Here is a 104,939-nt window from a genome sequence, read left to right as displayed (position 1 = left end):
TTTAAAAAAGATGACCCCTGTGCAGTACAGGAATCATCTTTTGTCGGTTGCCTAACTCTCTTTTTTCAAGTGTCCTTGACTTAGGGACCAGTTTACTGCGGGGGTCTCTTTTTTGTTTGATGGAACTCTGTTACCTCTGACTACTCTAGCTGTGACCGCTCCATAATGACATCGGACGGTAGCCGGCCGACCACTTTTTTGAAAATCCGATTGAAATACGAAGGGTCGCTGTATCCGAGATGATCGGAAATATCCTGCACCGTCAGCCGGGAATGGCGGAGCATGTAGTGGGCAGTCTTCATTCGTTTGCGGTGCACATAGTCACTGATGGTGAGGCCGGTCACTTTACGGAACAGCGTTGCGGCGTAGTTCGGGCTGACGCCGATGCAAGCGCCGAGCTCGTTCTTGGTGATTTTGCTGCGGTAATGATTCTCGACGTATTGCTTCATTCGCTCGATATGCTGAATGGAGGAGGGAGCCTTCTCACCCTCGTCGTACTCGCGGCTAATCGTGACGATCAGCTCCGTCAGCAGCGCGGCGCACATGACAGAGAAATATCGGTCGCGTGCGGTCCATTGCTCTACAATGCCGAGTAGCTTCTCCATCAGCAGCTCCGGCATATGCGTGACCCAGCGCAGCGGCGCGCGTCTTGAGAGAATGGGCAGCAGCTGTGTCGTGGCGGTGTCGGCGGGACTGAAGCGGACGGTAACACTCTCGCGGATGCTCCCTGAACCGCGCAGCTCTGCGGCGGGAACGCCTGCCGGGATGAGTAATATCTCATTCTTGCGGCAGCTCACATCAAGGCCAGCATAGGTGAAGCTAGTCTGACCAAAACGAATCCAGATGAGTGTAAAGCTATCGATGCCTAGCATCCGGCGCTCCTCTTGCAGCACCCCGCGCTCCTGCCTAATATCGAAGATATGGAACATAAGGACAACACTCGCTTTTTGTCGATTAGTGTACTATTTTACAGCTACTGTACTATAGTGCATCGCACTTGTGCAATCGTTCTTTTAAAATGAAAGAAACGGATTGAACTTGGACAGGAGTGAGCGACATGAAAAAAACAGCGATTGTGTGTACAATGGGACCCGCTTGTATGGCCGCTGAGAAACTGGAAGGCATGCTGAAAGCAGGCATGAACATCGCTCGTCTTAACTTGGCGCACGGAGAATTAGATGATCACCGCGAGCGTATTCTGATTGTGCGTGAAGCTGCGCGCCAGCTGAATGTACCCGTATCGATCTTGCTCGATATCAAAGGACCGGAAATTCGTACAGGGCTCCTGCAGGAGCCATCCTATATGCTGCAAAGCGGAGAGTTTTTGACATTGACAACGGAACAAATCGTCGGCAATGCGACACGTATCTCGGTATCGTATGATCTCGCGAAGGACGTCTCGGTAGGCTCGCGTATTATGATCGACGATGGCCTTATTGAATTGAAGGTCGTTCGCATCGAAGGAACGGAAGTGGTGTGCGTCATTCAGAACGGCGGCATCATTAAGTCGCGTAAGGGCGTTAACCTGCCGGGCATTCGTACTAGCTTGCCAGGCGTGACGGAGAAGGATAAGCTGCATATTGCTTTCGGCATTGAGACTGGCGTGGATATTATTGCGATGTCGTTCGTCCGCCGCGCGGAGGACGTATTGGAAGTAAAGCGCATGCTGGCAGAGCAAGGCGCTAGCCATATTAAAGTGCACTCGAAGATCGAGAATCAAGAGGGACTCGACGAGCTGCATGCGATTATCGAGGTTTCCGACGGCATTATGGTCGCACGTGGTGATCTTGGTGTTGAAATCCCGATCGAAGACGTACCGTTCGCACAGAAGCGCATGATTGCGGCTTGTAACCGTGCTGGTAAATTCGTTATTACAGCAACGCAAATGCTTGAGTCCATGCAGATCAACCCGCGCCCGACGCGTGCTGAAGCTTGCGATGTAGCGAATGCGGTATGGGACGGTTCAGATGCAGTAATGCTCTCTGGAGAGACTGCTTCGGGGGCGTATCCGGTTGAAGCGGTGCAGACGATGGCTGCAATTGCGATCAAAGCCGAGGAAGCGCTAAAGGAAGTTGTAAAGAAAGATTTGATTGAAGCTTAGCCAATCGTTTAAAGTGAGTAGAGGACAAAATTATGCGAGGGTGCTCGTCCACGGTGGATGGGCAGCTCTCACGGTTTTGAGATTTACTAACGTTAGGCGGGAATGAATAGCGATGCACGTATTAACGGTTGATCATATTTCGAAGAACTATGGCGAGAAAATATTGTTTCAAGACGTGTCGTTCGGCGTTGAGATGGGCGACAAAATCGGTATTATCGGAGTCAACGGCACCGGTAAGTCGACGTTTCTTAATGTCGTTGCAGGTTTAGAGCCCCCTGATTCGGGCTCTATTCTTGTTGCTGGAGGCGTGACGGTGCGCATGCTGTCACAGGACCCGCAGTTTGATCCGGAGCAGACGGTGCTTGCGCATGTGCTTGGCGGCGACTCGCCGCAGATGGTTGCGATCCGCGCTTATGAAGCGGCGCTTCAGGCGCTTGAACTGAAGCCTGGCGATGAGGAATTGCAGGAGAAGCTCGTTCGTGCGAATCAGCGAATGGCTGAGCTGGATGCATGGGGCATTGAGAGTGAGGCTAAGATCGCACTGTCAAAGCTCGGTATTACAAGCTTCGATGCGAAGCTCGGCGTACTGTCAGGGGGCCAGCGTAAGCGTGTGGCGATGGCGGCGGCTCTCATTCAGCCAGCAGATGTGCTGCTGCTTGATGAGCCGACAAACCATATCGACAACGAGTCGGTCGCATGGCTTGAAGGGATGCTGCAGAAGCGCAAAGGCGCGCTTCTGATGATTACGCATGATCGGTATTTCCTTGATCGTGTCAGCAACCGGACATTGGAGCTGGATCGCGGACGGGCGCATTTCTACTCGGCGAATTACAGCCAGTTTCTGGAGCTGAAGCTGGACCGCGAGGAGCGGGAAGCGGCATCGGAATCGAAACGGCAAAACCTGCTGCGTAATGAGCTCGCTTGGATGCGCCGCGGGGCGAAGGCGCGCACGACGAAGCAGCAAGCGCGGATTCAGCGTTTTGAGGCTTTAGGTGCGGCAGCGCCGGAGAAAGCACTCGGCAAGCTTGAGGTGTCCGTAGCTTCGACACGCCTTGGGAAGAAGATCGTTGAAATCGAAGGCATGACCAAGTCGTTCGAAGGTCGAACGGTCATTCGAGATTTCAGCTATATCGCGGTGCCGGAGGACCGCGTCGGTATCGTCGGACGCAATGGCCTCGGCAAGTCGACGCTGCTTAAGCTCATCTCCGGCAAGTTTGAGCCGGATGCAGGCGAGGTTCGTCTTGGGCCGACGGTGAAGCTCGGCGTGTTCTCGCAGGAGCGCGAGGAGATGGATGAGTCGATGCGCGTCATTGATTTTATCAAGGAGAGCGCAGAGCGGGTGATGACTGGCGACGGTACGTCTGTGACGGCAGCACAAATGCTGGAGCGGTTCTTGTTCCCGCCGGCGCAGCAGTGGACGCCGATTGCGAAGTTGTCCGGCGGCGAGAAGCGCAGGCTACAGCTGCTGCGCGTGCTGATGGAAGCGCCGAACGTCCTGCTCCTCGATGAGCCGACGAACGATCTCGACATTACGACGCTGACGGTGCTTGAAGATTATCTAGACGACTTCCCTGGCGTCGTGTTCACAGTATCCCATGACCGGTATTTCCTGGATCGGACGGTCGATCGGATTTTAGCTTTTGAAGGCGACGGCGTAATCGAGCAGCATGTCGGCAATTTCTCGGATTATCAGACCTATGCGGAAGCGCATGGGGTGCGCTCGCAGGCTGGGGCGGCGGCAGGTTCCGCTGCTGGCGGCAAGAGTGGCAAGGCCGCTGAGTCTGCAGGCGGTGCTGGAGTGGATGATTCCGCGTCTGCGCCGGTGAAGGAGCCGGTAGGCCCAACAAAGATGAGTTACAAAGAGCAAAAGGAATTCGAAACGATAGATGCCGACATTGAGAAGGCAGAAGCTGCGCTTGCAGCTGTGCAGTCGAAGATGGAAGTGTCGAGCAGCGATTCCGCTACGCTGCAGGAGCTGTTGAACGAACAGCAGGAGCTGGAAGCGAAGCTGGAGCATCTGATGGAGCGTTGGACGTTCTTGAATGAGCTCGACGAGCAGATTGCAGCGAATAAGAAGAAATAGTTATGTAGTGTTTATTTTGCAAGAGTCGATGCCACTTTTATGTGGGACGGCTCTTTTTTTGTGCTTTAACGGTAAGAACCGGCATGAAATTTATCGACAAATCTATTGTTTATACATCAAACTAGTGATAAATGGTAAATAAGGTATCTTACGGGATTCTGAATGCAAATTGAAGAATTGAAGAAAGGTCCATTTTTTAACGAATAATATAGAGGATACGCTCAAAATTGTACCATGCCGTTCATCGTAAATCAGCTGATCAAAAATGAAAGAGCCGCCCACCGGGCGGCTCTTTGCCGTTATAGTCGCTATATTTACCGTCCGTTAAACGCCTTCAGCATCCAAATATGCTTCTCGAGCGCGCTGTGGATGGCGAGCAGCATGTCGCCGGACGTTTCGTCGCCGCTCGATGCCGCTTCCTCCATACCTTCTTTCAACTCGGCTACGATTGCGGCAAAGTCAGCGATGACGGAGTCGACCATCTCGACTGCGGACTCTTTGCCGGACGCTTCCTTCACGGTCGAGAGCTCGATATATTCAGACATCGTAGCTACCGGCTGACCGCCGATTGCAAGCAGACGCTCTGCGATTTCGTCGACATGCAGCGTTGCTTCCTCATACAGCTCCTGAAACTTCACATGCAGGGTGAAGAACTGGTTGCCTTTTACATACCAGTGGAAATTGTGCAGTTTAACATAGAGAACGCTCCAAGTCGCAATTTGTTTGTTTAGAATCGTTTGCAGTTTTGTCGTCATGATGAATAGCTCCTTCGTAATTAAGATTTTATATCGCTTCGTTTAAACTTCAACTTGTTCCTTAAGTTGACCTGCTTTATGCGCTTCGAGCTCATGCTCACAGTCGAGCGCTGCCATACAGCCGCTGCCGGCCGCTGTAATCGCTTGGCGGTAACGATGATCCTGTACGTCGCCGCAAGCATACACGCCAGGAATGTTCGTGAGCGAAGTGCCCGGCTGGACCTCGATATAGCCGAGTTCATCAGTCGTCACTTGACCGCCGAGAAAGCCAGTGTTCGGCGTGTGCCCGATAGCGACGAATACGCCGTCCGCTTCGAGCAGCGATTCTTCGCCCGTCGCGTTGTCACGGACACGAAGTCCGCGTAAGCCTTGCTCGCCTGCTTCGACTTCAAGCGGCGTAACGCCGAGGCTCCATTTGATCGAGTCATTAGCGCGAGCCCGATCCTGCATAATCTTCGATGCACGCAGCTCTTCGCGGCGATGCACGAGCCTAACCTCAGATGCGAATCGCGTCAGGAAGACAGCCTCTTCCATCGCTGAGTCACCGCCGCCGACAACGATAATCTTCTTCCCGCGGAAGAAAAATCCGTCACATGTCGCACATGTGCTCACCCCGCGCCCGATGTTGTCACGTTCACCAGGGATACCCATATATTTTGCCGAGGCGCCAGTGGAAATAATCATCGAATGTGTAAACATTTCACTGCCGTTCTCAATCGTCAGCTTGAACGGACGTTTCGAAAGATCGGCGGTTTGCACCCAGCCGGTCCTAAAACGAGCGCCGAACCGTTCCGCTTGCTGGCGCATGTTCGCCATCAGGTCGGTGCCGAGCACACCGTCCGGGAATCCGGGGAAGTTCTCCACCTCCGTCGTTGTCGTCAATTGGCCGCCTGGCTGCGGACCTTCCAGTACGAGCGGGCTGTACCCGGCGCGAGCGAGATAGATGGCTGCCGTAAGTCCGGCTGGCCCTGTACCTACAATTACGATATCTTCCATGGGTGAACAACTCCCTTCGATGTAAGCCAATGCCTTTTTATTAATAATAACTACTAAATTAAAATTATTATAAATAAGGTCGGAAGTCAACCCTTTTTTCAGAATTTAACATGTGCCTAAGCGCTAGCTGCACTTGAGCCGCTAATACTGGATAGCTGAATAATTCGGGTCAAGTTGGAAAAACAAGTAAGAAGTCGCTTTAAGCGTCGTTAGGTTCAGAGGAAGCGAGGATAACATACATGATGAACAAAGCAAGGGCGGCGTTATTGGTTACGGCGGCGCTTCTGCTGCTGATAAGTGGTACAGGCTGCCGAAGAGGCTCTTCTGTCGTACAAACGCAGACCGCGGTAGCGATGGATGCTATGCCATCCGATATGCATCACCAGCACGACAGCGAGATGGGCATGGATATGGTGGAACCAGCCGATAAAGGGCCGAACCGCACTGATTTTGCCAAATGGACATGGCCAAGCGGGATGCCGCAAGCCGGCAAACCGGCGCTGCTGCGTATCGCTGTTACGGACACTAGCGGAGAACCGGATCAGAAGCTTCAAATCAACCATGAGAAGAAGCTTCATCTCATTATCGTAAGTAAGAGGCTGTCGTCGTTTATGCATCTTCACCCTGTTGAAACGAAGGCGGCAGGCGTATTCGAAGTGGTAGTTAATTTCCAAACATCCGGCGCATACAAGCTGGTAGCTGATTTCAAGCCTGCAGACGGCAGCCAGCAATCGCAGAGCAGTTGGGTGGTGGTTGCGCGAGGCAAGGGGAGCGAGCCGAAGTCGGAACCGGTATTAACAGCCGACAAGGAGCTGACTCGTGCAGCAGGCGGGATGGAAGTAAGCCTGTCCTTTAATCAAGAGCCGCGAGCGGGAGTAACGGGGATGTTAACCTTCTCATTCCGCGATCAGATGAGCGGCAAGCCGGTCACCGATTTGCAGCCCTATCTAGGGGCAGTCGGTCATGTGGTCATTATGGATGCAGACGCGGAGCACTATGTGCATGTGCATGCGATGGATGAACGGGGAAAGGGCCCGAACGCGGATTTCCATGCGACGTTCCCAGAGCCGGGGTTGTACAAGATTTGGGGGCAGTTCAAACGGCATGGCCAACTTCTGATCGTACCATTTGCAATTGAAGTAAAATAAGCTTGTTTGTTCGTCAAGCGGGCAAACGAAACTTAACAAATTATTAAATTGTTGGATATTCCGGCTGAAGCTGCTTCAGCCGGTTTTTTTTATTTGCCTAAACTGATAAAATATTCGTAAATCTTTGAATTATTTAACCATTGTCATATGAACAACTGTAGTCAAGCGAGGAGAACAATCCATGATTCAGCGAGACAGAGACGAGACGGACCTGTTGTCACAGGACCGTCTTATGAACCACAGCAAGAAGCTGTATACAGAAGAGTTGTTTAGTAAGCTTCATCAGCTGCAGCAATTGTGCGCAGTTGCTGATTTAAACATGTCATTGGACAATGCCGCTGAAGTCTACCGCATTGTACATTCGATAAAAGGGAGCGCGCCGACAATCGGGTTCAAGCGGATCGGAGATATCGCGCAGCAAATGCTCTCGAGTTGGCATTGGGCGAGGAGAGTCTCGCTGACGGCGGTTCTGGCGGAATATGACGATGCCTACATTGTGCAGCTGTATCGGGGGAGTACGCTTGCGTCGATGCCGCTGCTTTGCGCGTTGGAAGCGGAGATCGATGCATCCGCGATCGTCATTGCTTCACTTCAGCAGGAGGCGTCACCTGTGCCGATCGAAGGGCAAGGCGCGCATACAGAACCGCCTGGGGCGAGCAGGATTCTAATCATTGATGACGATGCTGGACTTCGTAATTATTTGGCAGGCCGGCTTGAACTCGAAGATTACCTGGTCGATGCGGCAACGAACGTGCAAGAAGCGATGACACTGCTGCGAGGCGGCAGCTATCATCTGATTACGCTCGATCTGATGATGTACCCGCAAAGCGGTTACGAAATTCTGCATTTGCTCAAGAACGACCGGGCGACTCGGTTGGTGCCGATGATTGTGTTGTCCGGCATCAACGATACAGAAGATAAGGTTCGCTGTCTCGATATGGGCGCTGATGATTATGTCAGCAAGCCGTTCGATTATGAAGAGCTCAGTGCACGTATTCGGAGAATATTGGAGCGCAATCGGGAGTATGAGATGGTTGCGTTCCGTGATCCTCTCACAGGCTTGTACAACCGCCGTTTCTTCGACTGCCAGGTTGAAGTGGAGCTGAACCGGATGACCCGGAAGCCGGCGAACATCTCGATTGCGCTGCTTGATGTGGATCATTTTAAGAACGTGAACGATACCTACGGGCATCAGATCGGCGATCTTGTGCTGCAGCATTTTGGCCAGCTTCTTCAGAAAAGCCTGCGCAGCTCCGATATTGTGGCGCGGTGGGGCGGCGAGGAGTTCGTCGTAATTATGCCGAATACGACTGACTCGGATGCCTACAAGGCGATCGGCGCTATCCTGAACAAGGTGCAGAGTACGCCCATTGTGACAACCGGAGAACGGAGCTTCTCCATTACGTTCTCGGCCGGTATTTCACAGTGGCGGTCTGGGCTAACCGTGGAGCAGTGGATTCAGCGGGCGGACTATGCGCTATATAAAGCGAAGCATCTGGGTCGTAACCGCATGTACAAAATTTCAAGCAAGCTTCGTACCGATCAGACGGCAGCTAGCTCCGAATCAGTAAAGAAGGTTATCGTCGCTGAAGATGACCGCGTGCTTCGGATGATTATGGTCGACAATTTGAACAGCGCTGGCTACCAAACACTGGAAGCACATAATGGCGAGATGGCTTACCACATGCTGATGAGCGAGAGCGCGGATCTGTGCATATTGGATTGCATTATGCCGGTGATGAGCGGCCTTCAGGTGCTAAAGCGGATGAAGGATGAAGGCTCGCGGCCTGCAAGCACCAAGATTATGTTCGCAACTGGTCACGATCTATCTGATACGGCAAAAGAAAGCTTGGCGCTTGGCGCGGACCACTTCATAACGAAGCCGTTCTCCATGCAGGACTTCGAGCGGAAGGTGCGCAGCTTAATGGAATAGAGAATCGCCCGCAGTCCACCTTGGATTGCGGGCGATTCTTATTTATGAGCGTGGAGTGCGTTAGCCTTGTTGCTCCGTCTCTTCCAAGCGCTGAAGCGCTTCGAGGTTGTTCTCGATGACTTCCGGGTATGGCTGGAAGCTGTCATCGTCATTGCGCGGTGTGCCAATAGGACCTACGAAAAGCTCAAGTCCTACGCTCTCACCGGATTGAACGGGGAAGTACAACAGCGATTCCGGAATGCGGCGTCCGTTGAGGCGAAGAATGGTATCTACGCTGCCGGTAATGACGACGCCATTCACGGAGACGATACGTCCGTTATTGTTGATGCGAACGACGCCAGTCGAGCTAAGCGCTTGTGCGATGTTCATGCCCGGGAAGTGTCTTACGCGGTATGAGTTCGTAATCCACGGGAAGAAACGTCCGCCGTTGATGAAGACCGTTACGAAGCCAGGGAACGGTCCAGGTGGGAAAGGTCCAGGGCCTGGCGGGAATGGGATTGGAATTGGAATTGGAATGGGTATCGGGAACGGTCCAGGCGGGAACGGGCCGGGACCTGGGAAAGGTGGAGGCGGGAATCCGCCAGGACCGCCGGGACCTGGGAAAGGTGGTGGCGGGAATCCGCCGGGACCGCCGGGACCACCAGGGAATCCGCCGGGACCACCAGGGAATCCACCGGGACCACCCGGCATACCAGGGAATCCTGGACCACCAGGTCCACCAGGGAATCCACCGGGTCCACCCGGCATACCAGGGAATCCTGGACCGCCAGGGCCTCCTGGACCACCAGGTCCACCAGGGAATCCGCCTGGACCACCCGGCATACCAGGGAATCCTGGACCACCCGGCATACCAGGGCCTCCTGGACCACCCGGTCCACCAGGGAATCCGCCTGGTCCACCAGGCATACCAGGGAATCCTGGACCACCCGGCATACCAGGGAATCCTGGACCGCCAGGGCCTCCTGGACCACCCGGTCCACCAGGGAATCCGCCAGGTCCGCCTGGCATACCGCCGGGACCGCCCGGCATGCCCATGCCGCCGCCTGGCAAGCCTGGGAACATACGCGGACCACCGCATCCGCAATCTCGATATGGATTGACGTAACCTTCTGGAGCACCAGGGATATACGTATAACTCGTCATGATTCGATCTCCTTTTCCACAAGCAAGGATAGGTGAATATCTCGGTGTAGTGTATGCGGCAATAGCCTATCCGGTGTCTTATTCGAAACCTCTATACTATCTTCCAGCTGCGCTGTATACATATTAAATGGGAGAAAGGTGGTTGAATAAAATGGGGCACTATGTGGAAGTGGAGAAGGGCGTAAAGCTGTATGTCGAGGATATCGGAGCAGGAAAACCGGTCATATTTGTCCACGGTTGGCCCGTCAACCACAAGATGTTCGAGTATCAGTACAATGTGCTGCCGAAGTACGGTTACCGCTGCATCGGCATTGATCTGCGCGGCTATGGCAGGTCGGATGCACCTTGGAGCGGCTATGACTACAATCAGATGGCTGACGACATCGCCCTCGTGGCAGATTCGCTCGGCTTGCTGCGCGCGACCCTCGTTGGTTTCTCGATGGGCGGCGCGCTGGCGATCCGATACGCCGCCCGGCACTGCGGGAGAAGGCTATGCGGACTCGTGCTCGCAGCGGCGGCGGCACCGGTGTTTACACAGCGGCTGGACTTCCCGTACGGGACGCCTGTGGAGCAATTGAATACGACCATCGCCGGACTGTACATCGATCGGCCTAAGACAGTAGCGGATTTCGGCGTGACCTTCTTCGCGAAGCCGATCAGCGATCCATTCCGCACCTGGTTTAACGGGCTTAGCTTCGATGCTTCTTCCTATGGAACGATAAAAGGGCTCGAATCGCTGCGTGATGAGGATTTGCGCGATGATCTTCCCAAAGTGCTGCTCCCCACAACGATTCTTCACGGCAAGCTGGATGCTATCGCTCCTTACGCACTGGCAGAGCAAATGAACAAAGGCATTCAAGGCTCCAAGCTCGTTCCATTCGAGGAGAGCGGGCACGGCCTCTTCTACGACGAGCGCGAGAAGTTCAATCAAGAGCTGCTGAACGCTTTAGACAGCAAATAAAAAAAGACCTCAGCGATCATTAACTAGGATCGCGAGGTCTATTCTTTATCACCGCTTGCGTGCATCGCTAAGCTGGAACTGTCCTACAAGTTGTTGGAGGAACGCCGTAATGGCTTCAACATGATTGGAGGTGTGGCGAACGTTTACGAAGTCGCCGAGCAGATCCTGCACATTGCTTTCCACCTCGGTTGAAATGATGCGGTTCTGCTTGCTCACCTCCGCGATCTTCTCCATAATGACGACCACCTCGTCGATGATTTGCAATTTTAAAGTGTCATTATCTTGGCTGCTGCTTAAGAGCTCGGAGGCAGCTGCGACGAGGAGGGTTCCTTCCGTTACGACTTTTGTGCCTTCAGCCATCGTCTCTGTAGCTTGTTTAGCGTTGACATAGATGTGGTGGACAATATCGTGCACCTGTTCCGTTGACTGCTTAGTATGGTCGGCCAATTTGCGGATTTCAGCCGCGACAACGGCAAAGCCTTTACCTTGCTCACCGACCCGCGCAGCTTCAATGGAGGCGTTAAGCGCCAGCAGCTGCGTACGTGATGATATTTCCTCAATGACATGCAGCACATTGCGAATTTCATTTGTAGTTACCATGAATGCTTCGACAGATTGGTTCGTTTCCGCAACGTGCGCTGCAATCTGCCCCATTTTGTCGCCGATCCGAACAAGCTCGTCTTGTGCGACATTGATATTGGCAGATGCCTTGTGCTCTAACATGCGAAGTGTCTCACGCATCTCGCCTGCGACATCCTTGGCGATGTCTATATCCTTCAACTGGCTTCGAATGCTGAGGATCATATCGCTGACTCGGCTGCTGACCCGCTCGGTCGTGCCAGCTGTCGCTCCGGTTGTCTCGAGCAGCGTGCGTTGGTTGGTCAACACGTCGCTGGAAGCAAGCTTCACCTGAAGCATGATGCCTTCGATCGAGTCGATCATATTGTTAATCCATTTAGCAAGCTCGCGCGTTTCGTTGTTTGGAAAAGTGCTCGTATCTAGGCGCTGGGTGAGGTCGCCCTTGCCTTCGGCATTAATGCGAATAAATTGATTCAATCTGTGCATTTGACGAACCGTCACTTTGTTCCCTTTATGATCAAGTGCACGCATCATGGCAAGGCCAAATAAGAAGCTGAAGCCGCCAATGATAAATGAACCGACAACAGGGGCAACGATGGTGAAGAGATAGTAAGCGAGTATAGCGCTAAGGATGCCGAGGCAGGCGAGCCATCCCGTCACCAGCTTGAACTGCGTATACCGGATGCTGCGGATGCGGTAGACTTCCTCCAAGTCCCCTTCGCACATCATCCCCCACAGATCGGGACTGTGCGGAAGCTGGAAGGTGACGCCTTTACCAATGACGGGAATATGCCGGTAATCCGAATAGCCGGGAAATTGGACGAACAGATTGGAGCCGTTTCGAATGGTGTTCGCAACGCCGGGATGAAGCTGCCTTGTAGCGGGATCGGTGAAGATAAGCTCAAGCTCTGTATGCTCCTTAACGGATACGGTACCAAAGTCCGTGGATACGCCGTCCTTCAAATTGTCGCCATGCGTAAAGGTCCGGTCTTCGAAACGGCTGCGTGACAAGGCGGTGCCCGGCGCGATGTGCGTGGCAAGCGCGGGGCGAGCCATAAACAGATAGTTGTCACCGGAATCGGGATAGACATGGCCGGATTCCCGCTGAATGAGATCGCCGATAACATCGTTCGGTACCCGGCCGCACAAAGCGCCCTGCCATTTGCCGTCATGCATAATCGGGGAAATAAACAGAAGCGTCATTTTATCATGAAAAGAAGATGAGCTCGGTCCGATTGTAAGCGTCCAAGTATCGGCATAAGGCCCAAACAAACATTTACGGCCGCCAGACGGTTGGTCTTGCGAATACGTTAATCCAGGTGCCAGCACACTTCCAGCCCCATAAAGCTCTCCGACATGCCGCGGCTCCGTTGAGTAAATAACGCGGTTCTTATCATCAAGCAGGAAGAGTTCGGAGAAATCCGAGGCTCTCGCCCGGGTTCCGGCAAACAAACCCTCCCAAGAGGCAGTTGCGCTCGAGGCTATAACAGCATCAATGGGCTGCTTGAGGGACATTTGATGAAGTAAACGGTCAAGATGATCCCAGTATTCTGCTGCCCATGCCTGAAGGATGTCCATCCTTGTTTCTGCGATGCCTTCGAAAATGTCCGCAACATCCTCTTTCATCGCAGCATTGAGCTTGTACGACCACCATAACGGCAGTCCTTTGCGAAACCCCAACCAATCGAACATCAAGTACCCCTTCTCTCTCTTCTTGGATATCATGGAAGGGATTATAACATGAGGTCTAGGAAAAAAGTTGGATTTTGTTAAAAAAAAGTGTTTTTCTTGATGGCATGTTAGGTATTTGGACATAAACACTTATATATACAAAAAAAGACCTCCGCGCACTAAGCGCAGAGGTCTTCAGCAGAAGCGAACGAATTACTTCGAAGCTTCGTAGCGTTTGCCAACTTCTGACCAGTTTACAACGTTCCAGAACGCTGCAATGTAGTCAGGGCGTTTGTTTTGGTATTTCAGGTAGTAAGCGTGCTCCCATACGTCCAGACCAAGAAGCGGCGTTTCGCCTTCCATGATCGGGCTGTCTTGGTTCGGAAGGCTGTACACTTTCAGCTTGCCGTCTTTGCTCAGTGCAAGGAACGCCCAGCCGCTGCCGAAACGAGTTGTTGCTGCTTTCGCGAAGTCAGCTTTGAACTGATCAAGGCCGCCCAGCTCGCTAGCAATTGCATCAGCCAAAGCGCCAGTAGGCTCGCCGCCAGCGTTTGGTCCGATTGTTTCCCAGAACAAGGAGTGGTTTGCATGGCCGCCGCCGTTGTTGCGGACAGCTGTGCGGATTGCTTCGGGAACGCTGTTCAGATCAGCGATCAAATCTTCGATTGATTTGTCTTGCAGCTCAGGAGCGGACTCCAGTGCAGCGTTCAGGTTCGTTACATAAGCGTTATGATGACGGTCGTGGTGAATCATCATCGTTGTCTCATCGATATGCGGCTCAAGCGCATTGTTTGCATAAGCCAATGCAGGCAATTGGTGTGCCATTGATTAAAAAACCTCCTATATTATGTATCGTTTTTTCTTTTCCATTATGCTCCTTCCGGGCACATAAATCAACATAAATGTTTGTAAAGTAGCTTCGATGCCAGCAGCCGGAAGAACATCTTCTAGCATGATCCAAACCTTCATTTCCCATACAAAATAACCCAGAATCGAACCAAAATGGGCACCTGCGGAATATACATAAAGTAACATCATGGGAAGCAAGGTGAGCGCGTATGACGACGAAGGAAAGAGCGTTACGTGTTATTGTTACAGGTGCGGAAGGGGAACTCGGCTATACGCTGGTCTACGGTACGAACGAGCCTGGAATCGCAGTTCTCGGCTTCAGCCGAAGCGGGATGGATGTCAACGATCTGGAGCATTGTCGCCACGTTGTGAAACGTTATCAGCCGGACGTGGTTATTCACTGTGAGCAGGCATTGCCAATTCACAATGTAGCGCTTGCGGCCAATGAGTTCGGCACCAAACTTGTCTATGTTATTCAAGGCGAAGCAAGCGATGCGGAGAAGGAGATCGGACCTCTTGCGCACCGTGCTTATGTTGTACAGCTCGATTCGCAGCTGACGCAGAGCGAAGGATTGAATAAAGAGCTAGCAGCCTTCTTGGTTCACCTCGTGCAGACGGACAACTATGGACTCTATCATCTATCAGCTGGCGGCGAGCTCATATGGCACGCATTCAAACAGCAGAAAGCCTGGCGTCCCAGCGTACGGTAGCAATACCTATATCAAAATATTTTCATGAACATATACTAGTTTAGAAGGTTGGTGGACTGGCGCGGATATGAAAGTGTGAAGCGCGAAAATAGAGATCAGGAGGAGGCGTGGCGAGTTGAAAGTGACGAGTATTGTTCTGCCGGGCGTTAAGCTGATTGAACCAGAGGTTTACGGCGATAACCGTGGTTTCTTCTCGGAGAGCTTTAACGAGCAGAAGCTGCAGGAGCTTGGGATCGTCCATCTCTTCGTGCAGGATAACCATTCGTTATCTGTAGAGGCGGGCGTGCTGCGTGGCCTGCATTATCAGCTTGCGCCGATGGCGCAGACGAAGCTCGTTCGGTGTACGAGCGGCGCAATCTATGATGTGGTCGTCGATATTCGGCAAGGCTCTCCAACTTATGGGGAGTGGCGGGGATTCATTTTATCAGCATCCAACTTCCGTCAGTTGCTCGTTCCACAAGGGTTCGCGCATGGCTTCTGCACGCTCGTACCGAACTGTGAAGTGCAGTACAAGGTCGACCAGTTTTATTCGGCAGAGCATGACCGCGGCATTGCTTGGGATGATCCGGCGCTTGCGATCGATTGGCCAACAGCTAAACCTATTCTGTCCAGTAAAGATGCGGGACATCCAGTCTTGCTGCGCGCAGAGACGAACTTTATATTCGAGGGTGAGCAACGATGAACATCATCGTAACAGGCGGATCGGGCTTCATCGGCAGCAACTTTATTCACTATATGGCGCAGAATCACCCCGAATATGCAATCATCAACGTCGATGCGCTCACCTATGCTGGCAATCCACACAATCTGCGCAAGGTGGAGAATCACCCAAGCTATCGGTTCGTTCAAGCAGATATCGCTGACCGTACAGCGCTTGAGCCGTTGTTCGCAGCGGAAAGCGTAGATGCGGTCATTAACTTCGCGGCGGAATCGCATGTAGATCGCAGCATCGTGCAGCCGGATATTTTCGTGCGGACGAATGTGCTCGGGACTCAAACACTTCTTGATCTATCGAAACAATATGGCGTAGCGAAGTTCGTGCAGGTGTCCACGGATGAGGTGTACGGCACGCTCGGCGCTACCGGATTATTCACCGAATTAACGCCGCTTGCGCCGAATAGCCCTTACTCCGCAAGCAAAGCAGGGGCGGATATGCTCGTCCGCGCCTATTACGAAACCTATGGCATGAACGCGAATATTACCCGCTGCTCCAACAACTACGGGCCTTATCAGTTTCCGGAGAAGCTCATTCCGCTCATGATTCAGAATACCCTTGAAGATAAGCCGCTGCCCGTCTATGGGGACGGTCTCAATGTGCGCGATTGGCTCTATGTCGAAGACCACTGCCGCGCTATTGATCTTGTGCTGCACCGCGGCGCTCCGGGTGCAATCTACAATGTTGGGGGCACGAATGAGCGGACAAATATAGAAGTGGTTCGCCGAATTGTTACCGAGCTTGGCAGGTCGGAATCGCTCATTACGTACGTGCAGGACCGTCTGGGCCACGACCGCAGATATGCCATCGATGCATCGAAGATCCGGGAAGAGCTTGGCTGGACGCCGATGTACGATTACGAGTCAGGGATCAAATTGACAATCGAATGGTATTTGAACCATACAGAGTGGCTGGATAATGTGCGTACAGGCGCATACCGAGGGGGACGTTCTTGATGAAGCTATTCGTAACCGGTGCTGGCGGTCAGCTTGGAATGGAGCTCATACGGCTCGAACTCCCGCCCCACATCCAGATCTTCGGAGCGGGACGTGATCAACTGGATATTACGAACGCCGAGCAGTGCCGGCAGGTGTTAGCTGCCTATGCGCCGGATGCAGTCATTCACTGCGCTGCGTATACGGCCGTCGATAAGGCGGAATCCGAGTCGGATGCAGCCTTCCTTGTGAACCAGGAGGGAACGCGCAACATCGCACTTGCAGCTGTTGCTTGCGGTGCCAAGCTTTGCTACATTAGCACGGATTATGTTTTTGACGGAAAAGCGAGTGAGCCATACGAAGAGCATGATCCCGTTCATCCTCAGACTGTCTATGGAAAGTCCAAGCTGGCAGGTGAGCAGGCGGTACAGGAGATTCTGGACCGCTTCTTCATTGTGCGCACATCTTGGGTTTTCGGAAGATACGGCAATAATTTCGTTCGTACGATAGTAAAGCTTGCCGGCGAACGCAGCGAGCTTCAAGTGGTTAGCGATCAGATCGGCTCGCCGACGTATACGCTTGATCTAGCACGTTTTCTAGTTGAGCTTGTACAATCGGAGCATTACGGCATCTATCATGCTTCCAATCAAGGCATATGCTCGTGGTATGATTTTGCCCAGGAGATTCTCAATGAGAGCGGCATGCATGCGGTGAAGCTTGTCCCATGCGCGACCTCAGCGTTTCCTCGCCCGGCAGCCCGTCCGGCGTATTCTGTAATGTCCCATGCGATGATTAAGCGGAATGGACTAACCGATCTAAGACCATGGCAGGAGGCACTACACAACTATTTAAACGACAAAGCATGATCCTCAATGCATGAAAACGCTTTAATTTAAGCGCTTTCAACAGAAAACGGTAGATTTAATATATTTTTTAAGGAATTTTAAAGATTTCAGCAGGAATTTGAACAAATTTGTCGTATTATTAATTTTACCTAAAATATTAGCACTGCCGTTCTCATATTGCGTTTGAAGAGGAGCTTAAAGAAATGGACGTTCGATCCTTCCAATTAGCTGATTATCGGCCTGTTACGGAACTGCTGGAAACTGTTTTGACGGAGCAATGCTACGAGCAAACGATGGAAGCTTTTGCCCGCCAGTTGTCTTGGGACAGCGAGCTTGTGCTTGTCGCTGCTGACGGTGATGAAATCGTCGGCATTATTATCGGGACGATTGATAATGGCCGTGGCTATTACTATCGACTAGCAGTACATCCGAACTATCAACGTCAAGGAATCGGCAAGAAGCTGATCGGTTCGCTTCGCGGAAAGTTTGAACAACGCAATGTTTCGAAAATTTTAGTAACAGCGGATGAGCATAACGAGCCAATACTCTCACTCTATGAATCGCTTGGATACGCGGCTACTGATTTCTTCCGTTCTTTCCAGAAATTAAGCATTGTGACCGGCTAATATTTAATAGTCATATGTGAAATGGACAAGCATATCTGATGCGTCATTGATTTTGGCGAACAGATATGCTTTTCTTATAGTAAGAAAGTACCTCTCTAGGAGTAATACGCTTATGACAACATACCGTCCTTGTGTAATCAAGAGCTTCAAAAATAATGGACATCTTCACCGCATGTGGCTGGAGAATTGGCAGGTGCCGAGTGAGCTGCTCGCGCCGGAGCATGCTGCCGAAGGCATGCATGTCTTCATTAATCGCCAGACCCCGATTCAGGAAGCAGACGGAAAGCAATGGATCAGTCGGGTCCCGGCGGTTTCTTTTTTTATCCCGGGCGAGTGGTTTAATGTGGTCGGTCTGCTTGAGGAGCATGGCGTCCGTTACTACTGCAACGTCGCTTCACCTCTGTTCTTCCGGAACGATGTGCTCACCTATATTGATTATGACCTTGACGTCGTTGTGCCGCGCGGCGGTAAGCCTCAAATCGTCGATCAAGAGGAATACGAGCTGCATAAGGTAGCCTATCATTATTCGGAGGAAGTTAACCGAAAAGTAATGGAAGGGCTTCAGGCGCTGCTTAGCCGGATTGAGAGTGGACATGCTCCGTTCAACGACGAGCTAATTTTGGCCTATTTTGAAGCGTGGAACAAACAAATAGGCGAGGTGTAGCAATTAGATGGTTGAAGGTCCGCGATTGGATACGAATTCGCCTCAGGCTGTAGAGGATGCACCGATTGGGCCGCGTAAACGGAACGGTTCACCTGCCAAGCGGCAGAGGCCGGCAATAGAACCAGGCAAGAAGGACAAGCTAGGTCGTGCTGCCAAAAAGGAGCGGAACAGTCCTCCATGGGTTGCTGAGCTGCGGAGTTGGGTGCTAACGCTTGCAATTGCGGTTCTTATTGTGTTTGGCATGCATGTTTTTGTATTTAACCTTTCTACTGTGAAAGGACAGTCGATGGAACCGACCTTATACGAGTCGGAATGGCTGTTCATCAATAAATTCGCGTTTCTGACCGGTTCGCCTTCGATTGGCGATGTTGTCATTTTGAAGGATCCGGCAGAAGGAGAAGGGCGCAAAGAGTTTCTGGTGAAACGGATCGTCGGCTTGCCTGGAGATACGATAGAAATTCGTGAAGGCCAGCTGTACCGAAACGGCCAGCTTGTCGTCGAGTCATACACCGATACGGAAATTGAAGATCTCGATTACGGTCCGGATAAAATCAATGCAGACCATTATTTCGTGATGGGCGATAACAGGCATGCAAAGGCGAGTAGAGACAGTCGCTCGTTCCATGCAGTGCCGCGCTCTTCGATTATCGGACGGGCAGATTTGATAATTTGGCCGATCGCGAGGTTAAACCATTTGTAACAGGAGGCTTCTTGCTTGGATAGCAGCTTGGATTGGAATCAGTTAAAAGAGGATATGAAGGCTGCTGCTGCGGAGCTTGGCATAGATAAGATCGGCGTCGCTTCTGCTGCGCCATTCACTCAGCTGCGAGAGCGGCTCGAGCGGCATCGGGAGCTTGGCTATGAGTCTGGCTTCGAGGAGTCGGACCTCGCGAAACGGACGGAGCCGGAGCTGCTGTTTGACGATCCGGAATCAATTATTGCGATTGCGATAGCTTATCCGTCGAAGCTGCAGGACCCGCCGAAGTCGGAGCCTGGTGCGAGACGGGGCATTATTTCGCGCTCCGCCTGGGGCGAGGATTATCATTCGGTGCTGCGGGAGCGGCTTCGCCGTTTGGAAGCGTGGTTGCTCGAACGCGTACCGGAAGGGCGCTTCCTGAGCATGGTTGATACGGGGGCACTATCGGACCGTGCCGTAGCAGAGCGTGCAGGCATTGGCTGGATCGGCAGCAACTGCTCGATTATAACGCCGGAATGGGGCTCTTATGTCTACCTTGGTGAAATGATTACGAACCTCCCGATACCACCGGATGCACCAGTCACTGAGAGCTGCGGAAGCTGTACGGCGTGCATCGACGCGTGTCCAACGGATGCGCTCGTTGCTCCGGGGCAGCTCAATTCGCAGCGGTGCATCTCCTTCGTCACGCAAACGAAAGGGATCGTATCCGATGAACTGATGCGCAAGATCGGCAACCGGCTGTACGGCTGCGATACTTGCCAGGTCGTCTGTCCGGAGAACAAGGGCAAGAATGCGACGCATCAGCCTGAGCTTGTGCCGGACAACGAGAAGGTGAAGCCGCTGCTTGTACCGCTCCTCGCGATGGGAAACCGCGAGTTCAAGGAGCGCTACGGCGCGAGCTCCTCGGCGTGGCGCGGCCGCAAGCCGATTCAGCGCAACGCCGTTATCGCGCTGGGTAATTTCAAGGACGCGAGCGCTATTCCTGCGCTTGCGGATGTGCTGCAGGGCGATCCGCGCTTCGAGCTGCGGGCGACAGCGGCTTGGTCGCTTGGCCGCATTGGCGGCGAAGGGGCGAATGAGCTGCTCCGCTCCGCGCGGCAGCGTGAGAGTGATGAAGCGGTCATAGAAGCGATTGATAACGCGCTGGCAGACGATACGACATCGATATAACCATCTTTGGGGAGAAGGTCTACAACATGAAATATGTCGATATGGAAGCAGTAGAGTCCGGCGATATTCTTGGCAAGACGATCTATGCGGTCAACGGCCAGGTACTGCTGTCGGCGAGTGTTCAATTGACCGTTTATATGATTAGTACACTCAAACGTATCGGCGTGACGAATATCTATATTAAAGATGCCAGCATGCAGGATATCGAAGAGCAGGAAGAGATTTTGTCGGATGAGACTAAACGGGCGATCATCAAGCAGATGTCGGAGACGATGGAAGCGCTCCGCTCCGGCAAAGACTTCAACTCCCGCGCAGTCAGCTTAACCGTCGACGATTTGCTGCATGAAGTTATCCGCAACCGGGATGTGCTTGTTCATCTGAACGATATTCGCACACGTGATAATGAGGCGTATATTCATGCAATGAATGTGTGCATGATGTCGACTCTGATCGGCGTTGGCATGAATTTGAACCAAATTCAGCTGAAGGAACTGGCGATTGGTGCGCTGCTGCATGACGTCGGCAAGCCGGATCCTGAGCCAGCCGATGGAGAAGACGAAGTGGGGGCGAAGGGTCATACCTGGAAGGGCTTCGAGCTCTTGAAGGCGAAGCGCGAGTTCAGCCTGCTTATTGCTCATGTGGCATTCCAGCATCATGAGCACGTGGATGGTAGCGGTGTGCCACGGGGACTCGTCGGGGAGCAAATTCATCTCTATTCCCGCATCGTAGCGGTTACGAATATGTACGACAATTTGTTGCAAACGGGTAGCACGGAAGGTGGTCCGCTGCTGCCTCATGATGCGTGTGAGCGAATGATGGCGATGTCCGGGACGATACTTGATCACGAGCTATTGACGCATTTCCTGCGCATCGTGTCGGTTTATCCGAACGGAGTCTCGGTGAAGCTGTCGACGAAGGAGACCGGTATCGTTGTTGGTCAGCATCGCGGCTTGCCGGGCAGACCGATCGTCCGCGTCCTCGAGCGCGAGAGCTCACGGGAGAATGACAATGTCGCAAGCCGCGAGATTGATCTGGCTAAGCATACAACGGTGTTTATTGAGCAGGTGCTCGGCTAGAGTTAACGAGCCTGCGCTGCTGCGCTAAGGGGTGAACGCTATCGCATTCGGAATAAAGCGTGAAGAGCTGAACATGTGGAAGAAGCGGGTTGCGAGCGGAGAGATCGCGTTCATCACGCATTATTGGCATGAGCCGAGGTGGGATGGCATCACAACCGTCACGAAGGTCGGCTGCAGCGACATAGCGAAGCTCGAGGCCTGGTGCCGCAGCCAAGGGCTCGATCCGGCGTACATCCACCGGAGGCAGCCGTTCCCGCACTATGATCTTATCGGCCGCAAGCAGCTCGAAATTCTGCGCCGCGAAGGGTATGAGGATCAGATTGCGCGGTTCAAGCTGGAAGAATAGATGAATATGGCTCGCGTCGCAGCACAGTGGAGATTGATCCGCTGTGCTGCTTTTTTGTTGTGGGGCGGGAACGGGAGGATGAAGTGAATAAAAGAGCAAAAGAGCAAAAGAGCAAAAGAGTGTCCTCCAGGGATCTACATTGGGGGAAATGGGGCGAAGTCGGAGCAAGATTATCCCCTAGGGATCTATATCGGGGGATAGTAGCGGGAATGAGTTAATGAATGTCTCCTGGTGCCATCGGGGTACTGCTGACCGGCATGGGCGCTGACGGAGCGAGAGGGCTTCTCGCCATGCGTCGCAGGGGCTCGCGAACGCTCGGGCAGGATGAGAGGTCATCCGTCGTCTATGGAATGCCGAAGGCGGCGTTCGAAGCTGGCGCAGTCGAAAGGCAGGTGCATCTTGCCAGCACGGCAGAGGCGCTGCTCTCGCTGTTATAGCGCTCTAGTAACGCTCTAGTAAGAAGACCCTGCCGGTGGCAGGGTCCTCTTCTTTTGTCATCGTATATCTCGTATTCGTCCAAGCTGCAAAGCTCGTTTGCGAACATGTGGTCCTCATGATATGATAGGTTGCAAAATGAACATTTTCAGATAAGGCTAGGTGAGAGAACGATGTGGACGGCTATAATTTCGATCATTACGCTTATAGTTGGCGCTGTTGGCGGTTTCTTCGTCGGCGTATACTACTTGCGCAAGCAGCTGGAGAAGATGCAGAACGATCCAGAAGCGCTGAAGAAGATGGCGAAGCAAATGGGCTACAATTTGAATAATAATCAGATGCAGAAAGCACAGCAGATGATGAAGAATCAACAACAACAACATCCCGGTAAGAAGCGGAGATAAGGTTACCGCCTTACGGGCTCATGGAAAGGAGACGGTGGTTACTATGGCGGGCAAGAAGGATTACGTCAATTCCCTCGTTTCGGATAATCGGGAAAAGATCGAGCACCACATTCGGGAGATTCTGAGCCTGATCGGTGAAGATGTCGACCGCGAAGGGCTGCTGGAAACACCGGCGCGCGTGACGCGGATGTATGAGGAAATCTTCGCGGGCTACGAAGTCGACCCGCGCGATGTGCTCGGCGTTACGTTCGATGAGCAGCATGAGGAGCTTGTTATCGTGCGTGACATTATCTACTACAGCCAGTGCGAGCATCATATGGCGCCATTCTTCGGCAAAGCGCATATCGGCTACATCCCGAGCGGCAAGATCGCAGGACTGAGTAAGCTGGCGCGCCTCGTTGAGGCGATTACTCGCCGCCTGCAGGTGCAAGAGCGCATCACTTCGCAGATCGCGAACATCATGGATGAGGTGCTGAAGCCGCACGGTGTTATGGTTGTCGTCGAAGGCGAGCATCTGTGCATGTGCGCACGCGGCGTGAAGAAGACGGGCAGCAAGACGGTGACGTCGGCTGTTCGCGGCGAATTCCGCACGAGCGCGGCGCTCCGTTCGGAGTTTCTGTCGCTGCTGAAGCAATAGCTGTACAAGAGAAGAGGCTCTCCATGCGGAGAGCCTCTTCTCTTTGAGAAACCGACGTTTCAATGAAACGTCGGTCTTTTTGCTATAGTGGAACATCCACAAATGTAGATCCCTGAGGGATACACTTTCGCGTATTTGGTTGCTGTTCCGCAAATGTAGATATGTGGGGAACGTAGTACCCCTCTCTGACACGACCTCCCTGATTTCCCCATAAAGTAGTGACCATGAGGACTCTTTTTGGTCAATGTAGTCCACTCCATCAGCTTCTTTCGTTCAATCCACCGGTATTCCGTCAATGTAGTCCACCAGACTAGCTTCTTTCGCTCAATCCACCGGTTTCCCGTCAATGTAGTCCACCAGACCAACTTCTTTCGCTCAATCCACCGGTTTTCAGTCAATGTAGTCCACCAGACTAGCTTCTTTCGTTCAATCCACCGGTATTCCGTCAATGTAGTCCACCAGACCAGCTTCTTTCGTTCAATCCACCGGTATTCCGTCAATGTAGTCCACCAGACCAGCTTCTTTCGTTCAATCCACCGGTATTCCGTCAATGTAGTCCACCAGACCAGCTTCTTTCGTTCAATCCACCGGTATTCCGTCAATGTAGTCCACCAGACCAGCTTCTTTCGTTCAATCCACCGGTATTCCGTCAATGTAGTCCACCAGACCAGCTTCTTTCGCTCAATCCACCGGTTTTCCGTCAATGTAGTCCACCAGACCAGCTTCTTTCGCTCAATCCACCGGTTTTCAGTCAATGTAGTCCACCAGACTAGCTTCTTTCGTTCAATCCACCGGTATTCCGTCAATGTAGTCCACCAGACCAGCTTCTTTCGCTCAATCCACCGGTATTCCGTCAATGTAGTCCACCAGACCAACTTCTTTCGCTCAATCCACCGGTTTCCCGTCAATGTAGTCCACCAGACCAGCTTCTTTCGTTCAATCCACCGGTTTCCCGTCAATGTAGTCCACCAGACCAGCTTCTTTCGTTCAATCCACCGGTATTCCGTCAATGTAGTCCACCAGACCAGCTTCTTTCGCTCAATCAGAAAAACCTTATCCAATTAAAGGATAAGGCCCAGGCCCTCCAAGCGGAGAGCCTCTTTCTGTCCATATTGATAGCTGCGCAAGTTCGAGTTAGACCATCCAAGCTTTCTCGGGCAGCCTAGGCAGCCTCCGTCGACTTACGAGCAGCATCGACCTGGCTTAAGAACAGCGCTGCGCGCTGGATATACTCCTTTGGTTTCGTACGGAACAGCAGCTCGTGAATCGCGCCTTCGACGTACCATTCGCGAGAGAGAGAATTATACTGGCTTGCAGCGATCTTCTCAGCAGTCTCGATCGGCGCAATAGAGTCTGCGGTGCCGTGCATAATGAAGATTGGCATCGTGTAATTGGTGCTGAGCACCTGCTTCACCGGCAGTTGGCTGAAGCTTGATCCGGTGAAGAATGGAAGCATCCATTCGATGAGCGGAACGGATGGATTGCGCGGCAAATCCGTGTACTGCTTCAGATTGTTGTAGAGCGAATCTGAGCTTGGCAGGAACAAGCTGTCGAGAATCATCGCATCGATGCCGTCGGTTTTGTCGGTCTGCAGCGCTGCCTGAAGCGCCGTTCCTGCGCCCATTGAGAAGCCCCAGACAACAACCTCGTCAGCACCTTGCGAGCGTACATACTGGACAGCGGCGAGCAGCTGTTTCGATTCTTCCCGCCCGCCTGTGGCAGCCGTCCGTTTGCCGGACGAAGCGTAGCCATAATCAAACATAAACACATTATAGTGGAGGCCATGCAGCAGCGAAGCGAGCTCATACATCGGTACCCACGTTTCCTCGCGGTTCGCGCCGTAGCCGTGGCTGAAGACGACCGTCCGGTCGGAGGCTGCGCCAGAAGGAATATACCAGCCATGCACAGTAGTGCGCCCGCTCTTGCTTGGGAAGGAGACATCGCTGTAAGCGAGCCCTTTCTCCGTCTGCGGGTTGGAGTAGAGCGCGGGCACGTAAGGATGGGCAATGACCCACGCGGCATACCCGTGAAAAGCAACAACGGCAAGCAGCAGCATCGCGGCAAGCGCCGATACGACAGCAAGCGCAGTGTGCTTGAGTCGTGCCCCGACAAAATCAGCCGATTGCGGAGCGGGAAGAAGCGGAGGGAGTAAGCCGGGCGCGAAGCCCCCGGCAGCAGGTAGCGACGGTGTCAATGATGTGCTCATGATAGAAGCCCCCTCTTTGTATGAAATGGCGAACGAGCCGCCCATAAAATGTAAGCGCTTTATTAGTTCTCTATACCTATCCTATGGCGCAGCGTAGCGGCCTGTCAATGCATGTCGACGACTTGTTAAACTTCTGTAATCTGTCTGTAAAATAAGTCTAATAATACCCATATGCTTTACCCGCAGCACTCAGTTACGCTATACTAGCTGTAACCAAGTTTCACTGAGTGAAACTTTTGAAAGAGGGATCGAGCCTATGGCGGAGGATGGAAAATCGACTGTACGTGCCGTCGAACGAGCGCTTGATATACTGCTTTGCTTCACCGCCAAGAAAGAATGGGCGATGACGGAGATTGCGGATAATGTCGGACTGCATAAGAGCACTGTTCACCGGATGCTGAGCACGCTAGAGGAACGCGGCTTCGTCGTGCGTGACCCGGCATCGGAACGGTACCGGCTGGGTCTGCGAATTTGGGAACTGTCGGCGAATATGTCGGGTGCTGATGATCCGGCTGTCATTGGCCTGCCGGAAATGGAGCGTCTGCGCGACATGCTCGGCGAGACGATTAGTCTCTATCTGCGTGATGGCAATGAGCGGATTCGTATTCAAGCGGTGCAGAGCGTGCAGGCAATCCGCCGCGTCGCCCCGATCGGTGTGAGGCTGCCACTCTATGTCGGAGCCTCCAGCAAGGTGCTTATCGCCTTCGAGGAGCCGACAAAGCGTGAGGAGCTGCTTCTGGATCCATCCTGGCCGTCGAACTTCGACCGGCAGCTGTACCGTGAGCAGCTGGAGGATTGGTGTCGTCTCGGCTACGCGACGAGCGTCGAGGAGCGCGAGCAGGGAGCTGCGGCGGTCGCAGCGCCAGTCTTCTCGCGTACAGGCAAGCTCGTTGCCGCGTTGTCCGTCTCGGGACCGGCGAACCGATTCACGCAGGAGATTATGCGCTCGCAAGCGCCGGCTGTCATGGAGGCATCGCGCCGCCTGGGCGTCATGCTGAAATAAAAACAAACAATATAAAAGAGTCGAGCTTCCAGCCTCAGGCATCTGCATGCAGCATTCGTCGCTGCATATTGCCCAAGCGGTAGCACGGCTCTTTTTCGTGTTTATTATTTTATAATTATTACAAATAAGTGTTGTCAATATTTCTCACTTGTAATAAGATCCTCTTACACCTAGTTTATAATTATTATAAATAAGATCATCACGATGAGGACGAACATGAACAGACTAACGACGAATCAAGGAGTTCCGATCGGCAACAATCAGAGCTCCCGCACAGCAGGGCAGCATGGACCTACCCTTCTGGAGGACTATCAGCTGCTGGAGAAGCTCGCGCACTTCGACCGGGAACGCGTGCCGGAGCGTGTCGTACACGCCCGTGGCGCCGGGGCGCACGGTGTGTTCAAAGTAGCAAACAGCATGAAGCGGTATACGAAGGCTGCTTTTCTCCAGCATGCGGGTCAAGAGACACCGGTGTTCGTTCGTTTCTCCACCGTTACTTATGTTGAACCTTCTTATACGATCCTAGATGGAGCCGCTTCTGTTCGCCAGGTCATCGACAAGCCGAATAACTTCGGTCAAGCGGGTCTCGTCTGGAACCGGTACTCGGAGCAGGAGCAGGCTGCGGTCATTAAGAATCTGACGAATGATCTTAGGGCCGTCTCGGAGCGCACGCAGCTGCTTGCGATCTGCAACTTCTACCGTGCAGACGCAGCGCTGGGTCACCTTCTTGCGGATAGCTTAAACGTTGATATTTCTGCATACGTCTCACCGAGCAAACAGCCATAATTGAATTTCTAAGCATAAAGCCGCCAGCAGGTTCAACCTGTTGGCGGCTTTATTTTGCGTTCACCTGCATGGACTACGGAGTGATGATTACATCAGAGTAACCAGCGAAGATACAGAACGTACCTGGCGAAGTATCCATCCACACACCGATGTAGCCGCCGGGAGGGACGCTAACGATATCAATATAGTCGCCGATTAGTGGAACAGGGGTTGGACTGCTGGCGTTGGGGTTGAACGAGGCGTTCGTAATTCGTGTGTTTGTGAAGGTAGCGCCTCCATTAATCGACCTTGCTACATACACATCGAGGAGAGTTTGCGTAATTTGGTTGCTGTAATAGATGATATTGACGACTCCCGTTAGCGGATCGACATCAATGGCTGGGAAGAAGTTTTGTGTTCCGGCAGGAGCGCCTGTAATACTGACAGGCGTCGACCAGCTATTCGTGTCAGGCGCGCGCTTCGACATGAAGATATCTGCATAGCCAAGCCGGTTATCCTGCCACACCGCGTACGCTTGGTTCGTGAATGGACCTACCGATCGGTCGGTGGAAATATTGGCGAAGGTGAGTACGCGGAAGTCCCACCCTGGTACGGGAAGCGGTGTAGGAACGGGAACGACGTTGGAGACGACGACACCGTTGACGAAGGTGGTGCCACCGTCCATCGATTGCCGAACGATGAAGTTGAAGCTTGGATCGACTGTGACATAGGCGACATCAACAACACCTACAAGATCTACCGTAATATCGGGCCGTTCGACTTGATCAACTTCGCTCGACAGCAACACAGCCTGATCCCAAGTGGCGCCATTGTCTCTGGAGCGGTTAAGCATCGCTGTGGAGTTGCCTCCATTAACCACGTTGAACTGGTGGTTATAGGTGACGTACATATTGCCGAGATAAGGGCTTGATTGCGATGTGTCGACAGTGCAGTTCGTTTCATCATTGTTGATGTAGACGCCATAGCCGGGGGCAACGATCTGAGGCGCACTGAAGGTTGCGCCATTGTCGAACGATTTGTAGACGACCGTTGTACCGCCCTCTGCGCCCGGGAACACGTGAGCCGATACGATAAAAATGCTCGGGAATCCATACGCAACGACTGGAGCCTCTGCACCGGTATAGCCGGGCGGGAGAGGAAGCAGGCTGTTTGCCCAGCTGAACCCTCCGTCTATCGAGCGGTACAGACCAATCAACGGGGGACCTGATGTGGTATCGACTGCAACCGAAAGCATTATGCCGGGGATAAGCAGATTGACAGCTACGCTTGGTTCGAATTTAGGCGGTCCTACAGGTGTTACCTGAAAGTTGAAATTAGTCAACTTAGAAAACCTCCTGATCCATTTGTCTATATCGTATTCTACGAAGCTACCCATGGAATAGCGTGTACTCCTATCCTCGTTGATAGAAAATAGGCTGAGTAAGAAGAAGATTCATCCCGAACTTCGAGGTTTATTTGGAATAAAATGTAATTAATATATATATAGGAGGTGAAAGACATGCCTTTTACAACTGGATTGGTGACGAACACGCGCTCGTTTGGTACTGCTGCATCGACCGTCGCCGTCAATACGCGTAACATTACCTCAACTCCGATTCTAGTACTGTTGGAAGTCTATGTTGTTCCGCCAGATACGAATACGTTGACGCTTGTTTATGTGACTGGCTTTAATCTGGCAGGCCACTCAAGCGATACTCGTGAGTTTAGTATTGCAGGAGACCTTGCTTGGGAAGTGCAGCTGGATCAATCAGGGATTCTTTCAGAGGTTGCTTTCTCTGTATTCGGATTGGACGAGTTCGGAAACCTTGTTCCCGGACAGAATATTAAAGTAGCTGATTGGATGGAGATTACTGCCTTCTCGACACCAATTGTTTAGTTGATGGAGCCCTCGAGAAACGAAGGAGCTTAACGGAATGCCGTTAGCTCCTTTTTTTCATGAAAAGGCATGCGCCTCAAGGGATAGCCGCACAAGCAAACTCCTGTCATGCCAATACAATAGTACTAGGATGGAGCAGCGGAAGGAGTGACAGTATGGTCGATTTAGGAGTTGTTATGCCTGTATATAAACAGAAGCCGGCCTTCCTTACGGCAGCGTTGGAATCCGTTCTGGGGCAGACGTTCCAGAAATTCAAGCTAATTATTGTCATCGACGGCGCGCCGGAGATGGAGCCGTTAATTAGGGAGCTCATTCAAAGCGACAGCCGCGTCCAAATCGTTTCGCATACCTTCAATCAAGGCGTCGCAACGGCGCTGAATACGGGCTTTGCGCAGCTGTACAGCATGCCAGGCATTGAATATCTAACATGGGTTTCCAGCGACAACATGTACTATCCGAGGTTTCTGGAGACACTGCGGAATGCGCTGGTCAAAGGGCCATCCGAGCTTGGACTTGTATATAGCTCCTTCCAATCGGTTGATAACGAAGGGAGGCCGCTAAATAGCGAACAGCAGCTAGCGACTCAGCGGCAGTATCAATCGCAGCCGAAAGTGAAGCTGCTCGACACGTCCATTGTCGGTGTATCCTTCATGTACAAGGCAGCTTGCGCCAAGCAAATTGACGGCTACGGGCTTGCGCCTGTAGAGGATTACGACTATTGGCTTCGCCTTACGGAGCACTGTGAGATGAAGTATATCCCGGTAGAGCTTATGGACTACCGTGTCAATTCAACGTTCAGCGTGTCAGCTGCGCTGCAAGACACCGCTGCGCACCGCAAGTGGCGGTATGCGTATCATCTGGCCAGACATCAGGCCCGGATGCGCAGAGGTATTCCTCCATCCATTACCGTGCTATTGCCGCTGAAGGAATCTGGCGCGAAGGCGATCGAGCGTCTCGAGAACCTGTATGAGCAGACCTTCAGTAACTATACATGCTACATTATTGATCTGTCGCCGGATATGCGCGTGACTGCGGATTTGTCCAGCATTTCGCATCCGTCGACGGACTTCAAATGGTTCCCGCATGCCGCTGTCGAAACATCGTTATTCCATGCCGTTCAAATGGTGCAGACCCCGTACTGCTTCGTGCCCGGCGATCTATTGTTCCTGGACGTCATGGATCTTACAGTTCTGTTTAATGAGCTGGAGAAGGCTCCGCCGCTTATCATGTCCAACTACTATACGGCAGATCACAGCCAGCTTGGATACCGCTTCGTCAGCACGTTTAGCCCGAAGGAAGGCTTGCACGACGAACTGTTCCGCACGCAGAGTCTCGTGAACTATTTGAAGGAGCATTTTGCAGGGGTGATGGGTTCGGGATGAAGCTACTATTCACCTTCTACAATCCAAGCGGCGGCATGGAGACACTGAACCGGATCCGGTGCAAAGCGCTGATGAAAATCGGGGTAGAGTGCCATCTGCTCTATAACTACGACGGCGAAGGGCGCAAGAACATTAAAGATATTCCGAACTTTGTCATCAGCGACGAAGCGGAGATTGGGCGGCATGTCATGCGGCATAACTACGATGCCATCATCGTATGTACGGATGTCCTCATGCTGCTCACCATCCGCAAGGCTGGCTACAAAGGGCATATGATATTCGAGATTCAAGGTCTCGGCACGATGCAGACAGCGAACGCGGTGCTGAAGGATATTTCGCCTCGTGTGCTGCAGAACGCAGACGCCTTGCTCTATCCGAAGACGAACCATCTACAGGAGCTGCTGACGAAGCACATGAACGACATTCCGCATTACTCCTTCGATGATCCGCTGGATACGGAGAATTTCGGTTACAGCTCCTATCCAATAAAGCCATTTCCGGTTATCGGCTGGGTCGGCCGTATTGAAGCGAATAAGAACTGGCGGGAGTTTCTGCTCATCGGCTCGAGGCTGCTGAACAAATTTCCGGAGAGCTACTTGTGGATTTTCGGAGATGCGACACTGAATGATCCCGCTGAGAAGGAGCACTTCGACAGATGGGTGAGCGGGCTGCAGCTGCAAAATAAACTCATCACCTACTCCAACATCCCCCACGAGCAGATTGCAGACTATTTCTCTGTAATCGGCGATTCGGGAGGGCTGCTGTGCTCCACCTCTATTCTGGAAGGGTTCGGCTATGCAGTCGCGGAAGCGATGCTCTGCCGCTGCCCGGTGCTCACCACAGATTCTGACGGCATCCGCAGATTTATGATCCATAACGTGACCGGCAAGCTGTATGCCCGCGGCAATCTGGATCAGGCCGTCAAGGAAGCGGAGTCGCTCATGCACGATGCTCCACTGCGCAAATCCATTCGCAAGAATGCTGAGCGGCATATGAAGCTGAACTTCTCCGCTGATAAGTACACTACGAATTTTATGAAGATGCTGGTAAGCTTGGCGAAGCTGCGTCCGAAGCCGGAACAGCATATTTGAATATATAACGTGCAAACGGTAGGGCACGATCCTCTGACGGTAAAGGCTAACGGTTCACGGATGTGTAAACGGCTGTCGCCGTCCTCTGACGGCAGCAGCTAACGTTTCACAAAAAAAAGCGGGCCTCCAAGGTGGAGACCCGCTTTATAACGTTGCTGCTTGCAATGATGATTATTATTTGCTCGCGTTCGCTGCGATCATTTGGCGAAGAACCGTTTGGAGGATACCGCTGTTACGGTAGTAGTCCACGTCCACCATGGAGTCAAGACGTACAGCCGCCGAGAACTCGAACGATGTGCCGTCTTCGCGAGTTGCGATGACTTTCACGACTTGGCCTGGTTGTACACCGTTGCTGAGACCTACGATGTCGAATGTTTCACGGCCTGTGATGTTAAGGGATTTCCAACTTTGGCCCTCTGTGAATTGCAGAGGCAGTACGCCCATACCGACAAGGTTGGAACGGTGAATACGCTCGAAGCTCTCAGCAATAACAGCTTTCACGCCGAGGAGGAACGTTCCTTTAGCTGCCCAGTCACGGGAGCTGCCTGTTCCGTACTCTTTACCTGCGATTACGACAAGGTTCTTGCCGTTCTCTTGGTACTTCATCGAAGCGTCGTAGATGGACTCAACTTCGCCAGTAGGCAGGTAAGTCGTTACGCCGCCTTCCGTGCCAGGAGCCACTTGGTTCCGGATACGGATGTTCGCGAACGTACCGCGCATCATGACTTCGTGGTTACCACGGCGGGAACCGTAGGAGTTGAAGTCTACTTTGTCAACGCCATGCTTGATCAAGTATTCGCCAGCTGGGCTGTCTGTCTTGATGTTACCGGCAGGCGAGATATGGTCAGTCGTAACGGAATCGCCGAGAAGCGCCAGTACGCTGGAGCCTTTGATATCAGCGATATCGCCAATGTCAGCGCCAAGACCTTCGAAGAACGGCGGGTTCTGAATGTAAGTGGATTTGTCATCCCACTCGTAGCTCTCGCCAGTTGGCACGTCGATTGCGTTCCAACGCTCGTTCTGCGTGAACACGTTCGCGTATTTGTCGCGGAACATGTCAGGACCCATTGCTGCTGCGATTGTGTCAGCGATTTCTTTGGACGTAGGCCAGATGTCTTTCAGGTATACAGGCTCGTTCTTGCTGTCGTAGCCGATTGGTTCAGTGGACAGGTCAATGTTCACTGTTCCTGCCAGTGCGTATGCAACGACAAGCGGTGGCGATGCCAGGTAGTTTGCTTTTACTTGAGCGTGAACGCGGCCTTCGAAGTTACGGTTACCGGACAGCACTGCTGCAACCGTCATATCGTTGTCTGCGATCGCTTGGCTTACTTCGTCTGGAAGCGGACCGGAGTTACCGATACATGTTGCGCAGCCGTAGCCTGCAACGTGGAAGCCAAGTGCTTCAAGCGATTCAAGCAGGTTTGCACGCTTCAAGTACTCTGTAACGACCAGGGAACCTGGTGTCAGGGAGCTCTTCACGTAAGCGGGCTTCTTCAGGCCGCGCTCTACTGCTTTCTTCGCAACAAGCGCTGCGCCGAGCATTACGCTTGGGTTCGAAGTATTCGTACACGAAGTGATTGCCGCGATAACAACCGCGCCAGTACCCATCTTCGTTACTTCGCCGTTCGCGTGTTTAACTTCAACCTGCTCAGCGATTTTCTCGTCGGACAAGCCGTAGCCGCCTTTGTCGATCGGAGTGCGTGTGATGCTGTTGAAAGCTTCTTTCATGTTCGTCAGCTCAACGCGGTCTTGCGGACGCTTCGGACCAGCAAGGGAAGGAACGATTGTCGACAGATCCAGCTCGACGATGTCAGAGAATACAGGCTCCGGCGTATCGTCTGTGCGGAACATGTCTTGTGCTTTATAGTACGCTTCAACAAGCGCGATTTGGTCTTCGTCGCGGCCTGTTTGGTGAAGGAAGTTGATCGTTTCGCTGTCAACTGGGAAGAAGCCGACAGTTGCGCCGTACTCAGGAGCCATGTTGGCAACTGTTGCACGGTCAGCAAGGCTGATGTTGGAAAGGCCAGGGCCGAAGAACTCGACGAACTTGCCGACAACGCCTTTCTTACGAAGCAATTGTGTAACTGTCAGTGCAAGGTCAGTTGCAGTTGAGCCTTCTGCAAGGCTGCCAGTCAGACGGAAGCCGATAACTTCAGGCATTACGAAGTAAAGCGGTTGGCCAAGCATACCTGCTTCTGCCTCGATACCTCCAACGCCCCAGCCGACTACGCCAAGACCGTTGATCATTGTTGTATGGGAGTCCGTACCTACGAGGGAATCCGGATATACAACAGTTTCGCCGTCAATAGTCTTCGTAGCTGCTACGGAAGCAAGGTACTCCAGGTTAACTTGGTGAACGATACCTGTACCCGGTGGAACCGCGCGGAAGTTATCGAACGCTGTTTGTGCCCAGCGAAGGAAACGGTAACGCTCTTCGTTACGTTTGAATTCGATGTCCATGTTGTACTCAAGCGCTTCTGGTGTACCGAAAGCATCAACCATAACGGAGTGGTCGATTACAAGGTCAACCGGTACGAGCGGGTTGATTTGTTTCGGGTCGCCGCCGGATTTCTTCACCGTGTCGCGCATTGCAGCAAGGTCAACTACAACCGGTACGCCTGTAAAGTCTTGAAGAACGATACGTGCCGGAATGAAAGGAATTTCTTTGTCCTCGCGGCCGTCAGCCCAAGTTGCCAGCTTCTTCACATGTTCTTTCGTAATTGCGCGGCCGTCGAATTGACGAACTGCAGCTTCGAGCAGCACCCTAATGGAATAAGGGAGCTTCGAGATCTTACCTAGGCCTTGCTCTTCCAATCCGCCCAGACGGTAGTAAGCAAATTGCTTACTGCCAACTGTAAGCGATTCGCGGACGGAGTATTCGTTTTGTTTAGTCATTGTGTGCGCGCCTCCTTGGCAATCTGTAGTGTGCTTCATGCTGTAGGTTTCACAGAGTGAAACACAATTTCAAAAAACATTCAATACCCTAAGTATAGCTTTTTTTTGCTCATTTAGAAAGTGCAAATATCACCTATGGACAAGAAAAATAATGCCCAAATTACATGTAAGCCTGCTTTCTAAGCACTTAAAACGAAGCTAAAGCTGTCGTATCCGCATGAAACGAACGGTTTGCTCATATAATGAACCAATTTTCCACTTATTTGGGCATTCCCACATTTCTATGACACACCCTGCACGCCTCATACGATGAAGCGGCGGATGCCGCCCATTTACGATAGAAGAGTTCTACCTGTGCACAGGCACAGAACCATGGCAGGAGGGATTGCAAGTGCCGCGATCGCGAGTACGTGTCGGAACAAGCAAGGCAGGCATGCGAAAAATAACGGAGCATACGCCATCTGGCCGAGCGGCTGCCAGCGCTGTAGCCCCCAGAAGCAGCAGTTCTGTTACTGGCAGCGGCAAGCAGCGAAACGCTCCGCAGGAGTCTTTGCCTCTGCAAGGCTGGAAGGCCATCGTCCACAAGTATGTGAAGCTGTACAATCAGGCCGAAATCGACCGCTTTGCGCCGCCTTTCGAAGAGATTATTAGTGATACGGACCATCTCGTTCGCTTCACCGGGCGACTTGCTCGGCTGCGCGAGCATGAACTGCTGCGCGGTATCCTTCCTTCACGCAGTGAAACGAATGCGGAGCTCGTCCGCGTCAGCGAATCATCGGGCTCGCTCGGCGAAGTCGCCGTCTTGATTGAGCTGCGCGTCAAACGGACAATTGATCAGAACGGACGCACCTATATCGAGGAGCGTTGCGACCGCGAACGGCTATGGCTGACAGCAGATGACGGCACGTATACGATTTCGCGCATCGAACCGATTGTGCTCGAGCGTCGTCCGAGGTACAGCGCATCCGATCTGCATGAAGAGCCGGAGCCTATTCTTCCTGCAGCGAAGCCGCAATCCATACCTTATATAAATTATGATGTTTTGCCGAATTTCAAACATACCCGCGCTGGTATAAGGTACCGCAGAGATTTGGTTGCTGCCTATGCCGACCGCTGGTGGAACGAGCCGAATCCGGCGTATGAGAATTTCGAGGTAAACTGCACCAACTACGTCTCCCAATGCGTCTTTGCAGGGGGAGCACCGATGGACTATACTGGTAGGAGGGATACCGGCTGGTGGTACCGCGGCTATAGCGGTGGTCGGGAAAATTGGAGTTATAGCTGGGCAGTGGCCAATGCGCTCAAGAATTACTTATCGGCTTCGCACAAATCGGGGCTGCGGGCAACTCTCGTTGATTCCGCTGATCAGCTCGCGCTTGGCGATGTCATTATTTATGATTGGAGCGGCGATAACCGCTATCAGCACAGCACAGTCGTGACCGCATTCGATGCGGCGGGCATGCCGCTTGTGAATGCCAATACGGTTCCGAGCCGTCACCGCTACTGGGATTATCAGGATTCCTATGCATGGACGGAGAATACCAAGTACCGGTTTTTTCACATTGCGGATGAGTTTTAAAGTGCGCTTCAAGCCCAGATACGTATGACGACCCACCTAGAGTGGGAAACTAACATAACCGGAGGATTAACCATGGGGGAGATAGTGCGCGTAGGACTTGTTTACGGCGGGCGCTCAGGCGAGCATGAGGTTTCGCTGCAAACCGCACTGGCAGTTATGAAAGCCTTTGATTACAGCAAATACGAAATTAAACCTTTCTATATTTCCAAGACAGGCGAATGGCGCGCGGGAGATATGCTGCTCGCGGCGCCGACAGGGCTCGATCAGCTCCGCCTTGCTGGCGGCTCTGCTATCATTGGTACGGAAGCGCTCATGCCGGTATTTGGCAGCATTCAAGCGGTGGACGATTTGGCTGCAGCGCCGGCAACGATTTCTTCGGTGCCTGCTGAAGTGACGATCTCTGCAGTATCTAATGGCGTTCCGGCACCAGAAGTCGAAGCGCCGATTGATGTCGTATTCCCGCTGCTTCACGGCACATTCGGTGAAGACGGCACGATCCAAGGGTTGTTCGAGATGGCGAACATTCCGTATGTTGGCGCAGGTGTGCTTGCGTCGGCAGTCGGGATGGACAAAATCACGATGAAGAAAGTATTCGCGCAAGAAGGGTTGCCGCAATGCATCTATCGGCATTTCAACCGGACGCAGTGGCAGAAGGATTCGTCTTACTTCATCATGGAAATTGAAGTAGCTCTTGGCTACCCTTGCTTCGTCAAGCCGGCTAACCTTGGGTCGAGCGTCGGTATTTCCAAGGCACGCAACCGCGATGAGCTTATCCAAGCTGTCGAGTACGCGCTGCGCTTTGACCGCAAGGTCATCGTCGAAGAGTTCGTGGATGCCCGCGAAATCGAAGTGAGCGTGCTTGGCAATGACGAGCCGCGAGCTTCCGTTGTCGGCGAGATCACGTCCTCGAGTGAGTTCTATGATTATAAGGCAAAGTACATCGACGGCAAGTCGATGATGCATATTCCAGCGAACATTACGCAGGAGCAATCCGATTCCGTTCGCGAGATGGCGCTTCGTGCGTTCCTGGCTATTGACGGCTCGGGCCTGTCGCGAATCGACTTCTTCCTGCGCAAGGAAGATGGTCAAATCTTCATCAACGAAGTGAATACGATGCCGGGCTTCACGCCTTACAGCATGTATCCGCTCATGTGGAAAGAAAGCGGCATGCCGTACACCGAGCTGCTGGATAATCTCATTCAGCTGGCGATTGAACGCCATGCCGAGAAACAAACGATTGATTATAGCGGAGGCAGCCCGGCTTAATTGCCGGGTTCCTCGCTTTTTTTACATTTGGTACATAAAATTTGTAAACGAGAGGCTGGTCTTATAATGGGTTTTCAATCCGAGTTTAATTCCGTGTGCAAGTTCAAGTCGAACCAAGAATTGTACGAGCTGCTTGAGTACGGCCGTGGAAAAATGGTCAAGAGCGGCTTCCGTGTTTACCCAACCGGCCAGAAGGTGATCGCCTACACGCCTGATAATGAAGCGATTGCGATCGTGAAGATTCTCGTATCGATAGCGGAAATTAATTTTCAGGGCGAGGAAGTAACGCAAGTGGAGATGGAGCTCGTTCGCAAGCTGACGGAGGAAGAGGCGCGGATTCAGACTGCGCTTGCACATGAAATGTTCTTCGGAGAGCAAGCATGATTGTCCGTTTCGGCTTCGTTGCGATGAGTACGCTGCTGGAGAAGAATGTGTCGCCATCCCGTACGATGACCTATGCCACCTTCTCGAAGCTTGATGATCGGGAAGCGGGGCTGCGCAGACTTGAGCGCATTGCGGAAGAGAATCTGCGCACGACGCTGCGGCTGATGAAGCACTGTGTCGGGCATGACGTGTACGTGTACCGGATGACGTCGAAGATCATTCCGCTTGTGACGCATGATGCGCTCCAGGGATGGGACCCTTATCCAGCGCTTACAGAAGCATTCGCAGATATCGGGCGGTTTGCGAAAGAGAAGGGCATGAGGCTTTCCTTCCATCCCGACCATTTCTGTGTATTCAGCACGCCGAGACCGGAGGTGCTGGCGAAGTCGAAGGAAGACTTGAATTACCATGTCACGATGCTGGAGCATATGGGACTAGATGAGTCTTCTGCAAAATGTAATATTCACGTTGGTGGCGCGTATGGCGACAAAGTTGTTTCGGCAGAGCGGTTCGTGCAGCAGTTCAGCGAGCTTGAACCGCGGCTGCGGAGCCGGGTTACGCTTGAGAACGATGACAAGACGTTCACGACGCGCGAGACGCTGGCGGCTGCCGAAGCCGTGGCTGTACCGATGGTGCTCGACATTCACCATCATGCCGTCAATGACGGCGGCGAGACGGATGCATCGCTACATGACGAGCTGTGGCCGCGCATTCTGCGCACCTGGACAAGCGCTAGCGGCGAGCCGGTAACTGTGCCGCCGAAGCTGCATGTGTCGAGCCCGAAGAGCGAGAAGGAGCCGCGAGGCCATGCAGACTTCGTTGATGTGACGCCGCTGCTTCGATTCCTGCGCGGGATCGCGGGATCTACGGACCGGCTGGACGTCATGATCGAAGCGAAGCAGAAGGATGCGGCGCTGCTGCAGCTGATCGCGGATATGCGCAAGCTAGAGCTCGAAGGCGAAGGCATTCATGTTATCGATGGGGGCAGCATCGAAATTCGTTAAGACAGAAATGGACGTGCTCTACCCAGCCGCCCACTTCGGGCAAACGAAGGGACAGGAAAAGCTTGATCTTTTCTGTCCCTTCGTTTATTTTTGGTAAGGAAGCGCTATCATAAGACCTTCATCATGGATCACAAATACTTTTGTAGAGAGGATTGTGAAACAATGAACGGATTATTAACCGGTAAGAACATGCTTGTGATGGGGGTTGCGAATGATCGAAGCATCGCTTGGGCGATCGCACAGTCGCTTGCTGCACAAGGCGCACGGCTAGCTTTCACATATGAGAATGAACGGGTGGAAGAGCGTGTCCGCAAGCTGGCGGAGACGATTCCCGGTTCGCTGCTGCTGCAGTGCAATATTACCGTCGATGAAGAGATAGACGCTCTTGTTCATCAGCTGAAGGAATCGTTCGGCGTGCTGCACGGGCTGGTGCACAGCATCGCTTTCGCCAAGACGGAAGAGCTCGACGGTATGTTCGTGGATACGTCACGCGCAGGCTTCGCGCTTGCCCACGACATTAGTGCATACTCGCTAACAGCGGTCGCGCAGCGTGTCTATCCGTTGATGACCGAAGGCGGCAGCATCATGACAATGACCTATCTAGGTTCTGAGCGTGCTCTGCCGAACTACAATGTCATGGGCGTTGCGAAGGCCGCGTTGGAAGCGTCCGTCCGTTATTTGGCTGCTGATCTTGGTCCGCATAACGTGCGGGTGAATGCAATCTCAGCTGGCCCAATTCGTACGCTCGCGGCGAAGGGGATAAAAGATTTCAATTCGATTCTCCGCCAAGTCGAGGCAAAGGCGCCGCTGCGGAGGACGACCGATGCGTCAGAAGTGGGCGACACGGCGATGTTCCTCATGAGCCAGCTGTCGCGCGGCATTACGGGCGAGATCATTTATGTGGATAATGGCTACAATATTGTAGGTTAGAGTTTGGTGCGAAGAGAATGAGTGAGCGTTCCTAAGGGTTTGCTGGGAAACCGGACAAGCTTAAAGGAACGCTTTTTTTTTTGCATTTAAAGGGTATTTCGAGGTCGCAGCAATTGATGAACCCGAGCCGGTGTCTATCGAGGTCGAACCTTCGCAGGTAGATCCACCACAAACGGATGAATCAGTACAGGCAGATGAGCCAGCCCTCACAAGCGTTGATCCAGCATCTATGCCTGTTGTGAGTGAACCTGCTACATCAGATGAGTCGCCGCAAGCCACTGAGCAAGCTCCTGAGCAGTCCGCGATTGAGTCTGATCCAGAAGGCATGCCCGAGAATAGTCCTCCTGCTGAGGTTCAGCCTGCAAGTGAACCGATGGAATCGGAGTCGATTGGACCGGAACTTCCTTCCGTCACTTCTGCTGCCGATGTACCAGCAGCAGCGCCATGTGACAAACATGCACTAGCGTGTGGATACGAATTTGGTGTTTGGCATTACTTCGGGGCTGACAGGCGGTGGTGCTAACTATCATGTTACAATTTACTACAGCATTATCAAAGCAGATGGGTCTATCTCCTACGATGGTGTTCCAGGAGGAGAGGGCGGTTACTTTGCCCTTGGTAATGATCTGACTCACCTGAACCTCAAGCAAAGTGATGGGGTCATCCTGCAGCCTGGTGATTCACTCAAAACAGTGGCTTATGTTAGCCTTGACCAAGATGCGGATAACACGTATCAAGGATCGAGTCTGTCGGCAACCCTTACGGTCAAGGGACAACAAACGAATAGCCCTAATTAAATGTAATCGATTGCGAGAAGCAGCCCTAGTCGGCTGCTTCTTTTTTTTGCTTGAACTGTTGAAACTGCGCGGAGTGGAAACGATGGTACAATATGGAGTAAAATAAAGAGTGCGGACTAAAAGCGATTATAGTCTGGAACTTTACAGACCGTGCAACGTATAGTAGGTAAGCAATTATGAACTCATAGGAAAGTAGTGTGATTAACCGTGAGTGAGCACATTATTGGAGGCAAGAGCTTTACCGCTGTTGCAATCAATTGCGCAGCCAAAGCTGGAGAATGGATTAAGACGAAGCTAGGCAACCACACGACCTTGTCGTTAAAATATTCCGCGCAGGATCTTGTGACCGAAGTCGATAAAGGCGCGGAGATGATGATTCGCAATTTGGTGCTGACGCATTTTCCCGATCATTCGTTCCTCGGTGAAGAAGGTGTTGAGCCGGGACCGGAAGCATCGACTCGTGCACTGCAATCCGTAAGAGATGCCGAGTATTTGTGGGTTGTAGATCCTCTTGATGGAACGACGAACTTCGTGCATAGCTTCCCGTTCTTCTCTGTTTCGATAGCGCTTGCGCATCGGGGAGAGATTATCGTCGGCGTCGTTTATGACCCGATTCGCGACGAGTTGTTCGTGGCTGAGAAGGGGAAAGGCGCTTACGTGCGCGGCCGGAGGATGGGCGTGTCATCTGAGCAGAGTTTGCGGGAGAGCTTGATTGCAACGGGCTTCCCGGCGGATCAGAACTATGCGCTTCCGCTGAATATGAAAGGGCTGCAGGCGCTTGTGCCTCAAGTGCGCAATATTCGCTCAGGCGGATCGGCTGCGTTACATATGGCCTATGTGGCGGCGGGACGGCTTAGCGGGTTCTGGGAGATCGGTCTAAATTCATGGGATTTGGCGGCAGGCTCGCTGCTGATCTCCGAATCGGGCGGACGCATTACCGATGTGAAAGGTAATCCGTATGACCTTGGCGTACGCCATGTCGCAGCGACGAACGGGCATATCCATGATGAGTTTCTGCATGTTCTCCAGCAGGCGGAATCCAGCAGCTAGAACTTTTTGATTGTGTTGAACGTCTCTTGAACCGTCCAGGACCGGATGGGAGAAGAGGCGTTCTTTTGCATAGAATAGTGTATGGAGCTTCATGGAGAGGGGGCTGACAGCATGTTGTATATTGAGCTGGAGATACAAGGCGATGTGCCGATGCATGATCAGATTGCGCAGCAAATTATTGCCGGAATCGCTTCAGGAACCATTCAGCCTGGCAAAACGCTTCCTTCTGCGAGGCGACTCGCTTCCGCGTTACGGGTCAAATCGCAGGTCGTGAATAGAGCCTATCATTCGCTGATCACGGAAGGGTTTCTGTTAGAGCGCTATGACGGCAAATTAGGTGTGCTTGTACCTTCCCCTGCGGAGATGCCGAGGGTGACTGAGGGGTATATGAATCGTCTGCAAAAGCAGCTTCAGTCGTTGGCGGCAGAGGGCCGAGCAAGGGGCATGACGGAGGCCGAATTCAGCAAAGCATGTGTGAAAATATATCGCAGCGATTTAACAAGGATGGGAGACGCTTTGGAATGACGGTTGGCATAAGTAGGCGGGGGCGAGTGAATATCCCGGCGAGCTGGTATTTGATCCAATTCTCCATCATTGCGGCATCCGTGATTGCGGTGGTGCTCATGTGGGATCGGATACCAGAGCGGCTGGCGGTTCATTATGACATCAGGTTTCATCCAGATCGGTATGATGACAAGAGCGGCGGCACCGTGTTTATTTTGAATGTGATTCAGTTGTTCCTCCTCGTACTGCTTATAGGTGCGGAACGTGTGGTTGCTTTTGGCGCAGCTGCACTGGGAAAAGGAATGCCGCAGAAGCAGCAAGAGCAGTATCGCTATGCGAACGGGCTGTTCTTATATGTGCTGTCGCTCCTGCTCGTCGTATTCTTCAGTTATGTACAAGCGACGATGTTGTACGGCTGGCCGGTTCTTGGTGTGATGGCGGCGACGATTGCGCTTATTGTTCTGATCATCGCAGGTATTGTTGCTCTTATCGTCTATGTAAGAGGCTGGGGATAGGTGCGGTGGCGGACTTTGGCGGAGGTGAGGCTGAGGGCAAATGGATCGCCGGCGGTATTTATTACAACCCGCAGAACCCCGCGCTACTCGTGCCGAAGCGGCATGGCATCGGCTGGACCATGAACTTCGGCAGACCACTTGGCTGGGTGATTCTACTCGGTATATTGGCAGTACCGGTTCTCATTGTTGGAATTGTCGCGTGGGTGAAATAATGCAAAAAGACGCGGCCACCGCATGGTGTGCCGCGTTTATTATTTTGGCGTGTAGGGGGAGAAGCGTTTGAGGTCCAGCAGACCAGCTACATGTTTGTGTTTGGCTGAGTTTTGGCTGAAGAAGTCCAGCAGACCAGCTACAAGTGCGGGGTTTGCTTGGAATTTGTCAAAGAGGAGTAGCAGCTACCCTACATAGGGGAGATTGGCTGCAGGGTTCTTAAAGAGGGATACGTACTGCCCTACATTTGCGATAATTACAAGTAAATCGTCAAAGAGGGGTTCCAGCTACCCTACATAGGGGAGATTGGCTGTGAAATTCTGAAAGAGGGGTACACAGTACCCCTTAACTTCGAAAATCGCGTGCAAAACGCTAATGTGTGGCACCTCGAACCACACATTGGCAATAAACGCCCGTAAAACGCAAAAGAGTGGTACATGTACCACTCTTTTCTTAAGCTCTATCGAGCCAGTTGAGCAAAAGCCTTCTCCGCCGCCGCGATCGTAGCGGCGATATCCTCGCTCGTATGCGCCGTGGTGAGGAACCACGCTTCATACTTGGATGGCGCGAGGCAGATGCCTTGATCGAGCATCAGGCGGAAGAACTGCGCGAAGCGCTCGCCATCCGTATCCTGCGCCTCATCGTAGTTCGTTATCGGATGCTCGCAGAAGTGTGCCGAGAACGAGCCGCGGATGCGGTTAATCGTCAGCGGAATGCCGTGCTTGTCCGCTGACTGCTGCAGCGCGTCAGCGAGCTCCGCCGCTTGCGCATCCATCCGCTCGTACACGCCTGGCTGCTGGAGCACCTCCAAGCAGGCGATGCCCGCCGAGATGGAGGCTGGGTTGCCTGCCATCGTGCCCGCCTGATAAGCCGGGCCGAGCGGCGCGACCTGCTCCATCACTTGCTTTCGGCCGCCGTAAGCGCCGATCGGCAGGCCGCCGCCGATGATTTTGCCAAGCGCCGTCAGATCAGGCTCGATTGCGGCATGGTCGGGGAACGCGCTGTACGTCTGCGCGCTGCCGTAGTGGAAGCGGAAGGCGCTGATGACTTCATCGTAGATGACGAGCGCGCCGGCTTCTCGCGTCATGCGACATAAGCCTTCAAGGAAGCCGGGTTCCGGCATCACCATGCCGAAGTTGCCGACAATCGGCTCGACCATAACGGCAGCGACATCGGCGCCGAATGTCTCGAGTGCGATGCGCAATCCGTCCAGGTCATTGAACGGGACGGTGATTACTTCACTCGCAATGCTGACCGGAACGCCAGCGCTGTCTGGTATGCCGAGCGTCGAAGGGCCGGAGCCTGCCGCAACGAGCACGAGATCGGAGTGGCCGTGATAGCAGCCGGCGAACTTAATGATCTTGCTGCGCTTCGTGTAGGCGCGAGCGACACGGATCGTCGTCATAACCGCCTCGGTGCCAGAGTTGACGAAGCGAACCTTATCCATCGAAGGGATTGCTTCCTTCAGCATGCGAGCGAGTGTGATCTCAAGCTCCGTTGGCGTACCATACAGCGTGCCGTTCGAAGCTGCGCGAGTGATTGCCTCGGTAATATGCGGATGTGCATGACCGGTAATGATTGGTCCATATGCACATAAGTAGTCGATATAGCGGTTATCGTCGACGTCCCAGAAATGAGCGCCACTAGCGCGTTTCATGAAGACAGGCGCGCCGCCGCCAACCGCCTTGAAAGAACGGGACGGGCTATTGACGCCACCGACAATATGTTCGAGCGCTTCCGCATACAACTGCTCGGAGCGCGGCCTTAGAATAGACATAAACGTTAGAAACCTCCTGAACAAATAATATCCCTTATTGTACCGCTACGAATGCGGCGACACAACAAAGGAGAGGCATTCAGCCTCTCCCTAAATGAACTTATTTGCTTGTGCCGTTCGCAGTGTTGCCGTTCGCGCCTGACGAGTTGCTGCCAGTGCCTGTGTCAGTGCCAATGTCACTGTCGCTGCCGTTCGTGCTTGTATCGCCCTCGCCCGAACCTGCTACAGCCGGCGCAGTATCTTTTGCAAGCTCATCCTGTACAAAAGTAAGCAGCTCGCTTGAGTCGCTTACAGCAAGCACGGATGCGCCGCCGACCTTCTTGCCGCCAAGCAGCTCCATCGGAGGTACTTGCGTTTGACCAGCTACACTTGTTTTAACGCCAAGCTCGGCCAGCTTCATCATATCCGTAACTTCAATGTTAGACTCCACATAAGGCTGAATGCTGTCCACAATCTTCTTCATCTTCAGCAGATTCCAGCCACTCTTCAGCTCATCGGATACCGCGGAGAGCAGCTTGCGCTGACGCTCCGTACGCGTGAAGTCGCTCATCGCATCATGACGGAAACGCACATATTGCAGCGCCTTCGTGCCATCGAGGTCTTGAACGCCTTTCTTTAAGTGAATATCGTAACGGTTGCCATCGGCATTATCGACGTAGTTCATATCCTTCTCAACGTCAAAGTTCTTAATGCCGCCGAGCGCATCGATTAGTGACTTGAATCCTTCGAAGTCAGTATACACATAATATTGAATATTAAGGCCAAGCAGATCACCAATTGTTTTCATTGCAAGGTTAGGACCGCCAAGCGCAAGCGCTGTGTTTATCCGGCCATCGCCATGACCATCAATGTCAACATACGTATCACGCAATACGGAGAATAAGTGCGCTTTTTTCGTAACTGGATCAACGGAAACGACCATCATCGAGTCGGATCGTGCCGTTTCATTCTTCTGCAGACCGCGGTTGTCGCCGCCCATAATGAGAATATTAACGCGTTCAGTTCCTTGCCATTCCGGGGGCTTCTCAGCTGGTTTTTCTTCGAATTGCCCGAACATGGAGTCATCCTTTGACTTACTGAAACCATCTAAGCCTTTCACGACTCCGACACCTTGATAAATAAAGAAGCCTGCAACTAACAGGACGGCTACACCTAATCCAAGCAATGCCCACTTCCACGGCTTTTTCTTTTTGGGTTGTTGCGTACGTGCGCGTGCCATTTTCGTTACTTTCCTCCTAGGACCAATATTTATTTTTTGTATAGTCGAGTACAACGCGGCGACATTTTTGGAGAACACTATAGCATTACATATCATAAAATTATAAAATGGTTTGTCGTAGAGAAGCAAGTTTTATCTCAAAATATAAGAAAGTAGCGAATTTTGCTATTCTAGCTTATATTTTTCCGCGAAACGTTTGCTTTTGCACGGGGTGGCGACAGTCGGTTGCACTTTATAGCAGCGAAAATAGTTGATATTTCCCAGGAAATGTCGAGAAAAGAGAGGAGCTGAGCATAACCATATGCTAGCAATAGATGTAAGAGATTTACGCAAGCAGTTTCAGGTTCAGAATAACCGAGTAGGTGTCGGCGGTGCGCTCAAAGACCTGTTTAAGCGTGAGTACAACGACATAACTGCGGTCAAAGATATTTCGTTCCAAATACCGAAAGGTGAAATCTGTGGTTACATAGGCGAGAACGGAGCGGGCAAATCGACGACGATCAAAATGCTGACAGGCATTCTGGTTCCTACATCAGGCCATCTGCAGGTTAATGGATACGTGCCGTACAAGGAGCGCGAGAAGTTTGTACGCGGCATTGGTGTCGTATTCGGCCAAAGAAGCCAGCTGTGGTGGGATATCGGCGTTATCGAATCGTTCCAGCTGCTGCGTAAAGTTTACCGAGTGCCGGAGGCAGAATTCCGGGGTAGGCTCGATGAGCTGGTGGAGCGGCTTCAGCTTGGCGATCTACTGAATCGTCCCGTGCGCAAGCTAAGTCTAGGCCAGCGGATGCGTTGCGAGCTTGTGGCGTCGCTGCTGCATAACCCGTCCATTCTGTTTTTGGATGAGCCAACAATCGGCCTAGATATCGTCGTGAAGACCGAAATCCGTGAATTTTTGAAAAAAATCAACCGAGAGCACGGTACGACGATTCTGCTCACAACACACGATCTGCAGGACATCGAGGCGCTCTGCTCACGCGTCATTATGCTTGATGACGGACGCATTATCTACGATGGTAGCCTTGACGAGCTAAAGGCGAGATGGAGCAAAGGTCGCGAGCTGCAGTTCCAATTCGGCGAGCTGCCGCCGCTTGAAGTGCTGAAGCAGTTGACCGATGGACTGAACGGTGTCACTTGGACGGTGGACAACGAGCTGACCGCGACGATGTGGCTGCCGCATGAAGTGAATGTATCGGATGCGCTAGCGCGTGTCGTTGGCAGCCGAGCGGACATTCGCGATATTAAGATCATGGAGACGAACACCGACGATATCGTTCGTGAAATTTATCAATCCGGCTCTGCGTCGAGCGAAGCGGCGGATAAGCTGAGCCAGTCCTCTAGTACAGAGGAAGCGGTCAGTGAGACTAAGAGCGGCCTTGCAACAGCAGCCGCCGCGTCTGACGAGGAGAAGGTGTCGCAATCATGAATAGCGCCTATCTCGAACTGATCCGCATCCGGTTTCTCATGATGCTCGCTTACCGCGTGAATTACTATAGCGGTATCGTCATCTACACGATCAACATCGGTGCGTACTATTTTCTATGGGCAGCGATCTTCGGCGATCAGAAGGTGCTTGCCGGCTTCACGCTTGCCCAGATGACTACTTACGTCGCGGTGTCCTGGATGGCGAGAGCGTTCTATTTTAACAACTTAGACCGTGAAATTGCGAATGAAATTAGAGACGGCAGCGTAGCCGTCCAGTTCATCCGTCCATACAACTACTTGTTCGTGAAGCTGATGCAGGGCTTCGGCGAAGGGCTGTTCCGGCTGCTGCTGTTCATGGGCCCGGGCCTTGCGCTTGTCTGCCTGATCTTCCCGGTGAAGCTGCCGACGGACCTTGGCACGTGGGGCATTTACTTTGTCATGCTGCTTTTCAGTTTCTTAATAAATACTCAAATTAATATGCTGGTCGGCTTGTTTGCATTCTTCGTGGAGAACAATGAGGGGATGCTTCGCATGAAGCGCGTCGTCGTTGACTTGTTCTCAGGCGTTATTGTGCCGGTATCGTTCTTCCCGGGATGGCTTGCCGTAACGATGAAATGGTTGCCGTTCCAAGCGATTACGTACCTGCCGAGCTCCGTCTTCACAGGCCGTACGACAGGCGATGATGTGCTTCGAGTGTTCGGAATCCAACTGTTTTGGTTCCTCGTGCTAATCATTCCGATCGCGTTAATATGGCGTCAGGCGCGGACCCGGCTGTTCGTGCAAGGAGGTTAAGGCAGATGTTTTATTGGTCACTTGCGATGGAATATATGAAGAATTATGCGAAGACAAAGCTGACGTATCGTGCAGATTTCTGGGTGGAGCTGCTGTCGGACTTGCTGTTTCAAGGGGTTAACCTGATCTTCATCCTGATCGTGTTCCAGCATACACCGGCGCTTGGAGGCTGGTCGGAGGCTGAGGTTGTGTTCGTTTATGGCTACTTCATGGTGCCAGCGGGTATCTTCGGCGCGTTCTTCAACATTTGGAATTTCAGCGATCGTTATATAGTCAAAGGCGAGTTCGACCGCGTACTCACGCGTCCGGCTTACAATCTGTATCAGGTGTTGCTGGAAAATCTCGATCCGCCGTCTCTATTCGGCTCGCTTGTCGGGCTTATTATTATGGTGCTTGGCTGGGGCGATCTCGGACTTACTTTCAACGTGCTGGATATTCTGATGATGATTGTTTTCACAATCGGGTCCATCATGATCTATGCGGGGCTGTTCACTGCGCTGACGGCGATTTCGTTCTACTCAGATGCGCCGACAGGCATATTGCCGCTCATGTACAATATCTCGAACTATGGGCGTTATCCGGTTAACATTTATAACAAAATCATCCGGTTCATGCTGACGTGGCTGCTGCCATTCGCTTTTGTCGGCGTCATTCCAGCTTCATATTTCTTGGATACGGACCATGAGGGACTGTCGAAGCTCGCGCTGCTTACGCCGGTTATGGGAATCGTTATCTTCGGAATTGGGATTGGGATATGGAACTTCGGCGTGAAGAAGTATCGGGGAACAGGATCGTAACAATTAGGTTTATGGTTAGGGGATGAGAGAGATGGCTAGAGCGATTAAGGCAAAAGCGGTTGTAGGCAAAAAAGCACCGGATTTCACATTGCCAGGCAGAGAAGGACGCGAGGTTACCCTCAGTCAGTTCGTCGGGCGCAAGGTCGTCCTCTTCTTCTATCCGAAGGATTTGACTCCAGCCTGCACGCAGGAATCTTGCGACTTCCGCGATTCCTATTCGGTATTCGGGGAAACCAATACGGTGCTGCTGGGGATCAGCATTGACGATGAAGCTACACACGAGCGGTTCGCGACGAAGTATGAGCTGCCCTTCGAGCTGTTGGCAGATCCGGAACATCGCGCCTGTGAGCTGTATGGCGTCTGGCAGATGAAGAAGCTGTATGGCCGTGAGTATATGGGGCTTGTGCGCTCCACGTTTCTGATTGATGAGAAAGGCAAGCTGGTTCAAGAGTGGCGCAATCTGCGTGTGAAAGGTCATGTGGAGGCTGTGCTGGAAGCAGCAAAAGCGTTATAAGAACAGGTCAATAAGAGCTAAACGATTCCTCAGAAGTTTAGGGGTGCACAAGGTGATTAAAAAACTGGCATGTTTGCACGCGCATTATTCCAATATCGCCTATATCGAGCAGGCTTTCCCTGCTTCCGGAAGGGTTCAATTGATTCACTATGTGGACCCTGGGTTGATGAGCCGACTATCCTTAGGCAGCGGGTTCGATGATATGCAGGCACGCGAGAAGGTTGCGGAGCAGATCGAGTGGATCGCGGGTACGAAGGTAGATGCGATTCTCATCACGTGCACGAACTATATTGCGCTGCTTGATGAAGAGCGGCTTAAGTCCAAGGCGCCTATTATAAAGATCGACGAGCCGTTCTTCGCCGCCATCTGCAGCTCGGACGAGCCTCAAACGGTGCTGTTCACGAATCCGGCGACGGTGGAAGGAACGATGAACCGGCTGCATGATTTTGCAGCTTCTCGTGGTATAACGCTCGGGCAGATTGACGTACAGGTCGTCCCGAATACGTTCGAGCTGATCATGCAGGGGAAGAAAGAAGCGTATATGGACGAGCTAACGAGCAGCATGAGAGCGTTCTTCGAAGTGTTGGGCAACGGTGCAAAGCTGTCAGTCGCTCAGCTGTCGATGGTAGATGCAGCGCATCAGGTGGAACGTGAGCTGGGCGTTCAAATCGTGAATCCACTTCAGACACTAGCTGCCGCTTGGAGTGGGAACGAACCGAAATAATAGATATATGTACAATCGCTCTTCCGCGCTGGAAGGGCGATTTTGTTATGCGCGGGGGAGGTGTAAAGGCGGCGTTTACTGGCGAAACTAGTACAACTAGCCATTCATAGATTGCAAGAATAGGAGTTGAAACTAGTGATACCTAGACAAACAATGATGCAGCAGGAGGAAACGATCGTTCAAGATATGTGGCCGGAAGCGGCGCAGCAGTCGCTGCAGCTGATGATGGCGCGGGTGAACAGCGTCTTGCTTGGGAAGAGCGACGTCGTGTCGCGTGTATTTAGCGCTTTGCTCGCAGGAGGACATGTGCTGCTTGAAGATGTACCCGGCGTGGGCAAAACATTGCTCGTTCGAGCAATCGCAAGAGTAATGGGCGGAGATTTTCGCCGCATTCAATTTACGTCGGATATGCAGCCGGCAGACGTCATCGGAGGCATGGTGTGGGACGGCAAGCGAGGCGAGCTCGTCTGGCGGGAAGGGCCGCTCATGGCGAATGTTGTGCTTGCCGACGAGATTAACCGCACGCCGCCGCGTACGCAGTCTGCGCTGCTTGAGGCGATGGAGGAGAAGAGCGTAACGGCAGACGGCGTCACGCGGAAGCTGCCGCAGCCATTCATGCTGCTCGCAACGCAAAATCCGCTGCGCGACGATGGAACCTACCCGCTGCCGGAAGCGCAGCTGGACCGGTTCATTATGCGTCTGTCCGTCGGCTACCCGTCTCCAGCGGACGAGATTAGCATGCTGGAGGCGAAGACGGCGCAGCGTCTCGTCCCCGAATCGCTCCGTCCGGTCATTATTCCGGAGGAGTGGCTGCGGATGCAGCGTGATGCGCAATCGGTGCATATCCACCCTGCGCTGATGGCTTATGCTGTGCATATCGTAGGGCAGACACGATCGGCGAAGGAACTGCTGCTCGGCGCAAGTCCGCGGGCGACGTTGGATTGGATCCGTGCGGCGCAGGCGACGGCATATATTGCAAGGCGGCGATTCATCGTGCCGGATGATTTGAAGGAGACGGCGGAGCCGGTGCTGGCTCATCGATTTATTTTGCAGGATGAGGCTGTAATTGGTGGGAAAAGCGCACAAGCGATACTGGGGGAGATCCTATCCGCTTCCCCGGTTCCAATTCCGGCGTCTGACGGCGGGCGGCGCAGATGAAGCGGGCTGGAGCGGTGGGAAAAGCGGGACGGAAGAGCGATGAAGCAGGGAAGAGAGGCAGAGCTGGGAGGAGCGATGAAGCTAGGAAGAAGGGCAAGGCTGTGAAGAGAGGTGAAGCGGGAAAGCCTGGAAAAGCTGCGAAGAGTGATGATGCGGGAAAGTCTGACAATGCTGGGAAAAGCGGCGTTGTGAGGCCTAAGCTGCGCAGCAGACATGTAGCCCGCGCAGTTGTGCTGCTCATGCTATCTATCTGTATAGCAGCGCTTTATGAACGAAGCGGGGCGGTCGAATGGCTGCTCGTAGTTGTGGTGGGAACGATTGCTTTTGGCAGCATTATCTTGCCGTATGTGGCAGTCGGAAAGATCGTAGTGGAGCGTATCATGGCGGAAACGTCGCAGCTCACGGATGGCGGCGAGATGCAAGTTACGCTCGTGCTGCGGTTAAGCGGATTGCTTCCGTTTATGTGGGTAGGCGTAAGGGAAGAGTTTGGGCCTGCGGAGAAGATCGGTGAAACTCGGGTTGGAGGGAAGAAGGTCAAGGCGGGACAAGAGGCGGATAAGACAGTAACGGCAGGTAAGGCAGATAACCGAAATCAAGAAGATCAAGCTGGCGGCGAGGTGTTGGTTCAGCATGTGTTCTTGCCCGGATTTGGACGACTGTTCCAGTTGAACTATACCGTTAAAGGGCTGCGGCGCGGGGAGATGCTTTTTCAGCCGGTGCAGGTGTCGATGGGAGATATGTTCGGCCTCACGGTGCGAACCTTCACCATGGATTGCGCTGGCGTTGTGCTAGTGAAGGCTGCGCCTCCGGCAGGCGAGATAATCGCGGACTTACCGGGTCACAAGCCCGGCATGCAGACGAGCGGCAAGCATATGGTTGCCGCTTTTGGCGGTCAGATGCAGACCTCAGCTGCACGTTTTGGCCGGCATGGGGCTGGGCCGGATGTACGTTCCTATATGCCCGGCGATCCACTCGGACGTGTCGATTGGCGCGCAATGGCAAGAGGTCTTGGTCTCCAGACCCGAACTAGCAATGCTGAATACAGTACCGAATTATTCGTACTGTTGGAAACGAGCGAGCAGGCTTACGGCGGGGATATCCGTTTGTTTGACGCGCATGTCGGTCGTGCCGCACTGCTGATCAAACAAGCACACCGAGAAGGTCGAAGCGTCCTGCTGCTGACGAACGCTGTGGACGATTTAGGGCTGCAAGCTGATGCAGGCGATCGTGCCGCAATAAGAAGAGCGGAAGAACAATTAGCCAGGCTTCGGTGGGGAAAGGCTGGTTCGATGCCGCTGCGACTGTCGGACGCGGTCGCGGGTTTGTCACGCGGGGCGTCGCTTATTTGCCTGACTGCTGGGGAGCTGCATGGCGATGAGTTAGGGGAAGCGGGTACGATTCTGTACAGCGCGAAGCTTGCTGCTGTTCGAGGTGTGGAATTGGTTGTGCTGCTGTCGGCGAGGGACGCGCAGGCTGGTCAATCGGAGCAGCAATGGCGTGAGCGGCTGCAAGCGGCGAAGTGCACAGTGCGAACGATGCCTGTGCCGCTCAGCTATTGCAGCGTAGGGCCAGGTGTGGTGGAACTCACGGTGACCACTGGCGAGGAAGGAGGCGTTGTCCATGTCGGCAGTGCACGGAGCTGACGGCTCGCAGGGAGCGCAGCCGAGGCGACAGCGAGAACGGGAGAGCTTGCATTTCTTCAGCTTTATGTCACGGCGGCTGGTAACTAGCCTATTGTTATATGGGCTTATTGTGGAGTGGCTGCTGCCTCTTGCGCAGGTGAAGGATTTTACAGAGCTGAGTGAGCTTCGCCCGCTGATCATTGCCGTCGGCCTCTTTCTAGCCGTCGGTTTGTTCGTGCCGCCGACCTGGGCTGCAGTGCTGCTGAACGCTGTCATTACAGCGGGGACTGTGCTTGTGATGTTCAGTGTCCACTATGCCTCTTGGCATGACAGTGTGACCGGTCTTATTGAGGGGCTGAAGCATGATGCGATTAATATGGCGAGCGGCAAAATGATCCTTAGCGGAGAAACGCGCACCTTGCTCCTTGTCAGCGGGCTTGGGATGATGACTGTCGCTGTTCAATCGCTGATTTGGCTGCGACAGTGGGGGCTCGGGCTAGCAGGACTGACTGCGCTGTATTTGCTGCTGCTCTATAGCTTCCTAGGGCTGGATGTGCTGCCGGGATTGAAACGGGCTTGTGCAGAAGGGCTTATGCTAGGTGCGCTCGTAACAGTACCGCGCCTGGAGCGGCTGCTCGGCAGTGCAACGTTATTTGATGGTCGTGCGGTGAAGAAATCGCTGGCGGGCTGGGCTGTGAATTGGTGGAACGGTACGGCATGGCTCGCAGTAATCGTGCTGGGTGCGGCGATTGTAGCTTCGTGGAGCTTGTCGACGAAACAAGAGGCGTCCGAGCCGGCCCCTTGGGCGGCTGAAGCTATAGAGTGGGGGCAGAACCGACTGCTGGAGAAACAAAGCGGTCATGGTAATTCGATCGGACAAAGAGCGGTTGCGGAGGAAGCGATGGCTGCTACGGGCTTAGGGGAGCCTGGTATGACTGGCTACGGCTTCGATGATTCAGCGCTCGGCGGACCGATCACACCGGATCATACGGCCGTTTTTACCGTGTATGCGAAGGAGAATGCCTATTTGCGGGGGGAGAGCAAATCATTCTATACCGGAGAAGGCTGGGAGCAGGTCGAGCATGCATGGCATACGGTAAGCGTCTCGGATACGCAGTCTGAGCATCGTGATGTGTTGGGGAGCGGGGGGAACAGTGCTTCCGGGGGCCAAGGGGCTGGTGGAAGAGAGAATGAGCAGCAGAGTTTAAGTGCGGAGGACAGTCAGGGCAAGTTGGAACAACAAGTTGGCAGCAGTGGCAGTTCGGAAGCAGTGAGTGAGGAAAGTCTTGCGGGAGCTGCGGGAGGCGAGATTGACGGTGAATCGGCTGATGATGTGTTTGTGCAGACGATTACTGCGGCTTATCCGGCTGCTGGCTGGCCTCTGTTCGCAGGCAGCGCGGATGCAAAGGTGACGGATATCCGCGCAGTGAACGGATCAGGCGATACAGCTTCGTATAGGCAGGACGCCGAGACTGGGGCGCTCTATCCGTCATCGGAAGAGGACCGCATAGTCCGTTATACGGTGGCGTCCGTTATGCCTGACGAAGCGTTAAAGCGGCTGCGGCAGGTGGAGTCCTCGGTTGATGCGTCGGCGGGGGTGGAGAATGGTGCTGGAGCGGGTGCGGGGAAAATGGTTGGTTCTCAGTCGGCTTATGTTGAAACGGCAGCGTTGGATGATTCCTATACGCAGCTACCCGATAAGCTGCCTGCGCAGATCGGCACACTGACTGCGGAGATTTTGGCCGCGGCCGGGAATCCGATGAACCGCTACGAGCAGGTGAAAGCAGTGGAAGGGTATCTCCGCAGCAACTACAAGTACACGCTGCAGCCAAAGGCTCTCGCATCTAATACCGACTTTGTCGATGATTTCTTGTTTAATCAGCGGGAAGGCTACTGCGTGCATTTCGCTTCTGCGATGGCAGTTATGCTGCGGACGCAGGGGATCCCTGCACGGTATGTGAAGGGCTTTGCGCCAGGTGAGCCTGCAGAAGGGCTGGCAGCAGGCGGAGCTGGGCTGTACACCGTTCGTGCAAGTGATGCGCACGCTTGGGTGGAAGTGTTCTTCCCGGGCGTCGGCTGGGTGGCATTCGAGCCGACACCGGGCTTTGCGGCACCGGGCAGCGGTGTCGCCGGCGATGCCTTATCGGCTGCAGGAGCAGGCGATGGGGCGAAGCCAGCACTTGCCGCAGGCGACGCTGCGGCTGGCGGCGAAGCCGCTCGCGCCCGCACGCTGGCGGGGCGCGCGGCAGCGCAGCTGCGGGCGGCGGCGCTGCAAGCCGCAGCTGCCGCGCAACGCGGGGCGCACGCCCTAGCGCAGGCGGCGCAAGGCGCCATGGCGGCTCCGCCGTGGGCCATGGCCGCCATCGCCGCAGGCGCTACCGGCGCGGCCGGGCTCGCGCTGGCAGCGCGGCGGCGCAGCGAACGCTTCGCGTTCGCCACGGCGCTGCATCGCTATGGCAGCGCCCTTCAAGCGGGCCGGCAGATCGCGGCCCGCAGGCAGTTCCTCCAGCTCGCGGACGCCTGCTGGCGCGAGCTGTACAAGCGGTGCGGTGCGAAGCCGATGCACCGCACGGCGCGGGAGTATGCGGCAGAGCTTAGCTTGCCGCCGCATACCGCGCAGCTAGTCGCGGATTTGGTGCGCTGGGACGAAGCAGCGCGCTTCGACGTCAGCTGGCATAATCAGCCGACGAAGGAGCAATTGACCGAGCTAGTCGCGAAGCTCCAGTCGAGCGAGTGATCAGTTCCTTAGCCGCTAACGGTTGCCACGAACCGCTATTTCATCTCAAATGGCTCTCTTAGGATGCTAACGGTTATCAGGTGGCTTCTTTGGAAGGCACAGTAGGCTCAAAGTTTCTCTACAAAAGAAGAGGGTGTAGACTCCAAGTCTACACCCTCTTCCCCTATTACCAATTTCTAAGCAAAGCTGCGGCATCCGTAGCATTTCGGTCATCTATCGAGTCACGTTCCTTATGCTCCGGCTCACTCGCGGGTTCGCTGCCATTCGCGCGGTTCTCGAACCCATAGCTATACACGTTGTTGGATTGTACAACTGTCTCAACCGCTTCCGCATTCACGCTCACAGCCGCTTCCGTGTTCAAGCCCTCTGCGACTTCAATTGCATTCGCCTCCGCATTCACCTGCTGAATAGCAGCAACCTCAACTGTCTCATCGCGCTCAACGCCTTCAAACGTTTCATCGCCTTCAGCCGATTCAACGATTCCAGCATCAACTACGCTGGCATCTGTGCTTTCTTCAAATGCAGCCGCGATCTCAGCCGCAGCAGCCACTTCCTCAATTGCTTCACTAGTAGCTGCCGCACTCGCCTCCGCAACAAGAATACCGCTAAGCGCTGCTCGTTCCTCCGCATTCAACCCTTCGTTCAGCCGCTTGCTCGCCAAGCGCGACGTTGCTGCATTTTCGCCGAATTCCTTCGTACTCTCAGCAATACCGCCGAACTCCTTCGTACTCTCTGTCATGCCGCTGAACTCCTTCGCACTCTCAGCCAAGCCGCCGATTTCCTTCGCACTCTCAGCGATCCCGGATTCCTTCGCACTTCCAGCAATGCTATGTATAAAAGCTCTCCCGCTTTCTCTTAACGGATCAGTTACGATGCTCTCGTTGTTTTCTTTAGCTGTCTCTGTCGATTCCAATTGTTCTGCACCATCAGCCTCGCCAGCCGCTGGCTTCTCAATTGCGCGATAGCTAATCTTCTTCGGAATGGCGGGTAATTCACCTGCTGCCAAATCGCGGCGGTCCAACCCGCTGCGGCGTTCCTCGCCCGAATAGGGGAGGTTCGTCACGCGGCGGTCTGTGCCGGTGCGGCGCTCCATCGGATTCAAGGCATCGGGCTCAGCTTGATCCATCGCGCTGCTGCCTTGCAGCAATCCGCCTTCTTCAATCGTTAGCGACGCTGCCGTCATATTGCCGTAAAGCTTGCCTGTCGACATGATCGTCAGCTTCCCTGTAATCGTCACATTGCCGTTCACTTGACCGGCAAGTACAACGTTATTGGCTGTAATATTCGAGATGGCAAAACCGCTCTCCCCAAGAATGACATCGCCCTCGCACGAAATATCGCCGCGAAGCTGGCCTTCCAGACGCAGACTGCCTGCCGAACGAATGGTACCTTCTACAATGGTGCCTTCACCAATAAAGGTATCAGTCATTTTGGAACTAACCTTGTCCTTTTTCCACTTGAACATTCGCTGAACTCCCCTTTATCGCCATTTTTAAATAAGGTCTTGGATCGACAGATACGCCATGCTTCACGACTTCAAAATGAAGATGAGGCCCTGTGCTTCTCCCCGTAGAACCGATCTCGCCAATGACATCACCTTGCTGAACGCGGTCTCCGGTGTGCGCTATTATTTTGCTGAGATGAAAATATCTTGTCGTAAGTCCCATCGCATGCGTAATCGTCACATAATTGCCGCGCTCGGTCATAGTGCCGGTATCTACGACACGGCCGTCTGCTGCTGCAAATACGGAATCTCCTCTGTGTCCTGCGATGTCAATTCCTTTATGTACGCCAGCCTCGCCGGAGAACGGATCCATCCGAACGCCGAAGAATGAAGTAATCCGCTGGGATTGCGTAGGCCAATATGTCGGTGTGACACGAAGCGTTTGTAGACGTTTCTGAGCTTGCTCTCTCGTCGAAGAAAGCCGTTCTTTCAGGTCGGTAATTTCATCCCCGAGTGAATTGAAAATCATCTCTGTATTATGAGCCAGCCCTACGATGTCGTCTTCTTTAATTTCTACGAATTCACCGCCGACGCCATTGTCGTCTGACTTGGCAGCATCGTTTTCTTGCGGTAAGCCGACAAGCGATTTCACATCGGATTCCAGCTTGTTCAGCTCCTCGACGCGCACCTCCACCGACTCCGCTTGCTGTGCAAGCTGGGCCAGTTCACCTTGTAGCTGCTTAATCGTTCCTTCTTTCTTGGCTAGCTGCAAAGTATATGCTTCATTAGTGGAGGTAAGCTTGCTGTGAAGTTGATCCAGCTGCCCGCGCGCACGATCATGCAGCAGGTACAGCGTTGATGCTATAGCAATCAGCAATACGATAATGATAGGAAGCATAACCAGAAGGTAGGCGTTTACCCGAAAACGCAGTACTGGACTTGCGCCGTCCGGCAAGACAAGAAAAGTGAAATGCTTGTTACGAGGGACTACAGATTTTTTCATGTCTACCTCCTAAAAAATGTTTGAAGAGTGATTCATTCCCGCTCAATAAAGCATACACCGCTATTCATCGGCAACTGTGGGGAAAAAACTTAGATTTCGTAAAAAAATGTCGAAAAAAAGGATTTTGTACCGATATAGCGAATTGAGTCAACTAACATGGCTAGCTTTACGTAAACGAACGGGGGATATTTGGTGATTAAACTCGCAGGCATAGATATAGGGAACGATAGTGTGAAACTGGTTGTAGACGGCTCTTCCGAGCCGATTGTAGTACCGAGCATCCTCTCTCCCGGCTATGAGAGACATGTGTTCCAGGAAGAAGATTCGCCGCTTAAAGCGCTTGATGTGCGGGTATACAGCCCGAAGCTGAAGAAGAACAATCAGCGCTATTTCGTCGGCCTCTTGGCGATGGAGGATCAAGATAATTCCGAGCTGGAAGAAACGGATAATAAAGCGACTAGCGATCAAGCGTTGATCGTCGCCTTGACGGCGCTTGCTTATGCTGGTCTGACAAGCCAGAGCTATGAGACGGCCGAAGGCCAGTCCACACAAGTGGTGGAGTACATTATCGGCACAGGTCTTCCAGTGCGTACCTATGCTGGCTTCCATAAAAGCTTCGAAGAGCGTCTTGTCGGCGAGCATGAGGTGTCGTTCCTATCGACGCCGAAGCTTCGCGGACGCTCGATTCGCGTCATTATTAAACGTGCCGTTATATCCATCGAAGGTGCTGCGGCACTATTCCACATGGCGACTCACGACAACCTGTCGGTTCGTAATGAAGAGCTGTATTACGGCTGCATCGGCATTTGCGAGATGGGCGCGCTCACGACGGATTTTCCAGTCATTAGACGGATGAGCATCGATAATCAGCACAGCACGGGCGAGCAGTTCGGCCTTGCCAGCTACCTCGATAACATTATCCGCGACGTCGAAGATGAGTTCGGCCACCGTTTCCAAAGCCGGACGAAGCTCATTCAGCGGATTAAAGCACGCGATTATGTCATCCAGCGTATTGGCGAAGGGCAGGCGGACATCCGTCCAATCGTCGACAACTACTTCACTCGCGCAGCAAACAAGGTTGTTGATCTGATTCTGAAGCGTTGGAAGAAGAATCCGGACATTCAATGCTTCTACGTACTCGGCGGCGGCGCAATCGCGCTACGCGATTACATCAACGAAGCAGCGGGCAATGTGCGTCTTCGCTTCGTGACGGAGAGCGAGTTCCAGAACGTTCACGGTTATTTGAAGCTTGCGCGGAATAAGCAGAACCAGGCGCTTGCAGCGCAGCAGCAAACAGCTGCATCGAGCGAGCAGCCGCAATAATTGTACGAATTAATGAAGAAGCATGGGACCTGGAGTCCCATGCTTTTTGTTTTGTATCTACCACTAATCATCTTCCAAACAATATGAAACGTTTACATAATAAACAAGTTGTTGAAATGTCATCTCCTGTCCTTTTCTAAAGCCCCGAGCCGCCTTGACTGTCCCACATCGCGTATATATAATTGACACAATGATTTGAGGGAGGCCAAAGGCAAAGTGAATAAGCCAAATGAAATGATCGTCGTCCTTGATTTCGGCGGACAGTACAACCAGTTGATTGCAAGACGTATCCGGGATTTAGGCGTATACAGCGAATTGCTGCCTTACAATACCTCGGTAGAACGAATCCGTGAGCTGCAGCCGAAAGGCATCGTGTTCTCGGGTGGACCGGCAAGTGTATATGAGGAGAAATCGCCGCTTGTAGATCCTGCAATTTATGAGCTGGGATTGCCAATCTTCGGTATTTGCTACGGCATGCAGCTGATTGCGCACCAACTCGACGGTAAAGTTGAGCGTGCAGGCAAGCGTGAATACGGCAAAGCTGACGTTGCATTCGCAGCTGGCAGCGAGCTTGTGCAAGGCTTGGATTCGAACCAAACGGTATGGATGAGCCACGGCGACCACGTTACCGAGCTGCCAGCAGGCTTCCGCGTAGATGCGAGTACGGACCATGCGCCAATTGCGGCGATGAGTCATCCGGAGCGCAAGCTGTTCGCGGTACAATTCCACCCAGAGGTGCGTCACTCCGTTCAAGGTAACGAAATGATCCGCAACTTCCTCTACAATGTGTGCGGCTGTGAAGGCAATTGGAGCATGAGCACTTTTATCGACGATACGATTCGCGATATTCGTGCACAGGTCGGCAACGGCAAAGTGCTTTGCGCATTGTCCGGCGGCGTTGATTCGTCCGTTGTTGCGATCTTGCTTCACAAAGCGATCGGAGACAAGCTGACTTGTATGTTCATCGATCACGGCTTGCTGCGTAAAGACGAGGCGGAAGGTGTTATGGAAACGTTCGTCGGCAAGTTCGATATGAAAGTGGTTAAAATCGACGCGCGCGACCGTTTCCTTGGCAAGCTGAAAGGCGTCGAAGATCCGGAACAGAAGCGTAAAATTATCGGCAACGAGTTTATTTACGTGTTCCAAGAGGAATCCGCGAAGTTCGATGACTTCGAATTCCTCGCACAAGGTACGCTATACACGGATATCGTAGAGAGCGGTACGGCTACAGCTCAAACGATCAAGTCGCATCACAACGTTGGCGGCTTGCCTGAAGATATTAAATTCAAGCTTGTAGAGCCGCTTAAGGCGCTCTTCAAGGATGAAGTTCGTAAAGTCGGCGAAGAGTGCGGACTTCCAGAAGCGATCGTATGGCGTCAGCCGTTCCCAGGTCCAGGTCTTGCGATCCGCGTACTTGGCGAAGTGACGGAGGACAAGCTGACGATCGTTCGTGAATCCGATGCGATTCTTCGCGACGAGATTGCAAAGGCAGGTCTTGACCGTGAAATTTGGCAATACTTCACAGCGCTGCCGAACATGAAGAGCGTTGGCGTTATGGGCGACGCGCGTACGTATTCGTACACGGTCGGCATCCGCGCCGTGACTTCCATCGACGGTATGACAGCTGACTGGGCGCGTATCCCTTGGGACGTACTTGAGAAAATCTCCGTACGTATCGTTAACGAGGTCGACAACGTCAACCGTATCGTTTACGACGTAACATCGAAGCCGCCTGCAACGATCGAGTGGGAATAGGCTGATATAAATAAGTGTAAAGAAACTGACTCTCTTTTATCTGCGTTGTTTAGCAAATAAAAGGGAGTTTTTTTATGGGCAAATCCAAGTCAAATGGTTTAAGATTACAAACGAATGATATAGAATTCTAGTATGAAATCATTAAACGTCGTCAGAATATCGGGAGGTTCATTAGGTGATTAATCGTAAAAGCATTCTGTTTCGTAGAGTCGGAGTAGCGCTACTTGTCGTTATGGGGTTGGCACTTGCGGCAGGTGCAGGGGCATACGCTGCAACGAAAATGACATTGATTGTAAATGGTCAGAAATCAACGGTAGAACCTGTATCCATTAAGGGCGTTACCTACGTTCCGCTCCGCTCAGCCGCTGAGATGCTCGGTGCAAGTGTCAACTACAATGCCGCTTCAAATTCAGTTACTATTGCCGGCAAGCCGGACAAGTCACCACTCGGCGATCGCGGGAATGAAGCGGTTGGTTCAGTGAATGGCGAAACCATTACAAAGAACGAGCTGTACAATGCGATGGCTGCACTTGGCGGAGTGCAAACGCTAGATAACTTGATTCAAGATAAGCTTGTTGGCCAAGAGGCGAAGAAGAAGGGTATCGTCGTCAGCGACAAGGATGTGGAAGCTGAGATCGCGCAAATCAAGAAGCAGTTCCCGTCTGAAAAGGAATTTGAGTCTGCTTTGCAGCAGGCGAGCATGACACTCGAAGATTTGAAGAAGCAAACGTCGAAGCAGCTTCGCATTCGCAAGCTCATCGAGCCGCTTGTGAAAGTGACTGACGCAGATGTGAAACAATATTTTGACGAGAATCGGGCGATGTTCGATCAGCCAGAGCAGGTGAAAGCATCGCATATACTTGTAGCGACGAAAGCAGAAGCTGATGAGATTATGAAGCAGCTGAAGGCTGGCGGGGATTTTGCGAAGCTGGCGAAAGAGAAGTCATTAGACACAGGCAGTAAGGATGCTGGCGGCGATCTCGGTTACTTCGGCAAAGGAGTAATGGTTGCTGAGTTTGAGAAAGCAGCGTTCTCACTCAAGGCTGGCGAGCTTGGCGGACCGATCAAGACGCAGTTTGGTTATCACATCATCAAAGTAACCGATCACAAGGCAGCAAAGGCGGCGAAGTTTGAAGAGCATCAAGCTGAGATTAAGGAATTGATCATTCGCCAGAAGGTTAGCGAGCGTTCCGCTACCTGGCTGGAGGAACTGAAGGCTAAGGCGCAAATTACGAATACGCTTAAATAAGGGTAATTTAGGGAAACCTATCAGATAAACGGTCAAGGGCAACTTTTTTTACGTTATGTCAGCTATTCTTTCATTTGTGACAGGCTTTCCCATTGACAGAGGAAACCGTTAGTCGCTATTATGTTGATTGAATCATTACACAACAAACACAAACAGCATATGTTTTCGTATAATCTCAAGAATCGGCTTGAGAGTCTCTACGAGGTCACCGTAAATGACCTGTCTACGAAAAAGCAAGACTATTGAACGCGCGAACGGTCCATTCGCCTAAGCGTTACGTCTTGTTTTGCGTGGAACCTAGATAGAGCAAATGCCGATCATATTTTTATGATCGGCATTTTTTTATTCTAAGTTCCTGTTTGTTCTGACACATTTTTTGGGGAGGGTATTTCAAAAATGGATAGTTTCTTTCGACTGAAGGAACGCGGAACAAATGTAAGGACAGAGATTATGGCGGGCCTTACAACTTTTATGACGATGGCATACATACTCGCCGTCAACCCAGGTATTCTGGGCAATGCAGGACTTGATGCTTACTCGGTGTTCTTGGCAACAGCGCTCGCAGGCGGTATTTTCACAGCTGCAATGGGCTTGTTCGCGAACTTCCCGGTAGCGCTCGCTCCTGGTATGGGACTCAACGCTTACTTCGCAGCGACAGTACTCGCTTCGAAAGCGACGAACACGCCGATTTCGCCATCGGTTGGACTAACGGCAGTATTCATTTCCGGCATTATCTTCTTCATTCTGACGATTACACAAATTCGTCAATTGCTCATCGTTGCTGTTCCTGACAGCTTGAAGCACTCGATTACAGTTGGTATCGGTCTGTTCATCACGATCATCGGTCTGAAGAACAGCGGCATCATGACAGTCGGCATAGAGAATACAGTTACCGACGTTCCTAAAGGTGTATTCACCGATGTGCTTGGTTTTGAATCCGTGTTCCACATGGGTAGCTTGGAAAACCCAAGCGTGTACCTGACGCTGATCGGTGTTCTGCTCATCGCGATTCTGCTCGTGCTTCGCGTGCCAGGCGCAATCTTGTTCGGTATTATCGGCGTTACGATTATCGCAATCATCACTGGCAACGTTGATGTTTCTGCAACATTGGAAGGCCAGAAGTGGACACCAGACTTCAGCAAAGGCAACTTCTGGGACTTCGACTTCAAAGGCGCTTTCGATACAGGCTTGATCTCCATCATCGCAACGTTCACATTCGTTGAGTTGTTCGATACATTCGGTACGCTCGTTGGTACAGCGAACCGAGCTGGCTACATGAAAGACCCTGAGAAGGGCAAGAAGCTGATCGGTAAAGCAATGCTTGTTGACGCTGTCGGCGTCAGCGGCGGTGCAGTACTTGGTACGAGCACAGTTACGGCATTTGTTGAGAGCTCCGCAGGTATCGCGCAAGGCGGACGTACTGGTCTTACTGCGGTAACGACAGGCGTAGCGTTCCTCGCAGCATTGTTCCTGTGGCCGCTGATCTCCTTGATCCCAGGCTCTGCAACAGCAGCAGCACTGATCATTGTAGGCGTGTTGATGGTTCAATCGATCAAAGAAATCGACTTCCAAGACATGGTGTATGCAATCCCTTCGTTCCTGACAATCGCTATGATGCCTTTCACGTACAACATCGCTAACGGTGTATCGTTTGGTATCGTCGCATACGTCGTGCTTGCAACTGCTGCGAACGTAGCGGGCAAGAAGGGCGGCTACAAAGTGCATTGGCTCATGTGGGTGCTCGCGATTCTTATCATCGCGCGTTACGCGTTTATCGGCAGCCAAGGCTAAGGTTTTTCTAGAGAGAACATAACAAAAGGACAGCGCTGGACCGGCGCTGTCCTTTTTATTATGCTCTTAATGCATTTATGCGCTAAACGCGATAAACTCCATACTTGATCATATCGAGGTAATCGTCAATTTCCTTCATGAGCCTCTCTTCCGCGCCGATGAGCGGATGGGACTGCCCTTTGTGCAGTTGCAAATACTTCATGGATAGCGCATTTAACGTAAGCGTGACGAGGCCGAATACCTTCTCAGGTGTGAGACCGTCCCGCAGCGGTACAGATTTGAGCAGATCGCCTCGATAGATCGATTCCAGCATGAACGGAGTCGTGAACTTCGTCTGATAATCTGCGATTAGCTTCTCGACTTCCTCTTCTACAGCCTTCGGCGGATGGCTGATGACACGCGTTACAATCTCGGTCTCGTGAAAGTGCTGCAGCGTTACGCGCTGCTTCGCGAGCACCATCTCCTTGATGCGTACGAAGAAGTCTGTCGTCTCAATCGCTTCGACGGCTTGCAGCGTCTTCTCAATCAGCACCTCCATCGCATGTCGTACGACGGCGAGATAGAGGTTCTTTTTGCTTTTGAAATAATGAAACAATATGCCTTTCGATATGCCGGCTCGCGCCGTTATCGTATCTGTCGACGTATTCGTATAGCCATTCTTGGCGAATTCCTCGATACAGATCGTTAAGATGAGCTCCTGCTTCTCTTCAGGCAGCTTCGCGAAGGCGGGATACACAGCATGCAACTCCTTTAAGAAACGCGACTGGCTAGACCATAATGTCTTTTCTACTATAATACCAGTGCGCCATCATTACGCAACCGACGATGACAACGGCCATAATCGCGATGTACTGCGGGTTGAAGTAACGTTCGGTTATTATCGCTGCCGCATCGGCATACTTAAAGGGACTGACAAATTTCAGGAAGTTGAAGGTATCCGATACGTCGGCAATAATGCTGAAGAAGTACATAATAAACACAAGGCCGAGCGACATGGATACGACAGTTCGTGTCCGTTTGACGATAGCGGAGATGAGAAAAGCAATGCTTGCGAACGTCAGATGCATAAGGACAACCGCCGATTCCAGCAAGAAGAAGGTGGAGTATGAGACGTCCGCGCCTTTCGTGAACTGGAAGCCAATGACGCTTGCTGCCACGATGACGAGGTTGAAAATAACAACGTTCGCGAAGACAGCTGCCCACTTCTCCGTAATGATTTGCTGTCTTGTGAACGGCTTTGCAAGCAGAAACTCAATCGTCTTCTCGCCTTGTTCCTTCGCGACGATATTGGATCCAAGCATGGCTGCGTAAATACTGCCAAGCAGCGTCGTCATCAGATGAATCTCAATCCCATAGAAGCCGAGAGCCGTGCTCATCGTAAGTTGATCCATGCCGAATGCTTTCTTCATTCCCTCAGGCATGGAGCTCATCATCTCATCCAGACTGTGCTGCTGCTTCGCCATCTCGGGAAAGATACTCAAATATAACAAAATAATAGCGGCTATTATAATGCTCCAGATGATTAGGCTCCTAAGATTCCTTTTAAACTCTCTTCTAAACAGCATCGGTGATAACCCCCTTATTCTTTCTCATAATAATGAATGAAAATCTCTTCAAGCGACGGTTCTTCAATAAGGATATCGCTAAAAGGCGCATCCGCGAGCGCATTGACCAGCCTCTTCATATCGCCTCCGTACAGCAGCTTCAGATGCGTTCCGGCAGCTTCCTGCTTGATGATGCCGCTTAGGGATGAAAGGTCGATTGCGGCTGGATTGGCAGCAGTCAGCGTCACGTTCTTCAGGTTGTTTTTGAGTAAATTCTCGACGGATTCGACTTTGATGAGCGCACCTTCTTTAATGATTGCAACGCGGTCACACAGTTTCTGCACCTCGCTAAGAATATGGGAGGAGAAGAAAATCGTCGTCCCTTTGCTCCGCTCCTCCTTCAGTAGCTCGAAGAAATGATTCTGCATAAGCGGGTCCAGTCCGCCTGTCGGCTCATCGAGTATGAGCAGCTTCGGCTCATGCAGCAGTGCCTGAACGATGCCGACCTTCTTGCGGTTGCCGAAGGAGAGGTCTTCAATCTTGCGAGATGTATCGAGATCGAGCCGCTGCGCCAGCTCATGAATTCGACCGAGGTTCGTATAGTGATGGAAGGATGCCGAGTAACGCAGTAAGTCGATCACCTTCATGTCGTCGTAGTAGAAGATTTCCGATGGCAGGTAGCCAATCTGCTGCCGAATCGCCTTCGCCTGTTTCACGATGTCTTTGCCGAAGATCGTCGCGTTTCCGGAAGTCGGGAAGATAAAGTTAAGCAAAGTTCGGATCGTCGTGCTTTTGCCCGCGCCGTTCGGTCCGATAAAGCCGAATACTTCCCCTTCTTCGATGGAGAAAGTGATATTCGAGATGCCGCGGCTTTTGCCATAGGTCTTGGTTAACTGCTGAATGTCCACGATCGGTTGCTTCACGCAGGTAAACCTCCTTAAAGTTTTTGCGAATGACTTCTAGTAACGCAGTATGGAATGCAAGCCGTTCGCTTCGAAAGCAATCGCTTATTGGGTTAATGAATTCGATTGACTAGCGAGTCAATGTGATTGTAAACCTGGTTGACTAGTCAGTCAATAGTGAGTTTGCTTAGGGAACAGGTTTGAAGCTCCTTTAATTCCGATAGGAATTAGTTTGTACGTGAGCGAAAATACGAACTTTTCAAGTCAAATATAATTTAATGTTCGTGTTTTTGCGTTGACATTTCACGTGAGGCTTGTTAAACTACTAATAGTTAATACGATAAACAAGTGAAAACGGCTTTGTCGTCCATTGGTGACAAAAGCTAACGTTTCACGGAGAAATCTAAGCAAAGTAAATTAAATCCATACACACTCGTATATACTTGGGGATTAGGCCCGAGAGTATCTACCCGAGAACCTTAATTTTCGGACTACGAGCCTACGCTGGAAAGATACAGGTTGCCGCTATTATGGGGCAGCCTGATGTTGTCTTACTGCCCGTGTTTGCCAATATTTAGTTATAAATATTCGGTGCCGGGGAGAGGCTGCTTTCCGCTATGGTCTTGAAAGTCCCGAAGCCTTCCAATATTGGAATGTGTGCTTAGGGACTTTTTTTATAACAGCTTAGTTGTGTGCGAGAATCATATTTCTTCTTAAAGCAAAGGTGGTCATTGGCAAATGTCAGTTGAAGTGGGCGTCATCATGGGCAGCAAGTCGGATTGGGATACAATGAAACTAGCCTGCGACGTTCTGGATGAATTGCAAATCCCTTACGAGAAGAGGGTCGTCTCGGCTCACCGGACACCTGATCTAATGTTCGAATACGCAGAATCTGCCGCAGCCCGTGGCTTGAAGGTCATTATCGCGGGAGCAGGCGGCGCTGCACATCTGCCCGGCATGGTCGCTGCGAAGACGATTCTGCCGGTTATTGGCGTTCCTGTGAAGTCTTCGAATTTGAACGGACTGGATTCGCTGCTGTCGATCGTTCAGATGCCAGGCGGCATTCCGGTTGCAACGGTTGCAATTGGAAATGCGGGTGGAACGAACGCAGGCCTGCTTGCGGCGCAAATGATTGGTGCATTTAATCCGGACGTTCAAGCGCGTGTACAAGCTCGCCGTGATCGCATTCAGCGTGAAGTGCTGGAAAGCAGTGAGACGCTATGAGTTCGACCGCAGGTAAAGGGGTAGGGCAAGGGCGAGTTATTCTTCCAGGCGCAACAGTCGGCATCTTAGGCGGCGGTCAACTTGGTCGAATGATGGCGAATGCGGGCAGCGCGATGGGCTACCGATTCGTCGCATTGGATCCGACGCCGGATGCGCCAACCGGGCAAGTCGCTCAGCAGATTGTAGCAGCTTACGATGACCGCGATGCGGCTCGGGAGCTGGCACAGCGCGCAGACGTTATCACGTACGAGTTCGAGAATGTCGATGCTGGCGTTGCGGCGATGCTGATGGAAGAGTCGTACGTGCCTCAAGGCAGTGAGCTGCTCTATACAACTCAGCACCGCTTGCGCGAGAAGCGTGCGATTGAAGCCGCGGGCGTGAAGGTCGCGCCTTACGCGGAAGTGCGCAGTGTGGACGAGCTTTGCGAAGCGGTAGGCCAGTTCGGACTTCCGTGCGTGCTGAAGACAGCAACTGGCGGCTACGATGGCAAAGGTCAGTGGGTTATCCGCAGCGCGGACGAGATTGATGAAGCGTTCGAGACATTGAAACGCGCCGGAGTGGATCTGGTGCTGGAGCAGTTCATTCGCTTCAGCAAGGAGCTGTCCGTCATTGCGGCAAGAAGCACGCAGGGCGAGATTCGCACATTCCCGGCAGCGGAGAATGTCCATGTCGATAATATTTTGCATCTGTCGATTGTGCCGGCACGGATTGATGAAGCATTGCAGCACGAAGCGGAACGGCTTGCGGCTCGCATCGCTGAAGGGCTCGGCGCCGTCGGCTTGATCGCGGTCGAGCTGTTCTTGACCGAGGATGGCGAGCTGCTCGTGAACGAGCTTGCACCGCGTCCGCACAACAGCGGCCACTACACCATGGAAGCGTGCAGGACATCGCAGTTTGAGCAGCATGTGCGCGCGATATGCGGCTTGCCACTCGGCGACACGTCGCTTCTGACGCCGGTTGTCATGGTAAATGTGCTCGGCGAGCATGTTGAGCCGCTGCTGGATCTGGTGGCTAAGCCGGATGTGAGCGCAGAGCGCCGCGGCGTCGCGCCTAAAATTCATTTATATGGGAAACATGAAGCCAAACATAAACGGAAAATGGGTCATGTCAACGTGCTTGCCGCGAATGTCGATGAGGCGCTGGCGTGGATTTCCGAAACGAACATATGGAGGGTTTAAACTAGATGTTAGAACGTTACAGCAGACCGGAAATGAGAGCAATTTGGACGGAAGAGAACAAATTCAAAGCATGGCTCGAGGTTGAGCTTTGCGCATGTGAGGCTTGGGTTGAGCTTGGTATTATTCCACGTGAGGATGTTGAAGCACTTCGCGAGAATGCAACTTTCAACATTGACCGTATCAATGAGATCGAGCTAGAGACTCGCCATGACGTTATCGCGTTTACGCGTGCGGTGTCCGAGACAGTCGGTCCTGAACGTAAATGGGTACATTACGGCCTGACGTCTACAGATGTAGTAGACACGGCTATGGGATATCTACTTCGCCAAGCGAATGAGATTCTTGAGAAGGACATTACGAACTTCATTGAGATCCTTCGCGGCCAAGCAGTTGTCTATAAGGACACAGCGATGATGGGCCGTACGCACGGCGTTCATGCGGAGCCAACGACTTTCGGTTTGAAGCTTGCTCTGTGGTACGAGGAAATGAAACGTAACCTGGAGCGCTTCCACCATGCGGCAAACGGCGTTCAATTCGGTAAAATCTCCGGTGCAGTTGGCACGTACGCGAACATCGACCCGTTCGTTGAAGAGTTTACTTGTAAGAAGCTCGGCATTTCGCCAGCTCCAATCTCGACGCAGACGCTTCAACGTGACCGTCACGCGGAGTATGTCGGCACTTTGGCACTGATCGCAACATCACTAGATAAATTCGCAACAGAAATTCGGGCTTTGCAGAAGAGCGAATTCCGTGAAGTAGAAGAGCCGTTCGCGAAGGGTCAAAAGGGTTCATCGGCTATGCCGCACAAGCGCAACCCGATCGGCTGCGAGAACATCTCCGGTCTGTCCCGCGTTATCCGTGGTCACATGCTGACAGCTTACGAGAACGTAACGCTGTGGCATGAGCGCGACATCAGCCACTCGTCGGCTGAGCGCGTCATCCTGCCAGATTCGACGATGCTGCTCAACTACATGCTGAATCGTCTGGGCAACATCATCAAGAACCTGCAAGTGTTCCCTGAGAACATGAAACGCAATATGCAGCGCACGTTCGGCGTACCGTTCTCCGGCCGCGTCATGACGAAGCTGATTGATAAAGGCCTTAGCCGCGAGCAAGCGTACGACACTGTACAGCCGCGCGCGATGCAAGCTTGGGAAGAGCAGCGCCAATTCCGCGACATTATTGAAGCGACGCCGGAAATTACGGCTCATCTGTCGGCGGATGAAATCGCAGATGCGTTTAATCCGGCTTGGCATCTGAAGCATGTGGATACGATTTTCAGACGTCTTGAGTTGATATAAAAGGGCATGCCTGCGCATGAGAAAACGTCTTCCGATCGCTGTTGTACCTTGAATTTCCTTGAACAGTAAGTGATTAGAGGTGGAAATTCTTGTACAAAGGCGCAAATGATATGCGTAGCTTAAGCAACGCATATCATTTCGCCTTGGCGAACGCTGCGCTTCTCCAGACTGTTTTCTCCTGCTCCGTCACTCAACCTTAAAAGCAACTGCACACTGCAAACCGCAACTGCAACTGAAACAACATCGATACCGATACCAAGCCTAAAGGAGAGGGACAGGAATGACACAAGCGTTGTCCACGGCTGTGGAGATTGTGAAAGCGCCGCTGCTGTATAAAGGCAAAGTGCGTGAGCTGTACGATCTTGGCGAGCATTATTTGATCGTCGTTACTGACCGCATTAGCGCGTTCGATTATGTACTGGACCCGGCGGTGCCGGAGAAGGGGAACGTGCTGAACCGGTTGTCGACGTTCTGGTTTGAACAGACGGCTGAGATGATGCCGAATCATATCGTGCACACCGATGTGTACAAGCTTGGCGATCTCGTTACAGAGCCTGAGTTGCTCAAGAATCGCATCATGGTTTCGAAGAAAGCCGAGCGCATTGATATCGAATGTGTCGTTCGTGGCTATATCACGGGCGGAGGCTGGAGACAATATGTGAAAACATCGGCAATTAACGGCATCGAGCTTCCTGAGGGCCTGCGCAAGAACGAGCGCTTCGAGAAGCCAATCTTCACGCCTGCTGCAAAGAACGATGTTGGTCATGATGAAGATATTCCTTTTGAACGGATGCAAGAGATGGTCGGCGCAGAGCTCGCTGAAGAGCTTCGCGACAAGAGTATTGCTCTCTACGAATTCGCTCAAGCGCGCTGTGAAGAACGCGGTATTATTCTAGCGGATTGCAAATTCGAGTTCGGACTTATTGATGGTAAAGTCATTCTAATCGACGAAATCTTTACCCCGGACTCCTCGCGTTTCTGGGCAAAAGACAAATATGCGTTCGACATCGAGATCGACAGCATGGATAAAGAACCGGTACGCACTTATCTTCTGGGCTCCGACTGGGACCGCGACAGCAAACCAGCTCCACTGCCTCAATCGGTCGTAGATGAAACAACGAACCGCTACCTAGCGATCTACAAAGCGCTGACAGGCGAAGACTTGGTTTAAGATATGTAAAATCACGCGGGCCAAGCATAGATGGCTCGCACCACATACAGGGCTCGCGCAGCGAAGGTGGCGGAAGCCACCCCGCAAGCGGTGCCCAGGATGCTCCCCAAGAGCATCCTGCACTAGGTTTTTGTTTCACCCAGGATGGGCGCAGCAAAGAAGTGGATTGTCGAGACGGAGAGCGACAGCGATCGCCTTTGAACGTAGGAAACTACCGCAGGTATTTGTTCAAAGTTTCCGTTCGTTCAACAGCGACGAAGTCCGATAATTCCACGTTTTGCGAAGCGATCCCATCCTTACTCTCACATTTTCAGGAGGCGACCCCCACTAATGAAGGCTAAAGTCTACGTAACAATCAAACAGAACGTGCTCGACCCGCAAGGCAGCGCAGTACAAGGCGCATTGCATTCCATGGGCTTCGATGAAGTCGGCAAAGTTCGTATCGGTAAGTTCCTGGAGCTCAACCTGAGCACATCGGATCGCACGGAAGCAGAAGCGCGTCTGACGGCAATGTGTGAGAAGCTGCTGGCGAACACGGTTATTGAAGACTACCGTTTTGAATTGGAGGGATAACCGATGAAGTTCGCGGTACTCGTATTTCCAGGCTCCAACTGCGATATTGACTGCTACAAAGCAGTAGAAGATACAATTGGCCAATCCGTTGACTACGTTTGGCACACAGCGACAGACTTGTCTGCATACGATGCTATTCTTGTTCCTGGCGGCTTCTCTTACGGCGACTACCTGCGCTGCGGCGCAATCGCTCGTTTTGCCCCAGTAATGAGTGAAGTAGTCAAAGCAGCCGAGCAAGGCAAGTTCATTCTCGGCATCTGCAATGGCTTCCAAATTTTGACTGAAGCAGGCCTGCTGCCTGGCGCACTTCGCCGCAACAGTGGCATGAAGTTCATCTGCGCACAGACGCAGCTTGAGGTCGTTAACCATACAACAGCTTTCACAAGCGAGTACAACGCGGGTGAAATGATTGATATTCCAATCGCTCATGGCGAAGGCAACTACTTCTGCGATGAAGAGACACTTGCGCAGCTGAAAGCGAACAACCAAATCGTGTTCCGTTACGCAGGGGATACGAACCCGAACGGCTCGATTGAGAACATTGCAGGTATTTGCAACGAGCGCGGCAACGTCGTTGGCATGATGCCGCATCCAGAGCGCGCTGTAGATCAGCTGCTCGGCTCGGCAGACGGCAAACGGATGTTTACATCGATTTTGAATGCATGGAGGGAACAACATGGCGCAGCAGTTAACGGCTAAGGAGCCAACAGCAGAACAAATCGCGGATCAGCGCATCTATACGCAGTTCGGCGTTACAGATTATGAATATGAGCTCGTTTGCGGTTTTCTAGGCCGTAAGCCGAACTATACCGAGATCGGCGTGTTCAGCGTCATGTGGTCGGAGCACTGCTCCTATAAGAATTCGAAGAAGATTCTGAAGAAATTCCCAATCACAGGACCGAAGGTTCTGATGGGACCAGGCGAAGGCGCGGGCATTGTCGACATCGGTGATAACCAAGCAGTCGTGTTCAAAATCGAATCGCATAACCATCCTTCCGCAGTTGAGCCGTATCAAGGCGCAGCAACAGGCGTGGGCGGCATTATCCGTGACATTTTCTCAATGGGCGCTCGTCCAGTAGCTTTGCTGAACAGCTTGCGTTTCGGAAACCTGGAGAATTCGCGTGTGAAATATCTGTTCGAGAACGTAGTTAGCGGTATCGCGGGCTATGGTAACTGTATCGGTATCCCGACAGTTGCAGGCGAAGTGATGTTCGACGAGAGCTATGAAGGCAACCCGCTCGTTAACGCAATGTGCGTCGGTCTAATCGATCATGACAAGATCCAACGTGGTGTTGCAAAAGGCGTAGGTAACCCGGTGTTCTATGTTGGCCCAGCAACAGGCCGTGACGGTATCCATGGTGCGACTTTCGCATCGGTTGAACTGTCCGAAGAGTCCGAAGAGAAGCGTACAGCGGTGCAAGTGGGCGATCCGTTCATGGAGAAGCTCGTTATGGAAGCAACGCTTGAGCTGATTGACTCCGGCATCGTTGTCGGTATTCAAGATATGGGCGCAGCAGGGCTTACTTGCTCCAGCGCCGAGATGGCATCCAAAGCCGGTAACGGCCTTGAGCTGTACCTCGACGAAGTACCACAGCGTGAAGAAGGCATGACGCCTTACGAAATGATGCTGTCTGAGTCGCAAGAGCGGATGCTGTTCGTCGTTGAGCCGCAGCATGAAGCGCAAGCTCAAGAGATTTTTGACCGTTGGAGCATTATCTGTGTGAAGGTGGGTAAAGTGACGGACGACGGCCGTCTGCGCCTGTTCCATCAAGGTGAAGAAGTGGCGAACATGCCGGTAAAAGCGCTCGTTGACGAGTGCCCGATGTATGACAAACCATCCGCTGAGCCAGCTTATTACGCGGCTAACGGTGCAATTGATACAGCAGCTTATCCAGAAGTTACAGACCTGACTGGTGCGCTCAAGCAAGTGTTGGGTTCACCGACAGTAGCGAGCAAAGAGTGGATCTACAACCAATACGATTACATGGTTCGTACGAGCACAGCGGTTCAACCTGGTTCAGACGCTGCGGTTGTAACGATTCGCGGCACACGCAAGGCGCTTGCGATGACTACGGACTGCAACGGCCGTTACGTTTACCTCGATCCAGAGGTTGGCGGACGTATCGCGGTTGCGGAAGCAGCGCGTAACATCGTTTGCTCCGGCGCTGAGCCACTTGCAATTACGGATAACCTGAACTTCGGTAACCCGGAGAAGCCGGAAGTGTTCTGGCAAATCGAGAAGGCAGCAGACGGTATTTCCGAAGCTTGCCGTAAGCTCGAGACACCGGTTATCGGTGGTAATGTCAGCTTGTATAACGAGAATACGAAAGGCGCGATCTACCCGACGCCGGTTATCGGCATGGTTGGTCTCGTGCACGACGTTGATCATATTACGACACAAGGCTTCAAGACAGAGGGCGATGTTATCATCCTCGCGGGCGAAACGAAGCATGAGTTTGGCGGCAGCGAACTTCAATATGTGCTGCACGGCAAGAGCGAAGGACGTCCACCGCAAATTGACTTGGATACAGAGAAATTGCTTCTCGATGGCGTGCTTGGCGCAATTCGTGAAGGCTATGTCGCTTCGGCGCATGACTTGTCCGAGGGCGGTCTGGCCGTAGCAATTGCGGAATCCGCAATTAGCGGCAAGCTTGGCGCTGAAGTGAATGTAGAGACAAGCCTGCGCGCGGATGCAGCTCTGTTCAGCGAATCGCAATCCCGCATCCTGCTTTCAGCGAAGCCGGAGCACGCAGCAGCGCTTCAGCAATACCTGACAGAGCAAGGCGTTCCAAATGCCGCAATCGGTACGGTTCGTGGTAACGAAGTTGTCGCATCGGTTAACGGCAAAACGGGCATTAACGCTGGCATTGCAGAACTGGAGAAGGTTTGGAAGGATGCGATTCCATGTCTGATGAAATAAAACAGCTGCCGAAGCTGTGGACAGGCGATCACTATAACGAAGGCATTGGCCGAGACGATATTTTTGATAAATTGCGTGAGGAGTGCGGCGTATTCGGGGTGTTCGGCATCCCGGATGCGTGCTCGCTAGGCTACTACGGCCTGCATGCGCTGCAGCATCGCGGTGAAGAGAGCGCCGGAATGGCAGCTGTTGAGTCTGATAGCGGCAAGTTCACGCATTACCGCGGCATGGGTCTTGTGAAGGAAGTATTCGACCAGCAGAAGCTGGACGGACTTCCTGGTGACCGTATTATCGGTCACGTTCGATACTCGACCGCAGGTGAGAGCAAGCTGGCGAATGCGCAGCCGCTCATCTTCAAATACCGCGATGGCGACCTCGCCGTGGCAACGAACGGCAATATCGTGAATGCGCCGTCGATTCGTAAGGAGCTTGAGAGCCAAGGCTCGATCTTCCAAACATCGAGCGACACGGAAGTTATTGCCCACCTGATTGCACGCTCGAGCAAGGATTTTGTCAGTGCAGCAAAAGACGCGCTTCAGCGGCTCATTGGCGGCTTTGCTTTCCTTCTGATGACCAACGACAAGCTCGTTGTCGCATCGGACCCGAACGGCTTGCGTCCGCTCGTAATGGGCAGACTTGCTGGCGGATACGTGTTCGCGTCGGAAACTTGTGCACTAGAGACTTGCGGTGCTGAATACGAGCGCGATGTACAGCCTGGTGAAATGTTAATTCTCGATCGTGATGGACTCCGTCAGGATCGGTTCGACAAGCTCGAGCGCCGCGCGACTTGCGCGATGGAATATATCTATTTTGCCCGTCCGGATAGCGATATCAACGGTATTAACCTACACTCGGCTCGCAAAAGAATGGGTCAGCGCTTGGCGCTGGAAGCTTTCATTGATGCGGACGTTGTGACAGGGGTGCCGGATTCGTCGATTTCGGCTGCAATCGGTTACGCGGAGCAGACGGGTATCCCGTACGAGCTCGGCCTAATCAAGAACAAGTACACCGGCCGGACGTTCATCCAGCCTTCTCAAGAGCTTCGTGAGAAAGGTGTTAAGATGAAGCTGTCGGCTGTGCGTAAAGTCGTCGAGGGTAAGCGTGTCGTTATGATCGATGACTCGATCGTGCGCGGTACGACAAGCCTTCGCATCGTGAACCTGCTTCGCGAAGTAGGCGCGACTGAGGTGCATGTGTGCATCACGTCGCCTCCGTTCAAGAACCCTTGCTACTACGGCATCGATACGCCGGACCGCAAGGAATTGATCGCTTCGCAGAAGACTGTGGAGGAGATTCGCTTAGCAATTAACGCGGATTCGTTGCACTTCCTGAGCCATGATGGCTTCATCGAGGCCGTTGGCGGTAACGATGGGGAGTACAATCGCGGTATGTGCCTGGCGTGCTTCGATAATGATTATCCGACGCCGGTTGATCCGACATCGGAGAAGAGCTGCAGCTGTTAGGTGAGACCGTATGGCCTGCTGCTGATATGAGTTTCCAATCGCTGTTGTACCTTGAATTTCTTTGAACAATAAGTGATTATAGGTAGAAATTCCTGTACAAAGGCGACCGCTGACGCTTTTCCAACTTCATATCAGCCTCCGGCCTCCTCCTCACTTGGGGTATAAGAGCAGATTATCTAACCGTCGCTAACCCGACTGGTTGGCAGGATAAAGGTAAAAAGCGAGGCGAAGCCATGGCTTAGCCCGCAAAACATTTTAAGGAGTGACTATCGTGTCAGAAGCTTATAAACAAGCCGGCGTCGATATTGCGGCGGGTAATGAAGCAGTCGAACGGATGAAGAAGCACGTGAAGAAGACGTTCCGTCCGGAAGTGTTGACGGACCTTGGCGGTTTCGGTGCGTTGTTCGGTCTGAACAAAGACAAGTATGAGGAGCCGGTGCTTGTTTCGGGTACTGACGGTGTAGGCACAAAGCTGAAAATCGCTTTTGCTATGGATAAACACGATACGATTGGTATCGACGCAGTTGCAATGTGCGTGAACGATATCGTCGTTCAAGGCGCAGAGCCGCTCTTCTTCCTTGATTACCTCGCATGTGCAAAGGTAGAGCCGGAGAAGATCGAAGCGATTATCAAAGGAATCTCCGATGGCTGCTTGCAATCCGGCTGCGCACTGATCGGCGGCGAAACGGCAGAGATGCCTGGCATGTACCAAGGCGACGAGTACGACATTGCTGGCTTCACAGTCGGCATCGTAGATAAGAAGAAGATCATCGACGGCAAAAGCATCCAGCCTGGTGACGTGGTACTTGGTCTCGCATCGAGCGGCATTCACAGCAACGGCTTCTCGCTCGTTCGCCGTTTACTGCTTGAGCAAGCTGGCTATAGCCTGAACGACACGCTGTCTGAGCTTGACGGCAAGAAGCTTGGCGATGTCGTTATTGAACCAACTCGCATCTACGTGAAGTCGGTACTGGAGCTTATCAACCGTGTAACGGTGAAAGGTATGGCGCACATTACGGGCGGCGGCTTCATCGAGAACATTCCGCGGGTGCTTCCAGAAGGCGTTAATGTGGACATCGAGATGGGCTCGTGGCCGATTCAACCTATCTTCAAGCTGATGCAGGCAAAAGGCAACATCTCCGATCGTGACATGTTCACGACGTTCAACATGGGTGTCGGCATGGTCGTCGTCGTAGGCGCTGAGCAAGCTGAGGAAGCTCTTCGCACGGCGAAAGAGCTTGGCGAAGATGCATACATCATTGGCAAAGTGACTTCGGGAAGCAAGATCGTCACATTCGGAGGCGCCGAGCTGTAATGACGGACGGAAACTCGCCGCTGCGCATCGCCGTATTTGCTTCCGGTAACGGAGGCAATTTCCAGGCGCTTGCTGAAGCGGTCCGCGAGGAAGCGTTCCCCGCGGAAGTCGCGCTGCTCGTGTGCGACAAGCCGGCAGCTGCGGTCGTGCAGCGCGCGGAGGCGCTGAGCGTCCAGACATATCTTTTCGACCCGAAGTCGTACGCTTCACGGGAAGCTTGCGAAGAAGAGATTGTCGGTCTCCTGCGGCGGGAAGGCATCGATCTGATCGTGCTTGCAGGGTACATGCGAATTATTACCGACGTGCTTGTGAAGCCCTATTATGGGCGCATCATCAATGTGCACCCGGCGCTGCTGCCCGCATTTCCGGGCGTGCGGGGCATTCGCCAAGCGCTGGAATACGGCGTCAAGCTGACTGGGGCGACGGTCCATTTTGTCGACGGCGGTATGGACTCGGGACCGGTCATCATGCAACAGGCGGTTGAAATTCGTGAAGACGATACGGAAGAGACGCTGGCTGAGCGAATCCATGCGGTAGAGCACGAGCTGCTGCCGCTTGCGGTCCGCAGAATTGCCGAAGGACGCGTTGTGCTGGACGGACGCAAAGTTACGGTACGAAGCGGCGAATAGGATGCACACCCGAGCGGCCGGACGCATGCCCGAGCAGCCGGACGCATGCCCGAGCAGTGAGCATAGCTCACGACCAGGGCGGACGGAGTTCGCGACCAGGGTAGCGCCGCGTGAAGATGGGATACGAGAAAGGACGAAGAACGAACTTATGAGCGATATTAAAGAAATTGCCTTGCGATACGGTATGAACCCTCACCAGAAGGAAGCGAAAATCTACTCCGCGGACGGCCAAGCCCTTCCGCTAACTGTCGTTAACGGTGACCCTGGTTTCATTAACTTGCTCGATGCGCTGAACGCATACCAGCTTGTGCGCGAGCTGCGCCAAGCAACAGGACTTCCGGCGGCAGCTTCGTTCAAGCATGTAAGCCCAGCAGGTGTGGCTGTCTACTCGCCGATTTCGCAAGAGCTGGCAAAAGCTTATTTCGTCGACGGCATGGAGCTGTCGGAGCTGGCAACCGCGTATGCGCGTGCTCGCGGCGCAGACCGTATGTCTTCGTTCGGCGACGCTGCTGCGCTTAGCGACATCGTTGACGCTTCGACGGCGCAGCTGCTCAAGCGCGAGGTGTCCGACCTCGTCGTGGCGCCGGGCTATACGCCGGAAGCGCTCGACATTCTGAAACAGAAGAAGGGCGGCAAGTACCTCATTCTTCAGATCGATCCCGATTATGTGGCTGATCCAGTTGAGACGCGCACGCTGTTCGGCATGAAGATGCAGCAAGAACGCAACAGCGCTGTTCCAGACGCTTCGGTGTTCGATAAAGTCGTTACAGCTAACAAAGAAGTGACAGACAACGCGAAGCGCGACATGCTTGTTGCACTCGTTACATTGAAATATACACAATCCAACTCGATCTGCTATACGCTTGATGGCCAGACAATCGGCATCGGCGCAGGTCAGCAATCGCGTATTCACTGCACGCGTCTTGCCGGCGACAAGGCTGACCGTTGGTACCTCCGTCAGCACCCTGCAGCGCTAAACATGAAGTTCCGCGAGGGCACGTCTCGTGCAGAGCAGAACAACGCGATCGACCTGTGGCTCGAAGACGAAGTGACACCGGTTGAACAAGCGGCATGGGAACGCTGCTTCGAAGAAGTGCCAGCGCGTTTGACGCGTGAGCAGAAGCGCGAATGGCTGAGCGGTCTTCAAGGCGTTTCTTATGGCTCCGACGCATTCCTGCCGTTCCGCGACAATCTCGATCGGGCAAGCCGCAGCGGCGTGAAATACGTCATTCAAGCAGGCAGCTCGCTTCGTGACGAAGAAGTTGTGGAAGCTGCAAACGATTACGGTATGGTCATGGTTTACTCGGGCGTACGCCTGTTTCATCACTGATAGGAGGCGACGAGGATGTCCACGAACACAACGACAAAATGGAAAATTCTGGCGGATGCAACCGTTCAGCGTTTGCAAGAGAATAGTTACCCAGGGCGCGGCATCGTTATCGGCTTAACACCGGATGCAACGCGCTACGTGCAAGTGTATTGGATCATGGGACGCAGCGAGAACAGCCGCAACCGTGTATTCATTCCGGAGGAGAACGGCTTCCTGCGTACGGAAGCGCGCGATCCGGCGAAGCTGACAGACCCATCCCTGATCATTTATTATCCGCTTCGCCACGAAGGCGGCGCGCATATTGTAACGAATGGTGACCAGACGGATACAATCTGGGAAGCAATCAAATCTGGCGGTACGTTCGAGGGAGCGCTCGGGGCGCGGACATACGAGCCGGACCCGCCGAATTTCACGCCACGCATCTCGGGTATCGTTGATTTGAACGATGCACAGAACGCATACAAGCTGTCGATTCTGAAATCGAACGAGAACGACGAGTCGCAGACGAAACGCCAATATTTCCACTACGAGCAAGCGATTGCTGGTTACGGACACTTCATCTCCACTTACGTGGGCGACGGAAATCCGCTGCCATCGTTCGCCGGCGAGCCGCAAGTGGCTCCGTTGTTCGACGATGAGCAAGAGACAGCGCGCTTCTATTGGAATCTGCTAGACGCGGACAACAAAATCTCACTTCTAGTTAAGACGATTCGCATTGAGGATGGCGAGACGACGCTGACGGTTGTGAACCGTCCGGCTGAAGGAGGCGCATAAGCGATGCGGATTATGGTTATTGGCGGCGGTGGACGTGAGCATACAATCGTCTGGGCGCTGAACAAGAGTGATAAAGTAAGCAAAATCTTCTGTGCACCTGGCAACGCAGGCATTGCTGAGCTGGCGGAATGTGCGCCGATCCCGGTTAACCGGTTCGACGAGCTTATCCAGTTCGCTTGCGACAACGAGGTTGATCTTGTTGTGGTAGGACCGGATGATCCGCTCGCGGATGGCATCGTGGATGCGTTCGAAGCGCAGAACATTCCGATCTACGGACCACGGAAGAATGCGGCTGAGATTGAAGGCAGCAAAATCTTCATGAAGGATCTGCTCAAGAAGTACAATATCCCGACAGCGAAATACGAGTCGTTCACCGACTACGAGACGGCACTTACTTATTTGCGGCAGCAAGAGATTCCGGTTGTCGTTAAGGCAGACGGCCTCGCGGCAGGTAAAGGCGTAACGGTTGCTTATTCGATGGAAGAAGCAGAAGAAGCGCTGCACGGCATGATGGTCGGCAAAGTGTTCGGCGAGTCCGGTGGACGCGTCGTAATCGAGGAGTGTCTCGTGGGGCAAGAGATGTCGATCCTTGCTTTCGTAGATGGCGAGACTGTTCGTGCAATGGTTCCAGCACAAGACCATAAGCCGGTCTTCGACAATGATAAAGGCCCGAACACAGGCGGAATGGGTACATACTCGCCGCTGCCGCATATCGATCCGGCAATCGTTGAAGAGTCGATTGAGAACATCATCAAGCCGACTGCACGTGCGATGGTCAGTGAAGGTCGGCCGTTCCGCGGCGTGCTCTTCGCAGGTCTGATGATTACAAAAGACGGTCCAAAAACGATCGAGTTCAATGCACGTATGGGCGATCCAGAGACGCAAGTCGTGCTCCCTCGCTTGAACACCGATCTGCTCGATATTATTCTCGCTTCGATGAACGGACGACTCGATCAGCTTCAGATCGAGTGGAGCGACGAGGCAGCGGTATGCGTTATCGCCGCATCGGAAAATTACCCGGCATCGTATCCGAAAGGCCGTGTTATCACTGGTCTCGACGCTGCTCGGGCACAAGGCGCGCTCGTGTTCCACGCGGGCACAGCACTTGCTGACGGCAATATCGTAACGAATGGTGGACGAGTGCTCGGCATCGTCGGCCGTGGCCGCGATATTGCGGAAGCGCGTGCGAAAGCGTACGAAGCGGTGAGCGCGATTCATTTTGACGGTATGCATAGCCGTACCGATATCGCTGCGAAAGCTTTGCGATAATTTTAGTAGACATAGAGAAACCGCAGCCTGAAGAGGGCTGCGGTTTTTTGTTTTGGGCTATTTTTCCCAGCCTCGTGTTACCTCTTTGTAACTACATAGCACCCTCAACTCTATTAAGATAAGGTATAGTAGGTTCATAGAGTTAAGTGAAAGTGTGAGGGGATTAAACATGCGGTTGCCGATTCGATCGGGAAGCAGAAGTAGAATAGCCGCAATGATTGTGGTAACCCTGATGATAGGAGCGCTGACGACCGGCTGCGGTAACGAGGCGCATTCGATAAAGCATGCATCCATTATTGATGTGAATATGCCGTTGAAGCAAGGCGATGCAAAGGCGAAGACGAATACTGAACTGACTCCTGGCCAATCGCAGACAAGCGATGTTGTCACAGCGGATGTTGGGGTGAAGACAGGCGGCGGGATTGCACTCGTGACTGCAACGCCTGCGAAGCCCAGCAGCAATCAGGAGAAACCGGAGGCGACTCCAGCAAAAAGAAAAGCAGAGACAGATGCGGACAAAGATGCAGCGGCGAAGAAGCCAAGCACATCAGTCTCAGGCTCAGCGAGTCAGGCAGGTGCTGCTGCGGGTAGTGTGAAGCATACAGGCACAGCGTCCACGCAGAATAAACCTGTGCAGACAAAGCCGGTACAGCCGATTCTGCTGCAGAAGCCAACAGAACCGGCAGTGAACTATATACAGAAGCAGGGTGCGAAGCTCGTTGCGCTGACGTTTGACGATGGGCCGGATTCGCATTTTACACCAGCGATTCTGTCGATCCTCAAAGCCAGCAAAGTCCATGGCACCTTCTTTACGGTCGGCATTCAAGTGAACCGCTATGGCACGATGATGAAGCGCATTAAAGCGGATGGCAATGAAATAGGCAACCATAGCTATTCACATAAGGACCTAAGCAAGCTTGATCGCAACCAGATTCTTAGCCAAATCAAGCAAGCAGACGGGCTTATTAATAAGCAGACCGGCTATGTGCCCAGGATTGTCCGTGCACCGTACGGTGCGGTCTCGCCGCTGGTGCGGACGATAATGAAAGAAAATCACCGTGATCTGATCGGCTGGTCGGTGGATACGCGGGACTGGGCGGGCAGCTCAGTGGCTATGATGCGGGCTAATGTAAACAAGAATACGCATCCAGGCGGCATTATTCTGATGCATTCATTCGGCAGCAAGCTCGACAACACGGTTCAGCTATTGCCGCTTATTATTAAGGATTTGAAGAACAAGGGCTACACGTTCGTCACCGTAAGTGAACTGCTGGCTGCCAAAGCGAGTCATAAGGCGAAAAAATAGCACTTGCACCGCAAGGAGGGAAGGCGACGATGAAACGAAAGTACAACTCACGGCGAAGCGCGCTCTTCCTTAGCGGGCTGTTGGTGTTAATCGTACTATCCGGCTGCCAGTTTACGGCGACACCGGCTGATCTGCTGCAAGGTCCGCGCTCTTCGCCGGATAGCGCCGCACTTGCTGCGGCCGTCCAGCGCGAGCTTCCCGCAAGGGCAAAGCTGTCGCTCGCCTTGCAGGAGTCGACGAATACAGCGGTGCTGAAGATGGATGCCGACGGCGATGAGCGGCTGGAAGCTTTCGTCACCTATGCCGATGAGGGCGCAAATCAGCATGTGATGGTGCTGCGAAATGTGAATGGGACATGGCGCAAATGGTTTATTTTCGCGGAGACGTCTAGCTATGGAATTGACGTGCTTCGCACAGCCGATCTTGACCGGGACGGCCAGCCGGAGCTGCTCATCGGATGGAATCAATACGGAGAGCCGAAGCATATGCTCACGTTGTATCATGTTGCTGTTCGTGCTGACGAGGTGAACGTGCCGAAGCCGATTGCGGAGCTGCCTTACGACACGATGGGGATTGGCGATGGGCAAGGAGACGGTCGGCCAGAGCTTGCGCTCATTAAGCTGCAGCGGGATAAAATGCAAGCGTCGATCGGGATATATCAATTCGCAGCCAATCAAGTTCAGAAGGTCGGCGCGGCTGAACTAGACGGGTCGGTGAACGATTATTTGCAGGTGAAGCTGGGCAAGGTGTCGGCAGATCGTTACGGCATCGTTGCTGATGCTTCCATCGGTGCGAATTCTTCGACGACGACGATGCTTGCTTGGGAAGCAGGGAAGCTCGTTCAAGTGTATCCGCCGCGTGCAACCGGTAATGATCAGGTGCAAATTAATGCGAGGACGCAGTTGAGCGGCGATCGCAATGGCGACGGCATCCTCGATCTGACCATGCTTCGTGAAGCGCCTGGACAATCCGAAGGCGTTGCCTATAGTGATCTACTCTGGATTGAACAGTATAGACAATGGGACGGCCTTAGCTATTTCTCCGTTGTCGGCCAGCAGTATGTCGATCCAGGCCAGACGTACGCAATCACGATTCCGCGTTCATGGAGCAACTATACGTTTAGCCGGTTGAAGGATGGCAGCGACGGTGATGCTGCACTGGATGCTTATGATCCTATCAAAGGGCTGCATAAGGAAGTGCTGGCGCTACGCGTCATTCCGATTGCGGATTGGAGCAAAGAAGAGCATAAGCTAAGCGAGGATGGCAGCAGATATCTGGAGCTGGATACTCGGGATGGACTTGTTTATGTCGCGATCTGGAATGAAAAACCTGCGCCAGATACGGACAATTCGGACTCGGATTCCAATTCAGATGGGGATGAACAGAAGACGCGCAAATTGACCGGCGTGTTCCCGCCTGATGAAGCGGAGATGAAACAGCTGTTTAGGCTGCTGCCAGAAGCATAAGGTTCGAGGAAGAGAGAAGGGGGGAGAAGAAGCCTTGCGTATTCTATTCGTTGAGGATGAAGAGGCAATCCGCGGATTCGTCCGCATTAATTTGCGCCGGGGCGGCATGGAAGTGACGGAGGCGGAAGACGGAGAGAGCGCGCTTGTGCTCGCGCGAACGGCTTCTCCGCCTTTTGACGTCGCTCTGCTTGACGTGATGCTGCCGAAGATGAGCGGGTTTGAAGTATGCGAGCAGCTGCGTCAGCAGTTTCCGCGCATGGGCATTATTATGCTGACCGCCAAATCGCAGGAGGAAGATAAAATTCGCGGCCTCGAGCTTGGGGCTGACGATTACGTGCAGAAGCCATTCAGCCCCGGCGAATTGGTTGCGCGGCTTCATGCGCTGAGGCGGCGTATGCTGCCGCTTGAAGACGCTGGCGCAGGCGCAGCTGGCCAGGGGCCAAGCGCTGCGGCGAGCGGGAGCGGCGGTGCCGCAGCGGGAGTCAATGCCGACGGCAGTGCGGCAGCAGGGGCGGGCACCGCGTCAAGCGAGAGCGGAAGCGGTGCGGCAGCAGGAACAAGAGCCGCGGGAGCCAGTGCCGGCGCGAGTGCGCCAGGCAGCACGGCGAGCGAGAGCGGCGGTACCGACGCGGGAGCCAGTGCTGGCGTTAGCGCGGCAGCAGGGGCGGGCACCGCAGCGGGCGATTCGCCGCCGCCGCTTGGCGCGTTCCCGGCGCCGTCAGCAGCCGCGCCTAGCAGTGCGAGCGCTGCGCTTAGCGAGCAGCCGGCGGCACAAGCACGCCGGTCTTCGGAGCTTCGCTCCGGGTCATTCCGCCTCTCATCGGCGGAGCGCAAGCTGTGGAAGGAAGGCGTCGAGATCGTGCTCACGCCGACGGAATGGACGCTTGTGAAGCTGCTTATGGAGCGGGAAGGCGAAGGTTTGAGCCGCGATGATATCTTGAACTCGGTATGGGGCCGCCATTATGTCGGCGATTTGAAGATCGTTGACGTCAATATCCGCCGCATCCGGCAGAAGATCGAGATCAACCCTTCCGAGCCGCACCATATTGAGACGCTGTGGGGCTTCGGCTACCGATGGAAGAGGGGCGAGGAGCAATGAGCCGCAGCCTTCGAACCCGTATCGTTCGAAGCTACGGCATCTTGATCGTTCTCGTTGTCGTTATGCTTGGCACGATGTTCGGCACGCTTGTATGGAACTATTATTACAGCAGCGCCGTCGGTTCCGTCCTTCAGCGGGCGGAGACCGAGGCGGCGATACATACTCGCACGATTGCGTATGAGCCGATGAAGGCGAAAGCCAAATATATGCTGCAAAATATGTCCGAAGGAACGACGCATCTGCAGCTGCTTACAAGCTCGGGCTCACTGGTTGTGGACAGCAACGGGCTCGGCAGCAGCGCAGGTGAAAGCGAAGTGGAGCAGACGCCTGATGTCGATCAGGCGATGAAGGGCAAGAAAGGGATATGGCGCGGTGCCGACCCGGTAACCGGCGAGCGAATCGCAGCCGTGACTTTGCCCGTAATGCAAGGACCGCGAGTCGTCGCGATGTTCCGTTATACGGCGTCACTTGAAGAGGTCGATATGACCGTCCGCAACATCCTATGGATAACGGTGCTTGTTGGCTCATTCGTCGTCCTGCTCTTTTTTACGATGAGTGTACTCATGGCGAACCGGATAGCAAGGCCGATCCGAAACCTGACTCGCGTTGCAGAGAAGATGGCTGAGGGGGATTGGACCCGCCGCGCCGTACATCTCCATGACCGTGATGAGATCGGGCGGCTCGCTGAGACGCTGAATACGATGGCATCCGAGCTGACCCGGCGGGAGAAGCTGAAGGAGGACTTCATCTCCTCCATCTCGCATGAGCTGCGGACGCCGCTTACTTCCATTAGAGGCTGGAGCGAGACGCTCGCTTCCGGCGATCCTGGCGACGTTGAGGAGCTGAATCAGGGGCTTGCGATTATCGGGCGAGAGACAGAGAGGCTGTCCGGCCTTGTCGAGGATTTGCTCGACTTCTCCAAGCTGTATGCCAAGAGCATCGTGCTTCATCCTGAGGCACTCGACATTCGCCGAACAATTGGAGAGACGCTGCGGCAGTTCGTTGCCCGCGGACATCGCGAGTCCATTCGAATTATTGGCAAATACAGCGATGAGCCGCTTGTAGCGAAGGTGGATGCGAACCGGCTGAAGCAGGTGTTCATCAACGTGCTTGATAATGCGCTGAAATTCACTCCTAGCGGTGGAACGGTGACGGTGACAGGCGAAAGTAAGTCAGGTGAAGCCCAGATCACGATTCAAGATACAGGTCCAGGCATTGCGCCTGAGGATCTACCACATGTGACGGAGAAGTTCTACAAAGGGACAAGCCAGCGGTCAGGAAGCGGCCTCGGCCTTGCGATATGCAAAGAGATTGTCGAGCTGCATGGCGGACGGTTTCAAGTGAGCAGCGCAGAGTCCGAAGGAACGACAGTGCTGATCTCGATCCCGCTGCTGCCTGAGGAAGAGCGGCAGGAGCCAGCTTCTGGCCATAGTTGAACATACCTAATAACCCGATCCGCAAAGTGCTGTCTGTCGCACTGCGCTAATCGGGTTATCTTTTTGCCAAGCAACCGCTATTCCTTATAGAACAGTGACTTATGATTCTTGGTGACGTAGAAGACCGCTAACGCCAAGAGCACAACAATGGTGCTGGAAAACCAGTGGTTCGAAATCCAATGTAGAAAGGTTGGCATCGTACGAATAGCCTCCTGACCGCTTATGCGGGAGCTTTCATTATGGCTATTATGCTATAAATGAGGTCTTTCAATTCCATCCAAGGATGGAAGACAACGCTACCGCTTCTATGGTGTAATGAAGTATAATCCTCGTACAACGACAAAATTCTCCAGAAAGCGGGTAAGCAGATGATAAAAGCGAATCAGAATCGAAGAAAGCGTACGATTGGCTATGGCGCCACTTTGCTGCTGCTTGCAGCGTTCATGCTCACCGGCTGCAGCGATGATAAGAAATTGAACGCAAATTCCTCGGAGGCTGTAACAGCTCCAGCGACAAATACGAACGCAGATCAACCAGTTGATACAGCTCCGATTGATCCACCTGCCGTCGACCCGCCTCAATATATCGCACCGCTAACAGGACTGGCTGAAGACAGTGAAGCGAAGAACCGTCCAATCGCGGTTATGGTGAATAACTTTGCCAGTGCCCGTCCTCAATCAGGGCTGCCGAACGCAGATGTGGTATGGGAAGTGCTCGCAGAGGGTGGCATAACGCGGCTCGTAGCCGTCTACCAGAGCTACATGGGGAGCGATCCCATTGGCCCGATTCGCAGCAATCGTCCATATCTTATTCGCATCGGTGACGGGTATCACGCTATTCTCGCTCATGCTGGAGCAAGCCAGCAGGGCTATGATATTTTGCAGCATCATGGGAAGGCTTATCTCGACGAGATTTCGAACGCAGGCGCTTATTTCTACCGCGAATCGTTCCGGAAGGCGCCGCACAATCTCTACTCGAACTTGGAGAAGCTTCGTGCAGGGGCTGCAAAGAAGAAATATGACGAGACGGTGGACATCCCTACGTTCCAGTGGTCGGAGGCGGGGGCAACAGCGGGCGGTGATTCGGCTTCGAAGGTCATCATTCATTTTCTGCTGAAGGACTACAAGCTCTCCTATCTGTACAATTCGAGCACGAAGCTATATGACCGTTTCATCAACGATAAGCCGCACACGGACCTCACGACGAACAAGCAGCTGACCGCTACGAATCTTGTTGTCATGGGCGCGAAGCATAAGACGTATGATGATTATGGCAGGCTCGAGATTGACCTTGAATCAGGAGGACCTGCGATGCTGTTCCAGCTAGGCAAGAAGATCGACTGTACGTGGGAGCGCGGCAGCGACGGTGCGATACACATTATGAAGGACGGTCAGGAGCTACCATTCGTGGCGGGGCATACGTTCTATCACATTGTACCGATGACGCCGACGTTTGAAGGCCATGTCCAGATCGTGGCTGAATAGAAGAATGCGATAAAGGAGGGAAGCTGTGAACCTAATGGTTTTCGGCTTCTTTTTTTTACTGCGAAGGCGGTTAAAATCGGGTGTGCCGGAAGACACTAGGAGGGCGTGAAGGCTATCCGCTCAAAATAAATTTGCGGTTGTTGAAATAAAGTCATAAAACCTTTACAATCCCTTAACAATTAGAAGGTAAACTATGTTAAGATATTGTCGGTTTCCTGTGGATTTTGACGAAAAATTTCAGGGGCGATGGTGTAAATCAAGCACGCTATAACGAAGGGGATAATTATGTTTAAGAAAAAAGACGACGTTTTCTTTACAACGCTTGAATCGATGGCGGACACGATCCTAGAAGCTGTGCATTACTTCGAGCAGAACGTTTCGAAGATCAAAGATGCGACGCAGTTCGCGAAGTCGATGAAAGAGTATGAAAGTAAGTGCGATCGCTATGTACATAAAATACTAACAGAACTGAATAAAACGTTTATCACACCGATTGAACGTGAAGATATCCTCAAGCTGACGACGTCGCTGGACGATGTGCTTGACGGCATCGAAGCATGCGCATCCCGTTTCGAGATGTACAACATTACGGAGCCGGACGAGTATGTCACGCTGTTTGCGGACAACATCCTGCGCTGCGCACAGCAAATCAAGAAGGCGATCTATCTCTTGTCGGAGAAGAAGCTGCTTGCGATGCGTGAGCCTGCCATTCACATTAACGAGCTAGAGAACCAAGCCGATGATCTGCTTCGCGTCAGCGTAAAAAGCTTGTTCACGAACGTGAAAGACCCGATCGAGCTGATCAAGCGCAAAGAGATCTATGAGCGTCTTGAGCAAACGACTGACTACTGTGAGGATGTCGCCAACACACTCGAAACCATTATTATGCGCAACAGCTAAGGAGCGGGGACGAGTAGCATGGACACCATTTACATTTGGGTTGGTATTGTAATTTTTCTAGCACTCGCATTCGACTTTATCAATGGCTTCCATGATACGGCCAATGCGATTGCGACTTCCGTGTCGACACGGGCACTGTCGCCGCGCATGGCGATTATTCTAGCCTCGCTGATGAACTTCGTCGGCGCGGTTATGTTTACAGGCGTCGCCAAAACAATCGGAGGAAAAGTTGCGAATCCGGCAACGCTTGACCATGGCGTACAGGTTGTCGTCGCGACGCTGATCGGCGCCATTGCGTGGAACTTGCTCACGTGGTGGCTTGGTATTCCGTCATCGTCTTCCCATGCGCTCATCGGCGCGTTGACGGGTGCGGTAATCAGCTCCTCTGGTTTTGATGCTATTAATTCAAAAGGCTTTGTTGATATCTTGAAAGCACTTATTTTCTCGCCGCTCATTGCATTCGCCGGTGGTTTCATCGTGATGTGGATCTTGAAGCAAATATTCGCCAGATCGAATCCGCATCTTATCAATAGAGGCTTCCGTTCCGGGCAGATATTGACGGCTGCGTTCCAGTCATTTACGCATGGTACGAACGATGCTCAGAAAGCAATGGGTATAATTACGTTCGCGCTCGTCGCAGCAGGCATCCAAGATACGACGGATCATATCCCGTTGTGGGTTAAGATCTCTGCGGCAGTGGCGATGGCGCTTGGTACGTCAATCGGCGGATGGAAGATCATTAAGACGATGGGTACGAAAATTTTCAAAATCGAGCCGATCAACGGTTTCGCGGCGGATATCGTATCTGCGAGCATTATCTTCTCAGCTACGAGTATTCACCTGCCCGTTAGTACGACGCATGTCATCACGTCTTCCATTCTCGGCGTAGGCAGTGCGAAGCGCTTCTCCGCTGTGAAGTGGGATCTCGCTGGACGAATCATTTTATCGTGGATCATTACGATTCCGATTGCGGCGATTCTGTCGGCGCTGATCTATCAAGTCATTGCGTTGTTTATCTAAAAGGTTGAAAAAAGGCCGGAATCCTCTGGAAGCGCTTGATGCGCTTAGTCGAGGATTCCGGCTTTGTTGTTTGTATAGAGCGTGAAGAGCTAGGGATTAAAGGATAAGGGAGTTGAGGGCGTTAAGGGCGCTAAGGGCGCTAAGGCGCTAAGAGCATTAAGAGCTAACGGCTTGGCGGGCGGCGTTTCCGGCGCGGACGTGAACCACCTGGTGTTACGGTGCTCATGCCTTTGCCTTTCACGGACTTGTGTCCTTTTTTCTTGCGTCGGCGTTTTACTGGTGCATCATCGTCATCGTCCTCTGCAATCTTGGCGCCTTTCTTGCCAGGTGTAAAGGAAGTGGCGAGCACTTTGATGAGCGGCGCCATCTGCGTAATGCTGCCGACGACCTTCTGCACTTTGCCCATCGTCGTCACGATGCCGTCTATGCCGCCCATACGGTCGACGACACTCTTCAGATCGTTCAGGCTGTTCGTGAGATTGAAGCCGGTCTTCTCGGTTTTAGTATCTTCCGCAGCGGCTGGGAGGATGGATGTATTGGATTCGGGAAGCGGGATAATCTGCATATTCGATGCCGGTTGAATTGAAAACGTAGGGACACCGCCGGAGAATTCATTCGACACTTCAGTTGTGTTGAATGGAACGGGAGAGGTGAGCCCGACGCTCTTATTATTTTTGCCGATGAAAGGGTCGGAGATGCCCGGGAATTGGCTCTGCCCCTGATTTTGCAGGCCTTGACCTGGCCCTGGACCGCCGTGGGGCTGCGGCGTGTTGCGGCCTGACGGATCGTAGCGGTAGTTCACGGGAGATCACACCTTTGTGCCTTATTTGTATACGTTAGTCTATGGAGTAGGCGAACATGCGGATTGGACGATAGCCCGCATGCGCGGAATAAATTTCCGCGCTTGCCTTGAGGGGATAGGAGCAGTGGACGACAGGGTGGGAACCTGAAACGAAAGCCCGGAAGCCCGAAAGCCCGAAACCCCGAAACCCCGAAACCCCGAAACCCCGAAACCCCGAAACCCCGAAACCCGAAACCCGAAACCCGAAACCCGAAACCCGTAACCCCGGAAACTCGCTCGTCGCGGCTTTGAGTCCTTCTATTCTGTAAAGCGGTGACGCTTGAAAATTCTACTAGAAAGGACTACAATGAGCATATTATTAGTTCTGGTAGGGGTGAGCGGACGATGCAATTAAAGAAGCTGAATGATAAATCAGTCGACCAGTTGTTCGAGGCGGTTTTAACGCTGAAGACGGTTGAAGAGTGTTATATTTTCTTTGACGATCTTTGTACGGTGAATGAGATTCAATCGCTGTCCCAGCGGCTTGAAGTAGCGCGTATGCTAGGCAAAGGTGCGACATATAATCAAATTGAAGCGGAGACAGGCGCAAGCACGGCGACGATCTCGCGTGTGAAGCGTTGCCTCAATTACGGCAATGACGGTTACAAAATGGCGCTGGAGCGTTCAGGGCGCTAGGTGCCTGTACGGGATGATGATCGAATGAAGTTAGGTATAAACCCAGGAACAAAACCAGGAGTATTAGTGGTAAGCCACGGATCGCGTGAAGCGGATTGGGTGAGGCTCGTGGATGATGCGGTGTCAGCCTGCGCTGACCTTATGGGCAGCGAGGTGCCGGTTGTATCTGCATTTCTTGAGCTCGTCGAAGGACGACTCATCCAAGACGGTGTGCATGTATTGGAAGCGGAAGGTGTGACGGATCTCTACGTCCTTCCGCTTTTTGTGTCGTCCGGGAGCACGCATGTGGACGACATTGCGCAGGCTTTTGGAATGGAGCCAGTATCGGCGGCGCGGGTTGGTGAGCTTGAGCGGTTTGTAGTGCAGCGCGGCGTGCGAGTGCGGTTCGGCGTGCCGATCGACGACGATGGCGATATTGCGGAACTGTTGTTGCGCAATATTGCGGGGTTGTCGGGGGGGCGCGATGGCACGCTAAGCGCGGGAGCGGAGCGAGCTTTGGCGGCGGAATGCGAGCTGAAAGAGGAAGTTGGAGCGCGAGAAGAGCGACCTTTGGCGAAAGCGAAGAACGAGCCGAGCGAAGGAACGGAGCAACTGTCGGCGATGGCGAAGCACGAGACGCTCGCGGGTGAATCTGGCGAGCCTAGTGAAAGCGCGGGAGCGCTGGCGGAGCTGACCGCAGCGGAGCGGGAGAGCGAGCTGAACGCGCTGGCGGTTGGCGAGCCGAGCGATGGAGCGAGAGCGGAGCAGCTGCCTGCGGCGCGGCGGCGGGAGCGACTTCTGCTTGTCGCGCACGGATCGCGCGAGGCGGTGTTTCATGGCCGCTGGCGCGATGGCATGGCGGCGCTGGCGGAGCGGGTGCGCGAGCTCGGCGGGTTCGCGGGCGCGCATAGCGCGATGCTGCTGCCGAATCAAGCGGCGTGCAAGCTCGGGGCTTTGCAGCGGCGGTATCCGGATGATACGTTCATCGTGGTGCCGCTTTTTCTTAGTGAGGGTTATTTTACACGTACGGTCATTCCGACTCGTCTTGCCGGTCTGAACTATCGGTATAACGGGCGGGCACTGCTGCCGTCACCGCAGATTGCGCGTTGGATGGAGCGGCAGATTCGGAAGTGGCTTTCTACGATGTAATGGTGGGGTACTGTTGGGAAGGCAGTTTGGGAACTAAGCCCTCTATCGTGTATAGTAGAAGGTAGTGCTAAGTGCGGATTGGTTGTTGGAGCTTGGGAGGTGTGCGGCAGTGATAATTAAGCGGGCAAGGCTGATTTATAACCCAACGTCGGGACGCGAGGAGATTAAGAAGCGGCTCCCCGATATTCTTCAGCGGCTGGAGCGCGGCGGCATTGAGACGAGTTGCCATGCGACATCCGGTGAGGGTGACGCGACGATCGCGGCTTCCGAGGCGGCGGACCGCGGCTTCGATATGATCATTGCAGCGGGCGGTGACGGTACGCTGTATGAGGTCATTAACGGTCTGGCGGAGAAGGACGTGCGGCCTCCTATCGGGATATTGCCTCTTGGGACGACGAATGATTTTGCAAGAGCGCTTGGCATTCCGAAGCATTGGGAGTACGCATGCGATCTCATTATTCAGCAGTACTCGCGGCCGATCGATCTTGGTCGGGCGAATCAGCGGTATTTTATCAATATTGCCGGTGGTGGTTCGCTCACGGAGCTGACCTATGAGGTGCCGAGCAAGTTGAAGACGATGATCGGCCAGTTGGCCTATTATATGAAGGGTCTGGAGAAAATGACCCGCCTCCGTCCGACGGAGCTTCGCATTCGGGCGAAGGAAATTGGCGAGATTCATGAGGAGATTATGTTGTTCCTCATCTGTAACAGTAACTCGGTCGGCGGCTTCGAAAAGCTAGCCCCAGAGGCGAGTCTCGACGACGGCTTGTTCGATGTCGTTGTACTGAAGCGGTGCAACCTCGGCGAGTTTATCCGTTTGGCGTCGCTGGCGCTGCGCGGGGAGCACTTGAACGATCCGCATGTCGTACATTTCCGCACGAGCGAGCTTGTGGTGACGACACCGGATTATGTGCAGCTGAACCTGGACGGAGAGTATGGCGGTACGCTGCCATGCACGTTCACGGCGCTGCCATCGCATTTAAACATTTTTGTCGATGAAGCTGGCAATTCTACTTATAAATAAGGGTAAGAGCATAGAAGTAAAGGTGCGGCAAAAGCAAGATCAATTGCTATACACCTGAGGAAAACGGAGCGGGTAGGAAAAGATGAAGGGCAAAGCAGTGCAAGTGCCAGTGGCGAAAAATGAAGAGGTCGTCGTCGACATTGTCGGCTTGACGCATGAAGGCGAAGGGGTAGGCCGCGCAGACGGCTTTACCCTTTTTATACAGGGAGCACTTCCCGGCGAGCGCGTGCGCGCGAAGGTATTGAAGTTGAAGAAGACTTACGGTTACGCGAAGCTTCAGGAGCTGCTGGTCGCGAGTCCGGACCGTGTCGATGCACCGTGCGCGATCTATAAACAGTGCGGCGGCTGCCAGCTGCAGCATCTGAGCTACAAGGCACAGCTTGCATGGAAGCGTCAGCACGTGGTGGACAACCTGGAGCGGATTGGGAAGCTGCGGGTTGCGGGTTCTGGGGAAGGCGCGGCAGACGACGCGGTTGTAGTGCATCCGACGCTCGGCATGTCCGAGCCTTGGCGTTATCGGAACAAGGCATCCGTGCCGATGGGCATGGCGGCTACGGTGACAGGTGGCGACGGCGATGGATTGGTGTCGCCGGAGCGGTTAATTGGTGGCTTCTACGCACGCGGAAGCCATCGCATCATTGATATGGACGAGTGCATGATTCAGCACTCGCGCAATGATGAGATCGTAGCTCGCGTCAAGGAGATCGGACGCGAGCTTGGCATCACGGCCTACAACGAAGAGACAGGCCGTGGTCTGCTGCGCCACGTGATGGTGCGCGTCGGCTTCGTCTCCGGCGAAGCGATGATCGTGCTCATCACGAACGGCGAGCGCATTCCGCAGGTGGAGCGCTGGATTGAGCGAATCCGTGAAGCGATACCTGGCGTGACCGGCATCGTGCAGAATGTGAACACGCGCGACACGAACGTGATCTTCGGCGACAAGACCCGCGTCCTCTGGGGCAGCGAGGTCATCTACGACGAGCTCGAGGGGATTCGCTTTGCGATCTCGGCTCGCTCGTTCTATCAAGTGAACCCAGTACAGACGGTGGAGCTCTACCGCCGGGCGGTCGAATACGCCGCGCTTAGCGGCGGCGAGAGAGTTATTGATGCCTATTGCGGCATCGGGACGATTTCTTTGTTCTTGGCCCGGGCGGCAGGACACGTCTACGGAGTGGAGATTGTGCCGGAAGCCATCGAAGACGCGAAGCGAAATGCCGAGTTGAACGGCATTACGAACGCTTCATTCGAGGCTGGCCTAGCTGAGGTTGTCATCCCACGCTGGCGCCGAGAAGGCATCGTCGCCGACGTCATCGTCGTCGACCCGCCGCGTAAAGGCTGCGACGAAGCTCTGCTTGAGACGATTTTGGCGATGCGGCCGGAGCGTGTGGTGTATGTGTCGTGTAATCCGTCGACACTGGCTCGCGACCTTCGCGTGCTGGAAGATGGCGGATATCGCACGGTAGAGGTGCAGCCGGTGGATATGTTTCCGCATACGGTGCATGTGGAGTGTACAGTGTTACTAAAATGGAGGGAGTCGTAAGCTAGGCTTACGCTCCCTTTTTTGTTTCTGGATTGCGGAAGTTGTAGTGTATTTTGATATTGCCGCCCTCATAAACCTCTATTTTATGAATGAGCTTACTCACAATACACCTTAGAATCTTTTCGTTTTCAAAATCAAGGCTGAGTAGAGCTTTGACCTGTTTTTCAAAGGAGCGGAATCCGCTCTCTTTTTCTTCATCATGCTGGAGCAAAAGGGTTAATTCAACTTTCTTGTGCTCTAATGTCTCTAGCTCTTCTATGCTGTAGTCGTTGATCATTTTGACTTAACAGATGTTATGTGGTGCGGTTATTTTTTAAAAGCACTAAATCTAAATAAATATGCTACAACAACGGCTCAACCAAGATTAGCAGTAGGTAATATTGTAAAGATTCTAATCCCCCTTCCCCCACTCCAAGAACAAATACGAATTGTAGCCAAGATAGAGGGATTAATTGTATATTGCCGAAAGCTAGTAAAGTAATAAAAGGAATTCTATCATGACATGCCCCCTCCATGTAATAGTTAGACTAGGAATCGCATTCTTCTGAGTGCGGTTCTACTTATATACTAAGAAAGCTCAAATTAGGCGAGAGCACTTCGTTAGGTTGTTCTCACTGATTACTCAACACAGTTAATGTGGGATTGCCCTCTCTTCATCGAGAGGGTATTTTTCTGTCTTCACAAGGGAGCGGGAGTTGAAGGGATAGGACACTCGGAAGGCGGTTACCGCCAAAACGAATGTTTCTGTTAGCAAAAATGGGTAGTACATATTTACTCAGCAACAGATGTAAAAACGAACGATATAAAAAGGGAATACCAACTTATGGTACAATGGAACTGTTTTTAAAGAAAACATAATCGGGGGAAGAATTTTGAAGAAATGGAGAATTGGTAAAGCCAAAAAAAAGAATGATGCGCAAAGTAGTGATCTAGGTAACAAAAAAGGCTTGCATGGAATTCGAGAAAGTACTAATAAATTTGCAATTATTTTTGTCCATGGGCTTGGAGGACATCCTTTTCAAACATGGACTAAAAAGAATTGTGATCCGTTGCCTCTTCTTATGAAAAAAGATGATTCCTTTAATGAATATGATATATATTCATTTAGTTATAAAACGAACTTCTTATTAAAGGGCCATCATATTAAAGATATCTCAGATTTATTGTTTACTGAAATAAAAGCTAGAGTACATCATAAAGAGATTTATTTCGTAACTCATAGTATGGGTGGAGTTATTGTTCAAAGTATGTTGGTTGAACAGGTAGAAAGAGGGAATTATGATTTTTTAAACCTTAATCGAGGCATCATTTATTTAGCGGTACCGTTTGGTGGATCGAACATTGCTTCTGTTGCTTCTAAAGCATATGCTCTTGTCCCTCCCCTAATTGGAGATCAATTAATCTCTGTTCAGGTGCGTTCATTAAAAGTATATAGCAGAGAACTCCATGAGTTAAGTGTAAAATGGCTGCGATATGTCTCGTCTCTTAATCATATTAGGCAAAAAATAATTTACGGAAAATCTGATTGGGCTGTAGGAGTTGCTTCATCCCATGCTCCATATATTTCGGATGTGGATTCGGTTGAAGAAGATCATCGGAGTATATGCAAGGTAGATTATAATAGCACGGTATATCGTTTATTAACACAATTTTTTGCTGCTAGTAAACAATATTCGTCACCAAAAGCTCAGAAAGAAATAGATACACCAGGACAGAAATATATAGAAAGTATTGAACAGATTATCCTGCCGCTTGTCTATGCCCAATTAGATGATTACATTCCCCGAAGGGTTATAAACCTTGAGAAATCTAATTCTGCTTCTTGGTTAATAGCACCTGAGGAATTACATGGAATATTAGAAGTAATAAAAGAAAATAAACTGATTACCTTGCTTGGAGGGGCTGGAACGGGAAAATCAACCGAATTAAAGTTTCTTGCATCGATGCTATCCAACAATCCATGTGGTTACTATCCTGTATTGATAAATTTAAATAAATACACTCCTCGTAGTTTGACCGAATTGTTAAATGAGTTTTGGAGTGATTGGAGAAATGTTTCTGATGACCAACTCTTATTAATTTTAGATGGTTTAGATGAAATTGAGAGCAAATATAAAAAGGATGCAATTCGTTTTATAGAATTATTTATTGATCAGCACCCTATGATAAATATCCTAATCTCATGTCGGAAAAATTTCTATCAGTCAGAGAGTGGTGACTTTTCAGGAACCTTACAAGGGTTTAAATCATATGTACTATATGACTTGGATCAAAACGACATTGACTTATATATCGAAACTAAATTGGGTGCAAAATTAATAGATTTCAAAGATGTTATTCACGAGAATAGGCTACAAGAACTTATATGCATACCATTCTATTTGATACGCATGGTAAAAATGTATATTAAAGATGGAGTGCTTCCCAGAAATAAGTCCCAATTGTACGAGGAATTACTCTCCCAAGGTATAAATAACGATGTGGAACACTTCAGGAACACATTTGAGCTGCACGAAGAACGAAAAACACTCATAGAAGCCCTTGAATCATTAGCTTTAGGCATGGAGGATCTGGGCAGAAACTATATATCAGAAGAAGAATTATGCTTATTGGTTAATAATAAGGATATTAGAGAGATTCTATCACATTGCTCAGTTTGGAAAAAACAGGTGGATAATAATGGAGTCAAATGGCAATTCGAACATAATAATTTTCAGGAATATCTTGCCGCAAGAATTTTAGCACGACAAGATTTGGGTACAATAAAAACATTTCTTGCATTTCCACCTGAATTTAAAAAGGTAATACCCAGTTGGGTTAATACTTTATCATTTTTGGTAAATATAATAGACTTTTGTGACGAAAGATTCACTCAATTATTGGAGTGGCTGCAATACAACGATCCTGAAATGATAGTATACTTTGAAACTGAACATGTGGAAGAAGCACTGCGTATTCAATTGTTTAAACATGTATTTAACATTTATAAGGAAAAACAAATCTGGATTAACCGCGATAAATTTGACTTGAGTTCACTGGCGCGCTTTGGTCAATCCATCGCAACAATCGACTTTTTGATTAATGAAATTAAAACTGACCAGAACTATACCACCCGTGTGAATGCGTTAAAATTAATTATTTTTATGAAAGTCTCTCTTCCTAAGAGAAGCGAAGTATGCAGTATTCTACTCGAGATATTGATGGATGAGAATCAACAAGTATTAATTAGAAGCACGGCACTGGCTACTTTAACCTATTTGCATTTTCAAGCGGATCAAGTAATTGAGGCGGTTGTAAATTCTATACGCCATTCTACTGATGATTCACTTCGAACTAATTTATACACATTCCTAGTAAATAGTAATGCTGTGGATCGTTACGTAAATGTTTTTCTCGAAGGGATCAAATATGTGGGAATTAACATCAGTGATAGTGAGTCTCGATTAATAAATGAAAAAATAGAACTAGAGGCAGGGTTGGAGAAAGTTAGCTCAAACGAAGGCATACAAAAAATAGTTCAGTTCTTCAATGAGAATTTGGAAAAACAGGATCACCATTTTTGGAATGACCTAGTCGAAGCTATTGCCAATAATGCAGCCAAAGCCTTTGAATTTGATTCAAATATTTATTTAGCCTGCTTCGAATTATATAAGAATCTGAATAAATATTATTGGCAAAATGAAGCTGCTAAGTTTGTAGTGTTTTTTGATAAGACTAAAACAAGACAAAAGGCGATAGATTCTCTTCTTTTTGAAAAAATTGAGGATAGATACAATTGGGATGCACTTGGTTTATTAATTAAAGAGGAACATATTGAAAGTATCATCGATACATACCTAAAAGGGGAATTGACTGACGAAAACATGTGGAGTTTGCAATGGGCAATAAGTTGGGAAATAAAAGACTTCTTTAATAAACGTATAAATGAGGTATCCGAAAATAAATTTCTGCTGCAGGATAGTAGGGATTACGAAAAGGAACGAAAACTTCGTTCAATCCAGGATTTGAATTTACTTTTTAGTAAAGAAGCCTTTGTTGAACAAATTAGGCTATTATATGTTGAAAAGCAGGCTATGACTAAAGATGAATTGATTAAGGTAAAAATACAATTGCAAAAAAAAGGATTAAGTTATTCAGAAATTGTTGTTCGTTTTCTGTATCAACTCGCTGGGAGTGTTTCCCTTGGGTTGGATAGAGTTCTCCACATTGTCGGAACAATGGATTGGGATTCATATTGGATTAATGAGGTACATAAAATAATGTCCTCATCCAAAGAAATCGAAATCTCAGAAAAACAAAGAGAGTTGATTAAGAGTTGGTGTGAAAGAAACGTTGAGAATGCCGATTTCAAAAGTGCACTTACGAAAAATCCTAATGGTAGCACTAGTGGGAATACAACATGCATAAATTTGTGGTTCTTTTTCCGAAAGTTAAACCTCACTTTTCCAAAGAATATACTATTAGACATGATTTCCTTTGACTGGATAGAGGGAAGTGAAATGCTAGGGATTGAGTACCTTGAAGAGCATCTCGACTTAGATTCAATGTCAGAACGAATTTGGAGAAATCTAACTGAAGGAATAAACATCGATGAAGTATTAGTAAATCATATTCATTTCTGTATGCGACATGATATTCAAGAGGTGTTGCCTATTTCATTAAGTCTAATTATCGATGGCTCTAAAAGTGAGGCGGTCAGAAGGGCGGCCTTACACACGTATCTAAAAATAGATAAGGAATTGAATATTATTATTTCTAAAATTAAAGATATTGGTGGATTCTTTAAGTACGAGGTTATTAAAAGTCTTTTTGAGCGCGGCATTCAAGATCATTGCTACGATCAACTTAATACTTTACTTCAAGACGAAACCATCGAAAAAGATAAATTAGAAGCAACTAAGTATCTTATTAAATTACAAGACATTGAGGCTTTGAAATTTTATGTGAGCTGGGTTAGACAGAAAGTAAAAGAACAAGAAGTAATCAATATATTGATGCCATTACAAACTCTAAAACGTATAGATGCACTTCCATATGTAATAGAATTATTAGAGCTAACCTATTTAGAGGGTTTTAAGCAGAATCAATTTGAACGAATTGATACCGAGGTTCGTAACGCTTTAGTAAATATCGCTCTTCAGTCATCAGATAATTACAATCATGTAAAATTAGAAGTTGAGAGGTTTGTAAAAAGTAATAAGCACTTAAAGTACGTTAACTTCCTGTATTCCTTTATTGAAGACATGGAGGCACGCTACTATGTTACTCTCCAAAGTGGGCGTGATATTGGCGAGGTAATAATACATTTAGAAAGTATCAAAAACTCCTAATAAAAGAAGTAACTTAGGGGCTTCTTTCAAAATGCTGGGTGAGGGCACATCATATGCATTTGTTCATACTGTCTACTCAACACATGTGGAGTGTTGCTCACTGTTAGTGCGGAAGGACAATTAAATCGGAGATGTATTGGCGGAAATAGCAAAGGGGGGGCGGCGAACCCCTCTTTTTCTGTATTTAACTCTTTTGGATCTAAGCTTGTTGATCAACTCTACTTTCGTATTCACTTACAACAAGTTTGTTTCTTCTTAGTAAGTCGTTCATGCTTTTCACCTGCTGATTATATGCGCCAAAAGCTTGAATTTTAACGTGGGTAGTAGGAATATTAATAATATCTTGATCGATTGTAATTATTTCATTGTTTTGAGTTGGATTTTTTTGTTGCAAATTTTTTATTTGTTCTTCAAGATACTTTCTTTTAACTTTTTCGGTTTCTATTTTTTCGGCTATATATTCTTGAGTAAGTTGTTCTGTTCTTATTTGTGCATCCCTTACTTTTTGTTCCTGAGTTGCGTCATAGATAGTTTTTCCTACTTGAGCTACACTAGGCAATATATCAAAGAAAGAAGGGCTATTATGTCCGAAGCTCTTAAAGTCGAGTTCAGGTAACGTTTCTTTTCTTTTAATTAAATGATTGGAGCAGAGAATTTTAACTTTATTTTCTTCCTCTAAATACACTCCAATTAATGGCTTCTGAATTTTATTAAAAGCTTCAAAAAAACTATTAAAGTATATAGGATACTTCTCTAATGAATAGTGATTTTCTTTGTCATCTAAACTGGCAATATAATCATCTATGTCACTATCGTATTTTAGGTATTCGTTAAATTCACTTTCTGATTCCTTTTTTTGATTCAAAATATTGTTCTTTAATGTTCCAGTAGCTGTCTTTGGTAATTTACTAATTGCCGCAGATGTTAATTCATCAAGAGCATCAGAAAAAGAATCATCTATTAATTTGGAAGCTTGAAATAGAATACTGGGAGAGATATTACGTGTAAGTATTGCATTTAATTTTTTATACAATCTAATCAGTATTGATATTTTTAATATCATCTTATTAGGGTATAAAGTTATAGGATATCCAATTGATTGAAACGCAAAAAAGTGATTATCTTTTGTCAAATCAACATAATCAAAGTTTAGATACCTTCTTTTAATAGGATTATTTAAAATTATGAAGTTTCTAGGTGATACTCCATGTTGTAACTCTTTAGAGATAGTTCTTAATAGGTCTAATTTATAGTATTCGTTTCCGAAATTATTAATAAAGCTAGAAAGTTCCCAAGGGTCGAATATTTCATTAACTGTTCTAGTTAATGTTAATCCATATCTCCCATGATCCATAAAAGTATGCCCCCTATATAGCTGTCGTAGCTTATTTATACCATTTTTCTACAAATTATTCCAACACTAATAATGATAAGAGAAGTTTGTCAAGACTAGTTTAGTTGAGTCACCCCGAACGGCGGTTGTTTCATATAGTCGATATTAAAGAAATTTTTAGGCGCGTCAGATGAGCGTAAACTTCCCCTGATGCCGATATCCTCAGACGCTAGGTACTGGTTCCCCCGTATATATCTGTAGCTATAAGCTAATCGTAAAGGTCTGAGCACGACTTAAAGGGTCAGCCTACGTTATACTACTTAAAGTGGCATGTCCAATATTGAAGGGGAAGAAAGACCATCAAGCAATTTTCATTTGTCTGAAAGAACCTACGACTGATATGCATCATCGTTTGGTGAACAAGATTGTAGTCGAGGCGGATGGAACTGCAACATCCATTTAAAGTTCGCCGCCGATCTTATGAAGTTGTAGCTCTGGTAACCCAAGAATTTCGTTGATATACTGGGATGGCATTTGTCATATCCTTTTGTTGTTTGGTGGGATTTACAGCAATACAGGATTACAGATGCTTTCTCATTTTTTATCCTTTTTCATGTTTTTCGTTTGAAATCTTCAACAGTCGATTTCTTTTTGAACCGATTTTTCTGACAGACAAATTTGAAGATAAATGTTTTGGTGCATAATGTTGATATAGTAATACAACTGAGCTGAAAAATTAAAAATGGAGGATACATATGATTACATCAGAAGAAATTAAACGCAGATTATGGGACGGGGCAAATGAACTGCGAGGTTCAATGGATGCCAGCCGTTACAAAGATTATATGCTTGGGCTGATGTTCTACAAGTTTTTGAGTGATAAGACTTTAGAAGCATTTAAAGTGACCAGTGGTTTAGGGCAAGTGACTGACAATGAATTGGTTGAGGAGTACACAAAGGCCAAAGCTGAATACGGTGAACAGCTAGATAAAATGCTTCAAAATATACTAGGTTATTATGTTTCACCCGAGCATCTCTATCAGACTTGGTTAAAAGATATCAACTCAGGAGATTTTGAAGTTCAAAAAGTAACGGATAGTTTGAATAACTTCGAGCGTACAATTGCCGTGTCTGGAGATTCGGATGACTTCAAGGGATTATTCTCAAGTTCTGCGCTTGATTTAACGGATACTGCTTTAGGTAGCAGCCTAAACGATCGTAGCAAAAATATTAAGGCATTGATTTTGCTATTTGCAGACTTGAACATGGTGGCATTGCAAAAAGGTGATGTATTGGGTGATGCGTATGAGTATCTCATTGGTCAGTTTGCGATGGAGTCAGGGAAGAAGGCAGGCGAGTTCTACACACCACGCCAAGTCAGTGAAGTTATGGCACAAATCGCTGTGAAAACGCCAGGCATCAAGTCAATTTATGATCCGACTGTCGGTTCAGGTTCGCTACTATTAACGGTAAAGAAGCATTTAGATGCAGATGTTCAAAAGGATTTGAGCTATTACGGACAAGAAAAGAATACAGCAACTTACAACTTGACCCGTATGAATCTATTGCTTCATGGTGTTCGCCCAGACAAGATGACCGTTAAAAACGGTGATACACTTTCTCAAGACTGGCCAGAAGATCCAACACGTCCAAATGAAGGTGTACAGTTTGATGCAGTGGTTATGAATCCACCTTATTCAGCGAAGAACTGGAACAGAGCAAGTTTAAAAGTCAGCGACCCTCGTTTTGAAGTAGCGGGAGTGTTGCCACCAGACTCCAAAGGAGATTTTGCATTTCTTTTACATGGATTATTCCACTTAGGTACAAACGGAACAATGGCGATTGTCTTACCTCACGGAGTTCTGTTCCGTGGTTCATCTGAAGGTGAGATTCGTGAACGATTGCTCAAGAAGAATTACATTGATACCATCATCGGCTTGCCAAGCAATTTATTTACCAATACAGGTATCCCAGTAGTTATTATCATTCTGAAGAAGAACCGAGCAATCGGCGAACCTGTCTTAATCATTGATGCCTCTCGCAACTTTATTAAAGTTGGCAAACAAAACATGCTACAAGAAAAAGACATCGCTAAAATCGTGGATACGTATGTTGAACGAAGAGAAGAGAAAGGGTACAGTCATTTAGCAACTCGTGAGGAAATACTGGCGAATCAGTATAATATGAATATTCCTCGCTATATTGAGGCGCTTGACGAAGAGATTCCTCATGATGTAGATGCTCACCTCCTTGGTGGGATTCCTCAGAAGAACATCGACGACTTGAAGATTTTGCAGTCTACCGTGTCGGATATTTTGGGACAATCATTGAGAGAAATTCGTGCCGGTTATGTTGAACTATTGAAACCAGTTGATGAAATTTCTGTAGATATATTGAGTGACTCGCGCATTATTGACACATCAAAAGAAGTCGAAGGTAAAGCCAAATCTTATATTGATAGATATTGGGGTATTCTACGGAATGTAAGTAACTGCAGTAGTTTGACTCAGTTAATG

Annotated in this window: 91 protein-coding genes, 3 pseudogenes and 2 riboswitches (1 of these 96 only partly in view); of the genes and pseudogenes, 74 read left to right on the top strand and 20 right to left on the bottom strand. The window is 51.6% G+C overall.

What is annotated here, in order from left to right; genetic code table 11:
• Positions 1-140: 140 nt before the first annotated feature.
• The gene (locus BMY11_RS26210; RefSeq protein WP_090582981.1) at positions 141-929 is read right to left on the bottom strand and encodes a helix-turn-helix transcriptional regulator; all 789 of its coding nucleotides are present in this window, start codon (positions 927-929) and stop codon (positions 141-143) included.
• A 128-nt stretch (positions 930-1,057) separates the two neighbouring features.
• Between BMY11_RS26210 and pyk the strand changes: the two are divergent.
• Positions 1,058-2,083 (top strand): annotated as a pseudogene (gene pyk / locus BMY11_RS26205) (pyruvate kinase); the annotation flags it as partial.
• 130 nt (positions 2,084-2,213) lie between these two features.
• Positions 2,214-4,184 carry an ABC-F family ATP-binding cassette domain-containing protein gene (locus BMY11_RS26200; protein WP_090582977.1) on the top strand — a complete coding sequence of 657 codons (1,971 nt, stop codon included), beginning with the start codon at positions 2,214-2,216 and terminating at the stop codon, positions 4,182-4,184.
• Between the two features lie 314 nt (positions 4,185-4,498).
• On the opposite strand, the gene BMY11_RS26195 is transcribed toward BMY11_RS26200, so the two are convergent.
• Positions 4,499-4,939, bottom strand: coding sequence for a Dps family protein (locus tag BMY11_RS26195; RefSeq protein ID WP_090582975.1), 441 nt, complete (start codon positions 4,937-4,939; stop codon positions 4,499-4,501).
• A gap of 42 nt (positions 4,940-4,981) precedes the next feature.
• The gene (gene trxB / locus BMY11_RS26190; protein WP_090582973.1) at positions 4,982-5,935 is read right to left on the bottom strand and encodes a thioredoxin-disulfide reductase; all 954 of its coding nucleotides are present in this window, start codon (positions 5,933-5,935) and stop codon (positions 4,982-4,984) included.
• 239 nt (positions 5,936-6,174) lie between these two features.
• Here trxB and BMY11_RS26185 point away from each other — a divergent pair, with 239 nt between their 5' ends.
• Complete coding sequence (locus tag BMY11_RS26185) at positions 6,175-7,083, top strand: hypothetical protein (RefSeq protein ID WP_090582971.1); 909 nt, start codon at positions 6,175-6,177, stop codon at positions 7,081-7,083.
• 181 nt (positions 7,084-7,264) lie between these two features.
• Positions 7,265-9,016, top strand: a complete 1,752-nt coding sequence (locus tag BMY11_RS26180; protein ID WP_090582969.1) for a diguanylate cyclase — start codon at positions 7,265-7,267, stop codon at positions 9,014-9,016.
• A gap of 60 nt (positions 9,017-9,076) precedes the next feature.
• On the opposite strand, the gene BMY11_RS29040 is transcribed toward BMY11_RS26180, so the two are convergent.
• Positions 9,077-10,159, bottom strand: coding sequence for a hypothetical protein (locus tag BMY11_RS29040; protein WP_177182840.1), 1,083 nt, complete (start codon positions 10,157-10,159; stop codon positions 9,077-9,079).
• Between the two features lie 151 nt (positions 10,160-10,310).
• On the opposite strand from BMY11_RS29040, the gene BMY11_RS26170 reads away from it, so the two are divergent.
• Positions 10,311-11,120 (top strand): alpha/beta fold hydrolase, encoded by an 810-nt coding sequence (locus tag BMY11_RS26170; RefSeq protein WP_090582968.1) that lies wholly within the window; start codon positions 10,311-10,313, stop codon positions 11,118-11,120.
• Between the two features lie 48 nt (positions 11,121-11,168).
• Here BMY11_RS26170 and BMY11_RS26165 read toward each other — a convergent pair whose 3' ends face one another.
• Positions 11,169-13,391, bottom strand: a complete 2,223-nt coding sequence (locus tag BMY11_RS26165) for a methyl-accepting chemotaxis protein (protein WP_090582966.1) — start codon at positions 13,389-13,391, stop codon at positions 11,169-11,171.
• Between the two features lie 192 nt (positions 13,392-13,583).
• Positions 13,584-14,195: a superoxide dismutase gene (locus BMY11_RS26160; RefSeq protein ID WP_090582964.1), complete on the bottom strand. Its 612-nt coding sequence runs from the start codon at positions 14,193-14,195 to the stop codon at positions 13,584-13,586.
• A gap of 233 nt (positions 14,196-14,428) precedes the next feature.
• On the opposite strand from BMY11_RS26160, the gene BMY11_RS26155 reads away from it, so the two are divergent.
• The 13 genes from BMY11_RS26155 to folE all read left to right on the top strand — a co-directional run bounded on the left by BMY11_RS26155 (position 14,429) and on the right by folE (position 23,479).
• Entirely contained in the window at positions 14,429-14,929 is a 501-nt protein-coding gene (locus BMY11_RS26155) for a sugar nucleotide-binding protein (RefSeq protein ID WP_090582962.1), read from the top strand.
• A gap of 115 nt (positions 14,930-15,044) precedes the next feature.
• Entirely contained in the window at positions 15,045-15,611 is a 567-nt protein-coding gene (gene rfbC / locus BMY11_RS26150; RefSeq protein ID WP_090582960.1) for a dTDP-4-dehydrorhamnose 3,5-epimerase, read from the top strand.
• Positions 15,608-16,600 (top strand): dTDP-glucose 4,6-dehydratase, encoded by a 993-nt coding sequence (gene rfbB, locus BMY11_RS26145; protein ID WP_090582958.1) that lies wholly within the window; start codon positions 15,608-15,610, stop codon positions 16,598-16,600. Before rfbC ends, rfbB begins: the two co-directional genes overlap by 4 nt.
• The gene (rfbD, locus tag BMY11_RS26140; RefSeq protein WP_090582956.1) at positions 16,600-17,445 is read left to right on the top strand and encodes a dTDP-4-dehydrorhamnose reductase; all 846 of its coding nucleotides are present in this window, start codon (positions 16,600-16,602) and stop codon (positions 17,443-17,445) included. Before rfbB ends, rfbD begins: the two co-directional genes overlap by 1 nt.
• Before the next feature lie 182 nt (positions 17,446-17,627).
• Positions 17,628-18,050, top strand: coding sequence for a GNAT family N-acetyltransferase (locus BMY11_RS26135; RefSeq protein ID WP_090582953.1), 423 nt, complete (start codon positions 17,628-17,630; stop codon positions 18,048-18,050).
• 112 nt (positions 18,051-18,162) lie between these two features.
• Positions 18,163-18,714, top strand: a complete 552-nt coding sequence (locus tag BMY11_RS26130; RefSeq protein WP_090582951.1) for a DUF402 domain-containing protein — start codon at positions 18,163-18,165, stop codon at positions 18,712-18,714.
• A 7-nt stretch (positions 18,715-18,721) separates the two neighbouring features.
• Positions 18,722-19,414 carry a signal peptidase I gene (lepB, locus tag BMY11_RS26125; protein WP_090582949.1) on the top strand — a complete coding sequence of 231 codons (693 nt, stop codon included), beginning with the start codon at positions 18,722-18,724 and terminating at the stop codon, positions 19,412-19,414.
• 54 nt (positions 19,415-19,468) lie between these two features.
• Positions 19,469-20,581 (top strand): tRNA epoxyqueuosine(34) reductase QueG, encoded by a 1,113-nt coding sequence (gene queG, locus BMY11_RS26120; RefSeq protein ID WP_090583007.1) that lies wholly within the window; start codon positions 19,469-19,471, stop codon positions 20,579-20,581.
• Positions 20,582-20,607: 26 nt separating this feature from the next.
• Positions 20,608-21,657, top strand: a complete 1,050-nt coding sequence (locus BMY11_RS26115) for an HD-GYP domain-containing protein (protein WP_090582947.1) — start codon at positions 20,608-20,610, stop codon at positions 21,655-21,657.
• A gap of 40 nt (positions 21,658-21,697) precedes the next feature.
• The gene (locus BMY11_RS26110) at positions 21,698-22,003 is read left to right on the top strand and encodes a hypothetical protein (RefSeq protein ID WP_090583005.1); all 306 of its coding nucleotides are present in this window, start codon (positions 21,698-21,700) and stop codon (positions 22,001-22,003) included.
• 221 nt (positions 22,004-22,224) lie between these two features.
• Complete coding sequence (locus BMY11_RS26105) at positions 22,225-22,440, top strand: chemotaxis protein CheB (protein WP_218150217.1); 216 nt, start codon at positions 22,225-22,227, stop codon at positions 22,438-22,440.
• A gap of 171 nt (positions 22,441-22,611) precedes the next feature.
• Positions 22,612-22,842 carry a YneF family protein gene (locus BMY11_RS26100; RefSeq protein ID WP_090582945.1) on the top strand — a complete coding sequence of 77 codons (231 nt, stop codon included), beginning with the start codon at positions 22,612-22,614 and terminating at the stop codon, positions 22,840-22,842.
• A 43-nt stretch (positions 22,843-22,885) separates the two neighbouring features.
• Complete coding sequence (gene folE / locus BMY11_RS26095; RefSeq protein WP_090582943.1) at positions 22,886-23,479, top strand: GTP cyclohydrolase I FolE; 594 nt, start codon at positions 22,886-22,888, stop codon at positions 23,477-23,479.
• Positions 23,480-23,538: 59 nt separating this feature from the next.
• Here the strand turns inward: folE and BMY11_RS26090 are convergent, their stop codons facing one another.
• Positions 23,539-24,540, bottom strand: coding sequence for a hypothetical protein (locus tag BMY11_RS26090; protein ID WP_090582941.1), 1,002 nt, complete (start codon positions 24,538-24,540; stop codon positions 23,539-23,541).
• Between the two features lie 101 nt (positions 24,541-24,641).
• A complete protein-coding gene (locus BMY11_RS26085; protein WP_090582939.1) occupies positions 24,642-25,685 on the bottom strand; it encodes an alpha/beta hydrolase in 1,044 nt (347 codons plus the stop codon).
• A 256-nt stretch (positions 25,686-25,941) separates the two neighbouring features.
• On the opposite strand from BMY11_RS26085, the gene BMY11_RS26080 reads away from it, so the two are divergent.
• The 3 genes and pseudogenes from BMY11_RS26080 (at position 25,942) to BMY11_RS29540 (ending at position 27,474) form a co-directional block, all read left to right on the top strand.
• Complete coding sequence (locus tag BMY11_RS26080) at positions 25,942-26,688, top strand: IclR family transcriptional regulator (protein WP_090582937.1); 747 nt, start codon at positions 25,942-25,944, stop codon at positions 26,686-26,688.
• Positions 26,689-26,904: 216 nt separating this feature from the next.
• Positions 26,905-27,201: pseudogene (locus BMY11_RS29545) on the top strand (catalase); the annotation flags it as partial.
• A 6-nt stretch (positions 27,202-27,207) separates the two neighbouring features.
• Positions 27,208-27,474 carry a catalase-related domain-containing protein gene (locus BMY11_RS29540; protein ID WP_371262951.1) on the top strand — a complete coding sequence of 89 codons (267 nt, stop codon included), beginning with the start codon at positions 27,208-27,210 and terminating at the stop codon, positions 27,472-27,474.
• 73 nt (positions 27,475-27,547) lie between these two features.
• Here BMY11_RS29540 and BMY11_RS26070 read toward each other — a convergent pair whose 3' ends face one another.
• Positions 27,548-28,795: a beta propeller repeat protein gene (locus BMY11_RS26070; RefSeq protein WP_090582933.1), complete on the bottom strand. Its 1,248-nt coding sequence runs from the start codon at positions 28,793-28,795 to the stop codon at positions 27,548-27,550.
• Positions 28,796-28,972: 177 nt separating this feature from the next.
• Here BMY11_RS26070 and BMY11_RS26065 point away from each other — a divergent pair, with 177 nt between their 5' ends.
• The 3 genes from BMY11_RS26065 to BMY11_RS26055 all read left to right on the top strand — a co-directional run bounded on the left by BMY11_RS26065 (position 28,973) and on the right by BMY11_RS26055 (position 31,823).
• On the top strand, positions 28,973-29,350 hold the full coding sequence (locus BMY11_RS26065) for a hypothetical protein (protein ID WP_090582931.1): 378 nt from the start codon (positions 28,973-28,975) through the stop codon (positions 29,348-29,350).
• 155 nt (positions 29,351-29,505) lie between these two features.
• The gene (locus tag BMY11_RS26060) at positions 29,506-30,732 is read left to right on the top strand and encodes a glycosyltransferase family 2 protein (protein WP_090582929.1); all 1,227 of its coding nucleotides are present in this window, start codon (positions 29,506-29,508) and stop codon (positions 30,730-30,732) included.
• Positions 30,729-31,823 (top strand): glycosyltransferase family 4 protein, encoded by a 1,095-nt coding sequence (locus tag BMY11_RS26055; protein WP_090582926.1) that lies wholly within the window; start codon positions 30,729-30,731, stop codon positions 31,821-31,823. Before BMY11_RS26060 ends, BMY11_RS26055 begins: the two co-directional genes overlap by 4 nt.
• A gap of 174 nt (positions 31,824-31,997) precedes the next feature.
• Here BMY11_RS26055 and acnA read toward each other — a convergent pair whose 3' ends face one another.
• On the bottom strand, positions 31,998-34,718 hold the full coding sequence (acnA, locus tag BMY11_RS26050; protein ID WP_090582924.1) for an aconitate hydratase AcnA: 2,721 nt from the start codon (positions 34,716-34,718) through the stop codon (positions 31,998-32,000).
• Positions 34,719-35,109: 391 nt separating this feature from the next.
• Between acnA and BMY11_RS26045 the strand changes: the two genes are divergently transcribed.
• From BMY11_RS26045 to BMY11_RS29820, 11 genes and pseudogenes are all read left to right on the top strand, one after another.
• Positions 35,110-36,297, top strand: a complete 1,188-nt coding sequence (locus BMY11_RS26045; RefSeq protein WP_256217784.1) for an amidase domain-containing protein — start codon at positions 35,110-35,112, stop codon at positions 36,295-36,297.
• Between the two features lie 72 nt (positions 36,298-36,369).
• Positions 36,370-37,563 carry a D-alanine--D-alanine ligase gene (locus tag BMY11_RS26040; RefSeq protein WP_090582922.1) on the top strand — a complete coding sequence of 398 codons (1,194 nt, stop codon included), beginning with the start codon at positions 36,370-36,372 and terminating at the stop codon, positions 37,561-37,563.
• 66 nt (positions 37,564-37,629) lie between these two features.
• Positions 37,630-37,947, top strand: coding sequence for a hypothetical protein (locus tag BMY11_RS26035; protein WP_090582920.1), 318 nt, complete (start codon positions 37,630-37,632; stop codon positions 37,945-37,947).
• Complete coding sequence (gene uvsE / locus BMY11_RS26030; protein ID WP_090582918.1) at positions 37,944-38,951, top strand: UV DNA damage repair endonuclease UvsE; 1,008 nt, start codon at positions 37,944-37,946, stop codon at positions 38,949-38,951. Before BMY11_RS26035 ends, uvsE begins: the two co-directional genes overlap by 4 nt.
• A gap of 162 nt (positions 38,952-39,113) precedes the next feature.
• On the top strand, positions 39,114-39,881 hold the full coding sequence (gene fabI, locus BMY11_RS26025; RefSeq protein WP_090582916.1) for an enoyl-ACP reductase FabI: 768 nt from the start codon (positions 39,114-39,116) through the stop codon (positions 39,879-39,881).
• Positions 39,882-40,011: 130 nt separating this feature from the next.
• On the top strand, positions 40,012-40,404 hold the full coding sequence (locus BMY11_RS28615; RefSeq protein WP_143069354.1) for a hypothetical protein: 393 nt from the start codon (positions 40,012-40,014) through the stop codon (positions 40,402-40,404).
• The gene (locus tag BMY11_RS26020) at positions 40,364-40,678 is read left to right on the top strand and encodes a hypothetical protein (RefSeq protein WP_090582914.1); all 315 of its coding nucleotides are present in this window, start codon (positions 40,364-40,366) and stop codon (positions 40,676-40,678) included. Before BMY11_RS28615 ends, BMY11_RS26020 begins: the two co-directional genes overlap by 41 nt.
• Positions 40,679-40,885: 207 nt before the next feature.
• Positions 40,886-41,728, top strand: a complete 843-nt coding sequence (locus tag BMY11_RS26015) for an inositol monophosphatase family protein (protein WP_090582912.1) — start codon at positions 40,886-40,888, stop codon at positions 41,726-41,728.
• Between the two features lie 111 nt (positions 41,729-41,839).
• On the top strand, positions 41,840-42,253 hold the full coding sequence (locus tag BMY11_RS26010; protein WP_177182839.1) for a GntR family transcriptional regulator: 414 nt from the start codon (positions 41,840-41,842) through the stop codon (positions 42,251-42,253).
• The gene (locus tag BMY11_RS26005) at positions 42,250-42,747 is read left to right on the top strand and encodes a DUF1648 domain-containing protein (protein ID WP_177182838.1); all 498 of its coding nucleotides are present in this window, start codon (positions 42,250-42,252) and stop codon (positions 42,745-42,747) included. The genes BMY11_RS26010 and BMY11_RS26005 overlap by 4 nt, the downstream gene beginning before the upstream one ends.
• Positions 42,748-42,752: 5 nt before the next feature.
• Positions 42,753-42,881 (top strand): annotated as a pseudogene (locus tag BMY11_RS29820) (DUF5808 domain-containing protein); the annotation flags it as partial.
• Positions 42,882-43,417: 536 nt separating this feature from the next.
• Here BMY11_RS29820 and BMY11_RS25995 read toward each other — a convergent pair.
• Both BMY11_RS25995 and BMY11_RS25990 read right to left on the bottom strand, forming a co-directional pair.
• Entirely contained in the window at positions 43,418-44,734 is a 1,317-nt protein-coding gene (locus tag BMY11_RS25995; RefSeq protein ID WP_090582904.1) for a glutamate-1-semialdehyde 2,1-aminomutase, read from the bottom strand.
• A 100-nt stretch (positions 44,735-44,834) separates the two neighbouring features.
• Positions 44,835-45,953, bottom strand: a complete 1,119-nt coding sequence (locus BMY11_RS25990; RefSeq protein WP_090582902.1) for an LCP family protein — start codon at positions 45,951-45,953, stop codon at positions 44,835-44,837.
• Between the two features lie 301 nt (positions 45,954-46,254).
• Between BMY11_RS25990 and BMY11_RS25985 the strand changes: the two genes are divergently transcribed.
• From BMY11_RS25985 to BMY11_RS25950, 8 genes are all read left to right on the top strand, one after another.
• Positions 46,255-47,379, top strand: a complete 1,125-nt coding sequence (locus tag BMY11_RS25985) for an ABC transporter ATP-binding protein (RefSeq protein WP_090582901.1) — start codon at positions 46,255-46,257, stop codon at positions 47,377-47,379.
• Positions 47,376-48,170, top strand: coding sequence for an ABC transporter permease (locus BMY11_RS25980; protein WP_090582899.1), 795 nt, complete (start codon positions 47,376-47,378; stop codon positions 48,168-48,170). The genes BMY11_RS25985 and BMY11_RS25980 overlap by 4 nt, the downstream gene beginning before the upstream one ends.
• 5 nt (positions 48,171-48,175) lie before the next feature.
• The gene (locus BMY11_RS25975) at positions 48,176-48,967 is read left to right on the top strand and encodes an ABC transporter permease (protein WP_090582897.1); all 792 of its coding nucleotides are present in this window, start codon (positions 48,176-48,178) and stop codon (positions 48,965-48,967) included.
• Positions 48,968-48,998: 31 nt separating this feature from the next.
• Entirely contained in the window at positions 48,999-49,481 is a 483-nt protein-coding gene (gene bcp, locus BMY11_RS25970) for a thioredoxin-dependent thiol peroxidase (protein ID WP_090582896.1), read from the top strand.
• A gap of 52 nt (positions 49,482-49,533) precedes the next feature.
• Complete coding sequence (locus tag BMY11_RS25965; protein WP_090582894.1) at positions 49,534-50,205, top strand: aspartate/glutamate racemase family protein; 672 nt, start codon at positions 49,534-49,536, stop codon at positions 50,203-50,205.
• 135 nt (positions 50,206-50,340) lie between these two features.
• On the top strand, positions 50,341-51,363 hold the full coding sequence (locus BMY11_RS25960) for an AAA family ATPase (RefSeq protein WP_256217783.1): 1,023 nt from the start codon (positions 50,341-50,343) through the stop codon (positions 51,361-51,363).
• Positions 51,360-53,006 carry a DUF58 domain-containing protein gene (locus BMY11_RS25955; protein ID WP_090582892.1) on the top strand — a complete coding sequence of 549 codons (1,647 nt, stop codon included), beginning with the start codon at positions 51,360-51,362 and terminating at the stop codon, positions 53,004-53,006. The genes BMY11_RS25960 and BMY11_RS25955 overlap by 4 nt, the downstream gene beginning before the upstream one ends.
• Positions 52,984-55,722 (top strand): transglutaminase-like domain-containing protein, encoded by a 2,739-nt coding sequence (locus tag BMY11_RS25950; RefSeq protein WP_256217782.1) that lies wholly within the window; start codon positions 52,984-52,986, stop codon positions 55,720-55,722. Before BMY11_RS25955 ends, BMY11_RS25950 begins: the two co-directional genes overlap by 23 nt.
• Before the next feature lie 166 nt (positions 55,723-55,888).
• Here the strand turns inward: BMY11_RS25950 and BMY11_RS25945 are convergent, their stop codons facing one another.
• Together BMY11_RS25945 and BMY11_RS25940 are read right to left on the bottom strand one after the other, a co-directional pair.
• Entirely contained in the window at positions 55,889-57,187 is a 1,299-nt protein-coding gene (locus BMY11_RS25945) for a bactofilin family protein (protein ID WP_090582890.1), read from the bottom strand.
• Positions 57,159-58,169 carry a M23 family metallopeptidase gene (locus BMY11_RS25940; protein ID WP_090582888.1) on the bottom strand — a complete coding sequence of 337 codons (1,011 nt, stop codon included), beginning with the start codon at positions 58,167-58,169 and terminating at the stop codon, positions 57,159-57,161. Before BMY11_RS25940 ends, BMY11_RS25945 begins: the two co-directional genes overlap by 29 nt.
• A 192-nt stretch (positions 58,170-58,361) precedes the next feature.
• Between BMY11_RS25940 and BMY11_RS25935 the strand changes: the two genes are divergently transcribed.
• The 4 genes from BMY11_RS25935 (at position 58,362) to BMY11_RS25920 (ending at position 64,287) form a co-directional block, all read left to right on the top strand.
• Positions 58,362-59,492 (top strand): ParM/StbA family protein, encoded by a 1,131-nt coding sequence (locus tag BMY11_RS25935; RefSeq protein ID WP_090582886.1) that lies wholly within the window; start codon positions 58,362-58,364, stop codon positions 59,490-59,492.
• Between the two features lie 216 nt (positions 59,493-59,708).
• A complete protein-coding gene (gene guaA / locus BMY11_RS25930; RefSeq protein WP_090582884.1) occupies positions 59,709-61,247 on the top strand; it encodes a glutamine-hydrolyzing GMP synthase in 1,539 nt (512 codons plus the stop codon).
• Positions 61,248-61,422: 175 nt separating this feature from the next.
• Entirely contained in the window at positions 61,423-62,496 is a 1,074-nt protein-coding gene (locus BMY11_RS25925) for a peptidylprolyl isomerase (protein WP_090582882.1), read from the top strand.
• 145 nt (positions 62,497-62,641) lie between these two features.
• Positions 62,642-62,742: riboswitch (purine riboswitch) on the top strand.
• A gap of 150 nt (positions 62,743-62,892) precedes the next feature.
• Positions 62,893-64,287 (top strand): NCS2 family permease, encoded by a 1,395-nt coding sequence (locus BMY11_RS25920; protein ID WP_090582880.1) that lies wholly within the window; start codon positions 62,893-62,895, stop codon positions 64,285-64,287.
• An 82-nt stretch (positions 64,288-64,369) separates the two neighbouring features.
• Here the strand turns inward: BMY11_RS25920 and BMY11_RS25915 are convergent, their stop codons facing one another.
• From BMY11_RS25915 to BMY11_RS25905, 3 genes are read right to left on the bottom strand one after another with little or no spacing between them, the layout of a single operon-like run.
• A complete protein-coding gene (locus tag BMY11_RS25915; RefSeq protein WP_177182837.1) occupies positions 64,370-65,023 on the bottom strand; it encodes a TetR/AcrR family transcriptional regulator in 654 nt (217 codons plus the stop codon).
• A gap of 31 nt (positions 65,024-65,054) precedes the next feature.
• Complete coding sequence (locus BMY11_RS25910; protein ID WP_090582876.1) at positions 65,055-65,852, bottom strand: ABC transporter permease subunit; 798 nt, start codon at positions 65,850-65,852, stop codon at positions 65,055-65,057.
• A 14-nt stretch (positions 65,853-65,866) separates the two neighbouring features.
• Positions 65,867-66,754 carry an ABC transporter ATP-binding protein gene (locus tag BMY11_RS25905; protein ID WP_256217781.1) on the bottom strand — a complete coding sequence of 296 codons (888 nt, stop codon included), beginning with the start codon at positions 66,752-66,754 and terminating at the stop codon, positions 65,867-65,869.
• 392 nt (positions 66,755-67,146) lie between these two features.
• Positions 67,147-67,247, top strand: a riboswitch (purine riboswitch).
• Positions 67,248-67,471: 224 nt separating this feature from the next.
• Here BMY11_RS25905 and purE point away from each other — a divergent pair.
• From purE to BMY11_RS25800, 20 genes are all read left to right on the top strand, one after another.
• Positions 67,472-67,957 (top strand): 5-(carboxyamino)imidazole ribonucleotide mutase, encoded by a 486-nt coding sequence (purE, locus tag BMY11_RS25900; protein WP_090582874.1) that lies wholly within the window; start codon positions 67,472-67,474, stop codon positions 67,955-67,957.
• Positions 67,954-69,135, top strand: a complete 1,182-nt coding sequence (gene purK, locus BMY11_RS25895; RefSeq protein WP_090582873.1) for a 5-(carboxyamino)imidazole ribonucleotide synthase — start codon at positions 67,954-67,956, stop codon at positions 69,133-69,135. The genes purE and purK overlap by 4 nt, the downstream gene beginning before the upstream one ends.
• Before the next feature lie 5 nt (positions 69,136-69,140).
• Positions 69,141-70,436 (top strand): adenylosuccinate lyase, encoded by a 1,296-nt coding sequence (gene purB, locus BMY11_RS25890; RefSeq protein ID WP_090582871.1) that lies wholly within the window; start codon positions 69,141-69,143, stop codon positions 70,434-70,436.
• Between the two features lie 280 nt (positions 70,437-70,716).
• Positions 70,717-71,607, top strand: coding sequence for a phosphoribosylaminoimidazolesuccinocarboxamide synthase (locus tag BMY11_RS25885; RefSeq protein ID WP_090582869.1), 891 nt, complete (start codon positions 70,717-70,719; stop codon positions 71,605-71,607).
• Positions 71,608-71,937: 330 nt separating this feature from the next.
• A complete protein-coding gene (gene purS / locus BMY11_RS25880; protein WP_090582867.1) occupies positions 71,938-72,180 on the top strand; it encodes a phosphoribosylformylglycinamidine synthase subunit PurS in 243 nt (80 codons plus the stop codon).
• A 3-nt stretch (positions 72,181-72,183) separates the two neighbouring features.
• Entirely contained in the window at positions 72,184-72,879 is a 696-nt protein-coding gene (gene purQ, locus BMY11_RS25875) for a phosphoribosylformylglycinamidine synthase subunit PurQ (protein WP_090582865.1), read from the top strand.
• The gene (gene purL / locus BMY11_RS25870) at positions 72,857-75,100 is read left to right on the top strand and encodes a phosphoribosylformylglycinamidine synthase subunit PurL (RefSeq protein WP_090582863.1); all 2,244 of its coding nucleotides are present in this window, start codon (positions 72,857-72,859) and stop codon (positions 75,098-75,100) included. The genes purQ and purL overlap by 23 nt, the downstream gene beginning before the upstream one ends.
• Positions 75,085-76,563: an amidophosphoribosyltransferase gene (gene purF / locus BMY11_RS25865; RefSeq protein ID WP_090582861.1), complete on the top strand. Its 1,479-nt coding sequence runs from the start codon at positions 75,085-75,087 to the stop codon at positions 76,561-76,563. Before purL ends, purF begins: the two co-directional genes overlap by 16 nt.
• A gap of 271 nt (positions 76,564-76,834) precedes the next feature.
• The gene (purM, locus tag BMY11_RS25860) at positions 76,835-77,878 is read left to right on the top strand and encodes a phosphoribosylformylglycinamidine cyclo-ligase (protein ID WP_090582859.1); all 1,044 of its coding nucleotides are present in this window, start codon (positions 76,835-76,837) and stop codon (positions 77,876-77,878) included.
• Entirely contained in the window at positions 77,878-78,507 is a 630-nt protein-coding gene (gene purN / locus BMY11_RS25855) for a phosphoribosylglycinamide formyltransferase (protein ID WP_090582857.1), read from the top strand. Before purM ends, purN begins: the two co-directional genes overlap by 1 nt.
• 148 nt (positions 78,508-78,655) lie before the next feature.
• Entirely contained in the window at positions 78,656-79,837 is a 1,182-nt protein-coding gene (locus BMY11_RS25850; RefSeq protein ID WP_090582995.1) for a phosphoribosylaminoimidazolecarboxamide formyltransferase, read from the top strand.
• A gap of 15 nt (positions 79,838-79,852) precedes the next feature.
• A complete protein-coding gene (locus tag BMY11_RS25845) occupies positions 79,853-80,611 on the top strand; it encodes an IMP cyclohydrolase (RefSeq protein ID WP_090582855.1) in 759 nt (252 codons plus the stop codon).
• A gap of 3 nt (positions 80,612-80,614) precedes the next feature.
• Positions 80,615-81,880, top strand: a complete 1,266-nt coding sequence (purD, locus tag BMY11_RS25840) for a phosphoribosylamine--glycine ligase (protein WP_090582853.1) — start codon at positions 80,615-80,617, stop codon at positions 81,878-81,880.
• Positions 81,881-82,094: 214 nt separating this feature from the next.
• Positions 82,095-83,186: a polysaccharide deacetylase family protein gene (locus tag BMY11_RS25835; RefSeq protein ID WP_177182836.1), complete on the top strand. Its 1,092-nt coding sequence runs from the start codon at positions 82,095-82,097 to the stop codon at positions 83,184-83,186.
• A gap of 29 nt (positions 83,187-83,215) precedes the next feature.
• Complete coding sequence (locus BMY11_RS25830) at positions 83,216-84,652, top strand: FG-GAP repeat domain-containing protein (RefSeq protein WP_090582849.1); 1,437 nt, start codon at positions 83,216-83,218, stop codon at positions 84,650-84,652.
• 34 nt (positions 84,653-84,686) lie between these two features.
• Positions 84,687-85,751 carry a response regulator transcription factor gene (locus BMY11_RS29815; RefSeq protein ID WP_371262950.1) on the top strand — a complete coding sequence of 355 codons (1,065 nt, stop codon included), beginning with the start codon at positions 84,687-84,689 and terminating at the stop codon, positions 85,749-85,751.
• On the top strand, positions 85,748-87,187 hold the full coding sequence (locus BMY11_RS25815; RefSeq protein WP_177182835.1) for a sensor histidine kinase: 1,440 nt from the start codon (positions 85,748-85,750) through the stop codon (positions 87,185-87,187). Before BMY11_RS29815 ends, BMY11_RS25815 begins: the two co-directional genes overlap by 4 nt.
• A gap of 368 nt (positions 87,188-87,555) precedes the next feature.
• Positions 87,556-88,671: a DUF3048 domain-containing protein gene (locus BMY11_RS25810; protein WP_177182834.1), complete on the top strand. Its 1,116-nt coding sequence runs from the start codon at positions 87,556-87,558 to the stop codon at positions 88,669-88,671.
• A 285-nt stretch (positions 88,672-88,956) separates the two neighbouring features.
• Positions 88,957-89,571, top strand: a complete 615-nt coding sequence (locus BMY11_RS25805) for a DUF47 domain-containing protein (protein WP_090582846.1) — start codon at positions 88,957-88,959, stop codon at positions 89,569-89,571.
• Positions 89,572-89,589: 18 nt separating this feature from the next.
• Positions 89,590-90,591, top strand: coding sequence for an inorganic phosphate transporter (locus BMY11_RS25800; protein ID WP_090582843.1), 1,002 nt, complete (start codon positions 89,590-89,592; stop codon positions 90,589-90,591).
• A gap of 163 nt (positions 90,592-90,754) precedes the next feature.
• On the opposite strand, the gene BMY11_RS25795 is transcribed toward BMY11_RS25800, so the two are convergent.
• On the bottom strand, positions 90,755-91,393 hold the full coding sequence (locus BMY11_RS25795; RefSeq protein WP_090582841.1) for a hypothetical protein: 639 nt from the start codon (positions 91,391-91,393) through the stop codon (positions 90,755-90,757).
• Positions 91,394-91,777: 384 nt separating this feature from the next.
• On the opposite strand from BMY11_RS25795, the gene BMY11_RS25790 reads away from it, so the two are divergent.
• The 4 genes from BMY11_RS25790 to rlmD all read left to right on the top strand — a co-directional run bounded on the left by BMY11_RS25790 (position 91,778) and on the right by rlmD (position 95,760).
• A complete protein-coding gene (locus BMY11_RS25790) occupies positions 91,778-92,068 on the top strand; it encodes a YerC/YecD family TrpR-related protein (protein WP_090582839.1) in 291 nt (96 codons plus the stop codon).
• A 24-nt stretch (positions 92,069-92,092) separates the two neighbouring features.
• Complete coding sequence (locus tag BMY11_RS29530; RefSeq protein ID WP_256217779.1) at positions 92,093-93,196, top strand: CbiX/SirB N-terminal domain-containing protein; 1,104 nt, start codon at positions 92,093-92,095, stop codon at positions 93,194-93,196.
• A gap of 112 nt (positions 93,197-93,308) precedes the next feature.
• Complete coding sequence (locus tag BMY11_RS25775) at positions 93,309-94,220, top strand: diacylglycerol kinase (protein WP_090582989.1); 912 nt, start codon at positions 93,309-93,311, stop codon at positions 94,218-94,220.
• 82 nt (positions 94,221-94,302) lie between these two features.
• Positions 94,303-95,760, top strand: coding sequence for a 23S rRNA (uracil(1939)-C(5))-methyltransferase RlmD (gene rlmD, locus BMY11_RS25770; protein ID WP_090582837.1), 1,458 nt, complete (start codon positions 94,303-94,305; stop codon positions 95,758-95,760).
• A 7-nt stretch (positions 95,761-95,767) separates the two neighbouring features.
• On the opposite strand, the gene BMY11_RS25765 is transcribed toward rlmD, so the two are convergent.
• Positions 95,768-96,037, bottom strand: coding sequence for a hypothetical protein (locus BMY11_RS25765; protein WP_090582835.1), 270 nt, complete (start codon positions 96,035-96,037; stop codon positions 95,768-95,770).
• An 18-nt stretch (positions 96,038-96,055) separates the two neighbouring features.
• Between BMY11_RS25765 and BMY11_RS29810 the strand changes: the two genes are divergently transcribed.
• Both BMY11_RS29810 and BMY11_RS25755 read left to right on the top strand, forming a co-directional pair.
• Positions 96,056-96,241: a restriction endonuclease subunit S gene (locus BMY11_RS29810; protein ID WP_090582833.1), complete on the top strand. Its 186-nt coding sequence runs from the start codon at positions 96,056-96,058 to the stop codon at positions 96,239-96,241.
• Positions 96,242-96,632: 391 nt separating this feature from the next.
• Positions 96,633-101,090, top strand: coding sequence for an NACHT domain-containing protein (locus BMY11_RS25755; protein ID WP_090582831.1), 4,458 nt, complete (start codon positions 96,633-96,635; stop codon positions 101,088-101,090).
• Between the two features lie 199 nt (positions 101,091-101,289).
• Here the strand turns inward: BMY11_RS25755 and BMY11_RS25750 are convergent, their stop codons facing one another.
• On the bottom strand, positions 101,290-102,444 hold the full coding sequence (locus tag BMY11_RS25750) for a hypothetical protein (protein ID WP_090582829.1): 1,155 nt from the start codon (positions 102,442-102,444) through the stop codon (positions 101,290-101,292).
• 734 nt (positions 102,445-103,178) lie between these two features.
• On the opposite strand from BMY11_RS25750, the gene BMY11_RS25745 reads away from it, so the two are divergent.
• Positions 103,179-104,939, top strand: partial view of a type I restriction-modification system subunit M gene (locus BMY11_RS25745; protein WP_090582827.1) — the 5' portion only. 801 nt of this gene lie beyond the right edge of the window; the window shows 1,761 of its 2,562 coding nt (coding positions 1-1,761); it begins with the start codon at positions 103,179-103,181; its stop codon lies beyond the right edge, outside the window.

It is taken from the genome of Paenibacillus sp. OV219, from assembly GCF_900110075.1.
Lineage (GTDB): Bacteria > Bacillota > Bacilli > Paenibacillales > Paenibacillaceae > Paenibacillus_Z.
The sequence above is the reverse complement of the archived record's forward strand: the minus strand, read 5'-3'. Positions and strand labels throughout refer to the sequence as shown.

Coding starts and splice junctions, on each gene's coding strand:
- BMY11_RS25955 (WP_090582892.1), top strand. CDS start 51,360: ATGAAGCGGGCTGGAGCGGTGGGAAAAGCGGGACGGAAGAGCGATGAA.
- BMY11_RS29810 (WP_090582833.1), top strand. CDS start 96,056: ATGTGGTGCGGTTATTTTTTAAAAGCACTAAATCTAAATAAATATGCT.
- folE (WP_090582943.1), top strand. CDS start 22,886: ATGGCGGGCAAGAAGGATTACGTCAATTCCCTCGTTTCGGATAATCGG.
- BMY11_RS26010 (WP_177182839.1), top strand. CDS start 41,840: ATGTTGTATATTGAGCTGGAGATACAAGGCGATGTGCCGATGCATGAT.
- purN (WP_090582857.1), top strand. CDS start 77,878: ATGACGGACGGAAACTCGCCGCTGCGCATCGCCGTATTTGCTTCCGGT.
- purQ (WP_090582865.1), top strand. CDS start 72,184: ATGAAGTTCGCGGTACTCGTATTTCCAGGCTCCAACTGCGATATTGAC.
- purF (WP_090582861.1), top strand. CDS start 75,085: ATGTCTGATGAAATAAAACAGCTGCCGAAGCTGTGGACAGGCGATCAC.
- BMY11_RS29040 (WP_177182840.1), bottom strand. CDS start 10,159: ATGACGAGTTATACGTATATCCCTGGTGCTCCAGAAGGTTACGTCAAT.
- BMY11_RS29530 (WP_256217779.1), top strand. CDS start 92,093: ATGAAGTTAGGTATAAACCCAGGAACAAAACCAGGAGTATTAGTGGTA.
- BMY11_RS26100 (WP_090582945.1), top strand. CDS start 22,612: ATGTGGACGGCTATAATTTCGATCATTACGCTTATAGTTGGCGCTGTT.
- BMY11_RS26135 (WP_090582953.1), top strand. CDS start 17,628: ATGGACGTTCGATCCTTCCAATTAGCTGATTATCGGCCTGTTACGGAA.
- BMY11_RS25990 (WP_090582902.1), bottom strand. CDS start 45,953: ATGGCACGCGCACGTACGCAACAACCCAAAAAGAAAAAGCCGTGGAAG.
- fabI (WP_090582916.1), top strand. CDS start 39,114: ATGAACGGATTATTAACCGGTAAGAACATGCTTGTGATGGGGGTTGCG.
- BMY11_RS25765 (WP_090582835.1), bottom strand. CDS start 96,037: ATGATCAACGACTACAGCATAGAAGAGCTAGAGACATTAGAGCACAAG.
- BMY11_RS25980 (WP_090582899.1), top strand. CDS start 47,376: ATGAATAGCGCCTATCTCGAACTGATCCGCATCCGGTTTCTCATGATG.
- purL (WP_090582863.1), top strand. CDS start 72,857: ATGGCGCAGCAGTTAACGGCTAAGGAGCCAACAGCAGAACAAATCGCG.
- rlmD (WP_090582837.1), top strand. CDS start 94,303: ATGAAGGGCAAAGCAGTGCAAGTGCCAGTGGCGAAAAATGAAGAGGTC.
- BMY11_RS26200 (WP_090582977.1), top strand. CDS start 2,214: ATGCACGTATTAACGGTTGATCATATTTCGAAGAACTATGGCGAGAAA.
- purB (WP_090582871.1), top strand. CDS start 69,141: ATGTTAGAACGTTACAGCAGACCGGAAATGAGAGCAATTTGGACGGAA.
- BMY11_RS26040 (WP_090582922.1), top strand. CDS start 36,370: ATGGGGGAGATAGTGCGCGTAGGACTTGTTTACGGCGGGCGCTCAGGC.
- bcp (WP_090582896.1), top strand. CDS start 48,999: ATGGCTAGAGCGATTAAGGCAAAAGCGGTTGTAGGCAAAAAAGCACCG.
- BMY11_RS26185 (WP_090582971.1), top strand. CDS start 6,175: ATGATGAACAAAGCAAGGGCGGCGTTATTGGTTACGGCGGCGCTTCTG.
- BMY11_RS25950 (WP_256217782.1), top strand. CDS start 52,984: ATGTCGGCAGTGCACGGAGCTGACGGCTCGCAGGGAGCGCAGCCGAGG.
- BMY11_RS25985 (WP_090582901.1), top strand. CDS start 46,255: ATGCTAGCAATAGATGTAAGAGATTTACGCAAGCAGTTTCAGGTTCAG.
- purE (WP_090582874.1), top strand. CDS start 67,472: ATGTCAGTTGAAGTGGGCGTCATCATGGGCAGCAAGTCGGATTGGGAT.
- BMY11_RS26195 (WP_090582975.1), bottom strand. CDS start 4,939: ATGACGACAAAACTGCAAACGATTCTAAACAAACAAATTGCGACTTGG.
- lepB (WP_090582949.1), top strand. CDS start 18,722: ATGGTTGAAGGTCCGCGATTGGATACGAATTCGCCTCAGGCTGTAGAG.
- BMY11_RS25995 (WP_090582904.1), bottom strand. CDS start 44,734: ATGTCTATTCTAAGGCCGCGCTCCGAGCAGTTGTATGCGGAAGCGCTC.
- BMY11_RS26085 (WP_090582939.1), bottom strand. CDS start 25,685: ATGAGCACATCATTGACACCGTCGCTACCTGCTGCCGGGGGCTTCGCG.
- BMY11_RS25910 (WP_090582876.1), bottom strand. CDS start 65,852: ATGCTGTTTAGAAGAGAGTTTAAAAGGAATCTTAGGAGCCTAATCATC.
- BMY11_RS26035 (WP_090582920.1), top strand. CDS start 37,630: ATGGGTTTTCAATCCGAGTTTAATTCCGTGTGCAAGTTCAAGTCGAAC.
- BMY11_RS26170 (WP_090582968.1), top strand. CDS start 10,311: ATGGGGCACTATGTGGAAGTGGAGAAGGGCGTAAAGCTGTATGTCGAG.
- BMY11_RS26065 (WP_090582931.1), top strand. CDS start 28,973: ATGCCTTTTACAACTGGATTGGTGACGAACACGCGCTCGTTTGGTACT.
- BMY11_RS26115 (WP_090582947.1), top strand. CDS start 20,608: ATGAAATATGTCGATATGGAAGCAGTAGAGTCCGGCGATATTCTTGGC.
- BMY11_RS25945 (WP_090582890.1), bottom strand. CDS start 57,187: ATGTTCAAGTGGAAAAAGGACAAGGTTAGTTCCAAAATGACTGATACC.
- BMY11_RS26105 (WP_218150217.1), top strand. CDS start 22,225: ATGTCTCCTGGTGCCATCGGGGTACTGCTGACCGGCATGGGCGCTGAC.
- BMY11_RS26180 (WP_090582969.1), top strand. CDS start 7,265: ATGATTCAGCGAGACAGAGACGAGACGGACCTGTTGTCACAGGACCGT.
- uvsE (WP_090582918.1), top strand. CDS start 37,944: ATGATTGTCCGTTTCGGCTTCGTTGCGATGAGTACGCTGCTGGAGAAG.
- BMY11_RS26005 (WP_177182838.1), top strand. CDS start 42,250: ATGACGGTTGGCATAAGTAGGCGGGGGCGAGTGAATATCCCGGCGAGC.
- queG (WP_090583007.1), top strand. CDS start 19,469: ATGAAGGCTGCTGCTGCGGAGCTTGGCATAGATAAGATCGGCGTCGCT.
- BMY11_RS26160 (WP_090582964.1), bottom strand. CDS start 14,195: ATGGCACACCAATTGCCTGCATTGGCTTATGCAAACAATGCGCTTGAG.
- acnA (WP_090582924.1), bottom strand. CDS start 34,718: ATGACTAAACAAAACGAATACTCCGTCCGCGAATCGCTTACAGTTGGC.
- BMY11_RS26155 (WP_090582962.1), top strand. CDS start 14,429: ATGACGACGAAGGAAAGAGCGTTACGTGTTATTGTTACAGGTGCGGAA.
- BMY11_RS26055 (WP_090582926.1), top strand. CDS start 30,729: ATGAAGCTACTATTCACCTTCTACAATCCAAGCGGCGGCATGGAGACA.
- BMY11_RS25790 (WP_090582839.1), top strand. CDS start 91,778: ATGCAATTAAAGAAGCTGAATGATAAATCAGTCGACCAGTTGTTCGAG.
- BMY11_RS25920 (WP_090582880.1), top strand. CDS start 62,893: ATGGATAGTTTCTTTCGACTGAAGGAACGCGGAACAAATGTAAGGACA.
- BMY11_RS25815 (WP_177182835.1), top strand. CDS start 85,748: ATGAGCCGCAGCCTTCGAACCCGTATCGTTCGAAGCTACGGCATCTTG.
- BMY11_RS26060 (WP_090582929.1), top strand. CDS start 29,506: ATGGTCGATTTAGGAGTTGTTATGCCTGTATATAAACAGAAGCCGGCC.
- purD (WP_090582853.1), top strand. CDS start 80,615: ATGCGGATTATGGTTATTGGCGGCGGTGGACGTGAGCATACAATCGTC.
- BMY11_RS25940 (WP_090582888.1), bottom strand. CDS start 58,169: ATGAAAAAATCTGTAGTCCCTCGTAACAAGCATTTCACTTTTCTTGTC.
- BMY11_RS26130 (WP_090582951.1), top strand. CDS start 18,163: ATGACAACATACCGTCCTTGTGTAATCAAGAGCTTCAAAAATAATGGA.
- BMY11_RS25850 (WP_090582995.1), top strand. CDS start 78,656: ATGAGCGATATTAAAGAAATTGCCTTGCGATACGGTATGAACCCTCAC.
- BMY11_RS26165 (WP_090582966.1), bottom strand. CDS start 13,391: ATGTTCGATTGGTTGGGGTTTCGCAAAGGACTGCCGTTATGGTGGTCG.
- rfbB (WP_090582958.1), top strand. CDS start 15,608: ATGAACATCATCGTAACAGGCGGATCGGGCTTCATCGGCAGCAACTTT.
- BMY11_RS25845 (WP_090582855.1), top strand. CDS start 79,853: ATGTCCACGAACACAACGACAAAATGGAAAATTCTGGCGGATGCAACC.
- BMY11_RS25750 (WP_090582829.1), bottom strand. CDS start 102,444: ATGGATCATGGGAGATATGGATTAACATTAACTAGAACAGTTAATGAA.
- purS (WP_090582867.1), top strand. CDS start 71,938: ATGAAGGCTAAAGTCTACGTAACAATCAAACAGAACGTGCTCGACCCG.
- BMY11_RS25975 (WP_090582897.1), top strand. CDS start 48,176: ATGTTTTATTGGTCACTTGCGATGGAATATATGAAGAATTATGCGAAG.
- BMY11_RS25885 (WP_090582869.1), top strand. CDS start 70,717: ATGACACAAGCGTTGTCCACGGCTGTGGAGATTGTGAAAGCGCCGCTG.
- BMY11_RS25805 (WP_090582846.1), top strand. CDS start 88,957: ATGTTTAAGAAAAAAGACGACGTTTTCTTTACAACGCTTGAATCGATG.
- BMY11_RS26210 (WP_090582981.1), bottom strand. CDS start 929: ATGTTCCATATCTTCGATATTAGGCAGGAGCGCGGGGTGCTGCAAGAG.
- BMY11_RS26080 (WP_090582937.1), top strand. CDS start 25,942: ATGGCGGAGGATGGAAAATCGACTGTACGTGCCGTCGAACGAGCGCTT.
- BMY11_RS25810 (WP_177182834.1), top strand. CDS start 87,556: ATGATAAAAGCGAATCAGAATCGAAGAAAGCGTACGATTGGCTATGGC.
- trxB (WP_090582973.1), bottom strand. CDS start 5,935: ATGGAAGATATCGTAATTGTAGGTACAGGGCCAGCCGGACTTACGGCA.
- BMY11_RS25835 (WP_177182836.1), top strand. CDS start 82,095: ATGATTGTGGTAACCCTGATGATAGGAGCGCTGACGACCGGCTGCGGT.
- BMY11_RS25800 (WP_090582843.1), top strand. CDS start 89,590: ATGGACACCATTTACATTTGGGTTGGTATTGTAATTTTTCTAGCACTC.
- rfbD (WP_090582956.1), top strand. CDS start 16,600: ATGAAGCTATTCGTAACCGGTGCTGGCGGTCAGCTTGGAATGGAGCTC.
- purK (WP_090582873.1), top strand. CDS start 67,954: ATGAGTTCGACCGCAGGTAAAGGGGTAGGGCAAGGGCGAGTTATTCTT.
- BMY11_RS25830 (WP_090582849.1), top strand. CDS start 83,216: ATGAAACGAAAGTACAACTCACGGCGAAGCGCGCTCTTCCTTAGCGGG.